Source organism: Isoptericola maris, assembly GCF_048065335.1.
GTDB lineage: Bacteria > Actinomycetota > Actinomycetes > Actinomycetales > Cellulomonadaceae > Isoptericola > Isoptericola rhizosphaerae.
In genome coordinates, this window is record NZ_JBLUNY010000009.1 from 1 (window position 1) to 88479 (window position 88479).

Here is an 88479-nt window from a genome sequence, read left to right on the forward strand (position 1 = left end):
TGTTGCGGGTCATGACGTTGGTGACGCGGGGCCGGGAGTGAGGAAGGGGTAGGCCCTGGCGGCAGGATGGAAGTGCGACCAACCGTCCTCGCCGAGAAAGACCTACCCCTTCATGACTCACGCTAACGCCCCGTTGACCCCTGCTGGCCGCCTGCGTCTGGTCCAGCGCTGCCAGGCGCGCCCGATCGCTCACGTCGCTGCGGAGGCCGGTGTCTCACGCGCCTGCCTGTCGAAGTGGAAGAACCGGTACGACCGGTTCGGTGAGGCAGGTCTGCACGATCGGGCCAGCATCCCGCACACCTCGCCGACGCAGACCCCGGCGAAGGTCGTCGAGCGCATCGAGGAGCTGCGTCGCGAACACAAGTGGTCCGCGGCCCGTATCGCGCTCGAGCTCGCAGCCGAGGGCCACCACGTCTCGACCCGCACAGTGGGCCGCTGGTTCGAGCGCCTCGGCATCAACAAGCGCCGGCACCTGGACCCCGACGGGTCGTCCAACCGTCGCCCTGGACGGATCACGGCCCGCTACCCGGGCCACATGCTCCACCTGGACGTCAAGAAGGTCGGCCGCATCCCCGATGGCGGCGGATGGCGCGCCCACGGCCGCGGCTCGGACCAGGACAAGGCCGCCCAGCGCGCCAAGACCCGCGGCACGAGGGCCGGATACGTCTACCTGCACTCCGCGGTCGACGGGTCCTCCCGCCTGGCCTACACCGAACACCTGGCCGACGAGAAGGCCGCCACCACCATCGGCTTCTTCTGCCGCGCAAGAGCGTTCTTCGCCGCGCACGGCATCAACCGGATCGTGCGGGTCGTGACCGACAACGGCGCCAACTATCGTGCCCGTGACTTCGGACGCACCGTGGGCTCCTTCGCCTCGCGCCACCAGCGCACCCGCCCCTACACACCCCGCCACAACGGCAAGGTCGAGCGCTACCAGCGCATCCTGACCGAGGAGCTCCTCTACGCCCGCACCTGGACCAGCGAGGCCGAACGCGCCAACGCCCTGCAGATCTGGAACCTGCACTACAACTACCATCGGCCCCACACCGCCGTCGGGAACCAGCCCCCCGCCGCGAAACTACCGACCAGCGTCACCAACGTCGTGGCCGGCAACACCTAGTTCTCAGCCCACGAGCCGGTCAGACCCCGGGAGCGGTCAGCGCCAGCACGCCCGTCACGCCCGCCGTGCACCAGCACAGGAAGACGTCGAAGCTGCGGCTGCGGATGGCCAGGCCGACGGGTCCCGAGGGCGACACCGCCCGCCAGGCCCCGGCCACGGCGAGGGTCGCGGCGATCGTGAGCGCGCCGAGCCGTGCGCCGACCGTCATCCCCAGGACCACGGCGAGGACGATGCCGGCCAGGACGACGAGGATCGCCGGCAGCGGGCTGCGCACCGGTCGCGACCGATCGTGCGGGGCGGCTTCGACGGCGTGCCAGTGCGGCTGCGCGCGGGCGTCGGCATCAGGGACCACGCTTCGAGCCTACCTGCCACGGCGCCCGCGCCGGCCCGCGTTAGCGTGGGCCCGTGCCGTCCACCGCCTCCCCCGCCCCTCGTTCCGTCGTCGTGGTCGGCGCCGGCCTCGCCGGTGCACGAACCGTCGCGGCCCTGCGCGCGCACGGGTTCGACGGACCGGTCACCCTGCTCGGTGACGAGGGTGTCCCGCCGTACGACCGCCCGCCGCTGTCCAAGGAGCTCTTCTCGCGTCCCGAGCCGGCCTGGCTCGCCGGCGAGATCGACACCGACGTGACACAGCTCGCCGACGCCCGCCTCGCCGCTCGCGCGACCGGGCTCGACGTCGGGGTCGACGGCGTGCGGGTCGCCACGGACGGCGGGGACGAGACCGCCGACGCGGTGGTCCTCGCCGTCGGCTCGCGGGCCGTCTCGCCCTGGCCGGACGCCGTGACCCTGCACTCGGCCGCGGACGCGGAGCGGCTGCGCGAGCGTCTGCGGCCCGGCAGCCGGCTCGTCGTCGTCGGCGCCGGCTGGGTGGGGGCCGAGGTCGCGGGGGTGGCCGCGGCCCAGGGAGTCGACGTGACCGTCGTCGAGGCGGCCGCCGCCCCGCTGGAGCGCCAGCTCGGCGACGTCGGCGCACGGACCGTGCCGTGGTACGCCGAGGCCGGTGTCGACCTGCGCCTCGCGATGCCGGTGCTGGACGTGGACGACGCCGGGGTGACCACGGCCGAGGGCCGCATCGACGCCGACACCGTCCTGGCCGCCGTCGGCGCCCGACCCGCGACGGCGTGGCTGCCGTTCGACCTCACGGCGGACGGTCGCGTGCCGGTGGACGCCGCGGGCCGTTGGGCCGCGGACGCCCCGGAGGAGATCCGGCAGCGGGTGTGGGCCGTCGGCGACTGCGCCGCCCGCCCGCACCCGGTGTTCGGGACCGTCCCTGGCGGGCACTGGAGCAGCGCGCTGACGGATCCCGAGGCCACCGTGCTGGACATGCTGGGACGGTCCGACGCCCCGCGGCCCGCCGCGCCCTACGTCTTCTCCCAGCAGCTCGGGCACGACCTCGCGTTCTTCGGGGTCCGGCACGGCGACGAGGACGTCGTCGTGCGTCCCCTGGCGGCCGGCTGGGCCGCGCTGTACCTCGCGCCGGGCGCGGGGCCACGGCGCGGGCTGCGGGCGGCCGTGGTCGCCGACTCCCCGCGCGACGTCGGGGGCCTGCGGCGGCTGCTCGGCCGGCCCCGGGCGGGGGTGGGGGCCCCCGACCCCCCGGGGGGCCCCGCCGGGCCTGGGGGGGGGGCGGGGCGGCCCCCGGGGGGGCGCGGTCGACCGCGCCCGCGCGGCGGACCCGGACGTCCGCTGGCGCGACCTGCCCGAGGGCTGACCCGGAGCGGGCCGGCGAGTGCAGGGACAGCCCGACCATCAGCTCCAGCGAGCTCAGTGCGCGAAGTGGCGCGTCCCGGTGAGGTACATCGTCACGCCGGCTGCTTGCGCGGCCGCGACGACCTCCTCGTCACGGATCGACCCGCCGGGCTGGACGACGGCGCGCACCCCGGCGTCGAGCAGCACCTGCAGCCCGTCGGCGAAGGGGAAGAACGCGTCGGAGGCCGCCACGGCGCCACGGGCCCGCTCGACCGGTCCTGACTCGCCGTCGGCGAGCGTGTTCGCCCGCTCGACGGACAGGCGGCAGGAGTCCACGCGGTTGACCTGTCCCATGCCGATGCCGACGGCGGCGCCGTCGTGGGCGAGCAGGATCGCGTTCGACTTGGCCGCCCGGACGGCACGCCAGGCGAACTCGAGGTCCGCGAGCGTGGCGTCGTCGGCGGCTTCGCCGGCCGCGAGGGTCCAGGACGCCGGGTCGTCGCCGTCGGCCTGGAACCGGTCGACCTCCTGGACCAGCAGGCCGCCCGAGACCGGGCGCACCTCGACCGGCGCAGACGGTGCGCCGTCGACCTCAAGCAGCCGGATGTTCTTCTTGGCCTGCAGCACCTCGAGCGCCTCGGGCTCGAAGCCGGGGGCCACGACGACCTCGGTGAAGACCGGGGCGATCTGCTCCGCCGCGGCCTTCGTGACCACACGGTTGGCCGCGATCACGCCGCCGTAGGCGGAGACCGGGTCGGTCGCGTGGGCGCGGGCGTGCGCCTGGGCGACGTCCGCCCCGACGGCGATGCCGCACGGGTTGGCGTGCTTGATGATCGCCACCGCCGGCCCGGAGTGGTCGTGGGCGGCACGCCAGGCGGCATCGGCGTCCACGTAGTTGTTGTAGCTCATCGCCTTGCCGTGCAGCTGGGTGGCCCGGGCCAGGCCGCTCGCGCCGTCGGTGCGGCCGTAGAGCGCGGCCGCCTGGTGCGGGTTCTCGCCGTAGCGCAGCACGTCGCTGCGCTCCCAGGTGGCACCGGTGACGTCCGGCAGCCCGGACTCGGCGGCGGACTCGTCCGGTGCGTACACCGAGGCGAACCACGAGGAGACCGCCACGTCGTACGAGGCGGTGTGGGCGAACGCCGCCGCGGCCAGGCGCTTGCGCTGGGCGAACGTGAACCCGCCGGCCTGCGCGGCCGCCACGACGTCGTCGTACCGCGCCGGGTCGACGACGACGGCGACGCTCGGGTGGTTCTTCGCGGCGGCACGGACCATGGACGGGCCGCCGATGTCGATCTGCTCGACGACGGCGTCGGGCTCGGCGCCCGAGGCGACCGTCTCGGCGAACGGGTAGAGGTTGACCACGACGAGCTCGAACGCGTCGATCTCCAGCTCGGCGAGCTGGCGCCGGTGGTCCGCCTTGCGGGTGTCCGCGAGGATCCCGGCGTGCACGCGCGGGTGCAGCGTCTTGACGCGACCCTCGAGGCACTCGGGGAATCCCGTCAGCTCCTCGACGCGCGTCACCGGGACGCCCCCGTCGGCGATACGTGCTGCCGTCGATCCGGTGGACACGAGCTCGACGCCCGCGGCGTGCAGGGCGGTGGCGAGCTCGGTCAGCCCGGACTTGTCGTAGACGCTGAGCAGGGCGCGGCGGACGGGCCGCCGGTCGTCGTCGGCGAGCTGGACGTCGGGGGACGTGGGGACTGCGGGTGCGCCGGACATCGTGGTGGTCTCCTCGGGTGGTGGCCTTCGCGGAAACCCTGGCACCCAGGCGGGCGGCGCGCACGGTGGACCGGACCGGCGTCGCCGGTCGGATCGGCCGCTCCCCGGTGGTTGTCCACCCTCGCCAGTCACGACCAGGGCAGATCCTACCGGCCGGGGACGGTCACCTTCATCCCCAGGAGCCGCCAGGCTCGCAGCGCGTAGCGCTCGCGCTCGGCCGCGGGCCGACGGGTGAGGGCGGCGGCGACCATCTCGACGCCGAGGAGGACGTCGTCCGTGGTGGTCCCGGGTCGCACGTCGCCGTCGGCGAGCGCACGCTCGAGCCGGGAGCCGAGGGCTTCGGCGGTCCGTTCCCGCAGGTCGAGGAGCCGTGGGTCGGGTCGCGACTCCGGCGACGCCGACGCGAGGTCGATGCTCACCACGGAGTCGATGGCGTGGCGGGTGACCACGCCGAGGAGGTCGGCGAGGGTGACCTCGGGGTCGTGGGCGATCTCCTCGACGGTGCTGACCTGCTCCTCGAAGAGCGCGAGCACGAGCGCGATGCGGTCGGGGAAGTGGCGGTAGAGGCTGCCCTGGCCGACGCCGGCGCGGCGGGCGACGGCGTTGAGGGGCGCCTGCGCTCCGCGCTCGGCGAAGATCTCGCGCGCGGCGGCGAGGAGCGCCGCGCGGTTGCGGGCGGCCGCCCGAGGGCCGGCGTTCGCCCTCCGCGAGGCCCCGCTCACGTGTGTGCTCACGGTGCTACTTTAGGCGGAGAGAACCGGACAGGCATGTCCGGCAGGCCGGAAGGAAGCCCACCGAGATGTCGGACCTCACCCTGAAGAACACCGTCGCCGAGTGGCTCGCGGACCCGGTCGGCGAGCACGCCCTGACCGAGATGCTCACCGAGGCAGGCGCGAGCCCCCGCTCGCTGGCACCCGCCCGACGGCTCAGCCTCGCCCGGCTCGTCAAGCTCTCCCGCGGAAAGTTCTCGGCGGAGGCGGCGGACGCCCTCGTCGCCCGCGCGGCCGAGCTCCGGGCAGCGGGCAGCGCCCCCGAGACCTCCGCGACCATGCCCACGACGACGACGGCCGGCAGGACGGAGACCGTCGAGCCCGCCGAGTGGGTCGAGCACGTCTCGCCCGGCCGCTTCGCCGGCCAGACCGTCGTCGTCACCGGCGCGGCCTCCGGCATCGGCCGTGCGACCGCCTCGCGGGTGGCTCGCGAGGGCGGCCGCGTCGTCGCCGTCGACATGACGCGCGGCGGGCTGGAGGAGCTGGCCGCCGAGCTCCGCGACGCCAGGGCGGGCGCCGACGTCGTCCCCGTCGTCGCGGACATCACCGACGACGCCGCGATCGCCGAGATCATGGCGGCCGCCGGAGGCCCGGTCCACGCCCTGGCGAACGTCGCGGGGATCATGGACCGGTTCGCCGCCGTGCACACCGTGGACGACGCGACGTGGGAGAAGGTCTTCGCGGTCAACGTGACGGGCACGATGAAGCTCATGCGCGCCGTCGTCCCCGGGATGCTCGCGGCGGCCGAGGGCCGGATCGTCAACGTCGCGTCCGAAGCGGGGCTGCGCGGCTCCGCATCCGGGGCCGCCTACACGGCGTCCAAGCACGCCGTCGTCGGCCTGACCAAGAACGCCGCGTTCATGTACACCGGCACGGGCGTGCGGGTGAACGCCGTCGCCCCGGGCGGGGTGGCCACCGGCATGCAGCCGCAGGACGTCGACGAGTTCGGCATGGGACGGGTGCAGTCGGCGATGGGGATCATGGCCGACATCGCGATGCCCGAGCAGCTCGCGGCCTCGATCACGTTCCTGCTCTCGGCCGACTCGACCAACATCAACGGCCAGGTCGTCGCGTCCGACGGCGGCTGGTCCGCCGCCTGACCCACCCGGACGGTTGTGGGCGCGATTTCTGGCCCGAAATACGTGGTTTGCACGTGTTCCAGACCCAGAAATCGCGCCCACAACCTCAGGGGGGATCGATCACGTCGTCGGGCCAGGTGGGCGGCAGCCCGATGCGCCGCACCGGGCGAGCGCACCACACGGCGACGACGGTCGCGCCCAGCAGCCCGGCGAGCACGCCGAGCGCCGGCCCGATCCCCCAGGTGGCGAGCAGACCGCTGCCCACCAGCGGCGCGACCGGCAGCGCGACCACGACGGTCAGGTCCATCACGGAGGCGAACCGGCCCTGCAGCTGGGGCGGGGTGATCGCCGCGGCATAGCCCGCCAGCCCGGAGTTCGCAGCGGGCACCAGCACCGTCCCGAGCCCCAGGGCGACGAGGTAGACGGCGAACGTCTGGCCCACGGCCATCACCACGGCCGCGAGCGTCACGAGGGCGAGGGCGACCGGAACCAGCAGCCCGACGCGCACCCCGGCGACCAGCTTCGGGGCGAGCACGGCGCCGAGGACCATCGAGACCCCGATGACGGCGGACAGCACCCCGATCCGCGCCGCGGGCGTGCCCGCGTCGGCGAGCGAGAGCGTGATGGCCAGGAGCATCCCGGTCAGGGTGATGTTGATGACGACGAAGAGCCCCAGACACACGCGGAACAGCGGCACCGACCAGACGTAACGGAGCCCTTCGCGCAGCGCGGCGACCGGGTGGACCTGGCGCGCCTCGGTGGTGTCGGCGTTGAGCGGCTCGCGCACGAGCCACGTGCACACCGCCGTGGCCAGGTGGCCCACGGCGCCGGCGACGAGCGGCGCGGCGTGGGCGATGCCGTACAGGACCCCGCCGAGGGGCCCGGCGACGAGGCCCGCCGCCGCGTCGCGGCCCTGGGCGGCCGCGTACGCCGTCGGGAGCTGCTGCTGCGGGACCACGGAACGGAAGGCGCCGGCGACCGACGGCTCGACGAACGCCCCGGCGACCGAGGACGTGAGCAGGACGGCGGTCAGGTGCACGGCGGTCAGCTCGCCAGACAGCCCGGCGACGGCCGCGCTCGCCCAGGCCAGGGCGGCGACCCCGGCGGTCACGACGATGAGTCGACGTCGGTCGGTCCGGTCGGCCACGACGCCGGCCGGCAGCGCGGCGAGCAGCCCACCGGCGTGCCCGACGGCGGTGATCACGCCGGCCTGCCAGACCGACCCGGTGAGAGCGAGGGCGAGCAGGGGGATCGCGAACGCGGCGATCCCCGCACCGAGCGCCTCCGTGGTCAACCCCGACATGACCAGCAGGTAGGAGCGGTTGCGCAGCAGGCTGGGCGGCTGGTCCACCGCGGGCGTCGGGCCCGTTCGTGTCGTCATACGCGCAACAGTAATTGCGCATGCTCTAGTGCGCAATACTCCTTGCGCAAGTGCTCTTGCTAGCATCCGGTCCGTGGAGGAGACGTTCCTGGTACAGAGCCCGGAGGCCCTGAAGGCGATCGCGCACCCGGTGCGGCAACGCATCCTCATGCAGCTCATGGTGATGGAGCACGCCCGCGCGGCGGACCTCGCGCGCGCTATCGGCGAGCCCGCCAACTCCATCAGCTTCCACCTGCGCACGCTGGCCAAGGCCGGCATGGTGGTCGAGGCACCCGAGCACGCGCGGGACAAGCGGGACCGCGTGTGGCGCAACGTCGCGAAGTCGTACCGGGTGGACCCGAGCACCCCCGGTGCGGCGGACGAGGCGATGCGTCCCGCGACCGCCTGGCTGCAGCACCTCGTCGCCCGGGCGTCGGAGGGTCGGCAGCCGGACGACGACGGGCGGCACCGCCTCCTGCTCGTCAACAACCTCCCCCTCACCGCTGCGGAGGCCGAGCAGTTCGGCGAGGAGCTCGTCGCCTTCCAGGAACGCTGGGTCGAGCAGACCTTCGAATCGGCGCGGTCCGACCCCTCCACACCGCGCGAGATCTACCAGCTGCTGATGGCACTGGGGCCGCGCCACGAGGAGGCCGGCGACGCGGACCGGTAGGTTGACCTGCGATGTCGTCCTGCCGGCGTCGGGCACCGAGCTCCCGGACGACTACGAGGTCTGGGTGGTCGTCGACCTCGGCACGCAGAGCGACTCCCAGGCCTACCCGGACCCGACGACGGAGTGACGGCGGGGTCAGGCGCCGAGGACGCCCTGCCGCCCCTCGACCCGCAGCCCCTCGCGCACGACGCGGCCCACCGTCTCGACGAGCAGCGCCCGCTCGGCGACCTTGATCCGCTCGTGGAGGCTCTCCTCGTCGTCCCCGTCCAGCACGGGCACCGCGGTCTGCGCGATGATCGGGCCGGTGTCGACCCCGTCGTCGACCACGTGGACGGTGCAGCCGGTCACCCGGACCCCGTAGGCGAGGGCGTCCCGGACGCCGTGCGCCCCGGGGAACGAGGGCAGCAGCGCCGGGTGGGTGTTCACGACCCTGCCGGGGAACTGCTCGAGGAACGTCGGGGCGAGGAGGCGCATGAACCCGGCGAGCACCACGTAGGCCGGCTGGAACACCGCGACGGCGTCGGTGAGCCCGAGGTTCCACGCCGCCCGGTCCTCGAAGTCCCCCGGAGCCACCACGACGGACGGCACGCCGGCCTGGCGGGCCAGCTCGAGCGCCCCCGCCCCCGGCTTGTCGGAGACGACACCGACGACGCGCGCACCGTAGGAGGGATCGTCGTGGGCGGCGAGCAGCGCCGCCAGGTTCGACCCTCCCCCGGAGGCGAGGACCACGAGACGAGCACCGGGCGCGGGTTCGACAGGATGTCCGGAGGGGGTCTGCACGGCCCTCAGCCTACGGGTGCCGCACCCGCCCGACCAGGTGGTGGGCGAGCAGGACGATCGCGGCGCCGCCGCCGACCTCCGCCGCGACCAGCCCGCCGGTCAACCACACGTCGGCGCCCACGACGGCGAGCGCGCCCGCGCCCGCGGACCCGCCGGCCACCCACTGCAGGACGACCGTGAGCGCACCCGCCGCGAGCGTCGTCCCCGTCACGATCCAGACGAGGTCCCGCCACGCGACCTGGCTCGGCTCGAGGCGCTGCCACGCGAACCAGCCGCCGACGGCCCCGCACGCGACGACCAGCACGGGCGCCCAGGCAGCGTACGGCGTCGACCAGGACTCGCCCGGCAGGACGCCCAGGAGCGGGACAGCCGGCAGGGCGGCAGCCTCCGTGGTGGCCGCGGAGAAGGTTCCGCCCTCACCGACGACGAACCCCGGCCCGGCGATCCACGACGTCGCCCACACCACCAGGTTGGGCACCAGCACCGCCTGGCCGAGCAGCAGGAGCACCACACCGAGACCGCTCGCACCGAGACCGCCGGCGACCAGCGACGCGGTCTCGCGTCCCAGCACCACCCACACGCCGACGAGCAGCCCGCCGAGCCCGACGAGCAGCGCGACGCCGACGACGGCGGCACGCATCCCCAGACGGAGGGTGTCGGGCAGGTAGGGGTCCATCCGTGGCGCGAGCCCGGCCAGCAACGGACCGTCGGGCGCCGAGAACATGCCCAGCGCGATCCCGCCGCCCCCGACGACCAGCCCGCCGACGACGGCGGCACCCACCTGGACGACGACGTCCGTCGCACCGCTGGTCGCCGCGGTCGCCCCGACCACGTCCAGGACGATCGCGAGCGTGGCGGTCGCCGCGGCGTAGGTCACCGTGCCGGCGACCCACGCCGCGAGGGTCGGCACCGCCGACCGCTTCGCCGCCACGTGCAGGGTGAACAGGACCAGCGCCGTGATGCCGAGCGGCACCACCGTCAGCGTCGCCCCGGCCGCCGACAACGGCACCCCGTGGCCGAGCAGCCACAGGCCCGTGGCGACGGCGACGCCCGCGCCGAGCCCGCCGTCGGCCCCGGACGCCGAAGGTGCGTCCAGGACGGCGACCACGGCGAGCAGGGCCACGACGGCGTACGACAGGCCGATCGACTGCACCGCGGCCCACACCCCGCTCGACCCGAGCGCAAACCGTTCCCGCAGGCGTCCCTGCGCGAGCTGCTCGACGACAGGGGCGGTTCCGGACCGGGGTGCTGCGCTCACGGCCTCATCGTCCCTCGCGTCCGGTGCGGCGTCGTCGTCCCACGCCGGGGACGACGACGCCCGCCCGTCCGGGGCCGGAAGGGCGGGCGTCGCTCATGGCTCAGGCGCCCTGCAGGATCTCCCGCATGAGCGCGGCAGTCTCGGACGGCGTCTTGCCGACCTTGACGCCGACGGCCTCGAGGGCCTCCTTCTTCGCCTGCGCGGTGCCGGCAGAGCCGGAGACGATGGCGCCGGCGTGGCCCATCGTCTTGCCCTCGGGGGCGGTGAAGCCCGCGACGTAGCCGACGACCGGCTTGGTGACGTGCTCCGCGATGTAGGCCGCGGCACGCTCCTCGGCGTCGCCGCCGATCTCGCCGATCATGACGATCGCCTTGGTCTCCGGGTCGTTCTCGAAGGCCTCGAGCGCGTCGATGTGCGTGGTGCCGACGATCGGGTCGCCACCGATGCCGATGGCCGTGGAGAACCCGAGGTCCTTCAGCTCGTACATCATCTGGTAGGTCAGCGTGCCCGACTTCGACACGAGACCGATCGGGCCCTTGCCGGTGATCGTGTGCGGAGTGATCCCGGCCAGGGACTCACCCGGCGTGATGATGCCAGGGCAGTTCGGGCCGATCATGCGCGTGCTCTTGCCCTGCAGGTAGGCCCAGATCTCGGCCGTGTCCTGCACCGGGACGCCCTCGGTGATGACCACGATGAGCGGCATCTCGGCGTCGACGGCCTCGATGGCCGCGTCCTTGGTGAAGGCCGGCGGCACGAACAGCACGGAGACGTTCGCGCCGGTCTCGGCCATCGCCTCCTTGACCGTGCCGAACACGGGCAGGGTGACGTCGTTGCCGTCGTGGTCCTTGTGCTCGACCGTGGTCCCGGCCTTGCGGGCGTTGACGCCGCCCACGATCTGCGCGCCCGAGTCGAGCATCAGGGCGGTGTGCTTGGCACCCATCCCGCCGGTGATGCCCTGGACGATGATCTTCGAGTCGGAGTTGAGGTAGATCGACATGGCTCTTGTGTCTCTGCTTTCGACGTCGTCTCGGGGGCGATCAGGCCGCTGCGGCCTTGGCGGCGGCAGCGTCCGCGCCACCGTCCATGGTCTCGGCCAGGGTGACCAGCGGGTGCGCGGCGTCGGCCAGGATCTGGCGGCCGAGCGCGACGTTGTTGCCGTCCAGCCGGACGACGAGCGGCTTGGTCGCCTCGTCGCCGAGGATCTCCAGCGCGCCGACGATGCCCCTCGCGACCTCGTCGCAGGCGGTGATGCCGCCGAACACGTTGACGAACACCGACTTGACCTGCGGGTCGTGCAGGATGACGTCGAGCCCGTTGGCCATCACCTCGGAGTTCGCGCCGCCACCGATGTCGAGGAAGTTGGCGGGCTTGACCCCACCGTGCTCCTCGCCGGCGTAGGCCACGACGTCGAGCGTGCTCATGACGAGCCCCGCGCCGTTGCCGATGATGCCGACCTCGCCGTCGAGCTTGACGTAGTTGAGGCCGTTCGCCTTGGCCTTGGCCTCCAGCGGGTCGGCCGCCGCCTTGTCCTCGAGCTCGGCGTGGTCCGGGTGCCGCACCTCGGAGGCGTTCTCGTCGAGGGTGACCTTCCCGTCGAGCGCGATGATCTCGCCGTCCTCGGTGCGGACCAGCGGGTTCACCTCGACCAGGGTGGCGTCCTCGGCCGTGAACACGGCCCAGAGCTTGCGGATCGCGTCGGCGACGGGAGCCTTGAGGTCGTCGGCGAAGCCCGCGGCGTCCACGATCTCGGCGGCCTTGGCCTCGTCGATGCCGACGATCGGGTCGACCGCGACCTTCGCGAGGGCCTCGGGACGCTCGACGGCGAGCTGCTCGATCTCCATGCCGCCCTCGACGGAGCACATCGCCAGGTAGTTGCGGTTCGAGCGGTCCAGCAGCACCGAGAAGTAGAACTCCTCGGCGATCTTCGCGCCCGCCGCCACCATCACGCGGTGGACGGTGTGGCCCTTGATGTCCATGCCGAGGATCTCCTCGGCCTTCTGCGCGGCCTCGTCGGGCGAGTGCGCCAGCTTCACACCGCCGGCCTTGCCACGGCCGCCGGTCTTGACCTGGGCCTTAACGACGACGGTCCCGCCGCCGAGCTTCTCCGCACCTGCACGAGCCTCTTCGGGGGTCGTCGCGACGACTCCCCCGAGCACGGGCACGCCGTGCTTCTCGAAGATGTCGCGAGCCTGGTATTCGAACAGGTCCACCCTGCTGCGTCCTTCCATCGGTTGAGCCCCTGGGTCGGCAGAGGCCGGCCTGAGCGATGTCTCGACGTCAAGACATCTTGTCCAGAGTAGCCCTCTCACGCTCGACGGCGGTACGCCCCGGCAGAATTCCTGACGACACCGTGACCGATTCCACACGCCCGTCGCCCCCCCCCCGGGTCGGGGGAGCCCTTCAGAGCTTGGTGACCGGGGTGAAGCGCAGCAGCAGGCGCTTCGTCCCGTCGGCACCGAAGTCGATCTTCGCCACCGCGTTTCGACCGGCGCCCTCGAGGGACACGACCGTGCCGAGCCCGTACGCGTCGTGGGTGACCTTGTCCCCCACGTCCAACGACGGGATGTCCGCGTCGTCGCGGGGCGTCGCGGACCCGAAGCTGGCGCTGCCCGACGACGGCGCGCTCTTCCGGGCGACACCCGTCGCGGACGAGCGGCGCTCCCCCGACGGCGTGGTCCGACCGGCCCGCGGGCCCCCGTACCCGCCGCCCCAGGCAGACGCACCACGACGCAACGACTGCGTGGCGGACTCGGCCCGCCGCCAGTCCCACAGCTCGTCCGGGATCTCGTCGAGGAACCGGCTCGGCGGGAACTCGTTGGCCATGCCCCACGCCGACCGGGTGCCCGCCCGCGAGATGTACAGGCGCTCCCGGGCGCGGGTGATCCCCACATAGGCGAGGCGCCGCTCCTCGGCCAGCTCGGCGTCGTCGTGCAGGGACCGCATGTGCGGGAACGTGCCGTCCTCCATGCCGGTGAGGAACACCACCGGGAACTCGAGGCCCTTCGCGGTGTGCAGGGTCATCAGCGTGATGACGCCCGGGTCCTCCTGGGGCTCGGTCTCGTGCTGGTGCTCGGCACCACCGTCCGCCACGTCCTCGTCGGGGATCTGGTCCGCGTCGGCTACCAGGGACACCCGCTCGAGGAAGTCCGCCAGGTCACCCTCCGGGTCCAGCTCGGTGAACTCGGCGGCCACGGCGTGCAGCTCGGCCAGGTTCTCGACCCGCGTCCCGTCCTGCGGGTCGTCGCTCGCCCGCAGCTCGGCCAGGTAGCCCGTGCGGTCCAGGACCGCGCCGAGGATCTCGGCCGGGGTGGCGCCGTCGTCCACGAGCGCACGCAGCTCGCTCATCATCGCGGCGAAGACCCGCAGCGGCTTGAGCGACCGCGTCGTCATGCCGGGGATCTCGTCCACCCGGTCGAGGGCCGCGCCGAACGAGATCCGCTCGGCGTCCGCGAACCCGGCCACGAGCGACTCGGCACGGTCGCCCAGGCCACGCTTCGGCACGTTGAGCACCCGACGCAGGCTGACGTCGTCGTCCGGGTTGGCGAGCGCACGGAGGTACGCGACGGCGTCCTTGACCTCCTTGCGCTCGTAGAAGCGGGTCCCGCCGACCACCTTGTAGGGGAGGCCGACGCGGATCAGCACCTCCTCCAGCGCCCGGGACTGGGCGTTGGTGCGGTAGAAGATCGCGACGTCGCCCGGGCGCACACCGTGGCTGTCGCCGAGGCGGTCGATCTCCTGGGCGATGAACCGCGCCTCGTGGTGCTCGTCATCGGCGACGTAGCCGACGATCTTCGCACCGCCGCCCGCGTCCGTCCAGAGCCGCTTCGGCTTGCGGCCCGGGTTGCGCGAGATGACCTCGTTGGCCGCGGACAGGATGTTCTGCGTCGAGCGGTAGTTCTGCTCGAGCAGGATCGTCGTGGCGTCCGGGTAGTCCTCCTCGAACTCCACGATGTTGCGGATCGTGGCGCCGCGGAACGCGTAGATCGACTGGTCGGCGTCGCCGACGACGGTCAGCTCCGCCGGGTCGAGACCTTGCTCGACCGCATCCTTCGAGGCTCCGGCGATCTCGCGCACCAGCACGTACTGCGCGTGGTTCGTGTCCTGGTACTCGTCGACGAGGACGTGCCGGAACCGGCGACGGTAGTGCTCCGCCACCGCCGGGAACGCCTGGAGGAGGTGGACAGTCGTGGCGATGATGTCGTCGAAGTCCAGAGCGTTCGCCTGCGCGAGCCGCGCCTGGTAACGGCGGTAGACGTCGGCGAGCACCGCGTCGAACTGGACGGCCCCCGCGTCGGCGAGGCCCCCGCCCGCGAGTGCCCGCTCCCGCCAGCCGTCGGCCGTGGCGTCGCTGCCCGCCTGCTGGGCGTAGGTGTCGGGGTCGATCAGCTCGTTCTTCAGGTCGCTGATCCGGTGCGCGAGGGAGCGCGCCGGATACTTCTTCGTGTCCAGGTCGAGCTCGCGGCACACCAGCGTGATGAGTCGCTGGGAGTCGGCGGCGTCATAGATCGAGAAGCTGGAGCGCAGGCCCAGCGTCTTGGCCTCGCGGCGCAGGATCCGCACGCACGCGGAGTGGAACGTCGACACCCACATGCGGCTCGCCGCGGGCCCCACGAGCTGGGCGACGCGCTCGCGCATCTCCGCAGCGGCCTTGTTGGTGAACGTGATCGCCAGGATCTGGCCCGGGTGGGCGCGGCGCGTCGCGAGCAGGTGCGCGATCCGGTGCGTCAGCACCCGCGTCTTGCCCGAGCCCGCCCCCGCCACGATGAGCAGCGGCGACCCCGAGTGCACGACGGCGGCGCGCTGGTTCGTGTTCAGCCCTTCCAGCAGCGCGTCGGCGGCGGCGTTCTGCTCGGGCTCGCGCCGGTCTCCCTGCTCCGACGCGGGCGGCTGCGCCCAGTCCGGGGCGCCGTCGTCGTCCCATCGCGGTGCGGTGCGGGGAAGGCGCGCGGTGTCGCCCGACGGCGGGGCGTCGAAGCCGGGCAGCGAGAGGCTGTCGAAGAGAGAGGTCATCGTGGATCAAGGGTAGGCGCCGGAGCCGACACGACGGGACCTCAGCGCGCCGTGCGGGTGCCGCTCGGATACTGTCGCGCCATGGATCCCGTGGCCCACGGCCCTGACCTGCTGCGGACCCCGTCACGCCTGGTCAACCCTGCCACGGTCGGCGGTGCGGTCGCCGTCGGCGTCGGCCTCGTGCTGGTGCTCGTCCCGGCGGTCTCGCTCGGTCTGACCGAGACGGTGATCGCCCTCGGCCTGCTCGTCTCCGGGACGAACGACCTGTGGGACGTCGTGCGGCGCCGCCGGGCGCGGCCCACCGCACGCGCCGCCGCCGTGCTGCGCGGGTCGGCCTCCCTGGTGCTCGCGGGGGTCTTCCTGCTCTCCGGTCGCGACGCCCTGACCGCCACGCTCCTGCTCGGTGGGACGTACCTGCTGTTCCGCAGCGTCGTCACGCTCGTGCTGGCCGTGTTCAGCCACGACCGGACCCGCCGCGCCCCCCGGTACGCCGGCGGCGCGGTAGGGCTCCTGCTCGGCCTGCTCGTGGTGGCCGCACCAGAGGTCGTGGAGAACTGGTTCATCGTCACGCTCGGGCTGACCGCGCTCGGTGGGGGCGCCGTCCTCCTGGCCTACGGCTATCGCGTCGCGGCCGGGCTCGTGGCGCCGCCCGAGGGCATGCGTCCCTCGCTCACGGAGATCCTGTGGACGTGGGTGGAGCGCGTCGACGTCGGCACCCGGCGCCGCGCCGAGCTGGCCGAGCAGCTCTACCTGGAACGCCCCGAGCGGGCGGCCAAGCAGGTGGCGTGGTGGACCATGCTGGTGCTGAGCGTCTGCATCGCCACCCTCGCCGTGCTGCAGGACTCCACCGCGGTGGTCATCGGCGCGATGCTGGTGGCCCCGCTCATGACGCCGATCCTCGGGCTCGCCGCCGCGGTGGTGAGCGGGTGGCCGCGGCGTGCGGCCGGTTCGCTCGTGCTGATCGTCGGAGGCGCCGCCGCCGCGGTCCTCGTCGCGTACGTCATCGCCTCGTGGGTGCCCGCCGTCGTCCTCTTCGACACCAACAGCCAGATCGGCTCGCGGGTGGACCCCACGCTGCTCGACATGCTCGTGGCGGTGGCCGCCGGGGCGGCCGGGGCGTTCGCCACCGTCGACCGCCGCGTCGCACCGTCGATCGCCGGGGTCGCGATCGCCGTTGCCCTGGTGCCCCCGCTGTCCGTCGTCGGGGTGGCGCTCGCCGCGGCTCGCCCGGGCGACGCGGCGGGAGCGATGCTGCTGTTCGCCACGAACTTCGTGTCGATCGTCCTGTCGGCCTCGGTCGTCTTCGTCCTGGCGGGTCTCGCGGACCCCCGGCGACTACGGCGCGAGGGTCGCACGGTGCTGCTCACCCTGGCACCGTTCGTCACGGCGGCGCTGCTGATCCTCGTCCCGCTGCTGCTCACCACGGACGGCCTGCTCAGCACGTCGGCGGACAGGCGGGCGGCGCAGACGGCCGTGCGGGACTGGCTCGGCGACGACCCGTCCCTCAGCCCGACGGAGGTAGCCGTCGGCGACGCCGTCGTGACCGTCGAGCTGGCCGGACCGTCCGACGACCTCCCGGCCCTGGAGGACCTGCGCGCGGCGCTCGAGGACGCGCTGGACGGCAGCTACGCCGTCGAGGTCGCCGTCACGCCCGTGGTGACGCAGCGGCTGCCGGCCTCCGGATGAGGGCCGCCGTCCTGGTTCACGGATCGACGGCTGAAGCCTGATCTTCCGCGACGCCGGCCCTCGCCGAGCGGCGCATGGGCACGTGCGGGATGCCGTCCTCGAGGTACTCGGGCCCGTCGACGACGAACCCGAACGTCCCGTACCAGCCGGCCAGCGGAGACTGCGCCCCCAGGACCACGTCCGCCTCGGGAGCAGCCGCCGACGCCGCAGCGAGCGCCGCGCGCATCAGTTCGCCCGACGCGCCGGTCCCCCGCACGTCCGGGTGGCACACGACGCGACCGATCCGCTGGACGTCGCCGTCGTCGAGCACCCGGGCGGTGCCCACGACCCGGTCGCCGTCCAGGAGCACGACATGCCGGGTGCCCGGCTCGAGGTCCCGACCGTCGAGGTCCGGGTAGGGGCAGTCCTGCTCGACGACGAACACGTCCTGGCGCAGCCGCCAGATCCCGTAGGCGGTGCGGGGGTCGAGTGCGTCGAAGGACCGGGTGAGGGTGTGCACGGCGGTCACGTGACGAAGAGCCCGACGATCCACACCCCGGTCGCGGCGAGCCCGCCGAGGAGCTGGATGCCGATGGTGATGGCGGTCGCCTGCAGCGCGGCGACCGTCGCGCGCCAGGCCGCCCGCGCGTCACGCCGGCGCAGGTACTCCATCACCAGCACCGCCAGGGTGAAGAACAGGAACAGCCCCACCACGGGGACGACGAAGAACCCGACGATGCCGGCGAGCCCGCCGACGGCGAGGGTCGACCAGGGCACCTCGGCGCGGCGCATGTGCCGACCCGCCAGCAGCCACTGACCGATCTCCGCGAGGACGATCACCAGCGCCGCGACAACGAAGCACACCCACGCCGCGGTCCCGCCCGTCACCCAGGCCCACACGAGCACCGAGCCGAGCACGAGGACGTTCCCGGGCAGGATCTGGACGACGATACCGACCAGGCCCACGGCGATCGCGAGGCCGACGAGGACCTCTCCGAGCATGCTCACCGGGCGCGACCGCCCGTGGCGAGCGCCGTCGTCGTCCCGGGGATCACCAGAAGACGGCCACGAGGATGTTGGCCAGCGTCAGCGCACCGATCGCGTGCTTCAGCCCGGGGCTGACGGCGCCCGTGCCGTTGTCCGCCTTGTTCCCCTGCCGCTTGGCGACGAGGGCGAGGACCGTGATGACCAGCGCGACGGTGAGCTTGACGCCGATCTTGGCCATGGACGGGCCGTCGTCGCCCCACACGTCGCCCATCTCCGCGGTCCCGACCATGAGGACGCCCGCGACCAGCGCGGTCGCCGCCCCGTGGAACACCCCGCGGTACAGGCCTGGGCTGCGCAGCGACGCGAGGTAGCCACCGAGGACGATGGCCCACCCGACGAAGTGCAGCACCGTGAAGAGGTTGTAGAGGAACTCCATGCCGACAGCCTATCCGCGCCACGCCGCCGCGGATGGCGTCTCAATCCGTGACACTCGTCCCAGCATGCGGACCTGGGGTTTCGCGAGATGGTCGTACCGGGTTAGATTCCTCGACATGACCACGGCTGCGCCCCACTTCCTCACGACCACCCGTCGTGAGATGTCCGCGCGCCCCAGCCTGCGCATGCGCATGTGCAGCTGTCAGTGCTGCTGTCGCTGATCGCGCCCCACCTCAGCCCCCACCGCCACTGCGGATTCTGAGCACCGGCGCGCGCCGTCGGTCTCGGCCCATCTCTGCTGAGCCATCGTCGTCGCGCGTCCCGCCCCCGAGGACCCGAGGAACCCCCCAGGATGACGACGCAGACCACCTCCGCCACGCAGGCCCCCACCGACGCCCCCGCACGCCCGGCACGTGCCGCCCGGCCGAACGGCCAGTGGAAGATCGACGGCACGGCCCCGCTGAACCACAACGAGGAGTTCAAGCAGGAGTCCGACTCGCTCGCCGTGCGCGAACGGATCGAGAACGTCTACGCCCACGAGGGCTTCGACTCCATCACCGACGACGACCTGCACGGCCGTTTCCGCTGGTGGGGGCTGTACACCCAGCGCAAGCCCGGGATCGACGGCGGGCGCACGGCCACGCTCGAGCCGCACGAGCTCGAGGACCGCTACTTCATGCTCCGCGTGCGCACCGACGGCCAGGCCCTCGACCCGACCGCGCTGCGGGTGCTCGGCGACATCTCGACCGACTACGGCCGGGGCAGCGCCGACATCACCGACCGGCAGAACATCCAGTACCACTGGATCGAGGTCGAGAACGTGCCGGAGATCTGGCGTCGCCTCGACACCGTGGGCCTCGAGACGACGACGGCGTGCGGAGATTCCCCCCGCGGGTTCCTCGGCAGCCCGGTCGCGGGCGTCGCCGCCGACGAGATCATCGACCCGACGCCGGTGATCCGCGAGATCAAGCGCCGGTACATCGGCGACCCGGACCTCGCCAACCTGCCGCGCAAGTTCAAGACCGCGATCACGGGGCACCCCAGCCTCGACGTGGTCCACGAGATCAACGACGTCTCGCTCGTGGGCGTGCGCCACCCCGAGCTCGGCGCCGGCTACGACCTGTGGGTCGGCGGCGCGCTGTCGACCATGCCCCGCCTCGGCGAGCGCCTCGGCGTGTTCGTCACCGCCGAGCAGGCGCCCGACGTCTGGCACGGCGTGATCCGGATCTTCCGTGACTACGGGTACCGCCGCCTGCGGAACAAGGCCCGCCTGAAGTTCCTGCTCAAGGACTGGGGCGTCGAAAAGTTCCGGAAGATCCTGGAGGACGAGTACCTCGGCTACCAGCTCCCCGACGGTCCCCCGCCGGCACCGGCCACGCGGCCGGGCGACCACGTCGGGGTCCACGAGCAGAAGGACGGCCGCTTCTACGTGGGGGCCGCGCCCGTCGTCGGGCGGGTCGGCGGCGGGACGCTCACCGGCCTCGCGGACCTCATCGAGTCGGTCGGTGCGGAGTCGGCCCGGCTGACCGCGCACCAGAAGGTCGTCATCCTCGGCGTCCCGGCCGACCGGGTGGACGAGCTGGTCGCCGGGCTCGAGCCGCTCGGCCTCACCGCCCGGCCCAGCCTGTTCCGGCGCTCGACCATGGCCTGCACCGGCATCGAGTACTGCAAGCTCGCGATCGTCGACACCAAGGACACCGCGGCGCGCGTGATCAGCGAGCTCGAGGAACGGCTCGGCGACATCGAGGGTCGCCTCGGCCGGCCGATCGAGCTCAACGTCAACGGCTGCCCCAACTCGTGCGCCCGGATCCAGACGGCCGACGTCGGGCTGAAGGGCCAGATCATCACCGTCGACGGCGAGCAGATGCCCGGCTTCCAGGTGCACCTGGGCGGCGGGCTGGTCGACGACGCACGCGAGGCCGGCGAGCTCGGCCGCACCGTGCGCGGGCTGAAGGTGCCGGCCACGGACGTCGCCGACTACGTCGAGCGGGTCGTGCGCCGGTACGAGTCCGAGCGCGAGGTCGCCGAGACGTTCGCCCAGTGGGCCCACCGGGCCGACGAGGAGGCGTTGCAGTGACCGCCGTCTCCGTCGCCCTCGGGGTCGGCCCCAACGCGTCCGGTGCACCCTCGGGTCCCGCGTCCTCGCTGGCCGGTGCGGCCGCGGCGGCCCGGCGTCGTGCCGCGGAACGCGACCGCTCCCGTGCCCGGCACCGCGCCCGCGTCGACGGCCGGGAGCGTCGGCGTCGCTCCGACGCGGAGCTGAGCCAGATCGCCGCGCGCGGCCGCCGCGAGCTCGGCGGGTCCGGGATCGGGTCGCCCGACGAGGCGTCGGCGCACGAGGTCATCGCCTGGGCCGTCGAGCAGTTCGGTGACTCCCTCGCCGTCGCGTCCTCGATGACGGACTCCGTCCTCGCCGCGCTGGTCAGCGAGCAGCTGCCGTGGGTCGACGTCCTGTTCGGCGACACCGGCTACCACTTCGCCGAGACACTTGGCACGCGGGACGCCGTGGAGCACTCGCTCGACGTGACGATCGTCGACGTGCGCCCGCGCCTCAGCGTCGCGGAGCAGGCCGAGGCCTACGGTCCCGACCTCTTCGCCCGCGACCCGGAGGCCTGCTGCCGCATCCGCAAGGTCGAGCCCATGCGCGACATGCTCGCCGGGTACGAGGCCTGGGCCACGGGCGTGCGGCGGGCGGACTCGGGCTCGCGCGCCTCCGCCGAACTGGTCTCCTGGGACGCGTCGAACAACCTGGTCAAGATCAACCCGATCGCGGCATGGTCGGACGACGAGCTGGTCGGGTACGCGCTGGCCAACGGGCTCACGGTGAACCCGCTGCTGAACGACGGGTACCCGTCGATCGGCTGCGAGCCCTGCACCCGTCGCGTGTCCGCGGGCGAGGACGCGCGGGCCGGCCGCTGGTCCGGCGTCGACAAGTCCGAGTGCGGTCTGCACATCTGAGCCGGCGAGGATCATCGACGTGAGCGACCTCTACCCCCTCGGGCTGCGCGTGCGCGGCCGGCTCGTCGTCGTGGTCGGCGGCGGGCCGGTCGCCGGGCGCCGGGTCCGCGGCCTGCTCGACGCCGGCGCCCAGGTGCGCGTCGTGGCGCCCGGCCTCACCGACCACCTCGCCGCGCTCGTCGCGGACGGCGCCGTCGAGCACCGGGCGCGGGAGTACGCCCCCGGCGACCTCGACGGCGCCTGGCTCGTCCACACGGCGACCGGCGTCCCGGCCGTCGACGCCGCGGTGGCCGACGCCGCCGACGCGGCCCGCACCTTCTGCGTGGTCGCCTCCGACGCCGCGGCCGCCACGGCCTGGGTGCCCGCAGTCACCGAGCTGCCCGAGGAGCAGGTCACGGTCGCGGTGCACGCCGGCCGCGACCCGCGCCGCGCGGTACGGCTCCGCGACGGGATCGCCGCCGCGCTGGAGGCCGGTGAGCTGCCGCTGCGCCGGTTCCGCCCGTCCGACGGCTCGCGGGACGACGGTGGCCCATCGCCCGGTCGGGTCGCCCTGGTGGGCGGCGGGCCCGGTGCCCCGGGGTTGGTCACCGGCCGGGGGCGCCGGCTCCTGGCGCGTGCCGACGTCGTCGTCGTGGACCGGCTCGGACCGCGCTCGCTGCTGACGACGCTGGCGGACGACGTCGAGGTGGTCGACGTCGGCAAGACCTCCGGCAACCACCCGGTGCCGCAGGAGCGCATCAACGAGCTGTTGGTGGAGCACGCGCTGGCCGGCCGCGACGTGGTGCGGCTCAAGGGCGGCGACCCGTACGTGTTCGGGCGGGGCGGCGAGGAGCTGGCCGCGTGCCGCGCCGCCGGGATCGACGTCGAGGTGGTGCCCGGTGTGACATCGGCCGTGTCGGTGCCCGCCGCCGTCGGCATCCCGGTGACGCACCGCGGGGTGGCCGCAGGGTTCAGCGTGCTGACCGCCCACGAGGCGGTGGCCCACGTACCTGGCGGCGCCGACCACACCCTGGTGCTCCTCATGGGCGTGACCCGGCTGGCGCGGACCGCGGAGGTTCTCGTCACGGCCGGCAGGCCGGCGTCCACCCCGGTGGCGGTCGTCGAGGACGGCTACGGCCCGCGTCAGCGCGCCACGTTCGGCACGCTGGGCGACATCGCCGGGCGGGCCGCAGCCGCGGGGGTGCAGCCGCCGGCCGTCACCGTGGTGGGCGACGTCGTGCGCCTCGCCGCGGGCTGGGCGTCTCACAGCGCCGACGGCCAGGCGGTGAGCAGGCCGTGACACCCGGTCACGCGGGCGTCACCCCGACGTTCGATCGGGCGCGTAGCGTGGCGCGCATGGCCGCACCGACCCTGCTCGCGATCTCGCACGGCACCTCGTCGCCCGTCGGCGCCACCGCCGTGGCCACCCTGGTCGACGCCGTCGCCGCACGTCTCGAGGACGAGGTCCCCGTGCGTGCCGGGTTCGTCGACGTCCAGGAACCCGACGTGCCGACCTGCCTCGACGGTCTGCGGGGACGCACGGTGATCGTGCCGCTGCTGCTGTCGGCGGGCTTCCACGTGCACGTCGACCTGCGCCGCGAGATCGACGACGCCGTCGGCTCCGGTGCCGACGTGGCGCTCGCCGGGGCGCTCGGTCCCGACGGCCGGCTCGTCGACCTGCTCGCGCGGCGGCTGGCGGGGGCGGGCCTGGCCACCGGCGACGTCGTCGTCCTCGCCGCCGCCGGGTCGTCCGACGCCCGCGCCGTCGCCGACTGCGAGCGCACCGGCGCGCTGCTCGCCGAGCGCACCGGGCACCCGGTCAGCGTCGGCTTCATCGCCAACGCCACGCCGCGGGTGCCCGACGTGGTCGCCAGGGCGCGTACCGAGCACCCGGGCGCACGCGTGGTGATCGCGAGCTATCTCCTCGCGCCGGGCTACTTCCAGACGCTGGCCGAGCGCGCGGGCGCCGACGTGACCACCGGTCCGCTGCTGCTCGCCGACGCCGAGGCGCCGCGCGAGCTCGTCGACATCGTGATCGAGCGCTACCGCGTCACCGTGTGAGCCGCACGCTCGCCTGGTGAGCACTCAGAGCAGGCGGCGCGCCGCCGCCCACCGCGTCAGCTCGTTGCGGTTGGAGAGCTGGAGCTTGCGCAGCACCGCCGAGACGTGGGTCTCGACGGTCTTGACCGAGATGAACAGGTCCCCCCCGACCTCCCGGTAGGTGTACCCGCGGGCGATGAGCCGCATGACCTCCTGCTCCCGCTTCGAGAGCCGGTCGAGCTCGTCGTCGGCCACCGCGACGTCCCCCGCCGCGGTGCCGAACGCGTCCAGGACGAAGCCCGCGAGGCGCGGCGAGAAGACGGCGTCGCCCGCGGCCACCCGCAGGACGGCCCCGGACAGGTCCGTCGCCGAGATGTTCTTGGTGACGTAGCCCCGCGCCCCGGCGCGGATCACCGAGACGACATCCTCGGCGGCGTCGGACACGGACAGCGCGAGGAACCGCGTCCCGGCCAGCAGGTCCGCGCATCGTCGCACCACCTCGGCACCGCCGCCGCCGTTGCCGCCGGGCAGGTGCACGTCGAGCAGGACGACGGGCGGCTGCTCGGCGTGGACGACGGCGACCGCCTCGTCGACGTCCGCGGCCTCCCCGACCACCCGTACCCGGCCGTCGAGACTCGCCCGCACGCCCGTGCGGAACATGTGGTGGTCGTCCACGAGGACGACGGGGACGGGGTTCTCGCTCACGGGTGGGCTCCTTCGTCGGCTGTCGTGTCGTGCGGGTCGCTCGCACCGGACGGTTCCGGCGCGTCCGGCGGCGTCCCCGCGCTGTGCTCCTCGCCCGCGTCCCGGGGCACGGACAGGCGTACCTCGGTCCCCCAGCCGGGCCGGCTGACCACCTCGGCCGTCCCCCCGCGGCGGCGCACCCGCCCGCAGATGGACTCGCGCACGCCGAACCGGTCGGGCGCGATGTCGTCGAGGTCGAACCCGTCCCCACGGTCGCGCACGAACATCTCCGCCGCGGCGTCCGTCACCTCGAGGTAGACGGTCACCGGCGGAGCACCGTGCACGACGGCGTTGACGAGCGCCTCGCGCGTGGCCTGCAGCAGCGCGTGGGTCGTCGCGGTGGGCGGGCAGTCCCCGACGGCCACCAGCTCGATCTCGACGGCGCGGCCGTCCTCCACCTCGGCCACCAGGTCGCGCAGCTCCGTCGCGAGCGAGGTACCTGGTGCCTGCCGGTCGTCGTAGAGCCACTCGCGCAGCTCGCGCTCCTGGGCACGGGCCATGCGCGCGACCTCCTCCGCGTCGTGCGCGCGGGCGCGGATGAGCGCGAGGGTCTGCAGCACGGAGTCGTGCAGGTGGGCGGCGATGTCGGCCCGCTCGGCCTCCCTGGCGCGCGCGGCCCGCTCATCGCCGAGCTCGCGCACGAGGCGCAACCACCAGGGCGCCAGCACCAGGGCGACGCCGACCAGCACGGCGAGCGACGCGAGGGTGACGGTGAGCAGCTCCCTCGCCGGTGTGCCCTGCACGAACAGCAGCAGCACACCCGCCGTCACGAGGACCAGCCCGCCGATCAGGCGCAGCAGCGTGCTGGAGCGCGACGGCGGCGCGCCCGTCTCCCGCGAGCGCTGCACGGCGTCGAGCTGGCTCCAGGCCAGACCGGCGCCACCGGCGACGACGAGGAGCGGCAGCCACATGGTGGGCAGGTCCCAGCCCGAGCGCAGGGCGACCAGCAGCGCCGCCACGACCAGCAGCGCCACACCGATCCCGACGTCCCGCCGGGAGAGCCCGGCGACGGGCCCGCTGCGCCGCAGCCGCGGCGCGAGGCGTGCCAGGGCAGCCGGCCGGGCCTCGTGCGCCACGTCGTGCGGGTCGCCCGCCGGCACCGTGAGCCACCAGAACACGTAGAGCGCCAGACCCATACCGCCCAGGAGCACGAGCACGACCATCGCGAGGCGGACCAGCCGGACCGGGACGTTCAGGTGTGCCGCCAGACCGGCGCACACGCCACCGAGCCACCGCCCCCGCCGGGGACGGCGCAGCGGCAGCCGCGCGGGCATCTGGATGGTCGTCACTCCCTGATCGTGGCACGTCAGGGACGCCTCCGGTGCGAGATCCGGGGTTCTCGGCACCGGTCTCAGGGTCGGTTCAGGGCTCCACCCCATGGTCCGGCCCGCCGCGGAGGGCCACGATGGAGACATGACCACGAACGACACCCCAGACCCGGACGCTCCGGGTGGTGCCGCCGAAGGCGGCACGGACGGCGCCACGGCGCCGCCACCCCCACCGTCGCCGCGACCTGCGGGCGACGGGTTCTTCGACTCCGTGCGCCGCATCGGCATCACCCGCTCCGACGACCGCTGGGTCGGAGGCGTCGCCGCCGGCCTCGCCGACCGGTTCCGGCTCGACCCGCTCCTCGTGCGCGGCCTGCTGATCCTCAGCTTCTTCGTCGCGGGTGCCGGCCTCGTCCTCTACGGCATCGCGTGGGCGCTGCTCCCCGAGCGCTCGGACGGCAGGATCCACCTGCAGGAGGCGATCCGCGGCACCTTCGACGTCGCCATGGTCGGGGCAGGGGTGACCGTGCTGCTGGGCATGATCTGGGGCAGCGGGTTCTGGCCGTGGTGGGGTGGACCCGCCGAATGGGTCGCCGTGCTGCTGTGGATCGCGTTCTGGGTCGTCGTGGTGTGGCTGATCGTCAAGCTGGTGCGTTCTCGCAGCAGCGCCTCCGGCCCGCCGTCGGGCGGCGTCGCTGCCCCGGGCACCTACCCGACCGACGTGCCGCCGTCGGCCCCTTACCGACAGGAGACCGGCATGAGCCCTTCGGAGCCGTTCAGCCCCGCGCCGCAGGCACCGTACGTCGCCCCTGCCGCGCCTCCGGCCGGCGGCACCGGTGCGGCCGCCCCCATGCCGCCGGCACCGCCCGCTCCCTACCAGCAGACGGGCGCTCCGCAGTACGCGGCGCCCCCGTCCGTCCCGCCCGTCCCGGCGGCACCGGCGGCACCGCGGCCACGCCGTACCGTCGGCGGAGGGACCGTCAGCGCGGTCGTCGGGCTCGTGCTCCTGGCCGGTGCCGCGCTGCTCGTGGCAGACCGGGTGCTGGGGATCTCCGTGCCGCTGTGGCCCACCTGGGTGGGCAGCGCCGTCGTCGTCATCGGTGCGGGCATCGTCATCGGTGGCCTGCGCGGCCTGCGCGGCGGCTGGCTGACCGTGCTCGCCTGGTTCGGCATCCTCACGGCCGCGACCGTGTGGCCGAACGCCGCCGACGACGGCCCGTTGCCCTGGGAGGACACCCAGATCTCCACGATGTCCGGGACGGCGATCAGCGAAGGAACCGTCACCCCCCGGTCCGTCGCGGCGGCCGAGGACGGCATCCGGGTCCACTTCGGGGAGGCGGACATCGACCTCACCCGGCTCGACCTGTCCGACGTGACCCCGGGCGAACCTGTGGAGGTCCCGATCGACATGACCGCGGGCCGCACGGTCGTGGAGGTCCCGGCCGACACGGCCGTCGCCATCTCCGCCGACGTCAACGCGGGCAGCCTCGTGATCGAGCTCGACGACGAGCGGACGGTCACGTCCGGATTCACCGGCGGCCCCGCCCACTACGAGACCGACGAGGTCGCCGAGCTCGACGGCCCCGTGCTGCAGCTCGACATCGACGCCCGTGCGGGCGAGATCGTCATCCAGGAGGAACGATGAACAACGACCCCCAGGCACGCCCCGACGGTCCGGAGCGGGACGAGCGCACCGCCGACAGCGCGGTGCCGCCCACCCAGCAGCTCCCGTCCGACGAGGTGCCCGCGACGTCGGCCCTGCCCGCGGCACCGTCGTCGGACGACCCGCTCGCCGTCTTCGACGAGCCGGTCCGCTCCCCCGAGCCTGCGCCGGTGAAGGCCGGGTCGAGCACCAGCGCCGACGACTCAGGTCACGACGCCGGAGCGGGTTCCGATGCCGGTGCGACGGCGGCCGCGGCGCCCCTCGTGCGGACCGGGCCGCGCACCACCACCATCGTGTGGGGACTCATCGTCGTCGCGATCGGTGTCGGCCTGCTCTCCCTCAGCGCCGGCGCGACCATCGACGTCGAGCTCGCCGCGATCCTGGTGCTCGGTGCGGCCGGTCTGCTGCTCGTCGTCGGCTCCGTGGCCGGTGGCGTGCGACGCCGTCGGCAGACCACGGCCTGAGGCCCGTCAGCACGAGGACGGGACGCGAAGCACGAGGCGCGGGCCTCCACCAGACGGTGGGGCCCCGCGCCTCGTGCGGTCCACGAGCCGGTCAGGCGCGCGGCGGCTCGGTCCGGTCCGGCGGCGGCGCGTCCGTGGGACGGGTCGAGTGCCGGGTCGGCGGCGTGGCGTCACCCGCCGGCAGGTCGGCGCCGTGCCGCGGCGGGCCGGACAGATCGCCCTGGGACGTGTTGCCCGGCGTCTCGACCGCGACCATCGGTCCCCCGGCGAGACGCCGCAGGGCGGCACCGATCAGGATGAACAACAGCCCCAGCCCGATCACCAGCGCGCACACGCCGAACGCCACGACGGACGTGAACAGCGACGCGCGCAGGAACGACGCGTTCATGACCGTCGCGCGCACCGGATCGTCCTGGTCCAGCTCGGCGTAGGTCGCTCCGCCCGAGGCCTCCAGCGCGTGCCGGTCGATCACGTCCGCCTGCGCGTAGGCCGTCAGCGGACCGGCGACCTGCTGACCGGCGAACATGCTCGCATCGTCGGCCACGGTGATCTGCTCGTCCGCGAGCGTCATCGCGACGACGATCCAGACCACCACGCCCGCGAGGACGAGGAGGATGCCGGCGATGATCGCGATCAGCCCGATCCCGCGGGATCCTCGGGCGGGACTGACGGTGAGGGTGCTCGACATGGGTACGCCTTCCGTGGGGCAACGCTCGAGGTCAGGTCTCCGCCAACCTAGCGCGCCGCACACCGGGAAGCACAGTGGAACCTCAGGTCACAGCGGCCGAGGGACCCTTCGGGCTCACTCCCACTCGATGGTTCCCGGCGGCTTGCTCGTCACGTCGAGGACCACCCGGTTGACCTCGCTCACCTCGTTGGTGATGCGGGTCGAGATCACCGAGAGGACGTCGTAGGGCAGGCGCGTCCAGTCGGCCGTCATCGCGTCCTCGGACGAGACCGGCCGGAGCACGACCGGGTGGCCGTAGGTGCGGCCGTCGCCCTGCACGCCCACCGATCGGACGTCGGCGAGGAGCACGACAGGGCACTGCCAGATGTCGTCGTCCAGGCCCGCCCTGGTCAGCTCGGCGCGAGCGATCGCGTCCGCCTTCCGCAGGGTCTCGAGGCGGTCCGCGGTGATCTCGCCGACGATGCGGATGCCGAGGCCGGGGCCGGGGAACGGCTGGCGAGCGACGATCTCCTCCGGCACGCCGAGCTCGCGCCCGACCGCACGCACCTCGTCCTTGAAGAGCGTGCGCAGTGGCTCCACCAGGTCGAACTGCAGGTCGTCGGGCAGGCCGCCCACGTTGTGGTGGCTCTTGATGTTCGCCGCGCCCTCACCGCCGCCGGACTCCACGACGTCGGGGTAGAGGGTGCCCTGCACCAGGAACTTCACCTGCTCGCCGTGCTCACCGGCGTCCGCGACGATGTCGCGCGCGGCGTCCTCGAACACGCGGATGAACTCGCGGCCGATGATCTTGCGCTTCGTCTCCGGGTCGCTGTGGCCGGCGAGCGCGGCCAGGAAGCGCTGCCGCTCGTCACGCACCACGAGGTTGACGCCGGTGGCGGCCACGAAGTCCCGCTCGACCTGCTCCACCTCGCCCTCGCGCAGCAGACCGTGGTCCACGAACACGCAGGTGAGCTGGTCACCGACCGCCTGCTGCACCAGGGCCGCGGCGACCGAGGAGTCGACGCCGCCGGACAGCCCGCAGACGACGCGCGCGTCGCCCACCTGCGCACGGATCGCGGCGACCTGGTCGGCGATGACGTTCCCCGGCGTCCAGTCGGGCGCGAGCCCGGCGCCGGAGTAGAGGAAGTGCTCCAGCACGGCCTGCCCGTGCGCCGAGTGCTTGACCTCCGGGTGCCACTGCACGCCGTAGAGCCGGCGGCCGGCGTCCTCGAAGGCGGCGACAGGCGACCCGGACGACGTCGCGAGGACGTCGAAGCCCTCCGGCGCGGCGTGCACGGCGTCGCCGTGGCTCATCCAGGTGGTCTGGTGCTCCGGGGTGCCCGCCAGCAGCACGCCGGCCGAGCACACCTCGACCTCGGTGCCGCCGTACTCGCGCGTGCCGGTCTGCGCGACCTTCCCGCCGAGCGCCTGCGCCATCGCCTGGAACCCGTAGCAGATGCCGAGCACCGGCACGCCCGCCTCGAACAGCTCCGGGTCCACGAACGGTGCGCCGGTGGCGTACACCGACGACGGCCCGCCGGACAGGATGATCGCGGCCGGGTCCTTGGCGAGCATCTGCTCGGTGGTGAACGTGTGCGGCACGATCTCGGAGTAGACCTTGGCCTCGCGCACGCGCCGCGCGATGAGCTGCGCGTACTGGGCGCCGAAGTCGACGACGAGGACGGGGCGTGGAGTTTCCGCGGATGCAGCGGCGGGAGATGTCACCGGCACATCCTATCCAGCGCCGAGGCGGATCGGTGTCACGCAGGTACCGGCCAACGGAGGGTGACGCCACGCGAGCGCAGACGCCGCAGCTCCCAGACGGCGAGCGCCGCGACGAGCAGTGGCCCGCCGAACGACAGGCAGAGGCGCATCAGGAGGGGCACCTCGTGATCGGCGCTCGCGTCGACCCATCGCAAGGTCGCCATAGCCACGAGGACGGAAGCCAGACCCAGCGCCAGGAGCGCCCGCATCGTCGGGTGCCCGTCGATCGCGCGGCAGTAGTGCGCGACCATCAGCGGCAGCGTGTAGAACATCGTGATCATGAACCATGGGATCGCCACCGCGGCGACCGCCAGGTGGGCGACGACCATCGCGAGGATCAAGCCACCGGACGGCTCTCCAGCGGATCCCCACGACGCGCCGAGCACCAGCAGGGGCTGTCCCCCGACCAGTACGGTGAACGTCCCGACGACGAGTCCGACCGCGCCGGCCGGAGCGCCGAGAGAGACGAGCAGAGGTTTGCGGTGGCCACGCCTGGCGAGCCCCACGAGCAACAGCGACACGGCAACGAAGAGCGCGACGAGCCACGTGGCGTTCTGGTACACCGCGGCGAGCTGGTGATCGGCGATGTTGCTCAACGCATCGAACCTGGCGTCGCGCCAGACAGTGTCGACAACCACGAGCAGGATCAGTCCGACGACCGAGCGCGCGACTGCCAGCCTTTCGACGAGGGGATCGGGCGTCATGTGCCGGTGGGTCGGTCGGACCACACGCTGGTGGAGCCGGAACATCGGGCGTACGACCCGGTACCACCACCAACGGAACGCGCTGCCGAGCACCACCCAACCTAGATACAGGAAGAGAGCGACGAACACGCCGTCGGGTTCGCTCCGTCGTCGTGCCATCGATCGACGAACCTACCGACCGTCCTGAGTCCGCGCACGTCAGGGACGTCGTCTGCCTCCGGGCCGCGGACGCCCGTCCGTGCGTCAGGACGTCGGGTCGCTCACGCCGTACCGCTGCTCGAGCGCGGTCAGCTTCGCCTCCGCCTCGGCGTGCACCTTCTTCTCCAGGACGAAGGACATGACGGGGACGACGCCGGCGATCACCATCGTGGCCAGACGACCGTAGCCCCAGCGCATCTTGGCCCACAGGTCCAGCACGGTGACGAGGTAGACCACGTACACCCAGCCGTGCGCGAACGGCACCCAGCCCAGGTACGCCATGACGCCGTCGACGTCCACGAAGTGCCCGACCACATACTTGATGGTCAGCTCCACGCAGAGCACGAGCAGCATGGTGCCGGTCACCAGCGCCAGCCAGCGGTAGCGCGCCAGCGACCCGCGCGCCTTGCGGATCGCGGTGGCGGCCTGCTCGGAGGTGGACGTCGGGGCGGTGGGCTCGGGGGCGGAGGTCACCCCACGATGGTAGGCGGGAAAATGCGGTGCTCGATGTCAGCAGGGCGTCCTACTCTCAACAACTGTGCGACCCCTCCCCCTGCCCGACCCGGGCAACCCTCCCCTGACGTCCGCGTCACGGCTGCTCACCTGGCAGGCGTGGCGTCAGCGTGACGTCCTGCTCCGGTCGATGGCCGTGGGCACCGTCTCCATGCTGGCCGCAGGCAGCTCACCCCTGCTCCTCGGCCAGGCCGTCGACTCCGGCCTGGCCTCAGGGTTCGGCAGCGAGCTGCTCCTCTGGTGCGGGTGGATGCTGGTCGCCGCCGCGACCATCGTCGTCTCCGGCGTCTTCAGCCACACGTGGGACGTCGAGAACTGGCTGCGGGCCGCGTTCTCGTTCTCCGGCCTCGTCGGGGAGAAGGCCACCCGAGCCGGCCAGGCGATCACCCAGCGGCTGCCCACCGGCGAGGTCGTCGCCGCGGTCGCCAACGACGCGCTGCGGGTGGGCGACATGTTCGCCATGGCCGGACGCTTCACGGGCGGCGTGGTCACGTACGCGGTGGTCGCGGCCTACATGCTCTCCCAGGACCTCACCCTCGGGCTGGTCCTGGCGCTCGGCGTCCCCGTCGTCGCGGCGGTCCTCGCGCTGCTGGTCCGCCCGCTGCAGGCGCGCCAGCGCGTGCACCGCGAGTCCACCGGACGCCTGACCGCGCTCGGTGCCGACACCGTCTCCGGCCTCCGGATCCTGCGGGGCATCGGTGGCGAGGAGGTCTTCGCGGGTCGGTACGCCCGGCAGTCGCAGGAGGTCCGCCGGCGCGGCGTGCGCGTCGCCGCCGTGCAGTCCGTCCTCGACGGCCTGCAGGTCCTCCTGCCCGGGCTGCTGATCGCGCTCGTGCTGTGGCTCGGCGCCCGCGCCGTGGTGCGCGGCGACCTCACGAGCGGCCAGCTCGTCACGTTCTACGGCTACGCCGCGTTCCTCGCCTGGCCGGTGCAGATGGCCACCCAGATGCTGCAGATGACCACGAACGCCCTGGTCTCGGGCCGCAAGATCCTCGACGTCCTGCGGGTGACCGAGGCGACGCCGCAGCCGTCCACCCCGGCGCCCGCGCCGCCGTCGGGCAGCGAGCTCGTGGACACCACGAGCGGGCTCGTCCTGCGCCCCGGCCGGGTGGTCGGCCTCGTCTGCGCCGACCCGGACGTCTCGGCGCGGCTCGCGACACGGCTCGGCCGGGTCGACGACGCCGTCGAGGCCGGCACGCCCGTGACCCTCGGCGGGGTGCGGCTCACCGCGCTGGACAAGGAGACGCTGCGGCACCGCGTGGTCGTGGCGGAGGCCACCGGGCACCTGTTCTCGGGAATCCTCGGCGAGGAGCTCGACGCGCGCGGTCGCGCGACGGAGGCCGAGCTCATGGCCGCCGTCCTGGTCGCGGACGCCCACGACGTGCTCGACTCCGTGCCCGCAGGCCTGGCCGGCGAGCTGCCCGAGAAGGGCCGGTCCTTGTCCGGCGGGCAGCGCCAGCGCGTGGCCCTCGCCCGTGCCCTGCTGACCGATCCGGAGATCCTGGTGCTGGTCGAACCCACCAGCGCCGTGGACGCGCACACCGAGGCGCGGATCGCCGCCCGGGTCGCCGAGGCGCGGCGCGGACGCACCACCCTCGTCGTCACGGCGAGCCCGCTCGTGCTCGACCACGTCGACGAGGTCGTGCTGCTCTCGACCTGCGGGTCCGTCGTCACCTCCGGCGCCCACGGCGAGCTGCTCGCCCGGGCGGACGACGACGGCGCCGCCTACCGCTCCGTCGTCGGCCGCAGCATGGACGAGGAGACCGCGACGACCGCCGCACCCGACGGCCGTGACCCCACCCTGGAAGGAGCCGCGCGATGAGCGCCACCCGTGTGCCGCCGTCCGCGGCCGACCCCCGCCGCCTGCCCGTGGCCGACGGCGGCGAGGTCAAGCGCACCGTCGGACGTCTGTTCCGCCGCCACCGGGGTGAGCTGGGCGGTGTCGCCGTGCTGCACACCGTGGCGGCGGTCGCCGGGCTCGCCGGCCCGTTCCTGCTGGGCCGGTTCATCGACGAGGTCGCGGGCGGGACCACGCTGGCCCGCGTCGACACCCTCGCCCTGATCCTCGTGGCTGCCGTGCTCGTCCAGGCCGTGGTGACCCGGTTCGCGCAGCGGCTGTCGATGATCTTCGGCGAACGGGTCTTCGCCGAGCTCCGCGAGGAGTTCATGGACACCGTCACCCGGCTGCCCCTGTCCACCGTGGAGAAGGCCGGGACGGGCGACCTCGTGGCCCGCACCACCAACGACGTCAACAAGCTGCAGCACGCGGTCCGCTTCGGCGTGCCACGGGTGCTGGTGTGCGTCGTGACCATCGGTCTCACCCTGGTCGCGTCGTTCCTCACCGACCCCGTCGTGGCGCTCGGGATCCTCGTCGGCGTGCCGGTCATCTGGGTCGCCACCCGGTGGTACCTGCGCCGGGCCACGCCGGGCTACCTGCGCGAGTCCGCGGCCTACGCCACCCTCAACGGCACCATCACCGAGGCCGTCGAGGGCGCCCGCACCACGGACGTCCTGTGGCTCGGGTCCCGGGTGCGCCGCCGGCTGCGCCGCGACCTGTCCGAGGCGTTCGCCGCCGAGAGCTACACGCTCGGCCTGCGGCTGCGGCTCATCCCCTCGCTCGACGCCGCCGTGGCGGTCGCGCCGATCTCCGTCGTCCTCTGGGGCGCCTGGCTCGCCTCGCAGGACCTCGCGAGCGTCGGCACCGTCGCGACCGTCGCGCTGTACGCCTACCAGATGGGCGGGCCCGTCTTCGACCTCGTGTTCTGGCTCGACGAGCTGCAGGTCGCCGCCGTCGCGCTCGCCCGCGTCGTCGGCGTCGGCCTGGTCGGGCCGGACCGCGTCGCCTCGGGCGAGGTCCCGGCCTCCGAGAAGGTGCACGCCCACGACGTGCGGTACGCCTACCGCGAGGGGCACGACGTGCTGCACGGGATCTCGGTGGACCTGCGGCCGGGCGAACGGCTCGCCGTCGTCGGGCCGTCCGGCGCGGGCAAGTCGACGCTCGGACGCATGCTGTCCGGCGTCCACCCACCCACCGGCGGCTCGGTGACGGTCGGCGGCGTCCCGCTGGTCGACCTGCCGCTGGAGGACCTGCGCGGCCACGTCGCGCTGGTGACCCAGGAGCACCACGTGTTCGTCGGGACCCTCGCGGAGAACCTCCGGCTGGCGGACACCAGCGCGCCCGACGACGCGTTGCGGCGTGCTCTCGAGGCCGTCGACGCGCAGGACTGGGCCGACGCCCTGCCCGCCGGGCTCGACACCGAGATCGGCTCCGGCGGGCACCCGCTGAGCCCGGCGCAGGCGCAGCAGGTCGCGCTGGCCCGGCTCGTGCTGCTCGACCCGCACACGCTGGTGCTCGACGAGGCCACGTCGCTGCTCGACCCGCGCGCGGCCCGGCACCTGGAGCGCTCGCTCAACGCCGTGCTGACCGGCCGGACCGTCGTGGCGATCGCGCACCGGCTGCACACCGCGCACGACGCCGACCGCGTCGCCGTCGTCGACGCGGGCCGGATCGCCGAGATCGGGCCGCACGACGAGCTGGTGGCGGCCGATGGCGACTACGCACGGCTCTGGCACTCGTGGCAGCACGACGGGACGACCTCGTAGGGTCGAGGCGTGAGCAGCACCGACCCGACCGCCCCGTCCCTCCCGCCGCTCGTCGCGCCCGGTCCCGAGCTGACCGCCGAGCAGATCAGCCGGTTCGCCCGGCACCTGTCCCTGCCCGGGATCGGTGTCGAGGGCCAACGGCGGCTCGCGGCGGCTCGGGTGCTGGTGATCGGTGCCGGTGGCCTCGGCAGCCCAGCGCTGCTCTACCTTGCGGCGGGAGGCGTCGGCACGCTGGGCGTGGTGGACGACGACGTCGTGGAGACCTCGAACCTGCAGCGCCAGGTCCTGCACGGCACCGGCGACGTGGGGCGGTCCAAGACGGCTTCCGCCCGCGAGGCCGTGGCCGACGTCGCCCCGCACGTCACCGTCATCGAGCACCGCGAGCGTCTGACCTCCGCGAACGCGGTCGACCTGCTGCGGGGCTACGACCTCGTGCTGGACGGGGCGGACAACTTCGCGACGCGCTACCTGGTGTCGGACGCGGCGGAGATCGCGGGCGTCCCCGTCGTCTGGGGCGGCATCTACCGCTACCAGGGCCAGGTCGCGACGTTCTGGGCGGCGCCGCCCGGGGACGGCGGCGCGCCGGAGGGCGTGACGTACCGTGACGTCTTCCCCGAGCCGCCGCCGGCCGCGCTGGCCCCTGACTGCGCCACCGGCGGGGTGCTCGGTGCGATGTGCGGCACGATCGGGTCGATCATGGCGACCGAGGCGATCAAGCTGATCACCGGCGCCGGCCGCACGCTGCTCGGGCGGCTCGCGGTCTACGACTCGTTCGACCTCACCTGGCGCCACCTGGACGTCCGCCCGGACCCGTCGCGGGAACCGGTGACCACCCTGCCCGACGACGCCGCGTACGCCACGTTCTGCGGGCTGACCCCGGCCGAGGTCCCCGACCAGGATCCCGTCACCCCCGCAGCGGTGGCTGCCCTGCGGGCGGCCGCGGCAGCCGGCGACGGCGCCGATCCGTACATCGTGGACGTGCGTGAACCGTGGGAGGTGGAGATCGCGTCCGTCGCCGGGGCGGACCACGTCAACCTGGGCGAGCTGCTCGGCCCGGCCCGGGACGACGCCGTCGTCCACGTGGCCGCCCGTGCCCAGGGACGCCCGGTGCACGTGCTGTGCAAGGTGGGCGGTCGCGCCTCGCGGGCCGCTGCGGTGCTCCGCGACGCAGGGCTGCCGGCGCGCGTGATTGCCGGCGGCATCCTCGCGTGGTCCCGCGACGTGGACCCGTCCGTCCCCGTGTACTGACCGGCCGCGTTCGGCAGTTCCAGCCCTGTTCGGCAGTTCAAGGTGCCGAACAGGGCAGGAACTGCCGAACAGGGCGACGTCAGAGGGCCAGGTCGAGCCGCCCCTCCGGCGACGACGACGCCAGCGCGCGCTCGCGCCGCGGGATCCGACCGGCACCGACCGCCAGGTGCCCCGCCTCGACGGCCAGCCGCATGGCCCGGGCCATCTGCACCGGATCCACGGCCCGCGTGACGGCGGTGGCGAGCAGCACCCCGTCGCAGCCGAGCTCCATCGCGAGCGCGGCGTCCGATGCCGTCCCGATCCCCGCGTCGAGGATCACCGGCACGGAGGCGGCCGCCGCGATCGCCTCGATGTTGCGCGGGTTGAGGATGCCGAGACCCGACCCGATGGGCGCACCCAGCGGCATGACGGCGGCGCACCCGACGTCCTCCAGGCGCCGCGCCACGATCGGGTCGTCCCCGCAGTAGGGCAGCACGGTGAAGCCGTCGCGCACCAGCTCCTCGGCGGCCTCCACGAGACCAAGGGGCTCGGGCAGGAGCGTGACGTCGTCCGCGATCACCTCCAGCTTGACCCAGTCGGTGCCGCACGCCTCCCGGGCGAGCTGCGCGGTCAGCACGGCCTCCCGCACCGAGAAGCAGCCGGCGGTGTTCGGCAGCGCGCGGATCCCCAGCCGGTCCAGCAGCCCCCACATCGAGGTGTCACCGGCTGCCGCGCCCGGCGTCGGCCGTGCCACCCTCCGCATCGCGACCGTGGTGAGCTCGGTCCCGGACGCGACCAGCGCGTCCTCCAGGGCCAGCAGGCTCGGTGCGCCGCCCGTGCCCATCACGAGGCGGGAGCCGAGCTCGACGCCGGCGATCGTCAGCACGCCGCTCACCCGCCCTGCACCGCGGTGACGACCTCGACGCGCGCCCCGGGACCCACGGTGGTGGACTCCCACGCGCCACGCGGCACGACGGCGTCGTCGAGCGCGACGGCGACGCCCTGCGGCACGCCGTCGACGACGGAGCCCGGCACCAGGCGTGCGACGAGGTCGGTCACGGGCACCGGCGCGTCCAGCGGGTAGGGCTCGCCGTTCACGACAGCGTGCGGGGCTGGCAGGGTCTCGGCCATCTCAGGCTCCTTCGAGGACGGGGGCGAAACGGTCGGGGTCGGCGACGCGCAGGGCGTCCGGCAGGGCGGCACCGGTCAGACCGGCGACGACGGCCTCGGCCGTCAGCGGTGCGAGGAGCACCCCGCCACGATGGTGGCCCGTCGCCAGGTGCAGGCCCGGCGTGGCCGTCGGCCCCACGAGCGGCAGGTTGTCGGGGGTGGCGGGTCGCGCCCGCAGCGTCGCCTCGACGAAGGCGGCCTCGTCGAGGGCCGGCACCAGCGCCCGGGCGTCCCGCAGCAGCGCGAACACTCCCCCGGCCGACGGGCGGTGGTCGTCCGGGCCCTCCTCGCTGGTGGCGCCGACGACGACCTCCCGGTGCTCCGCCGTCGTCCCCGGACCTGATCCCGTCCCGGGCTCCCGCGGCACCACGTAGACCGGGCGGCCCTGCACCCGGCCGCGCACGACGTGCCCGGGGGCGGACCCGGGCGGAGCGTCGAGCCGGAGCGTCTGGCCCCGCACCGGCCGGACGGGCACGTCGACCAGCTCGCCGGACCGCCACCCGGCGGCCAGGACCACCGCCCCGGCCCGGTGCAGCGTGCCCGCCTCGTCGAGGACACCGACGACGGCGCCCCGGTCGCGTTCGAGGCGCACGGCGGCACGCTGGACGACGGCGGCACGGGGGTGGGCGTGCAGGGCGACGTCGAGCGCGGCCCTGGTCGCGCGCGGGTCGGCGACGTGGTCGCCCGGCACCCAGGCGGCTCCGGCGACGTGGTGCCCGAGGAGCGGTTCGCGGCGCCGTGCCTGGGCACCGGTGAGCTCGTCCGGCTGCACGCCGAGCTCGGCGTGCAGGGCGAGCCAGCGCCGCAGGTGCGCGACGTCGTCGGCGTCGTAGGCCGCCACCAGCGTGCCCGTCTCGCGCAGCCCCGAGCCGAGGCCCGTCGCGCGCAGGAGGTCAGCCGCGAAGCGGGGCCATGCGGCGAGGCCGGCCAGGCCCAGACGGGCGAGGGCGGACTCGCCGAACCACGACTCGCTGACCGGTGCGAGCATCCCGGCGGCGGCGTGCGTGGCGCCGTCCCCCGGGCTCGGGTCGAGCAGGACGACCGTCAGACCGGCCTCGACGGCGCGCCAGGCGACCGCCGTACCGACGATGCCACCGCCGACGACCACGACGTCCGGCAGCGTCCCAGGCGTTCTCATGCGTGCTCCCTTCGCTGGCATGACCCAGATCAGGTTCGACGGTCGGCGGACCTCGCCCTCTCAGCCCCGACGGGGCTCCCGTGCTGCGGCCACTGTACTGCCGCGTGGTTACGCTGGCGGCCGTGTCCCCCTCCACGCCGTCCGCCGACGCCCGCACCCGGCTCGCCGACGCCCGCCTGTACCTGTGCACCGACGCCCGGTCCTCGACCGCCGACCTGGAGGACTTCCTGCACGCGGCCCTGCGCGGCGGTGTCGACGTGGTCCAGCTCCGCGACAAGTCTCTGGACGCCGCGCGCGAGCTCGAGCTGCAGGAGCTCGTGGCGGGCGTCGCCACCGCCCACGGTGCGCTGTGGGCTGTCAACGACCGGGCCGACGTCGCCTCGCTGGCCGGGGCGCCCGTGGTGCACATGGGCCAGGGCGACCTGCCGACGTCGGCGGTGCGCAGCCTGCTCGGGACCGGCCCCGTGCTCGGACGCTCCACCCACTCCGCGCGGCAGGCCGCGGCCGCCGACGCGGACCCCGGCGTCGACTACTTCTGCGTGGGGCCGCTGTGGGCCACGCCCACCAAGCCGGGACGGGAGGCTGTCGGGCTCGACCTGCTGCGCGAGGTCGCGGCGTCGGACCCGGCCACCCCCTGGTTCGCGATCGGCGGCATCGACCGCGAACGGCTGGACGCCGTGCTGGACGCCGGTGCGCGGAGGGTCGTGGTCGTGCGCGCGATCACGGCGGCGGCCGACCCGGAACGGGCCGCGCGGGAGCTGCGTGCGCGGCTCGTCGAGCGGCTGCAGGATCAAGACGGCACGAAGTGACCTGATCGGCAGCTCGGACTGCCGACCAGGTCACCGTCCGCCGATCGGATCCGACGTCGGCTACCCGGCCGGCAGGCCCGCGATCCCGGTACCCACGGGGTCGTCCTCGCCGTCGCCACGCGGCCGACGTCGCGAGCCACGCGTGCCGCCCGCCATCTCGTCGCGCACCAACCGCACCCACAGCGCGACCGCGAACAGCCCGAACACCCACCACTGCAGGGCGTAGAAGAAGTTCTGCAGGTTCACGTCGGTGCCACCCTCGAGCACGGGGCGCGGCAGTGGCGCGGGACCCCCGGCGTCGGCGGGCACCTGCTCCGGGGACGAGCCGGTGTGCACCACGTAGGCGGTGTAGATCGGTCCGTCCCACGTGTTCGCCAGCGCGCTGGAGGCGATGTCCTGGGTCAGCGGCGGGCCACCGGGGTTCTCGGGGACGGTGCCGGTACGCACCGTCGACTCGGAGGCCTGCAGCCAGCCGTGCAGCGACACCTCCCCCGCCGGGACCTCGAGGGCCGCGTCCCCGGGCGTCGGGGAGTCGACCCAGCCGCGCACCACGGGGAGCACGGGCTCCCCGGACAGGGCCGCCCACGACGCGCCGCCCGTGCCGTCGTCCGACACGCGCAGCGGGGTGAGGACCAGATAGCCGTCGACGCCGTCCAGGGACCGCCCGGTGACGAGCATCTGGCCCGCCGGCTCGTACGTCCCGGTGACCTCGACCTCGCGCCCGACCAGCTCGCCGGGGAACGAGGACTGCGGTACGAGCACCTCGCCGAGATCGACGGGTGCCGCCGCGGCCGCCTCTGCCGCCTCCTGCGCGGCGGCGAGGTTGGCCCGCTCGTACGCGCGGTCGATCTGCCAGACGCCCAGCCGGCCGCACACGGCCGCAGCGGCGAGGAAGATCAGCAGGATCACGATCATCCGCGGCTGGCGGGCGACCGCCCAGAAGGATCGGCGCACAGGCGGGTTCGGCACGGGGCCACGGTATCGGTGCCCGCGGCCTCTCCTGGAATCGCGTGGCGAAGGTCACCGTGCCGCGCGGCGGGCCGCTCGTGTCTCACGCTGCGCCGGGGACCGCCGTGCGATGGAATGAGCACGAGCATGATCGTCCCTCTGCCCGTAGGAGCGTCAGATGAGCACCTCGACCGCCGATCCCACCACCTGGCCCGCCACCGGAGTCGCGGAGCTCTCGGACACGGACGTCGAACGTCTCGACCAGTGGTGGCGTGCCGCCAACTACCTGTCGATCGGCCAGATCTACCTGCTCGACAACCCCCTGATGCGCCGGCCCCTGGACCGCGACCACGTCAAGCCGCGGCTCCTCGGGCACTGGGGCACGACTCCGGGCCTCAACTTCCTCTACGCCCACCTCAACCGCGTCATCCGCGAGCGTCAGCAGTCCACGGTCTACGTCGCCGGCCCCGGTCACGGCGGTCCCGGGCTCGTGGCGAACACCTACCTCGAGGGCACCTACTCGGAGATCTACACCGACGTGACCCAGGACGACGAGGGGATGCGCCGGCTGTTCAAGCAGTTCTCGTTCCCCGGGGGGATCCCCTCGCACGTGGCGCCCGAGACGCCCGGCTCGATCCACGAGGGCGGCGAGCTCGGGTACGCGCTGTCGCACGCCTACGGCGCCGCGTTCGACAACCCGGACCTGCTGGTGGCGGCGGTCGTGGGCGACGGCGAGGCGGAGACCGGCCCGCTGGCCACCAGCTGGCACTCCAACAAGTTCGTCAACCCGGCGCAGGACGGCGTCGTGCTGCCGATCCTGCACCTCAACGGCTACAAGATCGCCAACCCGACGGTGCTGGACCGCATCAGCGACGACGAGCTGCACGCCCTCATGGTCGGCTACGGGCACACGCCGTACTTCTTCACGGGCGGGTTCGACGGCGAGGACCACGCGGCGGTGCACCGCCGGTTCGCCCAGCTCCTCGACGAGGTGATGGACCACATCGCGCGGATCAAGGCGGACGCCCGGGACGCGTCGCCGGGCGAGGAGCAGCGCCCCGCGTGGCCGATGATCGTCTTCCGCACACCGAAGGGCTGGACCTGCCCGCCCGAGATCGACGGGAACAAGACCGAGGGCTCCTGGCGTGCGCACCAGGTGCCGCTCGCTAGCGCCCGCGACACGCCGGAGCACCTCGAGGTGCTCCGCGACTGGCTGGAGTCCTACCGGCCGCACGAGCTCTTCGACGACGACGGCGCGCTGCGGCCCGAGATCGCGGCGGAGGCTCCGCAGGGCGAGCTGCGCATGGGCGCCAACCCGCACGCGAACGGCGGGCTGCTGCTCAAGGACCTGCGGCTGCCCGACTTCCGCGACTTCGCCGTCGACGTCCCCGAGCCGGGGGCCGCCCTGGCTGAGTCGACCCGGGTGCTCGGCAGCTGGCTCACCGAGGTGATCCGCCGCAACCCGGAGAACTTCCGCATCTTCGGACCGGACGAGGTGGCCTCGAACCGTCTCCAGGCCGTCTACGACGTCACCGACAAGCAGTGGAACGCGGAGTACCACGGGCCCGACGTCGACCAGCACCTCGCGCGCGTCGGCCGCGTCATGGAGATGCTGAGCGAGCACCAGTGCCAGGGATGGCTGGAGGGCTACCTCCTGACGGGCCGGCACGGCCTGTTCACCAGCTACGAGGCGTTCATACACATCGTCGACTCGATGTTCAACCAGCACGCCAAGTGGCTCAAGGTCACCAACCACATCCCGTGGCGCCGGCCGATCGCGTCGCTCAACTACCTGCTGTCCAGCCACACGTGGCGCCAGGACCACAACGGCTTCTCCCACCAGGACCCGGGCTTCATCGACCACGTGGTCAACAAGAAGGCCGAGATCGTGCGGGTCTACCTGCCGCCGGACGCGAACACCCTGCTGAGCACCTACGACCACTGCCTGCGCAGCCGCCAGTACGTCAACGTGGTGGTCGCCGGCAAGCAGCCCGGACCCCAGTTCCTGTCCATGGACGCCGCGATCGCCCACTGCACGCGCGGGCTGGGCATCTGGGAGTGGGCCGGCACGGAGGTCCCGGGCGAGGACCCGGACGTGGTGCTCGGCTGCGCGGGCGACATCCCCACGCTCGAGGTCCTGGCGGCCGCCGACATCCTGCGCCGCGAGCTGCCGGACCTCAAGGTCCGCGTCGTCAACGTCGTGGACCTCATGCGGCTGCAGGACGAGCGGGAGCACCCGCACGGTCTGGCGGACAAGGACTTCGACGGGCTGTTCACGCCCGACCGGCCCGTGATCTTCAACTATCACGGCTATCCGTGGCTCATCCACCGCCTGACCTACCGCCGCAACAACCACGGCAACATCCACGTGCGCGGTTACAAGGAGGAGGGCACCACCACCACGCCGTTCGACATGGCGATGCTCAACGACATCGACCGGTACCACCTGGTGCTCGACGTCATCGACCGGGTCCCCGGGCTGGGCTCCACGGTCGCCGGCCTGCGCCAGCGGATGGTCGACGCGCGCCTCGCCGCCCGGCAGCACACCCGCGAGCACGGCGAGGACATCCCCGAGGTGCGCGACTGGGTGTGGCCCGACGCCGGGCAGACGGCCACGGAGGAGGGCGGTCCGATGTACGACGCCGGCACGGCCACCGGCGGTGACAACGAGTGAAGCACGTCCGGGAGTGACCAAGCCGACGCCCCGCAACCGGTGCGCCGTCGTCGTGCATGCGATGGAATGGGCGTGACGTCCGACGCGAGCGAACAGGCAGGCAGTGAGCACACGCAGCATCTACATCGCGTCCCCCGAGGGGGACACCGGCAAGTCGACGGTCGCGCTCGGGGTGCTCGACCTCCTGGTCCGCCAGGTCCAGCGCGTGGGCGTCTTCCGAGCGGTCTCCCGGGTCCCGGAGCGGCCGGCAGCCGACGGCGGCACGGGCGTACGTGACCACGTCCTGGAGATGATGCTCGCCCATGACGGCATCGACCTGGACTACGCGGACGCCGTCGGGGTCACCTACGACGACGTCCACGCCGACCCGGACGGGTCCCTGGCCAGAATCGTGGCGCGGTACCACGCCGTCGCCGACCGGTGCGACGCCGTCGTGGTGCTCGGCACCGACTACACGGACGTCTCGGGAGCGACCGAGCTGGCGTTCAACGCGCGGGTGGCCGCCAACCTGGACGCCCCCGTGCTGCTCGTCGTCTCCGGCCGCTCGCGCGGGATCGACGACGTCGCGACCCTGACCCGGCTCAGCGTGGCGGAGCTGCGGGCGAGCCACGCCCAGCCGATCGCCGTGGTCGTCAACCGGGCCGAGGACGCCGTGACGGACGCGCCCACCGCGGTGCGCGAAGGGATCAGCGGCGAGGACCTGCCGACCTGGGTCATCCCGGAGGAGCCGTTCCTCGGCGCGCCGACCGTGGCCCAGCTCGCCGACGCCGTCGACGGCACGCTGCTGCTCGGCGACCGTGACCTCCTGGCCCGCGAGGCCCTCGACGTGATCGTGGGCGCCATGACGTTCGAGCACATGCTCGGCCACCTCGCGGACGGCACCGTGGTCATCACGCCCGGGGACCGCACGGACGTGCTGCTCGGGCTGCTGTCGGTGCAGGCGGCGCAGCGCTTCCCGTCGCTCGCGGGGCTGATCCTCACCGGCGGGTACCGCCCGTCGGGCCGGTCCGGGCAGCTTGCGGCCGCCCTGGAGCCGCACGTGCCGATCATCGCCACCACGATGGACACCTACGAGGTGGCCGGTGTCGCGGCGCGGACCCGCGGCGCGATGACGGCGACGGCGCAGCGCAAGCACGACGTCGCCCGGGCCATGTTCGAGCAGCGGGTGGACGGCGCCGAGCTGCTCGCCCGCCTCGCCGTCGAGCGCACCCCCGTGGTCACCCCGCTCATGTTCGAGCACGAGCTGGTCGAACGGGCCCGCGGCGACCGCCGGCGCGTGGTGCTGCCCGAGGGCGGCGACGACCGCATCCTGCGTGCCGCCTCCACGGTGCTCGCCCGCGGCATCGCCGACCTGGTGATCCTCGGCGACGAGACGACGATCCGCGCCAGGGCCACCGAGCTGGGCCTCGACATCGACGCCGCCGAGGTGCTCTCCCCCACCGACGCCGAGCACGTGGAGCGGTTCGCCGCCGAGTACACCCGGCTGCGAGCGCACAAGGGCATGACCGTCGAGCGTGCGCGGGAGATCGTCACCGACGTCTCCTACTTCGGCACGATGATGGTCCACCTCGGGCTGGCCGACGGCATGGTCTCCGGGGCCGCGCACACCACCGCGCACACGATCCGTCCGTCGTTCGAGATCATCAAGACGAAGCCGGGCGTGTCCGTGGTGTCCTCGGTGTTCCTCATGTGCCTGCCCGACCGGGTGCTCGTCTACGGCGACTGCGCGGTCAACCCGGACCCGACGGCGGAGCAGCTCGCCGACATCGCGGCGTCGTCGGCGGCCACGGCCGAGCAGTTCGGCGTGCAGCCGCAGGTCGCCATGCTGTCCTACTCGACCGGCACCTCCGGCACCGGCGCTGACGTCGACAAGGTGCGGTCCGCCACGGACCTGGTGCGCGAGCGCCACCCCGAGCTGAGCGTCGAGGGCCCGATCCAGTACGACGCCGCGGTGGACGTCTCGGTCGCGGCCTCCAAGCTGCCCGAGTCGTCGGTGGCCGGGCGGGCGAGCGTCTTCATCTTCCCGGACCTCAACACGGGCAACAACACGTACAAGGCGGTGCAGCGCTCGGCCGGGGCGGTCGCCGTCGGCCCCGTCCTGCAAGGACTGAACAAGCCGGTCAACGACCTCTCCCGTGGCGCCCTGGTCCCGGACATCGTCAACACCGTGGCGATCACCGCGATCCAGGCGCAGTCCGTCGGCACCCCCTCGAACGGAGCCCGAGCATGAGCATCATCCCCGAGCCGGACCGACCCAACCCGTTCAGCGCGTACGGTGCGCACGGCTCGGTGCTCGTGCTGAACTCCGGCTCGTCGTCGCTGAAGTACCAGCTCGTCAACCCGGTCGGCGGCGAGGCGATCGCCGCGGGCACGGTCGAGCGCATCGGCGAGGCCGGTGGCGCGACGGGCATCGTGACGCACACGTTCGCGGGCAACCGCACCCGCCGTGAGCTCGAGGTGCCCGACCACGGCGAGGCGCTGCGGTTGGCCCTCGACCTGTTCGACGAGATCGGGCCACGGCTCGCCGACGCCGGCATCTACGCCGTCGGGCACCGCGTGGTGCACGGCGGGGCGGAGTTCTCCGGACCGGCCGTCGTGGACGACGACGTGGTGGACCGCATCGAGGCGCTCGTGCCGCTCGCCCCGCTGCACAACCCCGCCAACGTCCAGGGCATCCGGGTAGCACGCGAGCTGCTCGGCGACGTGCCGCACGTCGCCGTGTTCGACACGGCGTTCTTCCAGGCGCTGCCCGCCGAGGCCTACACCTACGCCATCGACCGCGACGTCGCCGCGGCGTACGACGTGCGCCGCTACGGGTTCCACGGCACCAGCCACCAGTACGTCACCGGCAAGGTGGCCCGCGTGCTGGGCCGGCGCGTGCAGGACCTCAACACGATCGTGCTGCACCTCGGCAACGGGGCCTCGGCGTCGGCCGTGCGGGGTGGCGTCCCCGTCGACACGTCCATGGGGCTGACGCCGCTCGAGGGTCTCGTCATGGGGACGCGGTCGGGCGACATCGACCCGGCCGTCGTGTTCCACCTCGCGCGCAACGCCGGGATGGACGTCGACGAGCTCGACACGCTGCTCAACAAGCGCTCCGGCATGCTCGGGCTCGCCGGCGTCAACGACTTCCGCGAGCTGCGTCGGCTCATCGACGACGGCGACGAGGACGCGGCGCTCGCCTTCGACGTCTACGTCCACCGCCTGCGCAAGTACGTGGGCGCCTACGCGGCCCTGCTGGGCCGTGTGGACGTCATCGCGTTCACCGCGGGCGTCGGGGAGAACGACCCGGTGGTGCGGGCCGCCGTCTGCGAGGGCCTCGAAGGCTTCGGGATCGCCGTCGACGCGGACCGCAACGCCGCGCGCGGTGGCGAGCGCATCGTCTCGCCGGACTGGACGTCCACGCTGGTCATGGTGATCCCGACCATGGAGGAGCTGGCGATCGCCCGTCAGTGCGTCGAGGCGGTCGACGGCCGCGAGCCGACAGCGGCGGTCACCTCCGGCTGAGCCGCTCACGCCCGGCGGTCGACCGCACGGCGCTTCGACCGGAGCCGGACGTGCGCCACCTGCGCTCAGGCGACGGCGAAGATCACCCCGGCGATCGCGAAGCCCATCACGCCGATGCCCGTCTCCATGACGGTCCAGGTGCGCAGCGTGGTGCGCACGTCCATGTCGAAGAACCGGCCGACCAGCCAGAAGCCCGAGTCGTTGACGTGGCTGAGCACGACGGACCCCGCGGCCACGGCGACCACGATCGCGGCCAGCTCGACGGAGCCGTAACCGCCCGCGGCCACGGCGGGCGCGATGAGTCCCGCAGCGGTGGTCAGCGCGACGGTCGCGGAGCCCTGGGCCACGCGCAGCACCGCGGCGATGACGAATCCGGCGACGATGACCGGCAGGCCCATGTCGCCCAGCACCTCGGCCAGGGCGTCGCCGATGCCGGAGGCGCGCAGCACGCCGCCGAACATGCCACCGGCCCCGGTGATGAGGATGACGGAAGCGACCGGCCCGAGCGCGGAGTCCAGCGTCTTCTCCAGGGCGGTGCCCTCGACCCCCCGGCGGCGGCCGAGCACCCACGCGGCCACCAGGACCGTGACGAGCAGCGCGACCGGGGTGGCGCCGACCAGGCCGGCGACCGCCACGGCCGTCGAGCCCTCGGCGACCCAGCCGGCCGACACCGCGGTCTCCAGCCCGGTGTTGGCGAAGATGAGCACCAGGGGCAGCAGCAGGATGCCGACGACGGCGCCGAAGCGCGGTGGGTTCGCGATCTGGGCGTCATCGGCGCGGCCGAGGATCTCGGGCACGGGCAGCTCGAAGCGTCGTCCGGACCACCGGCCGAACAGGTAGGCGGTGACGTACCAGGTCGGCAGCGCGGCCACGAGGCCGACGAGCAGCACCATCGCGACGTCCGCCCCGAGGAACTCGGACGCGGCCACCGGACCGGGGTGCGGGGGCACGTAGATGTGCATCACGGAGAACGCACCGGCGACCGGCAGCCCGTACAGCAGCACGGACCCGCCGAGCCGCCGAGCGACCGCGAACACGATGGGGAGCATGACGACGAGGCCGGCGTCGAAGAAGATCGGGAACCCGAACAGCAGCGAGGCGATACCGAGCGCGAGCGGTGCGCGGCGCTCCCCGAACCGGGAGACGAGCACGTCGGTGAGGACCTTGGCGCCCCCGCTGGTCTCGACGAGCCGGCCGAGCATCGCCCCGAGCCCGACGAGCAGCGCGACCGCGGCCAGCGTCGAGCCGAACCCGTCGAGCAGCACGTCGACGATGCCGCCGCTCGGCAGACCCGCGGCGACGGCGGTCAGGAGACTGACGAGGATCAGGGCGACGAACGCGTGCAGGTGGACCTTGATGATGAGGAGGAGCAGGAGCGCGACGGCGACCGCCGCGATGGCGAGCAGCGGCCCGGCCGTGAGGGTCTGGGTCCAGTCGTCGGGCGTCATGGGTGGTCCTTCCGGGTGGTCGGGCCGGAGCATCGTGCGACGACGTCGTCCACGATCTCCTCGGGCGGTGCGGCGACGTCGGCGGTCAGCCCGTCCTCGTCGTCGTCGAGGGGTTCGAGCGTGGCGAGCTGCGACGGGAGCAGCGAGGTCGGCATGAAGTGGCCCGACCGCCCGGTCATCCGTTCGGCGAGCAGCTCGGGCGACCCGTGCAGGTGCAGGAACCACACGCGGCCGCGGGCGGCGCGCAGCACGTCGCGGTAGGAGCGCTTGAGGGCGGAGCACGTGACGACGGCGGTCCGTCCGGCATCGGCCTCGTCGCTGAGCCAGTCGCGGATCGCGGCCAGCCAAGGTGCCCGGTCGGCATCGGTGAGCGGGGTGCCCGCACTCATCTTGGCGATGTTCGCCTCGGAGTGGAACTGGTCGGCCTCGGCGTACTCGACGCCGATCCGGTCGGCCAGCAGCTGGGCGATCGTGGTCTTGCCCGAGCCGGAGACCCCCATGACGACGACGTGCGTGACGGCGTCGGCCGCCGCGTCGCGGGGGTGCTGCTCGGGACTCTGTGCGGCGGGTGTGACGTCGGTGTCCATCGGTTCGACTTCCGTGTCGGCGGGTCAGTTCCACGAGGATGCACGATTGGTAGCACCATTGCAAGCGATTGGTGCTACCAATTGCGCCCGGCATCGACGTCGGTAGGCTCACCCCATGCCGCCCCCCGCCCTGCACAGCGCCGTCCTCGACGCCGTCGGCCGGGCCATCACCAGCGGCGGCATCGCCCCCGGGGCCCCGCTCACCCTCGAGTCGATCGGAACACAGCACCAGGTCTCTCGCACCGTGGCCAGGGAAGTCATGCGGATGCTCGAAGGGCTGGGGCTCGTGCGCTCCCGCCGACGGGTCGGGCTCGTCGTGCTCCCCATCGCGGAGTGGAACGTGCTCGACCCGCGGGTGATCCGCTGGCGCCTGGCCGGACCTGGCCGCGACGAGCAGCTCCGCACGCTCACCGAGCTGCGCCACGCCGTCGAGCCCCTGGCCGCCTCGGGTGCGGCGCGGCACGCGTCCCCGGCCGAGCGCGCCGAGCTCGTGGACCTCGCCGCCCGGATGCGGGTGCTCGGCGCCCGGGGCGACCTCACCGAGTTCCTCGCGCTCGACGTCCGGATGCACGAGCTGCTCCTGCGCGCGAGCGGCAACGAGATGTTCGGCGCGCTGGCCGCCGTCGTCGCCGAGGTGCTCGCCGGCCGCACCCACCTCGGCCTGATGCCCGCCGCACCCGTGCCGGAGGCGCTCGACCAGCACCAGGCCGTCGCGCACGCGGTCGCCGACGGCGACGCACCGGCTGCCGAGGCCGCGATGGCCGCGCTCGTCGGGGAGGTCCGCCGCGCTCTCGACACGGCACCGACCGGCGAGGATACGCCGTGACCGTCCTGCTCGACCCGCCGGCCTGGCCCGCGCACGGCCGCCTCTGGTCGCACCTCGTCTCCGACGAGTCGCTGCACGAGCTGCGGACGTTCGCGCGGGCAGCCGGCATCCCCGACCGCGCCTTCGACCTCGACCACTACGACGTGCCGGAGGATCGCCACGACGACCTCGTCGCCGCCGGCGCGACCCCGGTGGACGGCGGCGAGCTGGCCCGACGCCTCGCCGCCTCGCACCTGCGGGTCCCCGGCCACGAACGACGGCGGGCCAGGCGGCCGGCGCTGCGAGCCCGGTGGGAGGCGCTCTGGCCCGACGTCGGTGACCGGTCGGCGCCCGCCGCCGGTATCGCCGTCGTCGGTGAGGACCTCGTGGACCGGTGGCGTGAGCCGCACCGGGTCTACCACGGCCGCCTCCACCTGGCCGACGTCCTCGACGCCCTCGACCTCTTGGCCAGCCAGTCCGGTGCCCCCGGCCGGGAGGCGTGGCTCGCCGCCGTCGCGCTCTGGTTCCACGACGCGGTGCACGACGGCGCCACCCCGGACGACGAGGAGCGCTCCGCCGCGCTCGCCGGCAGCCACCTGGGACCGCTCGCGCAGCACGGCGCGCTGCCGGACCGGGACGTCGCCGAGGTCGGGCGGCTCGTGCGGATGACCGCCGGGCACGACCCGGACGCCGACGACCCCGCAGGCCGCCTGGTCAGCGACGTCGACCTCGCGGTCCTCGGGGGCGACCCCGGCCGCTACGCACGCTACGTGGCCCAGGTACGCGCCGAGTACGGCGACGTCGGCGACGCGGACTTCCGCGCCGGCCGCGGCGCGGTGCTCGAACAGCTGCTCACCCTGCACACGGGGCCGGGGCTGTACCGGACCCCCGCCGCACGGCACCGTTGGGCCGACGCCGCCGAGCGGAACCTGCGCGCCGAGCTCGCCCGGCTGCGCTGATCAGGGCCGGCGCAACCGTCGCATCACCCGTATCGCCTCGGTGAGGACCTTGCTGGGCACGTCCCCGCCGAGCGCGTACAGGGTGTCCATCGACAGCCCCGCGCTCAGGCCGCGCTGCGCCACGACGCTCTGCACCTCGGTGACCGCCTCGATGGCCTCCCGGCCGTGCCGTCGTCCGAGGCCGGAGGCCTTCATCCCGCCCATCGGCGCGCCCGCCGACCCCCAGGCCTGCAGGTAGCCGTCGTTGATGACGACGGTGCCCGCCTCGACCCGCGCGGCGATGCGCCGTGCCCGGGCGACGTCCCGCGACCAGAGGGAGGCGTTGAGGCCGAACTCGGTGTCGTTCATGACCCGGACGGCCTCGTCGTCGCTGGCGACGCGCGAGACCGCCACGACCGGGCCGAACGTCTCCTCGTGCAGGCAGACGGCGTCGTGAGGGACGTCGTCGAGCACGGTCGGAGCGTAGAAGTACGGGCCGACGTCGGCGCGGTGCACCCCGCCGGCCAGGGCACGCGCTCCCTTGGCCAGGGCGTCGTCGACGTGCGCGACGACCTTGGCGAGCTGTGCGCCGGAGACCAGCGAGCCGACGTCGGCCGTGTAGTCGAGGCCGGCACCGAGGGCGAGCTCGCGCACCGCCGGGACGAACCGCTCGAGGAACTCGTCGGCGATGCGCTCGTGCAGCACGAGCCGCTCGATCGACATGCAGAGCTGACCGGCGTTGGAGAAGCAGGCCCGCACCACGCCCGGCACGGCGGCGTCGAGGTCGGCGTCCGCCGCGACGTAGAGCGGGTTCTTGCCGCCCAGCTCGAGCGTCGCGCCGATGAGCCGCTCCCCCGCCCGCGCGGCGACCTTGCGCCCCGTCGCGGTGGAGCCGGTGAACGCGATGTGGTCGACGTGGTCCACGAGCGCGGACCCGACCTCGCCCCCACCGGCCACGACCTCCAGCAGGTCGTCCGGGAGGCCCGCCTCGGCGAAGAGCTCGGCGGCCCACAGCGCGGAGAGCGTCGTCTGCGGGTCCGGCTTGAGCACGACGGCGTTGCCCGCCAGCAGCGCGGGGATCGCCTCGGAGAGCGCCAGCGTGAGGGGATAGTTCCAGGGGGCGATGACACCCACGACGCCGACGGGACGCCGGTGCACCCGCGCGCCCGTCAGCACGGGCAGCGCACCCGGCACACGACGGTCGGCGAGGTAGCGCGCCCCCCGCACCACGTAGTGGCGGCAGGTCTGCGCGACGTCGGCGACCTCCTCGAAGGCGTTGCGCCGCGACTTGCCGGACTCCATCTGGATCAGGTCGAGGATCTCCGACTGCCGGTCGAGCACCAGCGTGCCGAGCCGGTCGAGCACCCGGGCGCGCTCGGCGAGCGGCCGCGCGGCCCAGTCGTGCTGGGCGGCCCGTGCCCGCTCGACGGCGCGGGCGACGTCGTCGGGACCGGAGAGCGGGACCGCAGCGAGCGGGGCGCCGGTGTACGGCAACGTGCTGCGGTGGGTGCCGGCGTCGTGGGAGGTGACGATCCTCTTGACCAGCGGGGACACGACCTCGGGTTCGAGGACGTAGGTGGACGAGGGCAGCTCTGGATCGATGAGATCGCCCAGAGCGCCGTCGCTCTCGTGCGCGGTTGCCATGGCCGACACTCTATGCGGCGCAGGTGACGGCCCCGTGAACGATGCGTCAGATGTCCGTGTCGTTCGCTCTCAGCGGGAGACGTCGAGCGTGCGCCCGAGCACGGTGCACTCGACGTCCGCATAGCCGAGCGTCGCGTAGAACCCCTGGACGGCGGCGTTCGAGGTGCGCACCATCAGGCGCACCCTGCTCGCACCGGCGTCCCGCAGCCACTCCTCCGCGGCCGTGACGAGCCGTCGGCCCAGACCCGTGCCCTGGAGCTCGGGACGCACGGCCACGTAGTAGAGCCACCCGCGGTGCCCCTCGTACCCGGCCAGCACCGAGCCGACGACGGCGGAGGTCGCGTCGAGCGCGACGAGCACCGTGGACGTGGGGTTGCGCCGCGCGTCGGCGATGTCGCGGTGAGGGTCGTTCCACGGTCGCGTCAGGTCGCAGTCGCGCCACAGCGCGACCACCTGCTCGACGTCGTCGTCCCTGATCTCCCGCAGGCGCGTCCCCGCCCCGACGGGATCGCTCACCGCGGCTGGTAGGGCGACATGACGACCTCGACCCGCTGGAACTCCTTGAGGTCCGAGTACCCGGTCGTGGCCATCGCCCGGCGCAGGGCACCGACCAGGTTCGTGGTGCCGTCCGCCTGGCGGCCCGGGCCGAAGAGGATCTCCTCGAGGGTGCCGCCCGAGCCCACCGAGACCCGCTCGCCGCGCGGGAGCTGCGAGTGGTGCGCCTCGGGGCCCCAGTGCCAGCCCCGGCCGGGCGCCTCGGACGCCCTCGCGAGCGCCGCGCCGAGCATGACCGCGTCGGCGCCGCACGCCACGGCCTTGACGATGTCGCCCGAGTGGCCCACCCCGCCGTCGGCGATGACGTGCACGTACCGGCCGCCGGACTCGTCGAGGTAGTCGCGTCGTGCGGCCGCGACGTCGGACACCGCGGTCGCCATCGGCGCGTGGATGCCCAGGCTGACGCGGGTGGTGTGGGCCGCCCCGCCGCCGAAGCCGACGAGCACGCCCGCAGCACCGGTGCGCATCAGGTGCAGCGCCGCGGTGTAGGTCGAGGCACCGCCGACGACGACGGGCACGTCGAGCTCGTAGATGAACCGCTTGAGGTTCAAGGGCTCGGCGTTGCCGGAGACGTGCTCCGCGGAGACGGTGGTGCCGCGGATGACGAACAGGTCGACCCCGGCGTCCACGACCGTCTGGTAGTGCTCCTGGGTGCGCTGGGGGGACAGCGCGCCGGCGACCGTCACACCCGCCGCGCGGACCTCCTTGAGGCGCTGCGTGATGAGCTCCGGCTTGATCGGCTCGGCGTAGATCTCCTGCATGCGGCGCGTCGCCTGGTCGGCGGGCAGCTCGCAGATCTCGGCGAGGAGCGTCTCCGGCGACTCGTACCGCGTCCACAGGCCCTCGAGGTCGAGGACGCCGAGCCCACCGAAGCGGCCCAGCGCGACCGCGGTGTCCGGGCTCATCACCGAGTCCATCGGCGCGGCCATGATCGGCAGGTCGAAGTGGTAGGCGTCGATCTGCCACTCCGTGGAGACGTCCTTCGGGTCGCGCGTCCGGCGCGAGGGCACCACCGCGACGTCGTCGAAGGAGTACGCGCGGCGACCGCGCTTGCCACGTCCGATCTCGATCTCGTTGCTCACCCCGCAAGCGTACCGGGCACCGCGGGCGGGCTCCGGACGGTTGCCGGTGGCTGTCGGTGGCTGGTGGCATCGTCAGCGGCGAGGACACGAGGGAAGGAGTCCGGAATGGACGACACCGCCTGGACCGGTGGCCCGCTGCTCGGTTTCGACACCGAGACCACCGGGGTGGACGTGCACACCGACCGCATCGTCACCGCTGCGGTCGTGCTGCGCACGGCGACCACGACGGACGTGCGCACCTGGATGATCGACCCCGGGGTCGAGATCCCCGCCGAGGCCGCGGCCATCCACGGCGTGACCACGGAGCACGCCCGCGCCCACGGGGTGCCGCCCCGCCAGGCCCTCGCCGAGATCGCAGCGGTCCTCGCCGAGCACACCCGCGCCGGGGTACCCGTCGTGGCGTACAACGCGGCGTTCGACCTGACGCTCCTGGACGCCGAGCTGGCGCGCCACGGGCTCACCACGCTCCCCGAGCTGCTCGGCCGGCCCGTGTCCCCCGTCCTGGACCCGTTGGTCATCGACCGGTGGCAGGACCGCTACCGCCGCGGCAAGCGGCGCCTCGGCGACCTGGTCGAGCTGTACGGCATCACCGGGGAGGGCGAGCTGCACAGCGCGGACGTCGACGTCCTGGCGACCCTCGACGTGCTCGACGCCCAGCTGCACCGCTACCCGGAGCTCCGGGCGGTCGCCCTGGACGCCCTGCACTCGGCCCAGCAGGACGCCCACCGCCGGTGGGCGACGAGCTTCAACGAGTGGCGACGCACGAAGGGCCTCGACGGCCCGGGAGCCTCGACGGCGTGGCCGGTCGAGCCTCCCGCGGCCGGCTGAGACAGGTCAGGAGACCTTGTAGTTGGGTGCCTCGACGGTCATCACGATGTCGTGCGGGTGGGACTCCTTGAGGGAGGCCGACGTGATCCGCACGAACCGCCCGTTGGCCTGCAGCTCCGGCACGGTGCGGGCACCGACGTAGAACATCGTCTGGTGCAGGCCGCCCACGAGCTGGTGCGCCACCGTGGCGAGCGTCCCCTTGTAGGGCACCTGGCCCTCGACGCCCTCGGGGACGATCATGTCGTCGCTGGCGATCTCGGCCTGGAAGTACCGGTCCTTGGAGTAGGACTTCTTCCCGCGCGAGGACATGGCCCCCATCGAACCCATCCCGCGGTAGGCCTTGAACTGCTTGCCGTTGACGAGGATCTGGTCGCCCGGCGCCTCCTCGGTGCCCGCGAGCATAGACCCGAGCATCACGGCCTCCGCCCCGGCGACGATGGCCTTGCCGATCTCGCCGGAGTGGCGCATGCCGCCGTCGGCGATGACCGGGACGCCGGCCGCGCGCGCCGCCAGCGACGCCTCGTGCACGGCGGTGATCTGCGGGACGCCGACGCCGGTCACGACGCGGGTGGTGCAGATGGAGCCCGGGCCCACGCCAACCTTGATGGCGTCCGCGCCCGCGTCGACGAACGACTGCGCGCCCTCCTTGGTCGCGACGTTGCCGCCGATGACCTGGACGTCCTTGGTGGCGGGGTCGGTCTTGAGGCGACGGACCATGTCGATCAGCATCCGCACGTTGCCGTGGGCGGTGTCCGCGACGAGCACGTCGACCCCGGCGTCGATGAGGGTGGTCGCACGCTCCCAGGCGTCACCGAAGTAGCCGATGGCCGCGCCGACCATGAGCCGGCCCTGCCCGTCCTTGGACGCGTCCGGGAACTGCTCCGACTTCACGAAGTCCTTGACGGTGATCAGCCCGGCGAGGCGGCCGTCGTCGTCGACGAGCGGCAGCCGCTCGAGCTTGTGCTTGCGCAGCAGCGCCGTGGCGTCGTCCCGGGAGATCCCGGCACGGCCGGTGATCAGCGGCTGCGGCGTCATCACCTCGGAGACCGTGGTGGTGGCCCACTCGGCCACGGGGGTGAAGCGCAGGTCGCGGTTGGTCACGATCCCGACGAGCCGGCCGGCGCCGTCCAGCACCGGGAAGCCGGAGACGCGGTACTGCCCCGCCCGCTCGTCGAGCTGCTCGAGCGTGGCGTCGGGCCCGATGGTCACGGGGTTGGAGATGATGCCCGTCTGGGTGCGCTTGACCAGGTCCACCTGGTACGCCTGGTCGGCGATCGACAGGTTCCGGTGCAGGACGCCGAGGCCGCCCTGACGCGCCATCGCGATCGCCATGCGCGACTCGGTGACGGTGTCCATCGCGGCCGAGACGAGCGGGACCTTCAGCGAGATCTCCCGCGTCAGGCGGGACGTCGTGTCGATGTCCGTGGGAGCGAGGTCCGAGTACCCCGGCAGCAGCAGGACGTCGTCGTAGGTGAGGCCGAGGAATCCGAACGGGTCGTGCGCTGGCGAGGTCGTCGTCTCCGTCATGTCACGAGTCTACGGCGCACCCCGAGGCCCGCGGAGGTGCGGTCCGTCACGCAGGACGGGCCGCCGGCTCCGGGTGTCCGCGCTCAGGTGGAGACCACGGCGAGCACCTCGTGCAGCAGGCCCGTGAAGGACCGCACGCGCTGCACCTGCGCGGCGAGGGGGATCTCGGTCGCGACGTCGTCGCGGCGGAGCCCGACGAAGATCGGCAGGTCGGGGAACCCCTCGTGCACCGCGTGGACGACGTCGATGTCCGGCCGCCGCTGGGTCGTCGCCAGGACCAGGGCGGCGGGGCGCACCATCGTCACCAGCTCGAGGGAGCGCCGGGTGCTCGCGGGGCCGGTGACGATCCGTGCCGTCTTCCCCTTGGCGGTCAGGGCGGCTGCCAGCGCGTGCGCGGAGAGCGGCACGGCCTCGTCGGGCGCCGCGAAGATGAGGACGATGTTGCGCATCCGGCTCGGGTGGTTGGCCGGCGGCCCGCCGTTCTGCACCACCGCCTGCTCGAAGGCCTCGGTGAAGGACCGCAGGGCGTGCAGGGCGGCGGTGGCGAGCACGACCTCCGGCACGGCCCCCGGACCGGCGAGCACGGTTCGCTCGGCGACCCGGCTCCAGGCCGGCTCGAGGAGGTTCGCCCACCAGACGGCGGGATCGCCCTGGGCGGGGATCCGCAGCAGGTCGTCGCAGCGGCCCTGGTCGTAGGCGAGCGCCGCGTCGACGACGGCGGACACCTTGCCCGACGCGTTCTGACCCGCGCCGTGGCCCGGCGCGGCGTGCGCGCCCTGCCCCCCGCCGGGGAGCGCGCGCAGGTGCGCCCGGCCGGGTCGTCCGGCGCTCTCGCCGTCCTCGCGCACGGGGGGCGCCTCCGGTTCGGAGCTGCTCTCCGGGGGCACCGGCGGGCCGGACCTCTGCGCCTCGTCGAGCTCCTCGACGTCGGCCTCGAGCGCCGCCTGGGCAGCGTCGACGGGCGCGACGCCCTCGAGCGTGAGGCGGCGCATGACGAGCAGCCGGGCGACGTCGTCGGGGGTGTACCGCCGGTGCGAGCCGGCCGTACGGTCGGAGGGGCCGAGCCCGTACCGCCTGTCCCAGGTCCGCAGCGTCGCCGGGGCCACGCCGAGACGGCGTGCGACGGCTGCGACAGCCAGCCCGGGGCCTGACGGGCGTGACCCGCCCGAGTCCTGGGCCGGTCGCGAGGTGGTCATGCCTCGATTCTGCCAGTGCTGCGCGTGACCGCCACCGCGGCCTGCGGCGCGTCACGATCCCGGCGAGGATCCCCGACCGAAACGAGTCACTCGTTTCACGAAACCGGTTCACGACCTGGTCAGCCCCACATCGAACACCCAGCGTGCCCAACTTGCTCCAGCCCCTTGAACAACTTCTGCACAACTTGTAGGTTGTTCGCCATGACGGAGATCTCGAGACTGCCTGGGCCAGTCATGGAGTTGTGGGAGTGGCAGTACCAGGGCGCGTGCCGCGACGCGGACGACACCCTGTTCTTCCACCCCGAGGGTGAGCGCGGGTCGACCCGGCGGCGACGTGCGGAGGCCGCGAAGGCCATCTGCCACTCGTGCCCGGTGATGATGCAGTGCCGCGAGCAGTCGCTGCGGGTCCGCGAGCCGTACGGCGTCTGGGGCGGGCTCAGCGAGGACGAGCGCACCGCCGCGCTGGCCGGCCGCGACCGCAAGGCCGGCTGAGACTCCCCCCCACGAACACGACGAGGCCCCGCATCACGGATGATGCGGGGCCTCGTACGTCAGCGTCGAGAGCTGGGGATCAGCTCACGACGACGGCGAGGATGTCGCGCGCGGAGAGCACCAGGTACTCCTCGCCCGCGTACTTGACCTCGGTGCCGCCGTACTTGCTGTAGATGACCTTGTCGCCGACCTTCACGTCGACCGGGACGCGGTTGCCCTGGTCGTCGAAACGGCCGTCGCCGACCGCCAGGACCTCGCCCTCCTGGGGCTTCTCCTTGGCGGTGTCCGGGATGACCAGGCCGGAAGCGGTCGTGGTCTCGGCCTCGACGGCCTTGACGACGATCCGGTCCTCGAGCGGCTTGATGGGGACCGACACGTCGGACCTCCTTGTTCGCGATGACTAGCTGGACTGGGACGCACCCTGTCGCTGGCCGTCGTCGCGGGTGCCGGCTCAGCGTGAGCGCTGGGACCAAATCTAGGCAGCCGTTAGCACTCTGACAAGTCGAGTGCCAAGATTCCTCCCACGGCGCACCGGCGCACGGCCGCCCCCGCTCCTGAGACGATGACCCCATGGACGCGGCCTCCCTCACCAAGCTGCTCAGCCCCGAGGGCTGGGCGCTGCTCAACGCCCTGCCACCGTACGACGAGCACCAGGCGATGGTGCTGGCCACCCGGCTGCGCTCCGAGGGTGTCGACCCCGACCTCGCCGCTGCGGCCCTCACCCAGTCGCGGCTCCGCGCCCGCGCCCGCGGCAAGCTCGGGTCCTTCGCGGACGGCATGCTCCTCACCTCCGCCGGCCTCGAGCAGGCCACCCGCCTCCTCGTCGCTGCGCAGCACGCCCGCCGCTACCTCGCCGCGGGTGTCACCAAGGTCGCCGACCTCACCTGCGGCATCGGCGCGGACGCCCTCGCCTTCGCCGGCGTGGGCCTCGACGTCCTGGCCACCGACGTGGACGAGGTCACCGCCGCCCTGGCCACGGTCAACCTGCGCGCCTTCCCCGAGGCGACGGTCCGGCACGCCGACGGGCTCGGTCTCGACCTCGCCGGCGAGGGTGTCGACGGCGTGTACGCCGACCCCGCCCGCCGCACCCGGGGCGGGCGGCGCATCTTCGACCCCGCCGCCTACGCACCGCCGCTCGATGCCGTGTGGGCCCTGCGCGCCCAGGTGCCGGCGCTCGGCATCAAGGTCGGCCCCGGCATCCCGCACCACGGCCTCCCGGACGACGCCGAGACCCAGTGGGTCTCCGTCGACGGCGACGTCGTCGAGGCCGGGCTCTGGTTCGGCCCCCTCGCACCCGACGGTCCCGGCCGCTCGGCGCACGTCCTGCGCACCGGCACCGCAGCAGCGGCCGACGGCGGCACACCCGGCGCGACCGACGGTTCGGGCACGGTGGAACGCACCCTGCGCACCGGACCGCAGGACGCCGACCTGGTGCCCGACGTCGGGGCGGTCGGTGCCTACCTGTACGAGCCGGACGGCGCCGTCGTCCGCGCCGGGCTCGTCGCGCACGCGGCGGCCGAGCTCGGCGGCCGGCTCGTCGACCGCACCATCGCGTACGTCACCACCGATGCCCTCGGCCCCGCGCCGCCGTCGGGCACCGCTCCCCTCGCCACCGGCTACCGGGTGCTGGACGTCATGCCGTTCAACCTCAAGAAGCTCAAGGCGTACCTGCGCGAGCGCGGCGTCGGGCGGCTGACCGTCAAGAAGCGCGGCACCGCCGTCACCCCCGAGCAGCTCCGCTCGCAACTCGCACTCAAGGGTGACGCGGCCGCCACCCTCGTCCTGACGCGCGTGGCCGGGCGCCAGCACGTGCTCGTCGTCGAGCCGCTCGCCACCGGTTGGTAGGACCCCGGCAGCCACCCCCGTGGCATGGAAGCATGGCCCCATGTCGCTGGACTTCGCGCCGTCCCGCCGCTCGAGCGTCGGCCTCGAGTGGGAGCTGGCGCTCGTCGACGCCGACTCCGGCAACCTGCGCCAGGTCGCGCCCGCCGTGATGGCGGCGCTCGGCCCCGACGAGCGGGCACGCTTCGTCAAGCCGGAGTTCCTGCGCAACACCCTCGAGGTCGTCTCGGACGTGTGCGACACGGTCGGGGCCGCCATCGTCGACCTGGAAGCCGGGATCGCCGCGATCCGGGACGTCGTCGAACCGATGCGGGTCGAGATCATGGGCGCCGGCACCCACCCGTTCGCGCACTGGTCGCAGCAGCAGGTCACCGACAAGCAGCGGTACGCCACCGTCGTCGACCGCACCCAGGTGTGGGGACGCCAGCAGGTCGTCTACGGCGTGCACGTGCACGTCGGGATCGAGGACCGCGCCAAGGTCCTGCCGATCGTGCGGTCACTGATGGTCTACGTCGCCCACCTGCAGGCGCTGTCGGCCTCGTCGCCCTACTGGGGCGCCGACGACACCGGGTACGCCTCCATGCGCGCGCTGATCTTCCAACAGCTGCCCACCGCCGGCCTGCCGTACCAGTTTTCCGAGTGGAGCCAGCTCGAGCAGTACGTGGACGACATGCTCAAGACCGGGGTCATCGACGACTTCACCGAGGTCCGCTGGGACGTGCGGCCCGCGCCCCACTTCGGCACCGTCGAGGTGCGGGTCTGCGACGGCACGTCCAACGTGCTCGAGCTGGCGGCGCTCGGGGCGCTCGTGCACTGCCTCGTCGAGCACTTCTCCACGCTGCTCGACGAGGGCCGGCCGCTGCCCGTCATGCCCCGCTGGTTCGTCCACGAGAACAAGTGGCGTGCCGCGCGGTACGGCATGGACGCGATCATCATCCTGGACGCCGACGGCAACGAAGAGCTGATCACCGACGCGCTGCCGCGGCTGCTCGACGAGCTCGCTCCGGTCGCCGCCCGGCTCGGCTGCTCCGCCGAGCTGGACGGCATCCACGAGATCCTGCGGGCGGGCGCCTCCTACCAGCGCCAGCGCGCCGTCGCCGCCGCGCACGGCGGCGGGCAGGCCGGGCTCGAGGCCGTGGTGCGGTCGCTGGTCGGCGAGCTGCGGGCGGGGCGACCGCTGCCCCTCGGCTGACGGCCGCCTGGGCGCTTGGAAATGCGCCGTCAGCAGATTCGGCCCCTTCATCGTGCGTGGATCCGTAGGGTCACTGAGATGAAGAGCTCAGGTGTTCCGGTGGAGCTGGTATTCGTTCATGGCGCTCTGGTCCGCGACGGGGAATGGTGGTGGCGGCGAGCAGCGGACCTGCTCCGGGAACGTACTGGGATCCAGAGCCGAGCCCTCGCGCTGCCGTCGTGCGCAGAGACCGCACCCGAGCAGGTCGCGGGCGGCCTCGTCGCCGACGCGGCGGCGCTGCGCCGTGAGCTCGACGACATGGACTCCGCGATCGTCGTCGGTCACTCCTACGGGGGCACCGTCATCGCCGAAGCCGGCCGGCACCCCGCGGTCTCGCACCTGCTCTACGTCTCGTCCTACCTGCCCGAGGTCGGGCAGTCGCAGGCCGCCATCATGAGCGGTGAGGACGACCCGGTGTCGATCGGCGACAACGGTGACGGCACGCTGAGCGTCTCCGGCTACGACGCTCCCTCGTTCGGAGCCCGGTTCCTGCAGGACGCGGACGACGCGACCCAGCGTCAGGCGTGGGAGCGGGTGGCCCCGCAGGCGGCCGGCGCGTTCGTGACGCCAACCAGTGCTGCCGGCTGGCGCGGAGTCGACTCGACGTACATCGTCTGCGGGAACGATCGCAGCACCTCGGTCGAGCTGCAACGCATCCACGCGGGTCGAGCGACGCGCTCCGTCGAGCTGCCGACCGGGCACCACCCGTTCGTCTCCCACCCCGACCTGGTGGTCGATCAGGTGCAGGCCTTGCTGGAGCAGGCACCCCACCCCTCGTGAAAGCCCGTGACCTGCGCGGGCGCATCACCACCCGGCGTCAGAGCCTCTGCTCGTGCCGGACGGGCCGCAGCCGCGCGGGCGCCGTCGTCGCCTCCGGGTACTCGCAGGTGAACGTCCCGTCGTAGCCGAAGAGGAACCCGAACAACCGGTTGCGGACCTCGAGGTCGATGCGGAAGACGCCGGCATCGTCGTCGTAGCTCTCGCGCAGCGTCGCCCGGCCGGAGAAGAGCATCGGGAAGCGGAAGCCGAGCGGACCCTCGTAGAAGCGCTGCGCGCCGGAGCGCAGGAGCAGCGACCCGTCCGGCTCGACCCGCAGGTCCAGGTCGACGGCGAGGTGCTGGTGCGTGCCGAGGTAGTCCACGATGACGCCCCGGCCGGGGTCCAGGACCATCGTCGCGTCGAAGCGGCTCGGGCGCCGCTTGCCCGGGACCCAGTACTCCCGGACGAACGTGACGGTCTCGCGACCGTGGGGGTCGCGGTAGGGGTAGTTCTCGACGGTGAAGGGCACCTCGTCGCCGACGTCCGCGACGAGGATGTTGCGCAGGCGGCCGATCTGCAGGAACGGCACCGTCCACCACGGACCGCGACGGATCCGGCGCATCACGCCCCGGCCCACGCAGGCGTACCCGCCGTCGGTCGACACCCCGAAGCGACGCCGGAGTTGGGGGTGCAGCCGGTCGAACTCCGTGCCCAGCGCGCGGCGGAAGATGCTCTCGGACGGCGTCTCGGTCACGGTGCCTCCAGGGTGTCGAGCGCGGCCGGGGCGTCGTGCATCGGGTCGCGGCCCGGGCGCCGGGTGACGCAGCGGGACGCCCGGGGCCGGTCCCGCCGCCAGAACGCCAGGACGGAGACGAGGGGCCACCGCTCGGGCGGCGTGCCCGTCTCGGCCCAGATCCGCAGGCGGTCGAAGCTCCACGCCGTCATCCACAGCACGACGGGGCGCAGCACCCGGTCCGCGGCGCGGCCGAAGCCCGGCGTGTAGTCGTAGCCGGTGACGAACCGGGTACCGCCGTCGACCGGGACGTACCGCCAGTAGCCGCGCCCGTCCCGCAGCGGCGAGGTGCGGTCGTCGGTGTCGAAGCGCAGCGCGGACGTGCAGGTGCCGTCCGGGCCTTGGCGTTCGCCCAGGGAGGTGCCGGTGCCGCGGATCGTGTGCGGGCCGACCGCCCGCTCGTAGCGGAACCGCGTGCCGCCGCCGGGCAGTTCGCCGACGGGGACGATCCGGCTGAACCGCAGGTCCCAGCGCACGTGCTGCTCCGGGTCCTGGGTCAGCTCCCAGAGCCGGTCCGTCGTCGTGCGGACGACGGTCTCCACGTACAGCGCGCGCACGCGCTCAGACCGTGATGGCGGTCAGCGGCATGGACGAGTCGACGCCGATGTCGAGGTCCGACGGCGCCACCCCGGCCCGCACGACGGCGGAGCCCAGCGCCGCGATCATCGCCCCGTTGTCGGTGCAGTAGCGGATCGGCGGGATGCGCAGGTCGATCCCGGCGGCCGCACACCGCTCCGCCGCCATCTCGCGCAGCTGGCTGTTCGCGGAGAAACCGCCGCCGATCACCAGGGTGTCCACGTCGTGCGCACGGCAGGCCGCGATCGTCTTGGCGGTGAGCACGTCGACGACGGCCGCCGCGAAGGAGGCCGCGACGTCGGCCACCGGCACCTCGCGCCCCTCGTCCTGGCAGGTCTCGACCCACCGGGCCACCGCCGTCTTGAGCCCGGAGAAGCTGAAGTCGTAGGCGTGCTTCGCCTGGTCCTTGCGCGCGGTGAGCCCGCGCGGGAACCGGATCGCCTCGGGGTCGCCCTCGCGGGCGAGCCGGTCGATGTGCGGGCCGCCCGGGTAGGGCAGGCCGAGCAGGCGGCCGACCTTGTCGAAGGCCTCCCCGGCCGCGTCGTCGAGCGTGGACCCGAGCTCGGTGACGTCGGTGGCGATGTCGTCGACGAGGAGCAGCGAGCTGTGTCCGCCGGAGACGACCAGCGCCATCGAGCGCCCGGTGAACGGGCCGTCGACGAGCTGGTTGACCGCGGCGTGGCCGATGACGTGGTTGACGCCGTACAACGGCTTGGCGAGTCCGATGGACAGCGCCTTGGCGGCGCTCGCGCCGATGGTCAGCGGGCCGACCAGGCCGGGGCCGGCGGTCACGGCGACGGCGTCGACCTCGGACAGGTCGACGTCGGCCTCGGCGAGCGCGCGGCGGATCGTCGGGACCATCGCCTCGAGGTGGGCGCGGCTGGCGACCTCCGGGATGATGCCGCCGTAGCGGGCGTGCTCGTCCATCGAGCTGGCGACGGCGTCGAACAGCAGCGTGTCCCCGCGCACCAGCGCGACCCCCGTCTCGTCGCAGGAGGTCTCGATCCCGAGCACCAGGGGCTCGCCACCGGTCTGGTCAGTCATGGCACCCATGATCGCATCGCGCGCGGGGCGGGCTCGGCGGGCTCGGGCCGGTCGGTCCAGCGACGTGTCGGACGTCACCGCCGTTCCAGGAATCATGCGAACGCATGGAAATGTTGGGCCGGGCATGACCGACACCGTTCTGGAGACCGCGCCGCTCGCCATCGACGAGGCCGCGGCAGACCTGCTCTTCCGCGACGCCCGCACCACCTCGCAGTGGACCGACGCCGAGGTGCCCGACGCTCAGCTCGAGGCGGCCTGGGATCTCGCCAAGCTGGGCCCGACGGCGATGAACTCCCTGCCGCTGCGCCTGCTGGTGGTCCGCTCCGGTGAGGCCAAGCAGCGTCTGGTCACGCACATGGCCGACGGCAACAAGGCGAAGGTCGACGCGGCGCCCGTGTCCCTCGTCCTGGCCTCCGACCCCGCGTTCCACGAGCACCTCGACGAGCTCTTCCCCGTGTACCCCGGCATCCGCGAGCAGCTCGCGCCCGCCGTCGATGCCCGTGAGCAGATGGCCCGCACCAACGCCCTGATCCAGGCGGGCTACCTCATCGTCGCGCTGCGTTCCGTGGGCCTCGCGGCCGGCCCGATGAACGGCATGGACTTCGCCGGTGTCGACGCCGAGTTCTTCGCCGACTCCGGCTGGAAGTCGTTCATGGTGGTCAACGTCGGTGTGGCCGACGGCGAGGGGTCGCCGTACCCGCGGAACCCGCGCCTCGCTTTCGAGCAGGTCGCCGAGATCCTCTGACCCACCTCCCGTGCGTTGTGGGCGCGATTTCTGGGCGAAATTTCTGCCTCAAAAGGGCATATCGGGCCAGAAATCGCGCCCACAACGCTCAGGGGTCGGTGGCGACGGGGCGGGCCGGGTCGTTCGACCACTGGGACCACGACCCGGGGTACAGCGCGGCGCTGACACCCACCGAGGCCAGCGCGGCGACCTCGTGCGCCGCCGTCACGCCGGACCCGCAGTAGACACCCACCGGCCGGTCCGCCGTCGCGCCCAGCGCCGCGAACCGCTCCGCCAGCTCGGACCCCGGCCGGAACGTCCCGTCCTCGGCCAGGTTCTCGACCGTGGGGGCCGAGACGGCTCCCGGGACGTGACCCGCACGCGGGTCCACCGGCTCGACCTCGCCGCGAAACCGCTCGCCCGCCCGCGCGTCGAGCAGCACACCGTCCGCCGCGAGCTCCGCGGCGTCGCCGGCGTCCAGCACGGGCATCCCGCCGGGGTGCACGACGACGTCGCCCCGCTCGCGCTCGACGGATCCCGCCTCGAGCGGGTGGCCGGCCCGCACCCAGGCCGCCAGCCCGCCGTCGAGGATCCGCACCCGCGGATGCCCGAACCAGCGCAGCAGCCACCAGGCACGCGCGGCAGACGTGCCGCCCACGGCGTCGTACACGACGACCCGCGAGCCCGTGCTGATCCCCCAGCTCCGCGCCGCCTCCTGGAAGGCGGTCGCCGACGGCAGCGGGTGGCGCCCCTCGGCGGCCGACGGCGGCGCCGCCAGGCCGGTCTCCAGGTCGACGAACACCGCGCCCGGCAGGTGGCCCGCCTCGTACTGCTCGCGGCCGTCGGCCCGCCCGAGCTCCCAGCGCACGTCGAGCAGGACGGGGGCACCCCCGGCCGGGTCCTCCAGACCGCCGAGCTGCAGGTCCGCGGCGAGCGTGGCGGCGTCCACCAGCACCTCGTGGCGGGGACCGCCCGCCCACTCGCTCACGCGGCGTCCCCGGGCGCCGTCGTGCCCGCCTCCGGCACGGCGAGGTCCATCCGCATCGTGTACGCGTCCGTGTTCTCGGGCTGGTAGTAGCGCTTGCGCACGCCGAGACGCTCGAACCCGAACTGCTCGTAGAGGGCGATCGCGTGGGCGTTGTCCACCGCGACCTCCAGGAACACCGCCCGCGCACGCAGCACGCGGGACCGGTCGACGAGGGCCTCCAGCAGCAGCCGGCCCACCCCCCGGCTCTGGTACTTCCGGGCGGTCCCCAGGGTCATCACCTGGGCCACCTCGCCGTCGAACCACAGGCCCGCGTACCCGACCACGGGTCGCCGCCCGACGCCGTACCGCTCGGCCGCGTCGGCGGGCTCGGCCACGACGTACCACCGGCCGAGGCCGGCCAGCTCGTCGGCGAGCATCCCGTAGGTCCACGCTCCCGCGCCGAAGAGCTCGCGCTCCAGCTCCAGCACGCGGTCGAAGTCGGCGCTCTCCAGGGGTCGCAGCCGCACCTCCAGCGGGTTCTCCGTCACGCCGCACCACCCTTGGCGGGCAGCGCACGCTTGGCCCCGGCCGGCTCCTGCACGTCGGGGCGGCGCAGGTACAGCGGCTCGGTCGGCAGCTCCTCGCCGGCTGCCCGCCGCGCGAGGGCGACCCGCGCCAGCACTGTCGCGTCCGGGACCAGCGGGGCGTCGTCGTCGGGCGGCAGGTCCTCGGAGTAGAGCGCCGCGCCCTCGCCGACGACCGCCAGATGAGCACCTGCCTCGGCCGGGGCGTCGAGCTGCGCCGCGGCCACCTCGGCCGCCTTCCGGACCTCCGGGCCGTGCAGCGTCTCCAGGACGGGGACCCCGTGCGGGCCCTCATGCGCGACGACGCGGTAGCGCGCCCAGTAGACCTCCTTGCGGCGGGCGTCGGTCGCGGCGAGGACCTCGTCCCCCGGCCGCAGGCCGAGGTCCGCCACGGCCTGCACCGCGAGGGCGTCGATGCTGGGCACGCCGAGCACGTCGATGTCGAGGCTGAGCGCCAGCGTGCGGGCGGTCACCAGACCGACGCGCAGGCCGGTGAAGGGAGCCGGCCCGGTGCCGCCGACGACGGCGGTCAGGTCGGTGCGCTCCAGGTCCGCCTCGGCCAGGACCTCGGCGATCAGCGGGGCGAGCGACTCGGCGTGCCGGCGGCGCTCCGTGGCGGTGCGCGCGGCGAGGCGAGCGCCGTCGTCGTCCACGAGTGCGACGGCCACGGCCGCGGAGGTGTCGAGAGCGAGAACTGCCACGGCCCCAGCCTACGGCGCACCCCCGCTACGTATTGCCGACGTCGGCAATACGGGTCGAGATCGGCGGTGCGGACTGCCGATCTGGCTACGGATTGCCGACGTCGGCAATACGGGCGAGGTCGACGTCCGCCCAGCGCGCGCCGACACCACGGAGCACCGCGTGCCGCGTGCCGGCCCCCGGGTCCGCGTCCGGGTCGGTGTCCAGATCGGCGCCGACCCCGCCCCGGGGCCGCGCGAGTTCGATCTCGAGCCGCTCGTCGGTGAGCGCCTCCGCCAGCCCGCGGCCCCACTCGACGACGGTCACCGACTCCTCGAGCGACGAGTCCAGGTCGAGCGCGTCGAGCTCGGACAGTCCGCCGAGGCGGTAGGCGTCCACGTGCACCAGGGCGGGGCCGGGGCCGCCGTCAGGCCCCGTCGACCCCGGCAGGGGCGGGTGCTCGCGCGCCACGATGAACGTGGGCGAGGCGACCTGCCCGCGCACGCCCAGTGCCGCGCCGAGCCCTTGGGTCAGCGTGGTCTTGCCCGCGCCGAGGTCACCGGTGAGGATCACCAGGTCCCCCGCGCGCAGCACGGCGGCCAGCGCCGCGCCGAGCGCGCGGGTGGTCGCGGCGTCCGGCAGGTCGGTCTCGGTCTGCACGACGGCGTCGCTCACTGGAGCACGTCTCCTTCTGACACGTACACCCGTGGCACGCGCGCGCCCAGGCGGGTGACGATCTCGTAGCTGATGGTGCCCGCGGCGTCCGCCCAGTCCTGCGCGTTGGGGACGTCGGCGTGCGCCACGCCGTCCGACGAGCCGAACAGCGTCACCACGTCCCCGGCGTGCTCGCCGGCTCCGGGGCCCAGGTCCAGCACGAACTGGTCCATGCACACACGCCCGGCCACCCGGAGCACGCGAGCGCCCGGCCCTTGCCCGACGGCGACGGGCCCGCCCGGCCCGGCGGACCCGCCCGAGGCATGCCGCGGCACGCCGTCGCCGTAGCCGACCGGCACGAGTCCGACGGTGGTGTCCTGCGACGTGGTGTACAGGTGTCCGTACGAGACGCCCTCCCCCGCGGCGACCTGCTTGACGTTCGCCAGCCGGGACCGGAACGTCATCGCCGGCCGGAGCCCGTAGTCGCCCGGCACGCCGAGCGCAGGGCTGGGTGCGAACCCGTACACGGAGATGCCCGTCCGCACCAGGTCGTAGTGCAGCTCGGGCAGGGTGATCGTCGCCGCCGAGTTGGCCAGGTGGCGCACCTCGGGCCGCAGGCCGGCCGCGCCGGTCACCTCCAGCGCCGCCTCGAACGCGGCGGCCTGCCGCGCGATCGAGGGGTGCCCCGGCTCGTCGGCGCACGCCAGGTGCGAGAAGACCCCGACGACGCGCAGCTCGCCAGAGGCCTCGAAGGCCGCCGCACGGCGCGCCACGTCGGGCAGGTCCCCGGCCGCCACGCCCCCGCGGGACAGGCCGGTGTCCACCTTGAGGTGCACGCGTGCCGGCACCCCGGCAGCACGCGCCCCGGCGACCACCTCGTCGAGCGCCCAGGGTGCCGCGACCGTCACGTCGACGTCCGCCCGGAGCAGGTCGGCGAACGCCGCGCCCGGGGTCAGCAGCCAGACCAGCACGCGCGCTTCGCCAGGGCCGACCGCCGCTCGGAGCGCCAGCGCTTCCGCGACCGTCGCCACTCCCAGCCAGGTCGCTCCTCCCGCGAGCGCCGCGCGGGCCGCGGGCACCAGGCCGTGCCCGTACCCGTCCGCCTTGACGACGGCCATGAGGTCCGACGACGGCGCGTGGCCGCGCAGGGCGCGCACGTTGCCGCTGATCGCGTCGAGGTCGACGGTCGCCTGGGCCGGTGTGCCGTCGTCGAGTGCGGGGAGGTTCACGGTCAGTGATTCTCTCACTGCCCGCGCGTCGCGGCGTCGATGAGAAGGGTGGCGGCGGCGTCCGCGCGCGCTCGGTCGCCGGTCACGAAGACGTCGAGCGCGAGGCCTTTGAGGCCTGAGACGAGCAGGGTCGCGCGGGCGGCCGCGTCGCTGTGCCCGACGTCGAGCGCACGGGCCAGCGCGTCGGTGACTGGTTCGATCCAGCCGCGGTGCGCGGTGGCGGCGACGTGCGCGTACTTCGTGGGCTGGTGCAGGGCGAGGGCCATCGCCTCGAGCATGAGGCGCACCCGGGGCGCCTGCTGCCCGTCGCCGGTCATCTGGGCCCACAGGTGGTGCGCCAGCGCACCGGGGGTCAGGTCCGGGGAGGCAGCGAGCTGCCCGTCGATCGAGGGTTTGCCGCGGTCGAGCATCTGGGCGATCAGCTCGTCCTTGGTGCCGAAGTAGTGGACCAGCATGCGGTCGGAGGTGCCGATCGCCCGGGCGAGGGGCCGCAGCGACAGGGTGGCAAGCCCGTGGGTGGCGGCGTGGTCGAAGGCCGCAGCGAGGAGCTCGTCGCGGCGCGTCTCGTCACGAGGTCGGATCACGCTTGCCAATGTAGCAGTCGCTACGGTTATGATCCGGTCATGAATGAAGCAGTCGCTACAGAAACGGGGTCGGGCGCATGAACCGCACCGACCTCGGAGGCACCCGGGCCCTGATCACCGGAGGCACCAGCGGCTACGGCCGCGCCCTGGCCGACCGGCTCGCCGCCCGCGGGGCGCGCGTCATGGTCGTCGGCCGGGACCCTGGCCGGCTCGACGCCGCACGGCGCGCCGGGCACACCGCAGTCCGGGCCGACCTGACCGTCCCGGACGACCGGCACGCCGCCGTCGCCCAGGCGTGCGACCAGCTCGGCGGTCTGGACCTGCTCGTACAGAGCGCCGCGGTGCAGACCGAGGTCGACCTGATCACCTACGCACCGCGCACCACCGTCCAGAAGCTCCAGGACGAGGTCGTCGCCGACCTCGTCGCGCCGATCGCCTTCACGGTCGAAGCGCTGCCCCTGCTGCGGCACGGCAGCCCGGCCCGCGTCGCGTTCGTCACGAGCACGCTCGGGTTCGCCCCCAAGCGCAGCGCCCCGGCGTACTGCGCGGCGAAGGCCGGCCTCGTCGCCTTCGCGCTCTCGTTGCGCCGCCAGCTGCACCACGAGGCGCCCACCGTGCGGTCGACGATCATCACGCTGCCCCTGGTCGACACGCCGATGACGGCCGGCCGCGCCCAGGGGGCGATGTCCTCCGCCGACGCCGCCCGCGGGACGGTCCGCGCCCTGGAACGCGGCCGCGACGACATCGACATCGGCATCGCCGGACCGTTCCGCCTCCTGCACCGGATGGCCCCGGGTGCGGCCGGGCGGATCACCCGGGACGCGTGACCCGCCGTCGGTCCGGACGCCCGTCCGGGGGCCACCCGGCGAGGGGGGGGGCGCGCGCCCGCGCCCCCCGCGGCGCCGGGGGGGGGGGGGGGGGCGCCGCGGGGCCGGCCGCCCGTCGGGGGGCCCCCCGGCGCGCGCGCGCCGCGAGACGCGCTCGCGGCGCTCGCCGGTGAGGGGGTCGTCGAACGTCAGCGACCGCGCCAGGAGCTGCAGGGGACGCGCCGGGTCGTCGGGCGCGTCCGCGCGCAGCACGGGCCAGAACGGGTCGTGCAGCAGCGGCAGGCCGAGCGAGGCCATGTGCAGCCGGAGCTGGTGGGTCCTGCCGGTGTGCGGCTCGAGCCGGTACAGCCCGAGCCCGCGCTCGTCGTCGCGGGCGACCAGGTCGATCCAGGACTCGGCGTTCGGCTCGCCGGGCACCTCCTCGGCCCGCACCACCCCGCGGCGCTTGACGATGCGCGACCGCACCGTCCGCGGGAAGCCGGTACCGCCGTCGTCGCCGGTGGTTGCGGCCGGCGGCAGCGGCGCGACGGCCTCGTAGACCTTGGCCACGCGGCGCTCCTGGAAGACGAGCTGGTAAGGGCCGCGTACCTCCGGACGCAGGGTGAGCACGAGCACACCGGCCGTGGGCCGGTCGAGGCGGTGCGCGGGCACGAGGTCGGGCAGGTCGAGCGTGCGGCGCAGGTGGGTCAGCACCGTCCGGGTGACCCAGCGGCCGCGCGGCATCGTCGCCACGAGGTGCGGCTTGTCCACCACGAGCAGGTTCTCGTCGCGGTGCAGCACCTCGATGTCGGCCAGGCCGGGCACCTCCGGCTCCACCGACGGCGGGTCGCGGTACAGGTAGAGGAAGCCGCGCGGCACGTAGGGCGTGCTCGCGGTGACGGCCGTGCCGTCGCCCGTGACGACCTCGCCGGCCGCGACCTTCTCGCGCAGGCGGACGGCGTCGTCGGGAAACCTGGCGAGGAGGTAGCCGAGCGCCGTGCGGTGGCGCGCGGTCGTGGCGGCGTCGTGCGGCAGGACCAGGCGCGTCGGGTTGAGCCCGTCCCGCACCGGCAGCGGCGGGACGTGCCGGCGAGGTCCGGGTCGCGGCGGCGGGGAGGCCGGCCGGGACGAGGGCGCGTGAGACATGTGGTCATTCTCGCGCGCGGGCGGCCCGGGCCTGGTGACGCCGGCGCCGGCAGGCGAGGATGGGCGCATGAGCCTCTACGACATCCCCTTCGATCGCATGGACGGCACGTCCGCCACCCTCGCGGAGCACCGCGACGAGGTGGTCATGGTGGTCAACGTCGCCTCGCGCTGCGGCCTGACGCCCCAGTACGACACGTTGGAGGCCCTGCAGCGCAAGTACGCGGACCGCGGTTTCACCGTGGTCGGGTTCCCGAGCAACCAGTTCCTCCAGGAGCTGTCCACGGACGAGAAGATCGCGGAGTTCTGCTCCACGACGTACGGCGTGACCTTCCCGGTGGTCTCGAAGGTCAAGGTCAACGGCAAGAACGCCCACCCGCTGTACGCGGAGCTGACCAGGACGCCGGACGCGGGCGGGCACGACGGACGCATCCGGTGGAACTTCGAGAAGTTCCTCGTGCTGCCCGGCGGCGAGGTGCGGCGCTACTCCCCCACGACGGTCCCCGACGACCCGGCGATCATCGAGGCGATCGAGACCCACCTGCCGCGGTAGCACCGCGTTCACCACCCGCTGACGTCGGCTGCCAGGAGCACCCCGGCCCCGCCGGCGAAGGTGACGCCGTGGAAGGCCGCCGCCCGAGCGACCTCCCGGAACCCCCAGCGCTCGTGCAGGGCGACAGAGGCCGCGTTACGGGCGTTGACCACGTAGAACGCCCGGTCCGCTCGCTCGGCGATCCAGGCGATCCGCGCCTCGTGAGCGCCGTCGCGACCCGGCGCCGCCGCCAGGACGGGACCACCGTCACCCCGCCGAGGTAGTGCCCAGCGGGTGCTTCGCCGTCGGACCGCGGGTGCAGGTGGGTCTTGGCCCACCCGGCGATCTCGCCATCCGTCGCGCCGTCCGCCACCGCGACGACCACGTACCGGCGGCTGTCGAGGATCGCCGCACGGATCCCGTCGAGGAGCAGCGCCTGCCCCGCCCCGTCCTGGACCCGTTCGACCGCCGCGAGATCGTCCACGGTGGCGGCACGGACCGTCACCGCGGCCGGCGTCCCGTGCCGGCGCGGCGCGAACTCTGCGAAGGCTCCCATGGCGAGGCCACCGTAACGCTACGCCTGCGCGACCAGCTCCGCGACGGTGGCCGGCAGCGCCTCGGCGACGTCGAGCGCCGCGACGGGGCCGCCCGGGTTCGCCCGCCGGGCCGCGTGCCCGTGCACGAGTGCGGCGGCGGCCGCGATATCGGCCGCGAGCGCCGGCCGCTCGACCACGTCGGCCGAGCGCGCCGCGAGCATCGCGCCCAGCAACCCGGCCAGGACGTCCCCGGCGCCGGCCGTGGACAGCCACGCGGGCGCGTCGGCCTGGGCGAAGGCACCGCCCGGCCCGACGACGACGGTCACGCCGCCCTTGAGCAGCACCGTCGCGCCGGTGAGCTCGTGCGCCCGGCGCGCCCATCGCAGCGGTGCCGCCTCGACGTCGCGCCGGTCGGCGCGCTCCCCGTACCGCTGCAGCAGCGTCGCCAGCTCGCCCGCGTGCGGCGTCAGCACGAACCACGGGGGGCACGGGGGCTCCAGCAGGTCCAGCCCGCCGGCGTCGACCACGGCGGGCACGGCCCCGTGCGCCCCGGTGTCTCCGCGGGCCTCGGCGAGCCCGCCACGGCTCCGGTCGCGCTGCCCCTCGTCGTCCGTCGGCAGGCCGGGACCCACCACCCACGACTGCACCCGCCCGTGCGCGACCACGACCTCGGGGCGCACCGCCAGCACGGCGTGGCCCACGGCCTCGGGCCCGCGGTAGCGCACCATCCCGGCGCCCGCGCGCACCGCCGCCGACGCCGCGAGCACGGCGGCGCCCGGGTAGGTCGGCGTCCCGGCGACCAGGCCGACGACGCCGCGGGTGTACTTGTGGTCCGCCGGCCCGGGCACCGGCCACGCTCCGCCGACGTCGCGGGCGTCGAGCTGACGCAGTGCCGGAGCGCTCCGCGTCCCCTCGAAGGTCAGGCCGATGTCGACGACGGTGAGCTCTCCGACCGTCCGGGCCGCGGGCGGCAGCAGCAGGCCGGGCTTCGCAGCCCCGAAGGTGACCGTGCGACCGGCCGGGAGCACCGGGCCGTCGACCGTGCCGTCGTCGGCCCCGATGCCCGACGGGAGGTCGACGGCGACGATCCACGGTGCCGGTGCGCCGCCCAGGGCGTCGGTGACCGCGGTGACGAGATCCGCGGCCGCTCCACGGAGCGCCCCGCGGGCGCCGATCCCGACCAGGCCGTCGAGCACGACGTCGCCGCTCACCGCGCCGGCGGCCACGGCGGCGGTCCGGGACGGGTCGGCGAACAGCTCGACGACGTGACCCCCTGCCGAGCGCAGGGCGACCAGGCCCCCCGCGTGCGTCCGCTCGGAGACCAGCACCGCCGTGACCCCCACGCCCCGGCGGGCCAGCACGGCACCGGCGTGCAACGCGTCGCCCCCGTTGTTCCCGGCCCCCACGAGCAGCGCGACCCGAGCGCCACGCGCGTGCCGCCGTCGGGCACGCAGGTCGGCCAGCACCTGCATCGCGAGCGCGAAGGCGGCCCGCTCCATGAGCGGCACCCCGGCCTCCAGCAGGGGCGCCTCAGCGGCGCGGACGTCTGCCGTGCTCCATGCCTCGATCATGGTTCGAACATACGCGGCACGGCCGGACCGCATAGGCTCGGGGCCATGCGATTCGGACTCTTCATCCCGCAAGGCTGGCGCATGTCCCTCACCGACATCCCGCCCGCGCAGCACTGGGAGACGATGCTCTCCCTGCTTCACTACGCGGACAACGCGGCCGCTGGTGAGGCCGTGCCGGGCGGCGAGTTCGCGTGGGAGTCGGTGTGGGTCTACGACCACTTCCACACCGTCCCCGTGCCGAGCGACGAGGCGACGCACGAGGCGTGGTCGCTCATGGCCGCGTTCGCCGCGGCGTCCCAGCGCGTGCGTCTCGGCCAGATGTGCACCTGCATGGCCTACCGCAACCCGGCGTACCTGGCGAAGGTCGCGTCCACCGTGGACACCATCTCGGGCGGGCGCACCGAGATGGGGATCGGCGCGGGCTGGTACGAGCACGAGTGGCGCGCCTACGGCTACGGGTTCCCCCGCGCCGGCGACCGGTTGCGCGCCCTGGACGAGGGCGTGCAGATCATGGAGCGCATGTGGCGCACCGGCTCCTCGGGCACGTTCGAGGGCCAGCACTTCCAGGCCGACGGCGCGCTGTGCTACCCGCAGCCCTTGCAGCAGCTGCCCGTGGGCACCTCGAACGGCTCAGGCGGGGCCGACCTTGTCCCTTCCATCCCCCTGTGGATCGCCGGTGGCGGGGAGAAGAAGACGCTGCGCATCGCCGCCCAGCACGCGCAGTACACGAACTTCTCCGGCACACCCGAGGAGTTCCAGCACAAGTCGCAGGTCCTGGAGCAGCACTGCCGCGACGTCGGCCGGGACTTCGCCGAGATCACCCGCTCGGCGAACTACAACGTGGTCATCGGCGAGAACCAGGCCGAGATCGACGACAAGCTCGCCTGGATCGACGCCCACTTCGCCAAGTACGCCCCGGGCGAGCCGGGGCACCGCGAGAGCTCGCTGTGGCGCCACGGGCTCATGGTCGGCACCCCGGAGCAGATCGTGGAGAAACTCACGGAGATGAAGGCGCTGGGCATGACCTACGCGATCACGTACTTCGCGAACGCGGCGGGCGACCGGGACCAGATCGAGCTGTTCCAGCGCCAGGTCATCCCCGCGCTGCAGGACTGACGCGTCCGGCACTCCCCGCCGCGCACCCCGGGTGCCATTTTGCCGACGTCGGTAGTCCGTGTCGAGATCGGTCGTCCGCACTGCCGATCTCGACACGGACTACCGACGTCGGCAAAAGGGACGGCTCCGGTCAGCCCTCGGCGACCACCATGGCCGACGAGATCCCCGCGTCGTGCGAGATCGACAGGTGCCAGTGCCGCACGCCCAGCTCGTCGGCCCGCGCCTGCACCGTGCCCCGCAGCTCGACCTCCGGAGGCCCGCCGACGACGCGGTGCACCGTGGCGTCGTGCCACTGCAGGGTGCCGGGCGCGCCCAGCGCCTTGGCGATCGCCTCCTTCGCGGCGAACCGCGCCGCCAGGGACGACGCCGGAAGGTCCCGCTCCGCCTCGGTGAAGAGCTTCTCGCGCAGGCGCGGCGTGCGCTCCAGCGTCGCCATGAACCGTGCGACGTCGACGACGTCGATCCCCACCCCGATGATCATCGGCGCACCCCGTCCTCGTCCTGGGGCTCCACGAGGTGGCGGAACCGGAACCACTTGCGCTCGAGCTCGGACTCGAGATCGACGTCGAACCTCCGGGCGACCAGCAACAGCTGCGCGAGGACGTCAGCGAGCTCGGCCCGGAACGCCCCGCCGACATCCGTGCCGTCGCCACGGTCGCGGGAGCGGCCCGACGCCGCCAGATAGGCCTGGGTCAGCTCGCCGACCTCCTCGTGCAGCTTGAGCACGAGCCAGTCGTCCGTGCGTGGCACACCGAACCGGCGCTCGTAGACCCGCGAGATGATCTCGACCTCGTCGGCCAGGCCGGCCAACGTCGTCGGACCGGACGCCGGTCCGTCCTGCTCGTCATCCATGAGGTCGATCATGCCCTCTCGACGTGGCACGATGCCTCCTTCGTCGGCCTCCACCCTCCGCGACGCCTCCGGGTCACTCGATTCCTGGTCGAGTGCCCCTGCAGCTCAGCTCCAGGCGGATGCCTCCTCCGTCGGCCTCCACCCTCCGCGACGCCTCCGGGTCACTCGACGGTGACGGACTTGGCCAGGTTGCGCGGCTGGTCGACGTCGAGCCCCTTGGCGGTCGCGAGCGCCATCGCGAAGATCTGCAGCGGGACGACGGCGAGCAGCGGCTGCAGCAGCGTCGGGGCCTTCGGGATCCAGAAGACCTCGTCGGCGTACTTGCGCACCTCGTCGTCGCCGTCCTCCGCGATGACGAGCGTGCGGGCGCCGCGCGCCCGGATCTCCTGGATGTTGGAGACCACCTTGGAGTGCAGCTGGTCGCGGCCCCGCGGCGACGGGACGACGACGAAGACGGGCTGGCCCGCGTCGATGAGCGCGATGGGACCGTGCTTGAGCTCTCCGGCGGCGAACCCCTCGGCATGGATGTACGCGAGCTCCTTGAGCTTCAGCGCACCCTCCATCGCCACCGGGTAGCCGACGTGGCGACCGAGGAACAGCACCTTGTCCGCGTCGGCCATGGACCGCGCCGTCGCCCGCACGTACTCGCCGCGCTCGATGACGGTCTGCACCTTGCGGGACATGTCCCGCAGCTCGTCGAAGGTGGCGGCGATCTCGTCGGGGAACTTGTTCCCGCGCAGCTGGGCCAGGTACAGGCCGAGCACGTAGGCCGCCGTGATCTGCGCGAGGAAGGCCTTGGTGGAGGCGACGGCGATCTCGGGCCCGGCGTGCGTGTAGAGCACCGCGTCCGACTCGCGCGGGATCGTCGAGCCGTTGGTGTTGACGACGGCGATCACCTTGGCACCCTGCTCACGGGCGTGGCGCACCGCCATCAGCGTGTCCATCGTCTCGCCGGACTGCGAGATCGCGACGACGAGGGTCCCGGCGTCCACGATCGGGTCGCGGTAGCGGAACTCGTGCGCCAGCTCGACCTCCACCGGGATCCGGCACCAGTGCTCGATGGCGTACTTCGCCACGTGCCCGGCATAGGCGGCCGTGCCGCAGGCCACGACGATGATCTTGTCGACGGCGCGCAGCAGGGACTCGTCGATCCGCAGGTCGTCCAGGACGATCCGCCCGGCGGAGTCGGTCCGGCCCAGGAGCGTGTCGGCCACCGCGTGCGGCTGGTCGTGGATCTCCTTGTCCATGAAGGACTCGAAGCCGCCCTTCTCGGCGGCGGCGGCGTCCCAGTCCACGGTGAACCGCTTGCCCTCGGCCGGCGCACCGTCGAAGTCGGTCACCTGGACCGCCGTCGGCGTGATGGTCACGACCTGGTCCTGGCCGAGCTCCAGGGCCTCCTTGGTCTGCGCGACGAACGCCGCGACGTCGGACCCGAGGAAGTTCTCCCCCTCCCCGAGGCCGACCACCAGCGGCGAGTCGTGCCGCGCGCCGACGACGGTGTCGGGCACGTCGGCGTGCACGGCCAGCAGCGTGAACGTGCCGCGCAGGCGGCGGGCGGTGGCGGCCATCGCGGCGGTCAGGTCGCCGGCGGCGCGGTACTCGCGAGCCAGGAGCTGCGCGGCGACCTCGGTGTCCGTCTGCGAGAGGAAGGTCGCACCCTCGGCGGAGAGGAGCTCGTGCAGCTCGGCGAAGTTCTCGATGATGCCGTTGTGGATGACGGCGAGCTTCCCGCCGTCGGCCAGGTGCGGGTGGGCGTTGCCGTCGGTCGGCCCGCCGTGCGTCGCCCACCGGGTGTGCCCGACGGCGGCGGTGGCGGCGGGGAGCGGACGTTCGGCGAGCTCTGCCAGGAGGTTGGCCAGCTTGCCGGCCCTCTTGGCCGAGACGACGGTCTGCGAGCCCGGTCCGACGAGCGCCACGCCCGCGGAGTCGTACCCGCGGTACTCGAGGCGCCGCAGGCCTTCGAGCACCACCTCCAGCGGGCGGTCCGACGCCCCGTCCTCGACGGTCGAGGCCTGCCCTGCGAGAGTTTCCGCGGGCCCGAGCCCTGCGTATCCGACGATGCCACACATGCGCGGGAGTCTACCCAGTGCATCGGGTCCGCCCGTGCACGGCCCACCGCGTTTGCGTCGCCGGTGGGTGCCTCGGGCAGAATCGACCAGTGACCTCCTCGTCCGCGACGTCCCCTGCCGGCAACGGTGATCCGACGTCGCTCCCTCCGCTGTCGGAGCATCTTCCCCGGCTGGCCCCGGCCTCCCCCTACGTCGACTTCGACCGGGCGGCATGGAGCGGGCTGTCGGAACAGACGCCGCTGCCCCTGACCGACGAGGACGTGGCGCGCCTGCGGGGCCTCGGCGACCCCATCGACCTCGCGGAGGTCGACGCCGTCTACCGCCCGTTGTCGCGCCTGCTCAACCTGTACGTCACCGCGACGGCCGGCCTGCACCGCGCCACGTCGACGTTCCTCGGCGAGGAGCCGCCCCGCACGCCGTACGTCATCGGTGTCGCCGGGTCGGTCGCGGTCGGCAAGTCGACGACGGCGCGTGTGCTGCGGGAGATGATGGCCCGTTGGCCGGAGACCCCGAACGTCGAGCTCATCACCACCGACGGGTTCCTCTACCCCAACGCCGAGCTGGAGCGACGGGGCCTGCTCGACCGCAAGGGGTTCCCCGAGTCGTACGACCGCCGCGCCCTCATCCGCTTCCTGTCGCGCGTCAAGGCCGGCCACGCGGAGGTGTACGCCCCGGTGTACTCGCACGTGGTCTACGACATCGTCCCGGGCGAGGAGGCCGTGGTGCACCGCCCGGACGTCCTCATCGTCGAGGGCCTCAACGTGCTCCAGCCGGCGCGCTCCCTCTCGGCGACGGAGCCGACGGTGGCGGTGAGCGACTTCTTCGACTTCTCGATCTACGTCGACGCCCGGACCCGGAACATCCGCCAGTGGTACGTGGACCGGTTCCTCAAGCTGCGCCGGACGGCGTTCAGCCGCCCGGAGTCCTACTTCCGCCGCTACGCCGACCTGTCCGACGCCGAGGCCACCGAGCGCGCGCTGAGCATCTGGGAGTCGATCAACGCCCCGAACCTCGAGCAGAACGTGCTGCCCACCCGCGGCCGGGCCACGCTCGTGATGACCAAGGGGTCGGACCACTCGGTCCAGCGGGTGCGGCTACGCAAGCTCTGAGGGCTCCTCGACAAGCGCTGAGGGCTCCTCGGCGCCGGGTACCGCCACCGGGACCTGGCTGCGCATCTCCTCCAGGACCTCCTCGCGCGGGGTGAACGCCTGCACCACGCGGTCGACGACCAGCCCCAGCAACCCGCCGCCGACGACACCCACCGCCATCGCCAGCAGCGGGTCGTGGCCCAGCACCTCGGCCGCCGCGAACCCGATCAGCGTCGAGTAGCCCGCCCACAGCACCGCAGCGACGCCGGAGAACGTCATGAAGCGCCGTTGCGGGTAGCCGAGCGCTCCGGCTGTCATGTTGACCGCCACCCGGCCCACCGGGATGTAGCGGGCGGCGATGATGAAGACGGCGCCGCGGCGGGCCAGCGCCCGGCGCGCCCAGGACACCGTCTTGCGCCCCCGCGCGCTACGCATCGCGAGGAGCCGTTCGGTGCCGTAGCGCCGCCCGAAGAGATAGGCGACCTGGTCACCCAGCCACGCTCCGACGGCCGCGACGGGGATGATGAGCCACAGCCACGGCACCCCGGTGGCCTGGGCGGAGATCACGAGGGTGACGAGCACGGACTCGCTGGGGACAGGCGGGAAGAACCCGTCGATGAAGGCCGACGCGAACATGGCGGGATAGATCCAGACGGACGCGGCGATCTCGAGGATCCAGGCCTCCACCTGGTCCAGCAGCATGGTCATTCCCGGCACGAGGCCCCTCGTTCGTCAGCCGGCCTGGCCGGCGGCGGCGTCAGCACCATCCGGTGCGACGGACACCAGCGTAGGGCTCGTCCGAGGCGCGGGACATCAGGGATGTCCCCCGTTCGGGCCTGAGCGACGAACGTTCACGCGGGTTTCACAGCATCTGTCCAGCCCCTGGCCGCGACGCGTCAGGAGAGGGTGAAACCGAGGGCCGCGGCGGCCGCCGCCGGGTGCGGCGAGGCGGACCAGAACCGCGCGAGGTTGGCGTTCGACGTCAGCGACCGGGTCTGCGCACGGTCGAGGTAGAGCTCGCCGCGCAGGTGGTCCGTCTCGTGCTGGACGATCCGCGCCGGCCAGCCGACGAGCACCTCGTCGAGGTCGGCGCCGGTCTCGTCCTGGCCAGTGAGGCGGACCCGGCGGGGCCGCGCGACGACGGCCTGCCAGCCGTCCACGGACAGGCAGCCCTCGTAGAAGGCGACGCGAGAGCCCGCAGGGTCGTCGTCGGCCATCGCCTCGTAGCGGGGGTTGACGAGCACGCGGTACGGCAGCGGCGTGCGCTCCCGCTCGTCCCCGGGTATCCCGGCGTCCTCGCAGACGGCCAGGGCCAGGCCGATGCCGACCTGGGGTGCGGCGAGGCCGACGCCGGGCGCCGCGCGCATGGTGCGCCGCATCGCCTCCAGCAGTCGCGGGAGCTGGTCGCCGAGCTGCCCGACGTACGGCGCCGCGGGCGACCGGAGCACCGGGTCCCCGGCCTGGACGATCGGGAGCACGCCGGGCGCATCCTCGCGGCCGAACGCGACGTCGAGCAGGTCCGCGACGGCGTCCGCCAGGGCCGGCCCGACCTCGCCCGACCAGACGTTCACAGGCTGAGGCGTTCCCGCACGACGGCGGCGAGCGTCTCCGCGACACCGTCGGCCTGCGTCTGGGTCGCAGCCTCCACCATGACCCGCACGACAGGTTCGGTGCCGGAGGGACGCAGCAGGACGCGGCCCGTCTCACCCAGGAGGGCCTCGGCGTTCTCGACGGCGTCCCGCAGGTCCTCGTCCGCGTCGGTCCGCGCCTTGTCGACGCCCTTGACGTTGACGAGCGTCTGCGGCAGCCGCGGGATCTCCGTCGCGAGGTCCGCCAGCCGCTTGCCGGTCGCCTTGATCCGTGCGGCCAGGTGCAGCGCCGTCAGGACGCCGTCGCCCGTCGTCGCATGCTCGGCGAGGATGATGTGGCCGGACTGCTCGCCACCGAGACCGTACCCGTGGGCCCGCATCTCCTCGAGGACGTAGCGGTCGCCGACGCCGGTCTGGACGGTCCGCACCCCGGCGTCCCGCATCGCCAGCAGCAGCCCGAGATTGCTCATGACGGTGACGACGAGCGTCTCCCCGGGCAGCCGGCCCTCGTCCTTCAGCGCCTTGGCGAGGATGCCGAGGATCTGGTCGCCGTCCACGAGGACGCCGCCGTGGTCGACGGCGAGGCAGCGGTCCGCGTCCCCGTCGAACGCCACCCCGAAGTCCGCCTCGGCGGCCACGACGACCGCCTGCAGCTGCTCGGGGTGGGTCGAGCCCGCCTTCTCGTTGATGTTGCGCCCGTCGGGGCTCGCGTTGATGACGACGACGTCGGCACCCGCGGCACGCAGCGCGTCCGGCCCGACCTGGCTGGCGGCGCCGTTGGCGGCGTCCACCGCGATCCGCAGACCTTCGAGCGGCCGACGGTCCGGCGACGTGCCGATGCTGGCGGTCAGATGCTCGACGTACTGCTCGGCCGCGATGCCGGTGTCGACGCGCATCCGCCCGACGTCGGCGCCGATCGGGCGCTCCCACCCGTTGCCGAGCACCGCCTCGATCTCGTCCTCGACACTGTCGTCGAGCTTCAGACCACCACGCGCGAAGAACTTGATCCCGTTGTCCGGCATCGCGTTGTGCGAGGCGGAGACCATCACGCCGAGGTCGGCGTGCATCGCGCTGACGAGGTACGCGAGCGCGGGCGTCGGCACCACGCCGAGGTCGACCACGTCGACGCCGGAGGCCGCCAGCCCTGCTGAGACCGCGGCGGACAGGAACTCGCCGGAAGCCCGCGGGTCACGCCCGACGACCGCCTTGGGCCGGTGACCCGGCCTGGTGCGGGATCCCAGCACGTGGGCTGCGGCGCTGCCGAGATCGAGCGCGAGCTCGACCGTCACGTCGCGGTTGGCCAGGCCACGGACACCGTCGGTGCCGAAGAGTCGTGCCATCAGTTGTGGTCCTCTCGGGTGGGCGCTCGGACGATCGTAGTGCGTCCGGACACGCGGACGGCCCCGCCGGAGTACCGACGGGGCCGTGCGGGGAAGCGACGGATCAGCGCTTCGAGTACTGCGGAGCCTTGCGGGCCTTCTTGAGACCGGCCTTCTTGCTCTCCACGGCACGGGGGTCGCGGGTGAGGAAGCCGGCCTTCTTCAGGGCCGCACGGTTCGCGTCACGGTCGATCTCGGTGAGCGCACGCGAGATGCCCAGGCGCAGCGCGCCGGCCTGGCCGGAGGGGCCACCACCGGTGATGCGGGCGATGACGTCGAAACGCCCCTCGACCTCGACCAGCTTCAGCGGGTCGTTGACCAGCTGCTGGTGCACCTTGTTCGGGAAGTAGTCCTCGAGGGTACGGCCGTTGATCTTCCACTGGCCGGTGCCGGGGACGAGGCGCACGCGCGCCACGGCCTCCTTGCGGCGACCCAGGGCCTGGCCCGGGGCAGTGATGGACTGACCGCCGTTGGCCACGGGGGCAGCGGTCTCGGTGGTGTAGTTGCTGGGCGTGTTCTCGTCCAGCTCGGTGTCGACGGTGGTGTCAGCCACAGTGTTTCCTTCGCTCGGCATCGGGCAGCGGCTCAGGCCTGCTGCGAAAGCTGGGTGATCTCGAACGGCTGGGGCGTCTGGGCCGCGTGCGGGTGCTCCGCACCGCGGTAGACCTTCAGCTTCATGAGCTGGTCCCGTCCGAGCGAGTTCTTGGGGAGCATGCCGCGCACGGCCTTCTCCACGGCTTCCTCGGGGTTGTTCTCGAGGAGGTCGCCGTACTTGACGGAACGGAGGCCGCCCGGGTAGCCGGAGTGGCGGTAGGCGAGCTTGTCCTCGCGCTTGTTGCCGGAGAGGGCGACCTTGTCCGCGTTGATCACGATGACGAAGTCACCGCCGTCGACGTGCGGCGCGAAGGTCGGCTTGTGCTTCCCGCGCAGGAGCGTGGCGACCTGGCTGGCCAGGCGGCCCAGGACGACGTCGGTCGCGTCGACGACGTACCAGTCGCGCTGGATGTCGCCGGGCTTCGGGGTGTACGTACGCACGGTTCGTAACCTTTTTCGTGGTCGGTGTCGTCGGGCGAGAAGCGGCGCCCGATGAGTCAGATGTTGTACGCGGGGCCCCAGGGCGGCGTCCTGGCCTTGTGCCGTCGGACGGTGGGAACGTCGACGGCACGGGACACCGGGGCATAGCACAACGACTGGTCAGTCTAGCGGCACGCCGTCGTGGCGGTCAAAGCGATGTGCGTCACGGCCCGCGGGGCGCTGCCGTGCCGACGCCGTGCCGCTGCGGAGCGGGAACCGGGCTGCGCGCTCGGCCGTCCCGGTGCACCGTGGAGACATGACCGAAGACACTCCAGGAACACGACCGGATCCCGAGCTCGGGACCGAGGGCGACGGTAACCAGCTTCCCACGGAGGACACCCTCCTCGACCGCGGTACCCAGGACGCCCTCGACGAGGGGTACTCGCCCCTGGACCGCCCCCGCGCGAACCACTGGGGCGAGACGTCCTGGGAGGAGAGCCGCGGCGAGCCGCTCGACCGGCGGCTCGCCGAGGAGGAGCCCGACGTCTGGGAGCGCGACCCGCTGGACCGGCCCGACTCCTCCAGGGCGGGCCGTCTCGTCGAGGACGACGACGCCGACCCCAACGCCGACGGCACGCGCGACAACGACGTCTACGGGACGGACGCCGGGATCGACGGCGCAGGGGCCACCGCGGAAGAGGCCGCCGTCCACTGGGTCGACGAGCCGTGAGCCGGAGCGTCGCGCAGGGTGACGGCCGAGGCACGAGGCCGGCGCCCGCAGCACAGCGCAGGCCCACGGCGACCACCAGCACCGAGCCGTGAGCCGGAGCGTCGCGCAGGGTGACGGCCGAGGCACGAGGCCGGCGCCCGCAGCACAGCGCAGGCCCACGGCGACCACCAGCACCGAGCCGTGAGCCGGAGCGTCGCGCAGGGTGACGGCCGAGGCACGAGGCCGGCGCCCGCAGCACAGCGCAGGCCCACGGCGACCACCAGCACCGAGCCGTGAGCCGGAGCGTCGCGCAGGGTGACGGCCGAGGCACGAGGCCGGCGCCCGCAGCACAGCGCAGGCCCACGGCGACCACCAGCACCGAGCCGTGAGACGGAGCGTCGCGCCTACCGCACCTCGTCCGGCGACCGGCGCGCCCGGATGCGTACCGCACGCGCGCCCAGCTCCTCGTCGGGCGGGTAGTCCACGCGCTCGAGCGTGAGCCCTCTCGCCGGTGCCACCGCGGCGGCCGCCGAGCGCGTCCTGCCGCCCAGCACCTGCTCCGGGGCGTCCTCGCGGCGGCGCCCCTCCCCCACGGCCAGGGACATCCCCACGAGCGCGCGCACCATCGAGTGGCAGAAGGCGTCGGCCTCGACGACCGCGACGACGAGCCCCGCGTCAGGACCGGTCGTCGGACGCGTCCAGTCGAAGCGCGTCAGCTCCCGGATGGTCGTCGCGCCCTCCCGCGGCCGGCAGTAGGCCGCGAAGTCGTGCAGGCCGACGAGCGGCTGGACGGCATCGTGCATCGCCGCGACGTCGAGCTCGCGGCGGTGCCACAGCACCCACTCCCGCGCCAACGGGTCCCGCAGCGCATGGCTGTCGGCGAGGCGGTACCGGTACGTCCGCCCGGCCGCCGAGAACCGGGCGTCGAACCCGGCGGGCGCCCTGCTCGCACGATGCACGACGACGTCAGGCGGCAGCACGCCGGACAGCCGGTCGACCATGGCCCGGCCGGGTGACCGGTCGGACCGGCCGGGCATCGCCTCCCACCGCTCGAGCGGGAGGTCGACGTGCGCCACCTGGCCCCGGGCGTGCACGCCCGCGTCGGTCCGCCCGGCGACCGTCAACCGGGGGCGCGGCAGGCCCAGCGGTTCGGCCCGCACGATCGTGGCCAGGGCGTCCTCGAGGACACCCTGCACCGTGCGCAGCCGTGGCTGGGTCGCCCAGCCGGCGAAGTGCGTCCCGGCGTAGGCGAGGTCGAGACGCACCCGGACCGTGCCGCCGTCGGGCACCGGGTCCGGGGAAGCGGCCGAGGATCCGGGGGCGGGCGCGGGTGTCGAGGTGCTCACCCGACCATTCTGACCGGATGATGGGGCGGTGGCCGAACTCATGACCCTCGCGGTGGACTGCGGTGGCGGCGACATCAAGGCGAACGTCCTCGACGCCGCCGGCACCGCCCACGCCGCGCCAGTCCGCGTCCCGACGCCGTACCCGCTCCCACCCACGCTGCTCGTCGACACGGTGGCCGAGATCGCGGCGGACCTGCCGCCCGCCGACCGGCTGACCCTCGGCATGCCCGGCATGGTCCGGCACGGCGTCGTCGTGCACACGCCGCACTACGTGACGCGCTCGGGGCCACGCTCCCGGGTCGTGCCCGAGCTCGTGACGGCCTGGAGCAGCTTCGACGTGCGAGCCGCGCTGAGTGCCAGGCTGGGGCTGCCGGCGCTGGTGCTCAACGACGCCGAGGTGCACGGCGCCGGGGTGATCTCGTCGTCGGGCGTGGAGCTGGTGCTCACCCTCGGCACGGGCCTCGGTTCGGCGCTGTTCGACGGCGGCCGGCTCGCCCCGCACCTCGAGTGGTCACGGGCACCGGTGCGCCGCAGCACCACCTACGACGCCTACGTCGGCGAGCCGGAGCGGCGACGGCTCGGTGACGGTCTGTGGTCCCGCCGGGTCGTGACGGTCGTCGAGGGTCTCCGGCCCGTCTTCTGGTGGGACCGGCTCTACCTGGGCGGCGGCAACGCCCGCCGGATCACGCCGTCGGCCCTGGAACGGCTCGGGGACGACGTGGTCGTCGTGCCGAACTCCGCGGCGCTGGTGGGCGGGGCGCGGGCGTGGGACCTGCTCGCCGACTGAACTCGGGCTGCCCGACGGCGGAGCGCGCCCGTTCCGCGGCGTCCGTCTCGGCGTGCGCCTCCAGGACCGCGCGGCTGAAGCCCACCGGCTGGTCGAGGCTCACGAGGTGGCGCGCGTGCGGCACCACGACGAGACGTGCGTCGGCTCCCCCGGCACGGGCCGCGGCGAGCATCGACCGCTCCTGCCCGCGGAAGTGGTCCCACTGCCCGTTGACGAGCCGGACCGGGCTGCCCGCGGCCCGCAGGGCCGCACGGGTGTCGATGCGGCCCACCTCGGCGAGCACATCCGCCATGACCTCCAGCGCGAAGCCGCCCGCCGCCAGGTCCTGACCTGACTCGGCGTCGAGCAGCCCACGGACGAACGCCTCGTTGAGCCGGGCACCGGAGTCCGGCCAGCGCTCGATCCACCGCGCGAGCCGCAACCAGCCTCCCCGCAGAGGCACGTCCGGGCTCGTGCAGCACGAGGCCGCCACGAGACCCGCGGACTGTTCCGGGAACCGGGCGCGGTGCTCGATCGCGACATAGCCCCCGAGGGACAGGCCCACCACCAGTGCCCTGCCGCCGACCTCGGCGACCGCGTCACGCACCGCCCCCACCGCCTCGTCAAGCCGGAACCGCTCGCCGCGCCGCGCGCCGTGGCCGGGCAGGTCGGGTGCGCTCACCGGGATACCGGCGTCCCGCAGCACCCCGACCTGGCGGCGCCACATGGTGCACGAGGTCCGAGAACCGTGCAGCAGGACCACCGGGAGCATGCCACCACGGTAGGGACGTCAAGGGCCCCGCACCACCTCAGTGGTGCGGGGCCCTTGACGATCACGGGGAGGGAGGACTCAGTCCTCCTTCTTCTCCTCCGCCGGAGCGTCGGTCTCGGTCGACTCGACCGGCGCCTCGGCGCTCTTCTCGTCCTTGGCCGACTTCTCAGCGGCCTTCGTGGCCTCGGCGACGACGGCCTGCTTCGGGCTGACCGGCTCCGTCACGAGCTCGATGACCGCCATGGGGGCGTTGTCGCCCTTGCGGTTGCCGACCTTCGTGATGCGGGTGTAGCCACCGTTGCGCTCGGCCATGGCCGGGGCGATCTCGGTGAACAGCGTGTGCACGACGGACTTGTCGCGCACGACCGTCAGCACCCGACGGCGGGCGTGCAGGTCGCCACGCTTGGCGAGCGTGATGAGACGCTCGGCCGTCGGACGCAGGCGCTTGGCCTTCGTCTCGGTGGTGGTGATGCGGCCGTGCTCGAAGAGCGCCGTCGCCAGGTTCGCGAGGATCAGGCGCTCGTGAGCCGGGCTGCCACCGAGCCGCGGACCCTTGGTGGGGGTAGGCATTTCTGGTTCTCCTTGAGGGTGGTTCCGCGCCGCGCGGCCCCGTCATGTCGAGCGGGGCTGCTGCGGGCGCGGTGCGTCAGTACGTCTGCTCGTCGGTGTACGAGGCCTCGTCGTCCCCGCCGCTGAAGTACTGCGCGCCGGAGCCGTCGAAGTCGAGCGGCGAGTCCTTGAGCGCCAGACCGAGCTCGGCCAGCTTCTCCTTGACCTCGTTGATCGACTTCGCACCGAAGTTACGGATGTCCAGCAGGTCGGCCTCGCTGCGTGCGACGAGCTCACCGACCTGGTGGATGCCCTCACGCTTGAGGCAGTTGTACGACCGGATGGTGAGGTTGAGCTCCTCGATCGGCAGTGCCAGGTCCGCGGCCAGCGCGGTGTCCGTCGGCGACGGGCCGATCTCGATGCCCTCGGCCTCGACGTTGAGCTCCCGGGCGAGGCCGAACAGCTCGACGAGCGTCTTGCCGGCCGACGCGAGCGCGTCACGCGGTGCGATGGCCTGCTTGGTCTCGACGTCGACGATCAGCTTGTCGAAGTCCGTGCGCTGCTCGACACGGGTGGCCTCGACCTTGTAGGTGACCTTGAGGACGGGCGAGTAGATCGAGTCGACGGGGATGCGACCGATCTCGGCGTCCATGGCCTTGTTCTGCGCGGCGGACACGTAGCCACGTCCACGCTCGACGGTGAGCTCGATCTCGAGCTTGCCCTCGTCGTTGAGCGTGGCGATGTGCAGGTCGGGGTTGTGCACCTCGACGCCCGCGGGCGGCACGATGTCCGCCGCGGTCGCCGCACCGGCGCCCTGCTTGCGCAGGTACATCACGACCGGCTCGTCGTTCTCCGAGGAGACGACGAGGTTCTTGATGTTGAGGATGATCTCGGTGACGTCCTCCTTCGCACCCGGCACGGTGGTGAACTCGTGGAGCACACCGTCGATGCGGATGGAGGTGACCGCCGCGCCCGGGATGGACGACAGCAGCGTGCGGCGCAGGGAGTTGCCGAGCGTGTAGCCGAAGCCAGGCTCGAGCGGCTCGATGGAGAAGCGCGAACGGTACTCCGAGATGACCTCTTCGGTCAGTGTCGGGCGCTGTGCGATGAGCACTGTGTTGGTCCTTTCAGTGTGCGTCCGCTATATGACGCATCACGGCTCCGCGGTTTCGCGCGGTCCCGGGCGGGACTCGGTCCACCCGCCCGGGCAGAGTGCCGGGGGGGGGGCGGGCCCCCCCCCCCCCCCCCCGCCCGCCCCCGCAACAACACCCCCCCGCCGGCCGGGGGGGCGGCCC

General features: G+C 73.5%; 85 protein-coding genes, 2 pseudogenes and 1 riboswitch. Of the genes and pseudogenes, 33 read left to right on the top strand and 54 right to left on the bottom strand.

Annotated elements, in window-relative coordinates; all coding sequences use genetic code 11:
* The first annotated feature begins 112 nt into the window (after positions 1-112).
* Positions 113-1120 carry an IS481 family transposase gene (locus ACH5HR_RS13055; protein ID WP_416478240.1) on the top strand — a complete coding sequence of 336 codons (1008 nt, stop codon included), beginning with the start codon at positions 113-115 and terminating at the stop codon, positions 1118-1120.
* Between the two features lie 19 nt (positions 1121-1139).
* Here ACH5HR_RS13055 and ACH5HR_RS13060 read toward each other — a convergent pair whose 3' ends face one another.
* Positions 1140-1472 (bottom strand): DUF3017 domain-containing protein, encoded by a 333-nt coding sequence (locus tag ACH5HR_RS13060; protein WP_402372292.1) that lies wholly within the window; start codon positions 1470-1472, stop codon positions 1140-1142.
* A gap of 92 nt (positions 1473-1564) precedes the next feature.
* Here ACH5HR_RS13060 and ACH5HR_RS13065 point away from each other — a divergent pair.
* Positions 1565-2308, top strand: a pseudogene (locus tag ACH5HR_RS13065) (FAD-dependent oxidoreductase); the annotation flags it as partial.
* A gap of 576 nt (positions 2309-2884) precedes the next feature.
* On the opposite strand, the gene purH reads toward ACH5HR_RS13065, so the two are convergent.
* Positions 2885-4528 (bottom strand): bifunctional phosphoribosylaminoimidazolecarboxamide formyltransferase/IMP cyclohydrolase, encoded by a 1644-nt coding sequence (purH, locus tag ACH5HR_RS13070; RefSeq protein WP_416478241.1) that lies wholly within the window; start codon positions 4526-4528, stop codon positions 2885-2887.
* Between the two features lie 146 nt (positions 4529-4674).
* Positions 4675-5262 carry a TetR family transcriptional regulator gene (locus ACH5HR_RS13075; protein WP_416478243.1) on the bottom strand — a complete coding sequence of 196 codons (588 nt, stop codon included), beginning with the start codon at positions 5260-5262 and terminating at the stop codon, positions 4675-4677.
* 65 nt (positions 5263-5327) lie between these two features.
* On the opposite strand from ACH5HR_RS13075, the gene ACH5HR_RS13080 reads away from it, so the two are divergent.
* Positions 5328-6398: an SDR family NAD(P)-dependent oxidoreductase gene (locus ACH5HR_RS13080; protein ID WP_402372299.1), complete on the top strand. Its 1071-nt coding sequence runs from the start codon at positions 5328-5330 to the stop codon at positions 6396-6398.
* 85 nt (positions 6399-6483) lie between these two features.
* Here the strand turns inward: ACH5HR_RS13080 and ACH5HR_RS13085 are convergent, their stop codons facing one another.
* Positions 6484-7758 (bottom strand): MFS transporter, encoded by a 1275-nt coding sequence (locus ACH5HR_RS13085; RefSeq protein ID WP_416478246.1) that lies wholly within the window; start codon positions 7756-7758, stop codon positions 6484-6486.
* Between the two features lie 73 nt (positions 7759-7831).
* On the opposite strand from ACH5HR_RS13085, the gene ACH5HR_RS13090 reads away from it, so the two are divergent.
* Both ACH5HR_RS13090 and ACH5HR_RS13095 read left to right on the top strand, forming a co-directional pair.
* The gene (locus ACH5HR_RS13090) at positions 7832-8407 is read left to right on the top strand and encodes an ArsR/SmtB family transcription factor (protein ID WP_402372302.1); all 576 of its coding nucleotides are present in this window, start codon (positions 7832-7834) and stop codon (positions 8405-8407) included.
* A 1-nt stretch (position 8408) separates the two neighbouring features.
* Positions 8409-8534 (top strand): hypothetical protein, encoded by a 126-nt coding sequence (locus ACH5HR_RS13095; RefSeq protein WP_402372304.1) that lies wholly within the window; start codon positions 8409-8411, stop codon positions 8532-8534.
* Between the two features lie 8 nt (positions 8535-8542).
* Here ACH5HR_RS13095 and purN read toward each other — a convergent pair whose 3' ends face one another.
* From purN to pcrA, 5 genes are all read right to left on the bottom strand, one after another.
* Complete coding sequence (purN, locus tag ACH5HR_RS13100; RefSeq protein WP_402372306.1) at positions 8543-9187, bottom strand: phosphoribosylglycinamide formyltransferase; 645 nt, start codon at positions 9185-9187, stop codon at positions 8543-8545.
* Between the two features lie 10 nt (positions 9188-9197).
* Complete coding sequence (locus ACH5HR_RS13105; protein ID WP_416478248.1) at positions 9198-10445, bottom strand: cell division protein PerM; 1248 nt, start codon at positions 10443-10445, stop codon at positions 9198-9200.
* A gap of 100 nt (positions 10446-10545) precedes the next feature.
* Entirely contained in the window at positions 10546-11442 is an 897-nt protein-coding gene (gene sucD / locus ACH5HR_RS13110) for a succinate--CoA ligase subunit alpha (protein ID WP_402372309.1), read from the bottom strand.
* A gap of 40 nt (positions 11443-11482) precedes the next feature.
* Complete coding sequence (gene sucC, locus ACH5HR_RS13115; RefSeq protein WP_402372311.1) at positions 11483-12655, bottom strand: ADP-forming succinate--CoA ligase subunit beta; 1173 nt, start codon at positions 12653-12655, stop codon at positions 11483-11485.
* 190 nt (positions 12656-12845) lie between these two features.
* Positions 12846-15455: a DNA helicase PcrA gene (gene pcrA, locus ACH5HR_RS13120; RefSeq protein ID WP_416478250.1), complete on the bottom strand. Its 2610-nt coding sequence runs from the start codon at positions 15453-15455 to the stop codon at positions 12846-12848.
* 81 nt (positions 15456-15536) lie between these two features.
* On the opposite strand from pcrA, the gene ACH5HR_RS13125 reads away from it, so the two are divergent.
* Positions 15537-17141 (top strand): DUF389 domain-containing protein, encoded by a 1605-nt coding sequence (locus tag ACH5HR_RS13125; RefSeq protein WP_416478251.1) that lies wholly within the window; start codon positions 15537-15539, stop codon positions 17139-17141.
* A 16-nt stretch (positions 17142-17157) separates the two neighbouring features.
* Here ACH5HR_RS13125 and ACH5HR_RS13130 read toward each other — a convergent pair whose 3' ends face one another.
* From ACH5HR_RS13130 to ACH5HR_RS13140, 3 genes are read right to left on the bottom strand one after another with little or no spacing between them, the layout of a single operon-like run.
* Positions 17158-17649, bottom strand: coding sequence for a GNAT family N-acetyltransferase (locus ACH5HR_RS13130; protein WP_416478252.1), 492 nt, complete (start codon positions 17647-17649; stop codon positions 17158-17160).
* Positions 17646-18122, bottom strand: a complete 477-nt coding sequence (locus tag ACH5HR_RS13135) for a DUF456 domain-containing protein (protein WP_402372921.1) — start codon at positions 18120-18122, stop codon at positions 17646-17648. The genes ACH5HR_RS13130 and ACH5HR_RS13135 overlap by 4 nt, the downstream gene beginning before the upstream one ends.
* Before the next feature lie 49 nt (positions 18123-18171).
* Entirely contained in the window at positions 18172-18543 is a 372-nt protein-coding gene (locus ACH5HR_RS13140) for a hypothetical protein (RefSeq protein ID WP_402372318.1), read from the bottom strand.
* A 351-nt stretch (positions 18544-18894) separates the two neighbouring features.
* On the opposite strand from ACH5HR_RS13140, the gene ACH5HR_RS13145 reads away from it, so the two are divergent.
* Genes ACH5HR_RS13145 through ACH5HR_RS13160 form a run of 4 tightly spaced genes read left to right on the top strand, consistent with a single transcriptional unit; the run spans position 18895 to position 23540 of the window.
* Positions 18895-20619 (top strand): nitrite/sulfite reductase, encoded by a 1725-nt coding sequence (locus tag ACH5HR_RS13145; RefSeq protein ID WP_416478254.1) that lies wholly within the window; start codon positions 18895-18897, stop codon positions 20617-20619.
* A complete protein-coding gene (locus ACH5HR_RS13150; protein WP_416478256.1) occupies positions 20616-21500 on the top strand; it encodes a phosphoadenylyl-sulfate reductase in 885 nt (294 codons plus the stop codon). The genes ACH5HR_RS13145 and ACH5HR_RS13150 overlap by 4 nt, the downstream gene beginning before the upstream one ends.
* A gap of 13 nt (positions 21501-21513) precedes the next feature.
* Positions 21514-22779 (top strand): uroporphyrinogen-III C-methyltransferase, encoded by a 1266-nt coding sequence (gene cobA / locus ACH5HR_RS13155; protein WP_416478359.1) that lies wholly within the window; start codon positions 21514-21516, stop codon positions 22777-22779.
* Between the two features lie 56 nt (positions 22780-22835).
* Positions 22836-23540, top strand: coding sequence for a sirohydrochlorin chelatase (locus tag ACH5HR_RS13160; protein ID WP_416478257.1), 705 nt, complete (start codon positions 22836-22838; stop codon positions 23538-23540).
* 24 nt (positions 23541-23564) lie between these two features.
* On the opposite strand, the gene ACH5HR_RS13165 is transcribed toward ACH5HR_RS13160, so the two are convergent.
* Entirely contained in the window at positions 23565-24224 is a 660-nt protein-coding gene (locus tag ACH5HR_RS13165; protein WP_402372323.1) for a LuxR C-terminal-related transcriptional regulator, read from the bottom strand.
* Positions 24221-25537, bottom strand: a complete 1317-nt coding sequence (locus tag ACH5HR_RS13170) for an ATP-binding protein (RefSeq protein ID WP_416478361.1) — start codon at positions 25535-25537, stop codon at positions 24221-24223. Before ACH5HR_RS13170 ends, ACH5HR_RS13165 begins: the two co-directional genes overlap by 4 nt.
* 139 nt (positions 25538-25676) lie before the next feature.
* Here ACH5HR_RS13170 and ACH5HR_RS13175 point away from each other — a divergent pair, with 139 nt between their 5' ends.
* Positions 25677-27176 carry a PspC domain-containing protein gene (locus ACH5HR_RS13175; RefSeq protein WP_416478260.1) on the top strand — a complete coding sequence of 500 codons (1500 nt, stop codon included), beginning with the start codon at positions 25677-25679 and terminating at the stop codon, positions 27174-27176.
* Positions 27173-27658 carry a hypothetical protein gene (locus ACH5HR_RS13180; RefSeq protein ID WP_402372325.1) on the top strand — a complete coding sequence of 162 codons (486 nt, stop codon included), beginning with the start codon at positions 27173-27175 and terminating at the stop codon, positions 27656-27658. The genes ACH5HR_RS13175 and ACH5HR_RS13180 overlap by 4 nt, the downstream gene beginning before the upstream one ends.
* 91 nt (positions 27659-27749) lie before the next feature.
* Here ACH5HR_RS13180 and ACH5HR_RS13185 read toward each other — a convergent pair whose 3' ends face one another.
* From ACH5HR_RS13185 to ACH5HR_RS13200, 4 genes are all read right to left on the bottom strand, one after another.
* Positions 27750-28346, bottom strand: coding sequence for an aromatic ring-opening dioxygenase LigA (locus ACH5HR_RS13185; RefSeq protein WP_416478261.1), 597 nt, complete (start codon positions 28344-28346; stop codon positions 27750-27752).
* Between the two features lie 114 nt (positions 28347-28460).
* Positions 28461-30050, bottom strand: a complete 1590-nt coding sequence (gene guaA, locus ACH5HR_RS13190) for a glutamine-hydrolyzing GMP synthase (RefSeq protein ID WP_416478263.1) — start codon at positions 30048-30050, stop codon at positions 28461-28463.
* Between the two features lie 35 nt (positions 30051-30085).
* Positions 30086-30793 (bottom strand): hypothetical protein, encoded by a 708-nt coding sequence (locus ACH5HR_RS13195; RefSeq protein WP_416478265.1) that lies wholly within the window; start codon positions 30791-30793, stop codon positions 30086-30088.
* Positions 30794-31036: 243 nt separating this feature from the next.
* Positions 31037-31465 carry a DUF3817 domain-containing protein gene (locus ACH5HR_RS13200; protein WP_416478267.1) on the bottom strand — a complete coding sequence of 143 codons (429 nt, stop codon included), beginning with the start codon at positions 31463-31465 and terminating at the stop codon, positions 31037-31039.
* A 64-nt stretch (positions 31466-31529) separates the two neighbouring features.
* On the opposite strand from ACH5HR_RS13200, the gene ACH5HR_RS13205 reads away from it, so the two are divergent.
* Genes ACH5HR_RS13205 through ACH5HR_RS13215 form a run of 3 tightly spaced genes read left to right on the top strand, consistent with a single transcriptional unit; the run spans position 31530 to position 36355 of the window.
* Complete coding sequence (locus tag ACH5HR_RS13205; RefSeq protein WP_416478269.1) at positions 31530-33326, top strand: ABC transporter ATP-binding protein; 1797 nt, start codon at positions 31530-31532, stop codon at positions 33324-33326.
* On the top strand, positions 33323-35107 hold the full coding sequence (locus ACH5HR_RS13210; RefSeq protein ID WP_416478271.1) for an ABC transporter ATP-binding protein: 1785 nt from the start codon (positions 33323-33325) through the stop codon (positions 35105-35107). Before ACH5HR_RS13205 ends, ACH5HR_RS13210 begins: the two co-directional genes overlap by 4 nt.
* Before the next feature lie 9 nt (positions 35108-35116).
* Complete coding sequence (locus ACH5HR_RS13215) at positions 35117-36355, top strand: ThiF family adenylyltransferase (RefSeq protein WP_416478273.1); 1239 nt, start codon at positions 35117-35119, stop codon at positions 36353-36355.
* Between the two features lie 79 nt (positions 36356-36434).
* Here the strand turns inward: ACH5HR_RS13215 and ACH5HR_RS13220 are convergent, their stop codons facing one another.
* The 3 genes from ACH5HR_RS13220 to thiO all read right to left on the bottom strand — a co-directional run bounded on the left by ACH5HR_RS13220 (position 36435) and on the right by thiO (position 38642).
* Positions 36435-37229 (bottom strand): thiazole synthase, encoded by a 795-nt coding sequence (locus tag ACH5HR_RS13220; protein WP_402372339.1) that lies wholly within the window; start codon positions 37227-37229, stop codon positions 36435-36437.
* Positions 37226-37465: a sulfur carrier protein ThiS gene (thiS, locus tag ACH5HR_RS13225; RefSeq protein WP_402372341.1), complete on the bottom strand. Its 240-nt coding sequence runs from the start codon at positions 37463-37465 to the stop codon at positions 37226-37228. Before thiS ends, ACH5HR_RS13220 begins: the two co-directional genes overlap by 4 nt.
* A 1-nt stretch (position 37466) precedes the next feature.
* Positions 37467-38642, bottom strand: coding sequence for a glycine oxidase ThiO (gene thiO / locus ACH5HR_RS13230; RefSeq protein WP_402372343.1), 1176 nt, complete (start codon positions 38640-38642; stop codon positions 37467-37469).
* Positions 38631-38734, bottom strand: a riboswitch (TPP riboswitch). It overlaps the preceding gene by 12 nt.
* Before the next feature lie 30 nt (positions 38735-38764).
* Between thiO and thiE the strand changes: the two genes are divergently transcribed.
* Positions 38765-39451, top strand: a complete 687-nt coding sequence (thiE, locus tag ACH5HR_RS13235) for a thiamine phosphate synthase (protein WP_402372345.1) — start codon at positions 38765-38767, stop codon at positions 39449-39451.
* A 60-nt stretch (positions 39452-39511) separates the two neighbouring features.
* On the opposite strand, the gene ACH5HR_RS13240 is transcribed toward thiE, so the two are convergent.
* Positions 39512-40420 (bottom strand): SURF1 family protein, encoded by a 909-nt coding sequence (locus ACH5HR_RS13240; protein ID WP_402372347.1) that lies wholly within the window; start codon positions 40418-40420, stop codon positions 39512-39514.
* A gap of 157 nt (positions 40421-40577) precedes the next feature.
* Here ACH5HR_RS13240 and ACH5HR_RS13245 point away from each other — a divergent pair, with 157 nt between their 5' ends.
* From ACH5HR_RS13245 to ACH5HR_RS13255, 3 genes are all read left to right on the top strand, one after another.
* A complete protein-coding gene (locus tag ACH5HR_RS13245) occupies positions 40578-43073 on the top strand; it encodes a phosphoketolase family protein (protein WP_402372348.1) in 2496 nt (831 codons plus the stop codon).
* 103 nt (positions 43074-43176) lie between these two features.
* Positions 43177-45303, top strand: a complete 2127-nt coding sequence (gene pta, locus ACH5HR_RS13250; protein WP_402372350.1) for a phosphate acetyltransferase — start codon at positions 43177-43179, stop codon at positions 45301-45303.
* Complete coding sequence (locus ACH5HR_RS13255; RefSeq protein WP_416478277.1) at positions 45300-46580, top strand: acetate/propionate family kinase; 1281 nt, start codon at positions 45300-45302, stop codon at positions 46578-46580. Before pta ends, ACH5HR_RS13255 begins: the two co-directional genes overlap by 4 nt.
* A 65-nt stretch (positions 46581-46645) precedes the next feature.
* Here ACH5HR_RS13255 and ACH5HR_RS13260 read toward each other — a convergent pair whose 3' ends face one another.
* Together ACH5HR_RS13260 and ACH5HR_RS13265 are read right to left on the bottom strand one after the other, a co-directional pair.
* Positions 46646-48028: a GntP family permease gene (locus tag ACH5HR_RS13260; RefSeq protein ID WP_402372355.1), complete on the bottom strand. Its 1383-nt coding sequence runs from the start codon at positions 48026-48028 to the stop codon at positions 46646-46648.
* The gene (locus ACH5HR_RS13265) at positions 48025-48615 is read right to left on the bottom strand and encodes a gluconokinase (RefSeq protein WP_416478278.1); all 591 of its coding nucleotides are present in this window, start codon (positions 48613-48615) and stop codon (positions 48025-48027) included. Before ACH5HR_RS13265 ends, ACH5HR_RS13260 begins: the two co-directional genes overlap by 4 nt.
* A 115-nt stretch (positions 48616-48730) precedes the next feature.
* On the opposite strand from ACH5HR_RS13265, the gene ACH5HR_RS13270 reads away from it, so the two are divergent.
* Both ACH5HR_RS13270 and ACH5HR_RS13275 read left to right on the top strand, forming a co-directional pair.
* Positions 48731-49441: a FadR/GntR family transcriptional regulator gene (locus ACH5HR_RS13270; RefSeq protein WP_416478280.1), complete on the top strand. Its 711-nt coding sequence runs from the start codon at positions 48731-48733 to the stop codon at positions 49439-49441.
* Complete coding sequence (locus tag ACH5HR_RS13275) at positions 49438-50379, top strand: DUF4031 domain-containing protein (RefSeq protein ID WP_416478282.1); 942 nt, start codon at positions 49438-49440, stop codon at positions 50377-50379. Before ACH5HR_RS13270 ends, ACH5HR_RS13275 begins: the two co-directional genes overlap by 4 nt.
* On the opposite strand, the gene ACH5HR_RS13280 is transcribed toward ACH5HR_RS13275, so the two are convergent.
* The 3 genes from ACH5HR_RS13280 to ACH5HR_RS13290 form a co-directional block, all read right to left on the bottom strand.
* Positions 50380-52002, bottom strand: coding sequence for a succinic semialdehyde dehydrogenase (locus ACH5HR_RS13280; protein ID WP_416478283.1), 1623 nt, complete (start codon positions 52000-52002; stop codon positions 50380-50382). It lies immediately after the preceding gene.
* A gap of 69 nt (positions 52003-52071) precedes the next feature.
* On the bottom strand, positions 52072-52518 hold the full coding sequence (locus ACH5HR_RS13285; protein ID WP_402372366.1) for a GNAT family acetyltransferase: 447 nt from the start codon (positions 52516-52518) through the stop codon (positions 52072-52074).
* On the bottom strand, positions 52515-53639 hold the full coding sequence (locus ACH5HR_RS13290; RefSeq protein ID WP_402372369.1) for a GuaB3 family IMP dehydrogenase-related protein: 1125 nt from the start codon (positions 53637-53639) through the stop codon (positions 52515-52517). Before ACH5HR_RS13290 ends, ACH5HR_RS13285 begins: the two co-directional genes overlap by 4 nt.
* A gap of 105 nt (positions 53640-53744) precedes the next feature.
* Between ACH5HR_RS13290 and ACH5HR_RS13295 the strand changes: the two genes are divergently transcribed.
* Complete coding sequence (locus ACH5HR_RS13295; RefSeq protein WP_402372371.1) at positions 53745-54467, top strand: exonuclease domain-containing protein; 723 nt, start codon at positions 53745-53747, stop codon at positions 54465-54467.
* Between the two features lie 6 nt (positions 54468-54473).
* Here ACH5HR_RS13295 and guaB read toward each other — a convergent pair whose 3' ends face one another.
* Both guaB and ACH5HR_RS13305 read right to left on the bottom strand, forming a co-directional pair.
* Positions 54474-55994, bottom strand: coding sequence for an IMP dehydrogenase (guaB, locus tag ACH5HR_RS13300; RefSeq protein ID WP_402372373.1), 1521 nt, complete (start codon positions 55992-55994; stop codon positions 54474-54476).
* Between the two features lie 83 nt (positions 55995-56077).
* A complete protein-coding gene (locus ACH5HR_RS13305) occupies positions 56078-57190 on the bottom strand; it encodes a MerR family transcriptional regulator (protein WP_416478287.1) in 1113 nt (370 codons plus the stop codon).
* A gap of 201 nt (positions 57191-57391) precedes the next feature.
* Here ACH5HR_RS13305 and ACH5HR_RS13310 point away from each other — a divergent pair, with 201 nt between their 5' ends.
* Positions 57392-57682, top strand: coding sequence for a WhiB family transcriptional regulator (locus tag ACH5HR_RS13310; protein WP_402372377.1), 291 nt, complete (start codon positions 57392-57394; stop codon positions 57680-57682).
* A gap of 79 nt (positions 57683-57761) precedes the next feature.
* Here the strand turns inward: ACH5HR_RS13310 and groES are convergent, their stop codons facing one another.
* Positions 57762-58058, bottom strand: coding sequence for a co-chaperone GroES (groES, locus tag ACH5HR_RS13315; protein ID WP_106267193.1), 297 nt, complete (start codon positions 58056-58058; stop codon positions 57762-57764).
* A gap of 194 nt (positions 58059-58252) precedes the next feature.
* On the opposite strand from groES, the gene ACH5HR_RS13320 reads away from it, so the two are divergent.
* The 3 genes from ACH5HR_RS13320 (at position 58253) to ACH5HR_RS13330 (ending at position 61535) form a co-directional block, all read left to right on the top strand.
* Positions 58253-59527, top strand: a complete 1275-nt coding sequence (locus tag ACH5HR_RS13320; protein WP_402372379.1) for a class I SAM-dependent methyltransferase — start codon at positions 58253-58255, stop codon at positions 59525-59527.
* Between the two features lie 40 nt (positions 59528-59567).
* A complete protein-coding gene (locus tag ACH5HR_RS13325) occupies positions 59568-60716 on the top strand; it encodes a glutamate--cysteine ligase (RefSeq protein WP_402372382.1) in 1149 nt (382 codons plus the stop codon).
* Between the two features lie 78 nt (positions 60717-60794).
* On the top strand, positions 60795-61535 hold the full coding sequence (locus tag ACH5HR_RS13330; RefSeq protein WP_416478290.1) for an alpha/beta hydrolase: 741 nt from the start codon (positions 60795-60797) through the stop codon (positions 61533-61535).
* 37 nt (positions 61536-61572) lie between these two features.
* On the opposite strand, the gene ACH5HR_RS13335 is transcribed toward ACH5HR_RS13330, so the two are convergent.
* The 3 genes from ACH5HR_RS13335 to tsaD are packed head-to-tail and all read right to left on the bottom strand — an operon-like array spanning position 61573 to position 63927.
* Complete coding sequence (locus ACH5HR_RS13335) at positions 61573-62268, bottom strand: DUF4166 domain-containing protein (protein ID WP_402372386.1); 696 nt, start codon at positions 62266-62268, stop codon at positions 61573-61575.
* On the bottom strand, positions 62265-62864 hold the full coding sequence (locus ACH5HR_RS13340) for an SRPBCC family protein (RefSeq protein WP_402372388.1): 600 nt from the start codon (positions 62862-62864) through the stop codon (positions 62265-62267). The genes ACH5HR_RS13335 and ACH5HR_RS13340 overlap by 4 nt, the downstream gene beginning before the upstream one ends.
* A gap of 4 nt (positions 62865-62868) precedes the next feature.
* Positions 62869-63927: a tRNA (adenosine(37)-N6)-threonylcarbamoyltransferase complex transferase subunit TsaD gene (tsaD, locus tag ACH5HR_RS13345; protein ID WP_402372391.1), complete on the bottom strand. Its 1059-nt coding sequence runs from the start codon at positions 63925-63927 to the stop codon at positions 62869-62871.
* A 124-nt stretch (positions 63928-64051) separates the two neighbouring features.
* Between tsaD and ACH5HR_RS13350 the strand changes: the two genes are divergently transcribed.
* On the top strand, positions 64052-64672 hold the full coding sequence (locus tag ACH5HR_RS13350) for a malonic semialdehyde reductase (protein WP_416478292.1): 621 nt from the start codon (positions 64052-64054) through the stop codon (positions 64670-64672).
* Between the two features lie 88 nt (positions 64673-64760).
* On the opposite strand, the gene ACH5HR_RS13355 is transcribed toward ACH5HR_RS13350, so the two are convergent.
* The 6 genes from ACH5HR_RS13355 to ACH5HR_RS13380 all read right to left on the bottom strand — a co-directional run bounded on the left by ACH5HR_RS13355 (position 64761) and on the right by ACH5HR_RS13380 (position 69347).
* Positions 64761-65639: a sulfurtransferase gene (locus tag ACH5HR_RS13355; RefSeq protein WP_416478293.1), complete on the bottom strand. Its 879-nt coding sequence runs from the start codon at positions 65637-65639 to the stop codon at positions 64761-64763.
* Entirely contained in the window at positions 65636-66166 is a 531-nt protein-coding gene (gene rimI / locus ACH5HR_RS13360) for a ribosomal protein S18-alanine N-acetyltransferase (RefSeq protein ID WP_402372398.1), read from the bottom strand. Before rimI ends, ACH5HR_RS13355 begins: the two co-directional genes overlap by 4 nt.
* The gene (gene tsaB / locus ACH5HR_RS13365) at positions 66163-66903 is read right to left on the bottom strand and encodes a tRNA (adenosine(37)-N6)-threonylcarbamoyltransferase complex dimerization subunit type 1 TsaB (RefSeq protein WP_416478295.1); all 741 of its coding nucleotides are present in this window, start codon (positions 66901-66903) and stop codon (positions 66163-66165) included. The genes rimI and tsaB overlap by 4 nt, the downstream gene beginning before the upstream one ends.
* Before the next feature lie 85 nt (positions 66904-66988).
* A complete protein-coding gene (gene tsaE, locus ACH5HR_RS13370) occupies positions 66989-67555 on the bottom strand; it encodes a tRNA (adenosine(37)-N6)-threonylcarbamoyltransferase complex ATPase subunit type 1 TsaE (RefSeq protein WP_402372402.1) in 567 nt (188 codons plus the stop codon).
* On the bottom strand, positions 67552-68763 hold the full coding sequence (gene alr, locus ACH5HR_RS13375; RefSeq protein ID WP_416478297.1) for an alanine racemase: 1212 nt from the start codon (positions 68761-68763) through the stop codon (positions 67552-67554). The genes tsaE and alr overlap by 4 nt, the downstream gene beginning before the upstream one ends.
* Positions 68764-68777: 14 nt before the next feature.
* A complete protein-coding gene (locus ACH5HR_RS13380) occupies positions 68778-69347 on the bottom strand; it encodes a TetR/AcrR family transcriptional regulator (RefSeq protein WP_416478298.1) in 570 nt (189 codons plus the stop codon).
* A 77-nt stretch (positions 69348-69424) separates the two neighbouring features.
* Between ACH5HR_RS13380 and ACH5HR_RS13385 the strand changes: the two genes are divergently transcribed.
* Positions 69425-70174: an SDR family NAD(P)-dependent oxidoreductase gene (locus ACH5HR_RS13385; RefSeq protein WP_402372409.1), complete on the top strand. Its 750-nt coding sequence runs from the start codon at positions 69425-69427 to the stop codon at positions 70172-70174.
* Positions 70175-70474: 300 nt separating this feature from the next.
* On the opposite strand, the pseudogene ACH5HR_RS13390 reads toward ACH5HR_RS13385, so the two are convergent.
* A pseudogene (locus ACH5HR_RS13390) lies at positions 70475-71368 on the bottom strand (pseudouridine synthase); the annotation flags it as partial.
* Between ACH5HR_RS13390 and ACH5HR_RS13395 the strand changes: the two are divergent.
* Positions 71367-71849 (top strand): glutathione peroxidase, encoded by a 483-nt coding sequence (locus ACH5HR_RS13395; protein ID WP_402372413.1) that lies wholly within the window; start codon positions 71367-71369, stop codon positions 71847-71849. The pseudogene ACH5HR_RS13390 and the gene ACH5HR_RS13395 overlap by 2 nt on opposite strands.
* Before the next feature lie 8 nt (positions 71850-71857).
* Here the strand turns inward: ACH5HR_RS13395 and ACH5HR_RS13400 are convergent, their stop codons facing one another.
* Entirely contained in the window at positions 71858-72166 is a 309-nt protein-coding gene (locus ACH5HR_RS13400; protein ID WP_416478301.1) for a hypothetical protein, read from the bottom strand.
* Positions 72167-72402: 236 nt separating this feature from the next.
* Positions 72403-73935 (bottom strand): NAD(P)H-hydrate epimerase, encoded by a 1533-nt coding sequence (locus ACH5HR_RS13405; protein ID WP_416478302.1) that lies wholly within the window; start codon positions 73933-73935, stop codon positions 72403-72405.
* Between the two features lie 45 nt (positions 73936-73980).
* On the opposite strand from ACH5HR_RS13405, the gene ACH5HR_RS13410 reads away from it, so the two are divergent.
* Positions 73981-75051 carry an LLM class F420-dependent oxidoreductase gene (locus ACH5HR_RS13410; RefSeq protein ID WP_416478303.1) on the top strand — a complete coding sequence of 357 codons (1071 nt, stop codon included), beginning with the start codon at positions 73981-73983 and terminating at the stop codon, positions 75049-75051.
* Positions 75052-75181: 130 nt separating this feature from the next.
* Here the strand turns inward: ACH5HR_RS13410 and ACH5HR_RS13415 are convergent, their stop codons facing one another.
* The 3 genes from ACH5HR_RS13415 to glmS form a co-directional block, all read right to left on the bottom strand.
* Entirely contained in the window at positions 75182-75532 is a 351-nt protein-coding gene (locus ACH5HR_RS13415) for a holo-ACP synthase (protein WP_402372423.1), read from the bottom strand.
* Complete coding sequence (locus ACH5HR_RS13420) at positions 75529-75933, bottom strand: nucleoside triphosphate pyrophosphohydrolase family protein (RefSeq protein WP_416478305.1); 405 nt, start codon at positions 75931-75933, stop codon at positions 75529-75531. The genes ACH5HR_RS13415 and ACH5HR_RS13420 overlap by 4 nt, the downstream gene beginning before the upstream one ends.
* Before the next feature lie 131 nt (positions 75934-76064).
* Positions 76065-77972, bottom strand: coding sequence for a glutamine--fructose-6-phosphate transaminase (isomerizing) (glmS, locus tag ACH5HR_RS13425; protein ID WP_416478307.1), 1908 nt, complete (start codon positions 77970-77972; stop codon positions 76065-76067).
* 149 nt (positions 77973-78121) lie between these two features.
* Here glmS and coaA point away from each other — a divergent pair, with 149 nt between their 5' ends.
* Positions 78122-79081: a type I pantothenate kinase gene (gene coaA, locus ACH5HR_RS13430; protein ID WP_402372930.1), complete on the top strand. Its 960-nt coding sequence runs from the start codon at positions 78122-78124 to the stop codon at positions 79079-79081.
* On the opposite strand, the gene ACH5HR_RS13435 is transcribed toward coaA, so the two are convergent.
* From ACH5HR_RS13435 to rplM, 5 genes are all read right to left on the bottom strand, one after another.
* Complete coding sequence (locus ACH5HR_RS13435) at positions 79067-79768, bottom strand: DedA family protein (RefSeq protein ID WP_402372932.1); 702 nt, start codon at positions 79766-79768, stop codon at positions 79067-79069. The genes coaA and ACH5HR_RS13435 overlap by 15 nt on opposite strands.
* Positions 79769-79956: 188 nt before the next feature.
* The gene (locus ACH5HR_RS13440; protein WP_416478308.1) at positions 79957-80631 is read right to left on the bottom strand and encodes a peptide deformylase; all 675 of its coding nucleotides are present in this window, start codon (positions 80629-80631) and stop codon (positions 79957-79959) included.
* A complete protein-coding gene (gene glmM, locus ACH5HR_RS13445; protein ID WP_416478310.1) occupies positions 80628-81989 on the bottom strand; it encodes a phosphoglucosamine mutase in 1362 nt (453 codons plus the stop codon). The genes ACH5HR_RS13440 and glmM overlap by 4 nt, the downstream gene beginning before the upstream one ends.
* 103 nt (positions 81990-82092) lie before the next feature.
* The gene (gene rpsI / locus ACH5HR_RS13450) at positions 82093-82581 is read right to left on the bottom strand and encodes a 30S ribosomal protein S9 (protein WP_402372433.1); all 489 of its coding nucleotides are present in this window, start codon (positions 82579-82581) and stop codon (positions 82093-82095) included.
* A 32-nt stretch (positions 82582-82613) separates the two neighbouring features.
* Positions 82614-83063, bottom strand: a complete 450-nt coding sequence (gene rplM, locus ACH5HR_RS13455; RefSeq protein WP_402372435.1) for a 50S ribosomal protein L13 — start codon at positions 83061-83063, stop codon at positions 82614-82616.
* Positions 83064-83358: 295 nt separating this feature from the next.
* Between rplM and ACH5HR_RS13460 the strand changes: the two genes are divergently transcribed.
* Complete coding sequence (locus ACH5HR_RS13460) at positions 83359-83772, top strand: DUF5709 domain-containing protein (RefSeq protein ID WP_416478312.1); 414 nt, start codon at positions 83359-83361, stop codon at positions 83770-83772.
* A gap of 383 nt (positions 83773-84155) precedes the next feature.
* On the opposite strand, the gene truA is transcribed toward ACH5HR_RS13460, so the two are convergent.
* Positions 84156-85040: a tRNA pseudouridine(38-40) synthase TruA gene (truA, locus tag ACH5HR_RS13465; protein WP_402372935.1), complete on the bottom strand. Its 885-nt coding sequence runs from the start codon at positions 85038-85040 to the stop codon at positions 84156-84158.
* A 97-nt stretch (positions 85041-85137) separates the two neighbouring features.
* Between truA and ACH5HR_RS13470 the strand changes: the two genes are divergently transcribed.
* A complete protein-coding gene (locus ACH5HR_RS13470) occupies positions 85138-85884 on the top strand; it encodes an ROK family protein (protein WP_416478364.1) in 747 nt (248 codons plus the stop codon).
* Here ACH5HR_RS13470 and ACH5HR_RS13475 read toward each other — a convergent pair.
* The 3 genes from ACH5HR_RS13475 to ACH5HR_RS13485 form a co-directional block, all read right to left on the bottom strand.
* Positions 85781-86635: an alpha/beta fold hydrolase gene (locus ACH5HR_RS13475; RefSeq protein WP_416478313.1), complete on the bottom strand. Its 855-nt coding sequence runs from the start codon at positions 86633-86635 to the stop codon at positions 85781-85783. The two genes, ACH5HR_RS13470 and ACH5HR_RS13475, sit on opposite strands and share 104 nt — an antisense overlap.
* 78 nt (positions 86636-86713) lie before the next feature.
* Complete coding sequence (gene rplQ / locus ACH5HR_RS13480) at positions 86714-87205, bottom strand: 50S ribosomal protein L17 (RefSeq protein ID WP_402372442.1); 492 nt, start codon at positions 87203-87205, stop codon at positions 86714-86716.
* A gap of 76 nt (positions 87206-87281) precedes the next feature.
* On the bottom strand, positions 87282-88298 hold the full coding sequence (locus tag ACH5HR_RS13485) for a DNA-directed RNA polymerase subunit alpha (protein ID WP_106267276.1): 1017 nt from the start codon (positions 88296-88298) through the stop codon (positions 87282-87284).
* Positions 88299-88479: the final 181 nt, after the last annotated feature.

What these genes read in the sequence shown, in the direction of transcription:
- ACH5HR_RS13145 (WP_416478254.1), top strand. Translation starts at nt 18,895, where the DNA reads ATGACGACGCAGACCACCTCCGCCACGCAGGCCCCCACCGACGCCCCC.
- pcrA (WP_416478250.1), bottom strand. Translation starts at nt 15,455, where the DNA reads ATGACCTCTCTCTTCGACAGCCTCTCGCTGCCCGGCTTCGACGCCCCG.
- glmM (WP_416478310.1), bottom strand. Translation starts at nt 81,989, where the DNA reads ATGGCACGACTCTTCGGCACCGACGGTGTCCGTGGCCTGGCCAACCGC.
- ACH5HR_RS13305 (WP_416478287.1), bottom strand. Translation starts at nt 57,190, where the DNA reads ATGACCACCTCGCGACCGGCCCAGGACTCGGGCGGGTCACGCCCGTCA.
- ACH5HR_RS13170 (WP_416478361.1), bottom strand. Translation starts at nt 25,537, where the DNA reads ATGCCCGCGCGGCTGCCGCTGCGCCGTCCCCGGCGGGGGCGGTGGCTC.
- ACH5HR_RS13325 (WP_402372382.1), top strand. Translation starts at nt 59,568, where the DNA reads ATGTCGCTGGACTTCGCGCCGTCCCGCCGCTCGAGCGTCGGCCTCGAG.
- ACH5HR_RS13255 (WP_416478277.1), top strand. Translation starts at nt 45,300, where the DNA reads ATGAGCATCATCCCCGAGCCGGACCGACCCAACCCGTTCAGCGCGTAC.
- ACH5HR_RS13135 (WP_402372921.1), bottom strand. Translation starts at nt 18,122, where the DNA reads ATGCTCGGAGAGGTCCTCGTCGGCCTCGCGATCGCCGTGGGCCTGGTC.
- ACH5HR_RS13435 (WP_402372932.1), bottom strand. Translation starts at nt 79,768, where the DNA reads ATGACCATGCTGCTGGACCAGGTGGAGGCCTGGATCCTCGAGATCGCC.
- guaB (WP_402372373.1), bottom strand. Translation starts at nt 55,994, where the DNA reads ATGACGGAGACGACGACCTCGCCAGCGCACGACCCGTTCGGATTCCTC.
- ACH5HR_RS13460 (WP_416478312.1), top strand. Translation starts at nt 83,359, where the DNA reads ATGACCGAAGACACTCCAGGAACACGACCGGATCCCGAGCTCGGGACC.
- ACH5HR_RS13280 (WP_416478283.1), bottom strand. Translation starts at nt 52,002, where the DNA reads ATGGCAACCGCGCACGAGAGCGACGGCGCTCTGGGCGATCTCATCGAT.
- ACH5HR_RS13160 (WP_416478257.1), top strand. Translation starts at nt 22,836, where the DNA reads ATGGCCGCACCGACCCTGCTCGCGATCTCGCACGGCACCTCGTCGCCC.
- purH (WP_416478241.1), bottom strand. Translation starts at nt 4,528, where the DNA reads ATGTCCGGCGCACCCGCAGTCCCCACGTCCCCCGACGTCCAGCTCGCC.
- ACH5HR_RS13245 (WP_402372348.1), top strand. Translation starts at nt 40,578, where the DNA reads ATGAGCACCTCGACCGCCGATCCCACCACCTGGCCCGCCACCGGAGTC.
- glmS (WP_416478307.1), bottom strand. Translation starts at nt 77,972, where the DNA reads ATGTGTGGCATCGTCGGATACGCAGGGCTCGGGCCCGCGGAAACTCTC.
- ACH5HR_RS13350 (WP_416478292.1), top strand. Translation starts at nt 64,052, where the DNA reads ATGACCGACACCGTTCTGGAGACCGCGCCGCTCGCCATCGACGAGGCC.
- tsaD (WP_402372391.1), bottom strand. Translation starts at nt 63,927, where the DNA reads ATGACTGACCAGACCGGTGGCGAGCCCCTGGTGCTCGGGATCGAGACC.
- ACH5HR_RS13330 (WP_416478290.1), top strand. Translation starts at nt 60,795, where the DNA reads ATGAAGAGCTCAGGTGTTCCGGTGGAGCTGGTATTCGTTCATGGCGCT.
- ACH5HR_RS13195 (WP_416478265.1), bottom strand. Translation starts at nt 30,793, where the DNA reads ATGACGCCCGATCCCCTCGTCGAAAGGCTGGCAGTCGCGCGCTCGGTC.
- ACH5HR_RS13140 (WP_402372318.1), bottom strand. Translation starts at nt 18,543, where the DNA reads ATGGAGTTCCTCTACAACCTCTTCACGGTGCTGCACTTCGTCGGGTGG.
- ACH5HR_RS13270 (WP_416478280.1), top strand. Translation starts at nt 48,731, where the DNA reads ATGCCGCCCCCCGCCCTGCACAGCGCCGTCCTCGACGCCGTCGGCCGG.
- ACH5HR_RS13265 (WP_416478278.1), bottom strand. Translation starts at nt 48,615, where the DNA reads ATGGACACCGACGTCACACCCGCCGCACAGAGTCCCGAGCAGCACCCC.
- ACH5HR_RS13185 (WP_416478261.1), bottom strand. Translation starts at nt 28,346, where the DNA reads ATGTCGAGCACCCTCACCGTCAGTCCCGCCCGAGGATCCCGCGGGATC.
- ACH5HR_RS13295 (WP_402372371.1), top strand. Translation starts at nt 53,745, where the DNA reads ATGGACGACACCGCCTGGACCGGTGGCCCGCTGCTCGGTTTCGACACC.
- thiS (WP_402372341.1), bottom strand. Translation starts at nt 37,465, where the DNA reads ATGGCCGAGACCCTGCCAGCCCCGCACGCTGTCGTGAACGGCGAGCCC.
- ACH5HR_RS13395 (WP_402372413.1), top strand. Translation starts at nt 71,367, where the DNA reads ATGAGCCTCTACGACATCCCCTTCGATCGCATGGACGGCACGTCCGCC.
- ACH5HR_RS13055 (WP_416478240.1), top strand. Translation starts at nt 113, where the DNA reads ATGACTCACGCTAACGCCCCGTTGACCCCTGCTGGCCGCCTGCGTCTG.
- ACH5HR_RS13175 (WP_416478260.1), top strand. Translation starts at nt 25,677, where the DNA reads ATGACCACGAACGACACCCCAGACCCGGACGCTCCGGGTGGTGCCGCC.
- ACH5HR_RS13470 (WP_416478364.1), top strand. Translation starts at nt 85,138, where the DNA reads ATGACCCTCGCGGTGGACTGCGGTGGCGGCGACATCAAGGCGAACGTC.
- ACH5HR_RS13405 (WP_416478302.1), bottom strand. Translation starts at nt 73,935, where the DNA reads ATGATCGAGGCATGGAGCACGGCAGACGTCCGCGCCGCTGAGGCGCCC.
- ACH5HR_RS13125 (WP_416478251.1), top strand. Translation starts at nt 15,537, where the DNA reads ATGGATCCCGTGGCCCACGGCCCTGACCTGCTGCGGACCCCGTCACGC.
- ACH5HR_RS13475 (WP_416478313.1), bottom strand. Translation starts at nt 86,635, where the DNA reads ATGCTCCCGGTGGTCCTGCTGCACGGTTCTCGGACCTCGTGCACCATG.
- ACH5HR_RS13385 (WP_402372409.1), top strand. Translation starts at nt 69,425, where the DNA reads ATGAACCGCACCGACCTCGGAGGCACCCGGGCCCTGATCACCGGAGGC.
- ACH5HR_RS13410 (WP_416478303.1), top strand. Translation starts at nt 73,981, where the DNA reads ATGCGATTCGGACTCTTCATCCCGCAAGGCTGGCGCATGTCCCTCACC.
- ACH5HR_RS13415 (WP_402372423.1), bottom strand. Translation starts at nt 75,532, where the DNA reads ATGATCATCGGGGTGGGGATCGACGTCGTCGACGTCGCACGGTTCATG.
- ACH5HR_RS13210 (WP_416478271.1), top strand. Translation starts at nt 33,323, where the DNA reads ATGAGCGCCACCCGTGTGCCGCCGTCCGCGGCCGACCCCCGCCGCCTG.
- ACH5HR_RS13260 (WP_402372355.1), bottom strand. Translation starts at nt 48,028, where the DNA reads ATGACGCCCGACGACTGGACCCAGACCCTCACGGCCGGGCCGCTGCTC.
- ACH5HR_RS13085 (WP_416478246.1), bottom strand. Translation starts at nt 7,758, where the DNA reads ATGACGACACGAACGGGCCCGACGCCCGCGGTGGACCAGCCGCCCAGC.
- thiO (WP_402372343.1), bottom strand. Translation starts at nt 38,642, where the DNA reads ATGAGAACGCCTGGGACGCTGCCGGACGTCGTGGTCGTCGGCGGTGGC.
- sucD (WP_402372309.1), bottom strand. Translation starts at nt 11,442, where the DNA reads ATGTCGATCTACCTCAACTCCGACTCGAAGATCATCGTCCAGGGCATC.
- ACH5HR_RS13180 (WP_402372325.1), top strand. Translation starts at nt 27,173, where the DNA reads ATGAACAACGACCCCCAGGCACGCCCCGACGGTCCGGAGCGGGACGAG.
- ACH5HR_RS13080 (WP_402372299.1), top strand. Translation starts at nt 5,328, where the DNA reads ATGTCGGACCTCACCCTGAAGAACACCGTCGCCGAGTGGCTCGCGGAC.
- rplQ (WP_402372442.1), bottom strand. Translation starts at nt 87,205, where the DNA reads ATGCCTACCCCCACCAAGGGTCCGCGGCTCGGTGGCAGCCCGGCTCAC.
- ACH5HR_RS13320 (WP_402372379.1), top strand. Translation starts at nt 58,253, where the DNA reads ATGGACGCGGCCTCCCTCACCAAGCTGCTCAGCCCCGAGGGCTGGGCG.
- ACH5HR_RS13310 (WP_402372377.1), top strand. Translation starts at nt 57,392, where the DNA reads ATGACGGAGATCTCGAGACTGCCTGGGCCAGTCATGGAGTTGTGGGAG.